Source organism: Cellulomonas terrae (genome assembly GCF_007990265.1).
GTDB lineage: Bacteria > Actinomycetota > Actinomycetes > Actinomycetales > Cellulomonadaceae > Cellulomonas > Cellulomonas terrae.
The window spans coordinates 1-92,902 of the sequence record NZ_BJWH01000019.1 but is presented as its reverse complement, the minus strand read 5'-3'; the positions used below and the strand labels follow the sequence as shown (position 1 = coordinate 92,902).

The 92,902-nt window shown below is 73.6% G+C and carries 77 protein-coding genes; 26 read left to right on the top strand and 51 right to left on the bottom strand.

Annotation, left to right across the window (positions count from 1 at the left end):
- Positions 1-45: 45 nt before the first annotated feature.
- Entirely contained in the window at positions 46-1,287 is a 1,242-nt protein-coding gene (locus CTE05_RS15840) for a sugar ABC transporter substrate-binding protein (protein WP_146847279.1), read from the bottom strand.
- Between the two features lie 186 nt (positions 1,288-1,473).
- Here CTE05_RS15840 and CTE05_RS15835 point away from each other — a divergent pair, with 186 nt between their 5' ends.
- Entirely contained in the window at positions 1,474-2,547 is a 1,074-nt protein-coding gene (locus tag CTE05_RS15835) for a LacI family DNA-binding transcriptional regulator (protein WP_146847272.1), read from the top strand.
- Positions 2,548-2,626: 79 nt separating this feature from the next.
- Complete coding sequence (locus tag CTE05_RS15830; RefSeq protein WP_146847271.1) at positions 2,627-4,372, top strand: glycoside hydrolase family 13 protein; 1,746 nt, start codon at positions 2,627-2,629, stop codon at positions 4,370-4,372.
- A gap of 43 nt (positions 4,373-4,415) precedes the next feature.
- On the opposite strand, the gene CTE05_RS15825 is transcribed toward CTE05_RS15830, so the two are convergent.
- A complete protein-coding gene (locus CTE05_RS15825; protein ID WP_146847270.1) occupies positions 4,416-5,813 on the bottom strand; it encodes an alpha-amylase in 1,398 nt (465 codons plus the stop codon).
- A gap of 78 nt (positions 5,814-5,891) precedes the next feature.
- On the opposite strand from CTE05_RS15825, the gene CTE05_RS15820 reads away from it, so the two are divergent.
- A complete protein-coding gene (locus tag CTE05_RS15820; RefSeq protein ID WP_146847269.1) occupies positions 5,892-6,770 on the top strand; it encodes a carbohydrate kinase family protein in 879 nt (292 codons plus the stop codon).
- A 111-nt stretch (positions 6,771-6,881) separates the two neighbouring features.
- On the opposite strand, the gene dusB is transcribed toward CTE05_RS15820, so the two are convergent.
- On the bottom strand, positions 6,882-8,066 hold the full coding sequence (dusB, locus tag CTE05_RS15815) for a tRNA dihydrouridine synthase DusB (RefSeq protein WP_146847268.1): 1,185 nt from the start codon (positions 8,064-8,066) through the stop codon (positions 6,882-6,884).
- 118 nt (positions 8,067-8,184) lie between these two features.
- On the opposite strand from dusB, the gene CTE05_RS15810 reads away from it, so the two are divergent.
- The gene (locus tag CTE05_RS15810) at positions 8,185-8,772 is read left to right on the top strand and encodes a SigE family RNA polymerase sigma factor (RefSeq protein ID WP_146847267.1); all 588 of its coding nucleotides are present in this window, start codon (positions 8,185-8,187) and stop codon (positions 8,770-8,772) included.
- Positions 8,769-9,725, top strand: a complete 957-nt coding sequence (locus tag CTE05_RS15805; RefSeq protein ID WP_146847266.1) for a hypothetical protein — start codon at positions 8,769-8,771, stop codon at positions 9,723-9,725. The genes CTE05_RS15810 and CTE05_RS15805 overlap by 4 nt, the downstream gene beginning before the upstream one ends.
- A 49-nt stretch (positions 9,726-9,774) precedes the next feature.
- Here the strand turns inward: CTE05_RS15805 and CTE05_RS15800 are convergent, their stop codons facing one another.
- Positions 9,775-11,160 carry a glycine--tRNA ligase gene (locus CTE05_RS15800; protein ID WP_146847265.1) on the bottom strand — a complete coding sequence of 462 codons (1,386 nt, stop codon included), beginning with the start codon at positions 11,158-11,160 and terminating at the stop codon, positions 9,775-9,777.
- A gap of 151 nt (positions 11,161-11,311) precedes the next feature.
- Between CTE05_RS15800 and CTE05_RS15795 the strand changes: the two genes are divergently transcribed.
- From CTE05_RS15795 to CTE05_RS15780, 4 genes are read left to right on the top strand one after another with little or no spacing between them, the layout of a single operon-like run.
- Positions 11,312-12,235: a metal ABC transporter substrate-binding protein gene (locus tag CTE05_RS15795; protein WP_146847264.1), complete on the top strand. Its 924-nt coding sequence runs from the start codon at positions 11,312-11,314 to the stop codon at positions 12,233-12,235.
- Entirely contained in the window at positions 12,232-13,008 is a 777-nt protein-coding gene (locus tag CTE05_RS15790; protein ID WP_246123694.1) for a metal ABC transporter ATP-binding protein, read from the top strand. The genes CTE05_RS15795 and CTE05_RS15790 overlap by 4 nt, the downstream gene beginning before the upstream one ends.
- Complete coding sequence (locus CTE05_RS15785; RefSeq protein ID WP_246123693.1) at positions 13,005-13,964, top strand: metal ABC transporter permease; 960 nt, start codon at positions 13,005-13,007, stop codon at positions 13,962-13,964. The genes CTE05_RS15790 and CTE05_RS15785 overlap by 4 nt, the downstream gene beginning before the upstream one ends.
- Before the next feature lie 9 nt (positions 13,965-13,973).
- Positions 13,974-14,516 carry a DedA family protein gene (locus CTE05_RS15780; protein ID WP_246123688.1) on the top strand — a complete coding sequence of 181 codons (543 nt, stop codon included), beginning with the start codon at positions 13,974-13,976 and terminating at the stop codon, positions 14,514-14,516.
- Here CTE05_RS15780 and CTE05_RS15775 read toward each other — a convergent pair.
- Positions 14,501-15,283 (bottom strand): isoprenyl transferase, encoded by a 783-nt coding sequence (locus CTE05_RS15775; RefSeq protein WP_146847263.1) that lies wholly within the window; start codon positions 15,281-15,283, stop codon positions 14,501-14,503. The genes CTE05_RS15780 and CTE05_RS15775 overlap by 16 nt on opposite strands.
- Positions 15,284-16,015: a DNA repair protein RecO gene (gene recO / locus CTE05_RS15770; protein WP_146847262.1), complete on the bottom strand. Its 732-nt coding sequence runs from the start codon at positions 16,013-16,015 to the stop codon at positions 15,284-15,286.
- 83 nt (positions 16,016-16,098) lie between these two features.
- On the opposite strand from recO, the gene CTE05_RS15765 reads away from it, so the two are divergent.
- Positions 16,099-16,836 (top strand): endo alpha-1,4 polygalactosaminidase, encoded by a 738-nt coding sequence (locus CTE05_RS15765; RefSeq protein ID WP_146847261.1) that lies wholly within the window; start codon positions 16,099-16,101, stop codon positions 16,834-16,836.
- A 99-nt stretch (positions 16,837-16,935) separates the two neighbouring features.
- On the opposite strand, the gene leuA is transcribed toward CTE05_RS15765, so the two are convergent.
- The 19 genes from leuA to hrcA form a co-directional block, all read right to left on the bottom strand.
- Positions 16,936-18,681 (bottom strand): 2-isopropylmalate synthase, encoded by a 1,746-nt coding sequence (gene leuA / locus CTE05_RS15760; RefSeq protein ID WP_146847260.1) that lies wholly within the window; start codon positions 18,679-18,681, stop codon positions 16,936-16,938.
- A gap of 174 nt (positions 18,682-18,855) precedes the next feature.
- Positions 18,856-20,358: an outer membrane protein assembly factor BamB family protein gene (locus CTE05_RS15755; protein WP_146847259.1), complete on the bottom strand. Its 1,503-nt coding sequence runs from the start codon at positions 20,356-20,358 to the stop codon at positions 18,856-18,858.
- A 5-nt stretch (positions 20,359-20,363) separates the two neighbouring features.
- Positions 20,364-21,821, bottom strand: coding sequence for an outer membrane protein assembly factor BamB family protein (locus CTE05_RS15750; RefSeq protein WP_146847258.1), 1,458 nt, complete (start codon positions 21,819-21,821; stop codon positions 20,364-20,366).
- 9 nt (positions 21,822-21,830) lie between these two features.
- The gene (locus CTE05_RS15745; RefSeq protein WP_186814896.1) at positions 21,831-22,967 is read right to left on the bottom strand and encodes an RDD family protein; all 1,137 of its coding nucleotides are present in this window, start codon (positions 22,965-22,967) and stop codon (positions 21,831-21,833) included.
- Between the two features lie 17 nt (positions 22,968-22,984).
- Positions 22,985-25,243, bottom strand: coding sequence for a transglutaminase-like domain-containing protein (locus CTE05_RS15740; protein ID WP_146847256.1), 2,259 nt, complete (start codon positions 25,241-25,243; stop codon positions 22,985-22,987).
- A complete protein-coding gene (locus tag CTE05_RS15735) occupies positions 25,240-26,388 on the bottom strand; it encodes a DUF58 domain-containing protein (protein ID WP_246123686.1) in 1,149 nt (382 codons plus the stop codon). The genes CTE05_RS15740 and CTE05_RS15735 overlap by 4 nt, the downstream gene beginning before the upstream one ends.
- A gap of 2 nt (positions 26,389-26,390) precedes the next feature.
- Positions 26,391-27,347, bottom strand: coding sequence for an AAA family ATPase (locus CTE05_RS15730; protein ID WP_146847255.1), 957 nt, complete (start codon positions 27,345-27,347; stop codon positions 26,391-26,393).
- A gap of 52 nt (positions 27,348-27,399) precedes the next feature.
- Positions 27,400-33,501: a fibronectin type III domain-containing protein gene (locus CTE05_RS15725; protein ID WP_146847254.1), complete on the bottom strand. Its 6,102-nt coding sequence runs from the start codon at positions 33,499-33,501 to the stop codon at positions 27,400-27,402.
- The gene (locus tag CTE05_RS15720; protein WP_146847253.1) at positions 33,498-35,060 is read right to left on the bottom strand and encodes a serine/threonine-protein kinase; all 1,563 of its coding nucleotides are present in this window, start codon (positions 35,058-35,060) and stop codon (positions 33,498-33,500) included. Before CTE05_RS15720 ends, CTE05_RS15725 begins: the two co-directional genes overlap by 4 nt.
- Positions 35,057-36,430 (bottom strand): FHA domain-containing protein, encoded by a 1,374-nt coding sequence (locus tag CTE05_RS15715; protein WP_146847252.1) that lies wholly within the window; start codon positions 36,428-36,430, stop codon positions 35,057-35,059. Before CTE05_RS15715 ends, CTE05_RS15720 begins: the two co-directional genes overlap by 4 nt.
- Entirely contained in the window at positions 36,427-37,332 is a 906-nt protein-coding gene (locus CTE05_RS15710; RefSeq protein WP_146847251.1) for a PP2C family protein-serine/threonine phosphatase, read from the bottom strand. Before CTE05_RS15710 ends, CTE05_RS15715 begins: the two co-directional genes overlap by 4 nt.
- A gap of 113 nt (positions 37,333-37,445) precedes the next feature.
- Positions 37,446-39,002 carry an alpha/beta hydrolase family protein gene (locus tag CTE05_RS15705; RefSeq protein WP_307724298.1) on the bottom strand — a complete coding sequence of 519 codons (1,557 nt, stop codon included), beginning with the start codon at positions 39,000-39,002 and terminating at the stop codon, positions 37,446-37,448.
- A 35-nt stretch (positions 39,003-39,037) separates the two neighbouring features.
- Positions 39,038-39,952 (bottom strand): GTPase Era, encoded by a 915-nt coding sequence (gene era / locus CTE05_RS15700; protein ID WP_146847249.1) that lies wholly within the window; start codon positions 39,950-39,952, stop codon positions 39,038-39,040.
- Positions 39,949-41,283 (bottom strand): hemolysin family protein, encoded by a 1,335-nt coding sequence (locus tag CTE05_RS15695; RefSeq protein WP_146847248.1) that lies wholly within the window; start codon positions 41,281-41,283, stop codon positions 39,949-39,951. Before CTE05_RS15695 ends, era begins: the two co-directional genes overlap by 4 nt.
- Positions 41,280-41,732, bottom strand: coding sequence for an rRNA maturation RNase YbeY (gene ybeY / locus CTE05_RS15690; protein WP_055913350.1), 453 nt, complete (start codon positions 41,730-41,732; stop codon positions 41,280-41,282). Before ybeY ends, CTE05_RS15695 begins: the two co-directional genes overlap by 4 nt.
- A gap of 7 nt (positions 41,733-41,739) precedes the next feature.
- Positions 41,740-42,738 (bottom strand): PhoH family protein, encoded by a 999-nt coding sequence (locus CTE05_RS15685; protein WP_146847247.1) that lies wholly within the window; start codon positions 42,736-42,738, stop codon positions 41,740-41,742.
- Positions 42,739-42,836: 98 nt separating this feature from the next.
- Positions 42,837-43,595, bottom strand: coding sequence for a 16S rRNA (uracil(1498)-N(3))-methyltransferase (locus CTE05_RS15680; protein WP_146847246.1), 759 nt, complete (start codon positions 43,593-43,595; stop codon positions 42,837-42,839).
- A 22-nt stretch (positions 43,596-43,617) separates the two neighbouring features.
- Positions 43,618-44,745: a molecular chaperone DnaJ gene (dnaJ, locus tag CTE05_RS15675; RefSeq protein ID WP_146847245.1), complete on the bottom strand. Its 1,128-nt coding sequence runs from the start codon at positions 44,743-44,745 to the stop codon at positions 43,618-43,620.
- A 61-nt stretch (positions 44,746-44,806) separates the two neighbouring features.
- A complete protein-coding gene (gene hrcA / locus CTE05_RS15670) occupies positions 44,807-45,829 on the bottom strand; it encodes a heat-inducible transcriptional repressor HrcA (RefSeq protein ID WP_146847244.1) in 1,023 nt (340 codons plus the stop codon).
- Between the two features lie 136 nt (positions 45,830-45,965).
- On the opposite strand from hrcA, the gene CTE05_RS15665 reads away from it, so the two are divergent.
- Entirely contained in the window at positions 45,966-46,823 is an 858-nt protein-coding gene (locus tag CTE05_RS15665) for a DUF3097 domain-containing protein (protein ID WP_146847243.1), read from the top strand.
- A gap of 48 nt (positions 46,824-46,871) precedes the next feature.
- On the opposite strand, the gene CTE05_RS15660 is transcribed toward CTE05_RS15665, so the two are convergent.
- The gene (locus tag CTE05_RS15660) at positions 46,872-47,984 is read right to left on the bottom strand and encodes a hypothetical protein (RefSeq protein WP_146847242.1); all 1,113 of its coding nucleotides are present in this window, start codon (positions 47,982-47,984) and stop codon (positions 46,872-46,874) included.
- A gap of 178 nt (positions 47,985-48,162) precedes the next feature.
- Between CTE05_RS15660 and CTE05_RS15655 the strand changes: the two genes are divergently transcribed.
- Positions 48,163-48,540 (top strand): DUF4870 domain-containing protein, encoded by a 378-nt coding sequence (locus CTE05_RS15655; RefSeq protein ID WP_146847241.1) that lies wholly within the window; start codon positions 48,163-48,165, stop codon positions 48,538-48,540.
- Here CTE05_RS15655 and CTE05_RS15650 read toward each other — a convergent pair.
- The 3 genes from CTE05_RS15650 to lepA form a co-directional block, all read right to left on the bottom strand.
- Positions 48,510-49,547 (bottom strand): AF_0692 family protein, encoded by a 1,038-nt coding sequence (locus CTE05_RS15650; RefSeq protein WP_146847240.1) that lies wholly within the window; start codon positions 49,545-49,547, stop codon positions 48,510-48,512. The genes CTE05_RS15655 and CTE05_RS15650 overlap by 31 nt on opposite strands.
- Before the next feature lie 80 nt (positions 49,548-49,627).
- Positions 49,628-50,842, bottom strand: a complete 1,215-nt coding sequence (hemW, locus tag CTE05_RS15645) for a radical SAM family heme chaperone HemW (protein ID WP_146847239.1) — start codon at positions 50,840-50,842, stop codon at positions 49,628-49,630.
- Positions 50,839-52,719: a translation elongation factor 4 gene (lepA, locus tag CTE05_RS15640; protein ID WP_146847238.1), complete on the bottom strand. Its 1,881-nt coding sequence runs from the start codon at positions 52,717-52,719 to the stop codon at positions 50,839-50,841. Before lepA ends, hemW begins: the two co-directional genes overlap by 4 nt.
- Positions 52,720-52,831: 112 nt before the next feature.
- On the opposite strand from lepA, the gene CTE05_RS15635 reads away from it, so the two are divergent.
- A complete protein-coding gene (locus tag CTE05_RS15635; protein WP_146847237.1) occupies positions 52,832-53,530 on the top strand; it encodes a maleylpyruvate isomerase family mycothiol-dependent enzyme in 699 nt (232 codons plus the stop codon).
- 3 nt (positions 53,531-53,533) lie between these two features.
- On the opposite strand, the gene CTE05_RS15630 is transcribed toward CTE05_RS15635, so the two are convergent.
- The 3 genes from CTE05_RS15630 to CTE05_RS15620 are packed head-to-tail and all read right to left on the bottom strand — an operon-like array spanning position 53,534 to position 56,882.
- Positions 53,534-54,373 (bottom strand): transglutaminase family protein, encoded by an 840-nt coding sequence (locus CTE05_RS15630; RefSeq protein ID WP_146847236.1) that lies wholly within the window; start codon positions 54,371-54,373, stop codon positions 53,534-53,536.
- Positions 54,370-55,299 carry an alpha-E domain-containing protein gene (locus tag CTE05_RS15625; protein WP_146847235.1) on the bottom strand — a complete coding sequence of 310 codons (930 nt, stop codon included), beginning with the start codon at positions 55,297-55,299 and terminating at the stop codon, positions 54,370-54,372. The genes CTE05_RS15630 and CTE05_RS15625 overlap by 4 nt, the downstream gene beginning before the upstream one ends.
- Complete coding sequence (locus tag CTE05_RS15620; RefSeq protein ID WP_146847234.1) at positions 55,293-56,882, bottom strand: circularly permuted type 2 ATP-grasp protein; 1,590 nt, start codon at positions 56,880-56,882, stop codon at positions 55,293-55,295. Before CTE05_RS15620 ends, CTE05_RS15625 begins: the two co-directional genes overlap by 7 nt.
- 105 nt (positions 56,883-56,987) lie before the next feature.
- Here CTE05_RS15620 and CTE05_RS15615 point away from each other — a divergent pair, with 105 nt between their 5' ends.
- The gene (locus CTE05_RS15615; protein ID WP_146847233.1) at positions 56,988-57,491 is read left to right on the top strand and encodes a type II toxin-antitoxin system PemK/MazF family toxin; all 504 of its coding nucleotides are present in this window, start codon (positions 56,988-56,990) and stop codon (positions 57,489-57,491) included.
- A 213-nt stretch (positions 57,492-57,704) separates the two neighbouring features.
- The gene (gene rpsT, locus CTE05_RS15610) at positions 57,705-57,965 is read left to right on the top strand and encodes a 30S ribosomal protein S20 (RefSeq protein ID WP_055913307.1); all 261 of its coding nucleotides are present in this window, start codon (positions 57,705-57,707) and stop codon (positions 57,963-57,965) included.
- A 198-nt stretch (positions 57,966-58,163) separates the two neighbouring features.
- Here the strand turns inward: rpsT and CTE05_RS15605 are convergent, their stop codons facing one another.
- The gene (locus CTE05_RS15605; RefSeq protein ID WP_146847232.1) at positions 58,164-59,486 is read right to left on the bottom strand and encodes a helix-turn-helix domain-containing protein; all 1,323 of its coding nucleotides are present in this window, start codon (positions 59,484-59,486) and stop codon (positions 58,164-58,166) included.
- 92 nt (positions 59,487-59,578) lie between these two features.
- Positions 59,579-59,722: a hypothetical protein gene (locus CTE05_RS20355; protein ID WP_186814895.1), complete on the bottom strand. Its 144-nt coding sequence runs from the start codon at positions 59,720-59,722 to the stop codon at positions 59,579-59,581.
- A 216-nt stretch (positions 59,723-59,938) separates the two neighbouring features.
- Between CTE05_RS20355 and CTE05_RS15600 the strand changes: the two genes are divergently transcribed.
- Both CTE05_RS15600 and CTE05_RS15595 read left to right on the top strand, forming a co-directional pair.
- The gene (locus tag CTE05_RS15600; RefSeq protein ID WP_056585066.1) at positions 59,939-60,667 is read left to right on the top strand and encodes an EAL and HDOD domain-containing protein; all 729 of its coding nucleotides are present in this window, start codon (positions 59,939-59,941) and stop codon (positions 60,665-60,667) included.
- 87 nt (positions 60,668-60,754) lie between these two features.
- Complete coding sequence (locus tag CTE05_RS15595; protein ID WP_146847231.1) at positions 60,755-61,378, top strand: EAL domain-containing protein; 624 nt, start codon at positions 60,755-60,757, stop codon at positions 61,376-61,378.
- A 27-nt stretch (positions 61,379-61,405) separates the two neighbouring features.
- Here the strand turns inward: CTE05_RS15595 and holA are convergent, their stop codons facing one another.
- The 5 genes from holA to leuS all read right to left on the bottom strand — a co-directional run bounded on the left by holA (position 61,406) and on the right by leuS (position 69,134).
- Positions 61,406-62,425, bottom strand: coding sequence for a DNA polymerase III subunit delta (gene holA / locus CTE05_RS15590; protein WP_146847230.1), 1,020 nt, complete (start codon positions 62,423-62,425; stop codon positions 61,406-61,408).
- Between the two features lie 19 nt (positions 62,426-62,444).
- The gene (locus CTE05_RS15585; protein ID WP_146847229.1) at positions 62,445-64,163 is read right to left on the bottom strand and encodes a ComEC/Rec2 family competence protein; all 1,719 of its coding nucleotides are present in this window, start codon (positions 64,161-64,163) and stop codon (positions 62,445-62,447) included.
- A complete protein-coding gene (locus CTE05_RS15580; protein ID WP_246123685.1) occupies positions 64,160-64,855 on the bottom strand; it encodes a ComEA family DNA-binding protein in 696 nt (231 codons plus the stop codon). The genes CTE05_RS15585 and CTE05_RS15580 overlap by 4 nt, the downstream gene beginning before the upstream one ends.
- A gap of 413 nt (positions 64,856-65,268) precedes the next feature.
- A complete protein-coding gene (locus CTE05_RS15575; RefSeq protein WP_146847228.1) occupies positions 65,269-66,234 on the bottom strand; it encodes a DegV family protein in 966 nt (321 codons plus the stop codon).
- Between the two features lie 5 nt (positions 66,235-66,239).
- Positions 66,240-69,134, bottom strand: coding sequence for a leucine--tRNA ligase (leuS, locus tag CTE05_RS15570; protein WP_146847227.1), 2,895 nt, complete (start codon positions 69,132-69,134; stop codon positions 66,240-66,242).
- A gap of 78 nt (positions 69,135-69,212) precedes the next feature.
- Between leuS and CTE05_RS15565 the strand changes: the two genes are divergently transcribed.
- Positions 69,213-70,958, top strand: a complete 1,746-nt coding sequence (locus CTE05_RS15565; protein WP_146847226.1) for a helicase HerA-like domain-containing protein — start codon at positions 69,213-69,215, stop codon at positions 70,956-70,958.
- Here the strand turns inward: CTE05_RS15565 and CTE05_RS15560 are convergent.
- The 5 genes from CTE05_RS15560 to CTE05_RS15540 form a co-directional block, all read right to left on the bottom strand.
- Positions 70,896-72,128, bottom strand: a complete 1,233-nt coding sequence (locus CTE05_RS15560) for an MFS transporter (protein ID WP_146847225.1) — start codon at positions 72,126-72,128, stop codon at positions 70,896-70,898. The two genes, CTE05_RS15565 and CTE05_RS15560, sit on opposite strands and share 63 nt — an antisense overlap.
- Positions 72,129-72,214: 86 nt before the next feature.
- Positions 72,215-72,892, bottom strand: coding sequence for a metal-dependent transcriptional regulator (locus CTE05_RS15555; RefSeq protein ID WP_146847224.1), 678 nt, complete (start codon positions 72,890-72,892; stop codon positions 72,215-72,217).
- A 25-nt stretch (positions 72,893-72,917) separates the two neighbouring features.
- Positions 72,918-74,471, bottom strand: a complete 1,554-nt coding sequence (locus tag CTE05_RS15550; RefSeq protein ID WP_186814894.1) for a D-alanyl-D-alanine carboxypeptidase family protein — start codon at positions 74,469-74,471, stop codon at positions 72,918-72,920.
- 101 nt (positions 74,472-74,572) lie between these two features.
- Positions 74,573-76,189 carry a metallophosphoesterase family protein gene (locus tag CTE05_RS15545; protein ID WP_146847222.1) on the bottom strand — a complete coding sequence of 539 codons (1,617 nt, stop codon included), beginning with the start codon at positions 76,187-76,189 and terminating at the stop codon, positions 74,573-74,575.
- Between the two features lie 30 nt (positions 76,190-76,219).
- Positions 76,220-76,996, bottom strand: coding sequence for an LLM class F420-dependent oxidoreductase (locus CTE05_RS15540; protein WP_146847221.1), 777 nt, complete (start codon positions 76,994-76,996; stop codon positions 76,220-76,222).
- Positions 76,997-77,079: 83 nt separating this feature from the next.
- Between CTE05_RS15540 and CTE05_RS15535 the strand changes: the two genes are divergently transcribed.
- Positions 77,080-77,448 (top strand): VOC family protein, encoded by a 369-nt coding sequence (locus tag CTE05_RS15535; RefSeq protein WP_146847220.1) that lies wholly within the window; start codon positions 77,080-77,082, stop codon positions 77,446-77,448.
- Here CTE05_RS15535 and CTE05_RS15530 read toward each other — a convergent pair.
- Complete coding sequence (locus CTE05_RS15530) at positions 77,435-77,872, bottom strand: MarR family winged helix-turn-helix transcriptional regulator (RefSeq protein ID WP_146847219.1); 438 nt, start codon at positions 77,870-77,872, stop codon at positions 77,435-77,437. The genes CTE05_RS15535 and CTE05_RS15530 overlap by 14 nt on opposite strands.
- A gap of 56 nt (positions 77,873-77,928) precedes the next feature.
- Here CTE05_RS15530 and CTE05_RS15525 point away from each other — a divergent pair, with 56 nt between their 5' ends.
- On the top strand, positions 77,929-78,132 hold the full coding sequence (locus CTE05_RS15525) for a hypothetical protein (protein WP_146847218.1): 204 nt from the start codon (positions 77,929-77,931) through the stop codon (positions 78,130-78,132).
- Here the strand turns inward: CTE05_RS15525 and CTE05_RS15520 are convergent.
- Positions 78,119-79,885 carry a hypothetical protein gene (locus tag CTE05_RS15520; protein ID WP_146847217.1) on the bottom strand — a complete coding sequence of 589 codons (1,767 nt, stop codon included), beginning with the start codon at positions 79,883-79,885 and terminating at the stop codon, positions 78,119-78,121. The genes CTE05_RS15525 and CTE05_RS15520 overlap by 14 nt on opposite strands.
- A gap of 207 nt (positions 79,886-80,092) precedes the next feature.
- Here CTE05_RS15520 and CTE05_RS20350 point away from each other — a divergent pair, with 207 nt between their 5' ends.
- Both CTE05_RS20350 and CTE05_RS15515 read left to right on the top strand, forming a co-directional pair.
- Positions 80,093-80,236 carry a hypothetical protein gene (locus CTE05_RS20350; RefSeq protein ID WP_186814893.1) on the top strand — a complete coding sequence of 48 codons (144 nt, stop codon included), beginning with the start codon at positions 80,093-80,095 and terminating at the stop codon, positions 80,234-80,236.
- Between the two features lie 41 nt (positions 80,237-80,277).
- The gene (locus CTE05_RS15515) at positions 80,278-81,153 is read left to right on the top strand and encodes a CHAD domain-containing protein (protein WP_146847216.1); all 876 of its coding nucleotides are present in this window, start codon (positions 80,278-80,280) and stop codon (positions 81,151-81,153) included.
- On the opposite strand, the gene CTE05_RS15510 is transcribed toward CTE05_RS15515, so the two are convergent.
- From CTE05_RS15510 to CTE05_RS15500, 3 genes are read right to left on the bottom strand one after another with little or no spacing between them, the layout of a single operon-like run.
- Entirely contained in the window at positions 81,150-81,791 is a 642-nt protein-coding gene (locus tag CTE05_RS15510) for a CYTH domain-containing protein (protein WP_146847215.1), read from the bottom strand. The two genes, CTE05_RS15515 and CTE05_RS15510, sit on opposite strands and share 4 nt — an antisense overlap.
- 44 nt (positions 81,792-81,835) lie before the next feature.
- Positions 81,836-84,382 carry an ABC transporter permease gene (locus CTE05_RS15505; RefSeq protein WP_146847214.1) on the bottom strand — a complete coding sequence of 849 codons (2,547 nt, stop codon included), beginning with the start codon at positions 84,380-84,382 and terminating at the stop codon, positions 81,836-81,838.
- The gene (locus CTE05_RS15500; RefSeq protein WP_146847213.1) at positions 84,382-85,122 is read right to left on the bottom strand and encodes an ABC transporter ATP-binding protein; all 741 of its coding nucleotides are present in this window, start codon (positions 85,120-85,122) and stop codon (positions 84,382-84,384) included. Before CTE05_RS15500 ends, CTE05_RS15505 begins: the two co-directional genes overlap by 1 nt.
- Positions 85,123-85,359: 237 nt before the next feature.
- Between CTE05_RS15500 and CTE05_RS15495 the strand changes: the two genes are divergently transcribed.
- From CTE05_RS15495 to CTE05_RS15485, 3 genes are all read left to right on the top strand, one after another.
- On the top strand, positions 85,360-86,724 hold the full coding sequence (locus tag CTE05_RS15495) for a DEAD/DEAH box helicase (RefSeq protein ID WP_146847212.1): 1,365 nt from the start codon (positions 85,360-85,362) through the stop codon (positions 86,722-86,724).
- Between the two features lie 131 nt (positions 86,725-86,855).
- Entirely contained in the window at positions 86,856-87,458 is a 603-nt protein-coding gene (locus tag CTE05_RS15490) for a sulfite oxidase-like oxidoreductase (RefSeq protein WP_146847211.1), read from the top strand.
- A gap of 34 nt (positions 87,459-87,492) precedes the next feature.
- Positions 87,493-88,236: a ferredoxin reductase gene (locus CTE05_RS15485; protein ID WP_146847273.1), complete on the top strand. Its 744-nt coding sequence runs from the start codon at positions 87,493-87,495 to the stop codon at positions 88,234-88,236.
- Between the two features lie 13 nt (positions 88,237-88,249).
- On the opposite strand, the gene CTE05_RS15480 is transcribed toward CTE05_RS15485, so the two are convergent.
- A complete protein-coding gene (locus CTE05_RS15480; protein WP_146847210.1) occupies positions 88,250-90,931 on the bottom strand; it encodes a phosphoenolpyruvate carboxylase in 2,682 nt (893 codons plus the stop codon).
- A 117-nt stretch (positions 90,932-91,048) separates the two neighbouring features.
- Between CTE05_RS15480 and CTE05_RS15475 the strand changes: the two genes are divergently transcribed.
- Positions 91,049-92,047 carry a ketopantoate reductase family protein gene (locus CTE05_RS15475; RefSeq protein ID WP_146847209.1) on the top strand — a complete coding sequence of 333 codons (999 nt, stop codon included), beginning with the start codon at positions 91,049-91,051 and terminating at the stop codon, positions 92,045-92,047.
- Between the two features lie 76 nt (positions 92,048-92,123).
- Here CTE05_RS15475 and CTE05_RS15470 read toward each other — a convergent pair.
- A partial coding sequence (locus tag CTE05_RS15470) for an endo-1,4-beta-xylanase (RefSeq protein ID WP_186814892.1) occupies positions 92,124-92,902 on the bottom strand: 779 nt, incomplete at its 5' end.

Sequence of the window (92,902 nt, the reverse complement as noted above, 5' to 3'; positions counted from 1 at the left end):
GCCGAGGCCCTGGTCAGGACCTCGGCGAGCCGGTCGAGCGAGGCGTCAGCCGGCGTCGATCGCACCCTGGATGTTGGCGGTCATGGTGTTCCACGCCGCCGCGGGGTCAGCCGCCTGGCCACTGATGATCTGCACCTCGGTGGTGCCCCAGAAGCCCCAGACCGAGCCCATCTCGGGGATCGACGGCATCGGCGCACCGGTGGCACCGGCCTCGTTGAAGCCCTTGAGGATCGGGTCGTCGACCTTGTCGGCCGAGGCCGTCAGGGCCGGCAGGCGGCCACCCAGGTCGTAGAGCTGCGACTGGACCTTCTCGGTGGTCAGGTAGTTGACGACGAACTCGTTGGCGAGGACGGCGTTCTCCGACTTCGAGGAGATGAAGGCCCCCTGCACACCGACGAACGGCTGAGCGGGCTGGCCGCCGGCCGACGGCACGGGCAGGACGGTGATGTCGAGGCCGGCCTCGGTGAAGGCCGTCGTGTTCCACGGGCCCGTGATGATGTACGGCGCCTGGCCGTCGAGGAACGCCTGCTTGGCCTTCTCGCCGTCGACCGCCTGGTCGAGGACCTTCTCCTGGCCGAGCTTCTGCAGGTAGGCCGCGAAGGCGTCACCGTTGGGGCCGCCGAGGCCGAGCGTCGTGTTGTAGGAGCCGTCCGGGTTCGACTCGAACACCGGGGCGCCGAACGAGGTCTGCAGCGGGTACAGGTGGTACGCGTCGCCCTCGGCACCCTGCTGGATGATCACCGAGAACGGCGTGCCGGCACCCTTGGCCTGTGCGACGAGCTCGTCGAACGTCGTGGCGGGCGTGTCGGCGAGGATCGCGTTGTTGCGGACCAGCGCGATGTTCTCGATCGCGTAGGGCGTGCCGTACTGCGCGCCGTCGTACGCGAACGCGGACAGGGCGGCGGGCGAGAAGCCGTCGGCCTTGTCGCCGAGCTCGACCGGGGCGATGACGCCGTTGTTGACGAACTCGCCGGTCCAGTCGTGGGCGCCGATGATGACGTCCGGGCCCTCGCCCGTCGGCACCTGGGCCACGAAGTCGGTGCGGATGTCGCCCGAGAGCTTCTGCACGAGGTCGACCGTGACGCCGGTCTCGGCCTGGAACTCCTCGACGACAGGCTTCATGACGTCGATGCGGGTCTCGTCGACCCACATGGTCAGGGTGCCGGTGGCGGCGCTCTCGCTCGGTGCGGCCGACGAGTCGTCGCCGGTGTCGCCTGAGTCCGAGCACGCGGTGAGCGCCAGCGCGAGGCCGAGCGTCGCCGCGACGACAGGGATGCTCCGTCGCATCGTCATCTCCAAAGTGGGGTGTGTGCCGCGCGGCGGAACCCCACCGACGCTGGCCTGATGGACCAGAAGTTAGCCTCGTTGCCACAGCGCTTGCAAGTCGTTACGGTAACTTTCAGGCAACGGTTTCAGAGGCGTGCTCCAGGCGTCCCGGTGACCTTCATGAACGATTACGGACGAGGAGGTCCGGTGTCCCCTACGCTGCCGCCTGTGCGCACCCGACTGACGGATCTGGCCGAGCAGGCCGGCGTCAGCACGGCAACGGTGTCTCGGGTCCTCAACGGCAAGCACGGCGTGTCGGCCCAGGCGCGGCAAGCCGTGCTGGCGGCTCTCGACGTGCTCGGCTACGAGCGCCCCGAGAAGCTGCGCACCCGGTCCGCCGGCCTCGTCGGCCTCGTCGTTCCCGAGCTGTCGAACCCGGTCTTCCCCGCGTTCGCGCAGGTCATCGAGACGATGCTCACCGAGCGCGGGTACACGCCCCTGCTCTGCACGCAGTCCCCCGGTGGGACCACCGAGGACCAGTACGTCGAGATGCTGCTCGAGCACGCCGTCGACGGGATCGTCTTCGTGTCCGGCCTGCACGCCGACACGACCGCCAGCAAGGAGCGGTACCACCGCCTGCGCAGCCGCGGCATGCCGATCGTGCTGGTCAACGGCTTCGCCGAGGGGGTCGACGCACCGTCGGTGTCGACCGACGACTCCGCCGCGCTGGACCTCGCGTTCCGGCACCTCGTCTCGCTCGGCCATCGCTCGATCGGCCTGGCGATCGGCCCCGAGCGCTTCGTGCCCGCGGCTCGCAAGCGGGTGGAGTTCGCGCTGAACCTCGAGCGCCACCTCGGCGTGACCGACGCCGACCCGCACGTCGTGACGACGCTGTTCACGGTCGAGGGCGGCCAGGCCGCAGCCCTCGAGCTCATCGACTCCGGGCACACCGCGATCATCTGCGGCTCGGACCTCATGGCCCTCGGGGCCATCCGTGCGGCCCGCTCGCGCGGGCTGTCCGTGCCGCTCGACCTGTCCGTGGTCGGCTTCGACGACTCGCCGCTGATCGCGTTCACCGACCCGCCCCTGACCACCGTGCGCCAGCCGGTGCTCTCGATGGGGCACGCCGCCGTCTCCGCCCTCGTCGGCGAGATCAACGGCACCCCGGCGTCCCGGACCGAGCTGAAGTTCCACCCCGAGCTCATCGTCCGAGGCTCCACGGGCGCCGCACCAGCTCTGACCTCGGTCGCTGTGACCACAGAGGCTTCCGCCGTACTCTGATCGACCGCGAGTCCTCCTGGACAGCTGTTCGGCAACGGCGCCTCCCCCTTCTGACACCCCCGAAGTGAGGCATGCCCGCATGACGACGATCGACACCCGACCCCTGCGCACCCTGGTGCACACCGCCGGAGCGCCCGAGGGCGAGTGGTGGCGGGACGCCGTGATCTACCAGGTCTACCCGCGCTCGTTCGCCGACGCGTCCGGCGACGGCATCGGCGACCTGCCCGGCGTGACCTCGCGGCTGGACCACCTGGCCGAGCTCGGCGTCGACGCCGTGTGGCTCTCGCCGTTCTACCGCTCCCCGCAGGCCGACGCCGGGTACGACGTCGCCGACTACCGCGACGTCGACCCGCTGTTCGGCACGCTCGCGGACTTCGACGAGATGCTCGAGCGCGCCCACCGCCTCGGCCTGCGCGTCATCGTCGACCTCGTGCCCAACCACACCTCGGACGAGCACGTCTGGTTCCAGGCTGCCCTGGCGGCGGGCCCGGGCTCCCCGGAGCGTGCCCGCTACCTGTTCCGTGAGGGCCGCGGCGTGGACGGGACCGAGCCGCCCAACAACTGGCAGTCGATCTTCGGCGGCCCGGCCTGGACGCGGACGACCGACCCCGACGGCACACCCGGCGAGTGGTACCTGCACCTGTTCGACTCGCGCCAGCCCGACCTCGACTGGGAGCACCCCGAGGTCCGGTCCGAGTTCGAGGACGTGCTGCGGTTCTGGCTCGACCGTGGGGTCGACGGCTTCCGGATCGACGTCGCGCACGGCATGGTGAAGGCGCCCGGGCTGCCCGACTGGGACGGCCACGTGTCCATGATCGAGGGGAACGAAGACGCAGGCGACGTCGAGGCCGTTGACTCGGTCTCCGGGGCCGGCAACCAGGGCCCGATGTTCGACCAGGACGGCGTGCACGACATCTACCGCGCGTGGCACAGGGTCCTCGCGGAGTACCCCGGCGACCGCGCGCTCGTCGCCGAGGCGTGGGTGGAGCCGCTGTCCCGGCTGAGCCGCTACGTCCGACCGGACGAGATGCAGCAGGCCTTCAACTTCGCGTTCCTGGCGACGCACTGGGACGCCCCCGCGCTGCGCACCGTCGTCGAGGCCTCGTACCGCGCGTCCGACGCCGTCGGCGCCCCGACCACGTGGGTGCTCTCGAACCACGACGTCGTGCGGCACGCGTCGCGCCTCGGCCTGGCGGAGCCGGGCTCGCGCCCGAACGGCATCGGGCACGGCGACGAGCAGCCCGACGAGGCCCTCGGCCTGCGCCGCGCTCGCTGCGCGTCGCTGCTCATGCTCGGCCTGCCCGGCTCGGCGTACCTGTACCAGGGCGAGGAGCTCGGACTGCCCGACCACACCTCCCTCGACGACGACCTGCGCCAGGACCCGGCGTTCTTCCGGACCGGCGGTGCCGAGCGCGGTCGCGACGGCTGCCGCGTGCCGCTGCCGTGGGCGTCGGACGCCGAGGGCTTCGGCTTCTCGCCGACCGGGGTGACCTGGCTCCCCCAGCCCGCCGAGTGGGCCTCCTACGCCCTGGACGCGCAGCGCGGCGTCCCCGGGTCGACGTACGAGACCTACCGCTCGGCGCTGCAGCTGCGCCGCGAGTCCGCTCTCGGCTCGGGCGGGATGGAGTGGCTGCACGGCCTCGGCGACGACGTCATCGCGTTCGTGAACCGCGACGTGCTGGTCGTCGCGAACCTCGGCCCGACGCCGATCGCGCTGCCCGCCGGGGCCGAGCTGCTGCTCGCCTCGACCGACCCGACGGTCGGCGACGACGGTGCGGTGCACGTGCCCTCGGACGTCACGGTGTGGGCGCGCTACACGGTCTGACCTGCACGGACGGCCCCGCCCTCGCGGCGGGGCCGTCCTGCGTTCACGGTCGGGACGTGACGTCCCACGCCTGGGCGGACCGCGGCGGGACCGCGACGGTGAGGGTGCCGTCCCGCACGGTCGACGCGGTGCAGTCGCCCGTCGCCAGCACGTCGCAGTAGTCGCCGTCCGGCAGGCTCGTCGCCAGGTCGGCGCGCAGCTCGTCGTCACCGGCGTTCACGACCACGAACCCGCGCTCGCCCCGCCCGAACGCCACCGCGTCACCCTGCGACCACTCGTCGAGGCGGGGTGCGTCGCCGACGGCGTTCCGCCAGCCGACCATGCCGGCGATCTCGGGCCAGCGGTGCTGGCAGACCCAGTCGCCGTCCTGCTCGCACGTGGCGTCGAGCACCCGCCCCGCGGAGTCCTGCGGTGGTCCTGCGTCGCGGTCGGAGAACGCGTAGCCGCTGTAGACCACCGGCGTGCCGTACGTCCCCGCGAGCATGAGGACGTTCGCCAGCACGTACTGCTCGCCGTCGGTGTGGTTGAGCGTCGAGCCGTTGCGCTCGGTGTCGTGGTTGTCGACGAACACCACCGCCTGCTCGGACGGCACCCAGGTCGACGACGTGCCGAGGTCCAGGGCCAGGCGCGGTGAGCCCGCCAGCACGCCCCGGAGCTCCTCGCCGTACGCGAACTCGTAGACCTGGCCGTTGCCGAGGTACTGCTCGGGGGTGATCGGCTCGCCGCTGCCCCGGATGACCTCCTGCGCGATGCCTGTCCCGTCCGGCAGGTCCTCGATGATCGCGGCGATGTCGTCGGCGGCCATGTGCTTGGCCGCGTCGATGCGGAAGCCGTCGACACCGAGGGAGAGCAGGTCCTCCAGGTAGGCGGTGATCGTCGAGCGCACGTGGTCGGTCTCCGTGGCGAGGTCGGCGAGGTTCACCAGCTCGCACGTCTGGACCTGCGCGGCGTCCTGGTAGCTCGCGATGTCGTCGTTCGCGGTCAGGCCGCAGTGGTGGAAGTCGGCGTCGGTCCAGATCCCGGGGTAGTCGTAGTGGCTGTACGACGAGCCCGCCCAGCCGGTGCCGGGGTCGTCCTGTCCGGTCATGTGGTTGACGACCGCGTCCGCCCACACGTCGACGCCCGCGTCGTGGCACGTCTCGACCATCGCCGCGAACTGCTCGCGCGTGCCCAGCCGGGACTCCACGCGGTAGCTCACCGGCTGGTAGGCGGTCCACCACTCCTCACCGACGATGTGCTCCTGCGGCGGGCTGGTGACCACCCGGGCGTACCCCGCGGGGCCGAGCGTGTCCGTGCACTCCGTGGCGATCGCCTCCCACGTCCACTGGAAGAGCTGGACGCCGACGTCGCGACGCTCCGGAGGGTCCGGTGTCCCGCTGCACGCCGCGAGCAGCAGGAGGGCGCCGAGCGGGGCGGTCGCACGGGCGAGCAGGCGCGTCATCGTCACCATCCGGGGAGGGCTGCAACACGTTGCAGCAACTTGCGAGTCACGCCACCCTAGCGCCCTAGGGTGGGCACCGTGCCTCGCGTCCTCGTCAACGGTCCCGCCTCCTGGAACACCCTGATCCGGCTCCCGGCGCTGCCGGACCCGCGCTCGCAGACGCTGTTCGCCAGCGGTCACCACGACGGCCTCGGCGGGACGTCGGCGGGCAAGGCGATCACGCTCGCGGCACTGGGCGTCGACGTCACCCTGCGCACCGCCCTCGGCGACGACCGCGAGGGCTCGCTCGTGCGCACCGCGCTCGCGCACCCCCGGATCACACTGGTCGTCCAGGACGTCCCGGCCACCGAGCGGCACGTCAACCTGATGGCCGACGACGGCTCGCGGGTCTCGCTCTACCTCGAGCTGCCGTCGCCGCCACCCGCTCCGCTTCCGACCCTCGACGGCGTCGCCACCGCCGTCCTCGACCTGGCCGACCACAGCCGTCCGCTGCTCGTCGCCGCTCGCGCGGCCGGTGTGCCGGTCTGGTGCGACGTGCACGACGACGACGGCACCGGTGAGTACCCCCGCGACTTCGTGGCGGCCGCCGACGTGCTGCTGGTCAGCGCGGCGCGGCTGACGGACCGTCGCGCCTACCTGGCGGACGCGGTCGCCCGTGGGTGCCGGCTGGCCGTGTGCACCGACGGCGGACACGGCGCTCTCGCGCTCGACGCCGACGGCTGGATCGAGGTGCCGGCCGCGCACGTGGACGAGGTCGTCGACGCCAACGGCGCCGGCGACGCGTTCCTGGCGGGACTGCTCAGCGGCACGCTCGACGGCCTGCCCGTCGAGGACGCTCTCGCCCGCGCGTCAGCGGCCGGCGCGCTCGCGGTCACGACCACCGCGCTCGGCGCGCCGACGGCCACCGTCGCGACCCTGGACCGCACCGCCGCCACGCTCGACGTGAAGCGCGTCTGACGACCAAGCCCTCAGTGCTGTTCGGAACCCGCCGAACAACACCCATGGCTTGCTCACGCCACGGCACCTCCGTCCACCGACGCGCTCCCCCGGCACTCGTCGATCAGGGGGTCAGCCGCCCGAGACGCTCAGCTCGGCCTCGTGGAGGGCCTTCGCGAACTCTGCCGACAGGTCGCGGGAGTCCAGCCAGCCGTACGGCAGCAGCGGTCGCTTGGGCGATCCCGCACGGCCACGCTGACCCTCCGCGCCGGCCCCCGGGTAGCCCTGGTCCAGGTCGAGGCGACCGAGGCGCTCGTCGAGCTCCGCCATCGTCGACACCAACCCGAGCGCGGCCCGGGTCTCCCCACCGACGACGTACCCCTTGAAGTACCAGGCCATGTGCTTGCGCATCTCGCGCAGCGCCTTGCCCTCGTCGCCGAAGTGCTCGACCATCAGCTCGGCGTGGCGGCGCACGATCGTCGCGACGTAGCCGAGACCGGGCTTGATGCGCTCGTCGGAGCCGGCGAACGCGGCGGCGAGGTCGGCGAACAGCCACGGCCGACCCTGGCAGCCGCGACCGACGACGACCCCGTCGCAGCCGGTCTGCGCGACCATCTCCAGGGCGTCCTCGGCGGACCAGATGTCCCCGTTGCCCAGCACCGGGATGTCGGTGACGGTCGCCTTGAGCTGCGCGATCGCGTCCCAGTCGGCGGTGCCGGAGTAGTAGTCGGCCGCCGTGCGGGCGTGCAGCGCGACGGCCGCGACACCGACCTCCTGCGCGACCAGCCCGGCCTCCAGGTAGGTCAGGTGGTCGTCGTCGATGCCCTTGCGCATCTTCACGGTGACCGGGACGCCGTAGGGACGCGCGGCGTCGACCGCGGCGGTGATGATCGCCCGGAACAGGTCCCGCTTCCACGGCAGCACGGCTCCCCCGCCGCGGCGCGTGACCTTGGGCACCGGGCACCCGAAGTTGAGGTCGACGTGGTCGGCGCGGTCCTCGCTCGCGATCAGCCGGACCGCGGCACCGACCGTCGCGGGGTCGACGCCGTACACCTGCACGGACCGCGGCCGCTCGTCCGGCTCGTGGGAGATGATCCGCATCGACTCCTCGCCACGCTCGACCAGCGCGCGGGAGGTGACCATCTCGGCGACGTACAGCCCGGCACCGGACTCGCGGCACAGGCGGCGGAAGGCGGCGTTCGTGACGCCGGCCATGGGGGCCAGGACCACGGGGGTGTCGATGGTCAGCGGACCGATGCGCAACGGCGGCAGCACGGCGCCGGGGCGCGCCGGAACCGCAGGAGTCGTCAAGGTCATGGACCCATTGTCCCTCAGCCGAGCAACCAGCCGCTCTCCGGCTCCTCCGGCACGGCGGAGCGTCACCGCCGCGCTCAACCTTCCGGGCGGGTGCTGCGTCTTCTACGGTGTGACCCCGATGCCCCACGCGCCGCAGCGCCCCGCCCCTGCCGACGACGTCGGCGACGAGTCGGTGCGCGTCCTGAGCACCGGCGGCCCACCCGACACCGACGCCGAGTTCACCGCGTTCATGCAGGCGCACTCCGCCGACCTGCTGCGCACCGCGTGGCTGCTCGTCGGCGACGCGCACCGCGCCGAGGAGCTCGTCCAGCACGCGCTGGTCCGCACCTACGCCTCGTGGTCCCGCACCCGTCGCGACGACCCGCTGGCCTACGCCCGGCGGACCCTGGTGAACCTGCGGATCGACACGTGGCGCCGACGACGCCGCGAGGTGCTGTCGGCACCGGAGCACCTGCCGGAGGGTTCGTCCGCGGGCACCCTCGGGCCGTCCGACGACCGCGACCAGCTGGTCCGCGCCCTCGCGCTGCTGTCCCCCCGCCAGCGCCGGATCGTCGTGCTGCGGCACTTCGTCGGGCTGCCTGAGGCCGAGGTCGCCGCCGAGCTCGGTGTAAGCATCGGCACCGTGAAGTCCACCGCGTCCCGCAGCCTCGCGACCCTGCGCACCGCCCTGACCTCGAACGACACGACCGACCGGAGCGCCCGATGAACGCCGCCCTGTCCGACGAGGACCTCGTCCGGAGCCTGCGCGCCCGGGCCGACCTCGTGCTGCCGGAGATGTCGCTCGACGTGGGGAAGACCGTCGTCGCAGGTCGACGACGCCGACGCCGACGAGCCGTCGCAGGCTCGGCGTCGGCCGTCGCCGTGCTCGCGCTCGTCGCCGGTGCCGCCCTCGGCGTGATCCCGTTCCCCCGTCCCGCGCCGGTCGCGACGCAGGTCCCCCGCACGCTCGGCACCGACCCGTCGGTCGAGGTGGCGCACAACGTCTGGGCGGCCAACCTGCCGATCTCGCGGACCGGTCCGGACGGCGCCTGGCTCGACCTGAACCTGTCCGTGGAGGTCGACACCCGGTCCCGCACGGGCGGGCGGATCTACCCGGTCGGCGTAGACGCTCTCGAGGGCCTTCCTGACGGCCGCGCGGGCGTGACCGTCGCCGCCCGGGACGGGTACGACGGCGGGAACGGCAGGTCCCTCGGCGCGGCCGCCACCGTGACATGGAGCACCGACGGGACTGCCGACCGCGGTGCGCTGTACCCGGCGGCGCGGAGGGCGGTCTTCAAGGTGCCACCCGCCAGCCTGGGCAACGACTTCCGGAACAACGTCGTGGTTCTCGTCGGCTCCGTCCCGTCCTGGCTCGAGAACCCCCGGGTGTTCGTGTCGTATCCGCACGGGATCTCCGGCGACGCCGATGGCGACGACGTCATCGAGTCGTGGGCAGACACGTTCGAGGTCCCCACCTTCCGGGCACCCGGCTCCGACGCACTCCTCTTCGCGCTCCGCGAGAACACCACGGTCGCCAACTTCATCGAGCTGCAGGGCTCCGCTCCCCCGTTCGCGACGTACGTCGGTGCGGACGGCACGGTCGTCGCGGGCGAGGGCTGCGGCAGGCTCGGCGCCTGCGATCTCACCTCCGACGAGGTGCTCGCCCGCGTCGAGCCCTAGACGTACCGCAGGCCCGGAGCATCGCTCCGGGCCCGCGGCGTCGATCGCGTCAGGCGCCGACGAGGTGCTGCGCCAGGTAGCCGACGACCTTGTCCAGGGCGACGCGCTCCTGCGTCATGTCGTCGCGGTGGCGGATGGTGACGGCCTGGTCGTCGAGCGTGTCGAAGTCGACGGTGATGCAGAACGGCGTGCCGATCTCGTCCTGGCGGCGGTACCGGCGGCCGATGGCGCCGGCGTCGTCGAACTCGACGTTCCAGCTCTTGCGGAGCTCGGCGGCGAGGTCGCGAGCCTTGGGCGACAGCGACTCGTTGCGGGACAGCGGGAGCACCGCGGCCTTGACCGGGGCCAGGCGCGGGTCGAGCTTGAGCACGGTGCGGACGTCGACGCCGCCCTTGGTGTTGGGCGCCTCGTCCTCGGTGTAGGACTCGACGAGGAACGCCATCAGGGATCGGGTCAGACCGGCCGCGGGCTCGATGACGTACGGCACGTAGCGCTCGTTCTTCGCCTGGTCGAAGTACGACAGGTCCTGGCCGGAGTGCTCCGTGTGGGTCTTGAGGTCGAAGTCCGTCCGGTTGGCGATGCCCTCGAGCTCGCCCCACTCGCTGCCCTGGAACCCGAACCGGTACTCGATGTCGACGGTGCGCTTCGAGTAGTGCGAGAGCTTCTCGGCCGGGTGCTCGTAGTGCCGCAGGTTGTCGCGCGCGATGCCGAGGTCGACGTACCAGTCGGTGCGCTGGTCGATCCAGTACTGGTGCCACGTCTCGTCGGTGCCGGGCTCGACGAAGAACTCCATCTCCATCTGCTCGAACTCGCGCGTGCGGAAGATGAAGTTGCCGGGCGTGATCTCGTTGCGGAACGACTTGCCGATCTGGCCGATGCCGAACGGCGGCTTCTTGCGGGACGTGGTGCTCACGTTGGCGAAGTTCACGAAGATGCCCTGCGCGGTCTCGGGCCGCAGGTAGTGCAGGCCGGACTCGTCCTCGACGGGGCCGAGGTAGGTCTTGAGCATCATGTTGAAGTCGCGGGGCTCGGTCCACTGGCCGCGGGTGCCGCAGTTGGGGCAGGCGATGTCGGCGAGGCCGTTCTCGGGGGCGCGGCCCTTCTTCTCCTCGAACTCCTCCAGCATGTGGTCCTCGCGGAACCGCTTGTGGCAGGAGAGGCACTCGGTCAGCGGGTCGGTGAAGACGCCGACGTGGCCGGAGGCGACCCAGACCTGCCGCGGCAGGATCACCGAGGAGTCGAGGCCGACGATGTCGTCGCGGCTGGTCACCATCGTGCGCCACCACTGGCGCTTGATGTTCTCCTTGAGCTCGACGCCCAGCGGTCCGTAGTCCCAGGCGGAGCGGGTACCTCCGTAGATCTCACCGCTCGGGAAGACGAACCCGCGCCGCTTGGCGAGGGAGACGACGGAGTCCAGGCGGGAGGGTGCAGCCACGATCGATCACTCCAGGGTGGTGTGTCCGCGGCTGGGTGCAGCGGACGGGTGGACCGCAGCGGGGAGCGCCACGGTGGAGACAGAGGTTGAGCAGCCAGGCTACCGGTCGTCGGCCCGACGCGTTTTGACAACCGTTCTCGCCTAACTGAGAATGATCGTCATGTCCATCCCGCGTCGTCTCGCCCTGCTCATCGCCCTCCCCCTGGTGCTGACCGGGTGCGCGACCTCCTCCGGCGCCGAGGACGGGACCGTGGACGTCCTGGCGTCGTTCTACCCGCTCCAGTTCGTCGCCGAGCAGGTCGGCGGGGACCGGGTGGACGTCGACTCGCTCACTCCCCCCGGAGCCGAGCCGCACGACGTCGAGCTCTCTCCCGCGCAGGTCTCCCGCATCGACGGAGCCGACCTCGTGGTGTACCTGTCCGGCTTCCAGGCTGCGGTCGACGACGCCGTCACCCAGACCTCGCCGGAGCACGTCGTGGACGCCGCCACCGAGGCGACCCTGCGCCCGGAGGGGCACGAGGAGGAGTCCCCGGAGGAGCACGACGAGCACGAGCACGGGGACACCGACCCGCACTTCTGGCTGGACCCGAGCCGGATGCCGTCCGTCGTCGACGACGTCGCGGCCGCCCTCAGCGAGCTCGACCCGGACGGGGCCGACACGTTCGCCGCCAACGCCGCGGCGCTCACGCAGCGGTTCCAGGAGCTCGACGCGGCCTACGAGACGGGGCTCGCGCAGTGCGACTCCCGCACGTTCGTCACGTCCCACGAGGCGTTCGGCTACCTCGCCGACCGCTACGACCTGCACCAGGTCGGTATCTCCGGCATCGACCCGGAGGCCGAGCCGTCACCCGCGCGGCTGGCCGAGGTCTCGACGATCGTCCGCGACGAGGGCGTGACGACGATCTTCTTCGAGACGCTCGTCAGCCCGAAGGTGGCGGAGACGCTGGCCGACGACCTCGGCGTCGACACGGCGGTGCTCGACCCGATCGAGGGTCTCTCCGACCCCGACGCCGACTACTTCTCGATCGCCGAGGCCAACCTCGACGCTCTGCGCATGGCATTGTCCTGCTCGTGAGCACACCCGTGATCGAGGCCACCGGCCTCGGCGTGACGCTCGGCGGCCAGCCGATCCTCGACGGCATCGACCTCGTCGTGCCCGCCGGGGAGGTGCTGGCTCTGCTCGGCGCCAACGGCTCCGGCAAGTCGACCCTCGTGCGCTCCCTGCTCGGCGTGGTGACGCGCACCGCGGGCGACGTCCGGCTGTTCGGCGCCCCGCTCGGCCCGTCGGCCCCCTGGGACCGCATCGGGTACGTGCCGCAGCGGCTGCCCGCCGCCGCGGGGGTCCCGGCGACCGCCTACGAGGTCGTCACGTCCGGGCTGCTGCACGGCCGCACGCTGCGACCGCACCGCGGGCACAAGCGCCGCGCCCTCGACGCGCTCGCCGACGTCGGCCTCGCGGACCGCGCGTTCCACCGCGTGCAGGAGCTGTCCGGCGGTCAGCAGCAGCGCGTCCTCATCGCCCGGGCCCTCGTGCGCGACCCCGACCTGCTGGTCCTCGACGAGCCGACCTCCGGCATCGACATCCCGACCCAGGCGACGTTCGTCGACACCGTCAGCCGCCTGCACGACGCGGGCACCACCGTGGTCGTGATCCTGCACGAGCTCGGCCCGTTCTCGTCCCTCATCGACCGCGCGGTCGTCCTGCGGCACGGTCGCGTCGCGCACGACGGGCCACCACCCCGCGCCCGTGGCGAGCACGCCGGCGAGTGGCACGACCACACGCACGCCCACCCCGACCCCGAGCCCCCACGGACCGGTCCGTCGCTGTCGGTGGAGGTGAACCCGTGACCGCGTGGGACCAGGTCCTCGAGCTGCTCGGCTCGCCCCTCATGCAGCGCGCCCTCCTCGCGGCCGTCCTCGTCGGCGCCGCCGCACCCGTCGTCGGCACGTTCCTCGTCCAGCGCCGGATGGCCCTCCTCGGCGACGGCATCGGGCACGTCGCGCTCACCGGTGTGGCGCTCGGCTGGCTGGTCGGCAGCTGGGCCGGTCTCGTGCCGCAGGACACGCTCGCGCTGCCCGGAGCGGTCGTCGCCGCCGTCGTCGGATCGATCGTCATCGAGCTGGTGCGCGAGCGCGGCCGGACCAGCGGCGACCTCGCCCTCGCGCTCATGTTCTACGGCGGCATCGCCGGCGGCGTCCTGCTCATCAAGCTCGCGGGCGGCACCAACGCCAACCTCATCAGCTACCTCTTCGGCTCCATCTCGACCGTGTCCACCGCCGACCTGTGGTGGACCGCGGCCCTCGCCGTCCTCGTGCTCGGCGTGGGCGTCGGTCTGCGCACCGCCCTGTTCGCCGTCAGTCACGACGAGGAGTTCGCCCGCGCCAGCGGGCTGCCCGTGCGGCTGCTGTCGATGCTCGTCGCGACCATCGCCGCCCTCACCGTCACCATCGCGATGCGCGTCGTCGGGCTCCTGCTGGTCAGCGCCCTGATGATCGTGCCGGTGGCGATCGCGCAGCTGTTCGCCCGGTCGTTCAACCGCACCATGACCCTGGCCAGCGTGATCGGCGTCGTCGTCAGCGTCGCGGGACTCGTGCTCACGTACTGGCAGGACATCCCGCCCGGGGCGACGATCGTCGTGCTGGCGATCGGCGTGTACGCGGTCGCCGCGACGCTGCAGCCGGTCCTGCGCAGGCCCCCGCCCCCGCAGGACCCGCACCCCGACATGGTCGACGACGTCCTGCTGGTCGACGACGTCGACGATGCTGACGGTGCGACAGTTAGGCGACCCTCACCTACGACGTAGGATCGCAGCGTGGACCCCCTCGACGCCTATCACCTCGGCAGTGTGCCGCTCGGCGTCGCCGTCGCCGGACTGTTCGTGATCGTGATGGCGCGGTCGCACGGCACGTACTGGGCGGGCCGGGGCGTGGTCCGCGGGGCGCAGGCCGTCCACGAGCAGGAGGGTGCTCCCGGGTGGTGGCACGCCACCGTGCGGCGGCTCGAGACGTGGACGGACAGGCGGAGTGCGCAGCGTGGCCTCGACCTGGTCCGGCGCTGGGGTCCGATCGCCGTCACGCTGGCCTACCTGACCGTCGGGCTGCAGACCGCGATCTTCGCCGCGGCCGGGCTCGTGAAGATGCCGTACGTGCGCTTCGCGATCGCGTCGATCCCGGGCGCGCTGATCTGGGCGGTCGTCTGGGCGACGATCGGCTTCGGCGCCGTGTGGGGCGCCCTCTCCTTGTTCGCGACGTCGCCGTGGGTGCTCGCGGCGGTGGTGCTGCTCGTGCTCGTCGCGGTCGGCTGGGTCGTGCGTCGGCGGCTGCTGCGCCGGGCGGGTGTTCAGGCCGAGGTCTGACCCGGCTTGTCCACGGCCCCGCCGTAGCGCCGGTCCCGTTGCGCGTACGTCTCGACCGCCCGCCACAGGTGCCTGCGGTCGACGTCCGGCCACGGCTCGTCCAGGAACACCAGCTCGGCGTACGCGGCCTGCCAGATCATGAAGTTCGACGTGCGCTGCTCCCCCGACGACCGCAGGAACAGGTCCACGTCCGGCAGGTCCGGCTCGTCGAGGTACCGCGCGAAGAGCTTCTCGTTGACCTTCTCCGGCTTCACGCGACCAGCGGCCACCTCACGTGCGATCGCCTGCGCGGCGTCGGCGATCTCTGCTCGCCCGCCGTAGTTCACGCACATCGTCAGCGTGACAGTGGAGTTCTGCCTGGTCAGCTCCTCCGCCGTCTCGAGCTCCGCGATGACCGACCGCCACAGCCTCGGCCGCCGACCGGCCCAGCGCACGCGCACGCCCCACGAGTTCATGAGGTCCCGGCGCCGGCGCAGCACGTCCCGGTTGAACCCCATGAGGAAGCGCACCTCGTCGGGTGACCGGGACCAGTTCTCGGTGGAGAACGCGTACGCCGAGACGTACTCGACGCCCACCTCGATGGCACCGGCGACGACGTCGAGCAGGGACGCCTCCCCCGCGGCATGACCGGCCGTCCGGGGCAGGCCCCGCGCGTTCGCCCACCGGCCGTTGCCGTCCATGACGACGGCCACGTGCCGGGGCACGAACTCCTTCGGGATCGCGGGAGCGCGTTCGCCGCTGGGGTGCGGCGGGGGTGGGACCGGCATTCAGACCCTCTCGACCATCGGCAGCGAGCGCAGCTGGCGCTCGAGGTGGAACTGGCAGAACGCCGCGACCAGACCGTTGCCCTCGCCGCGGTGCCGCTCGGCGCTGGCGTCGGCGACGGCCCAGTCTCCCCCGAGCAGCGCCGCCAGGAGCGCGAACGTCTCGGGTGCCGGTGCGGCCGCACCGGGCGGTCGGCACGCCCGGCAGACCGCCCCGCCCGACGCCACCGCGAACGCGGCGTGCGGCCCGGGCTCCCCGCAGCGTGCGCAGTCGGTGAAGCTGGGCGCCCACCCGGCGACGGAGAGCGCCCGCAGCAGGTACGAGTCGAGCACCAGGCCCGGCGCGTGGTCACGGCCCGCCAGCGCCTTCACCGCGCCCACCAGGAGCCAGTACTGCTGGAGGGAGGGCTCACGCTCGGCCTCGACCAGGCGGTCCGCCGTCTCCAGCATGACCGTGCCGGCGGTGTAGAGCGTGTAGTCCTCGCAGATCTTGCGGCCGAACGGGCCCAGCGTCTCCGCCTGCGTGACGATGTCGAGGTTGCGCCCCGTGCTCAGCTGCAGGTCGACGTACATGAACGGCTCGAGCCGCGACCCGAACTTCGACGACGTGCGGCGCACCCCCTTGCCGACGGCACGGACCTTCCCGTGCGACCGGGTCAGGAGGGTGACGATGCGGTCGGCCTCCCCCAGCTTGTGGGTGCGCAGGACGATCGCCTCGTCGCGGTAGAGGCTCACCGGACCATTCTCCCCCGCGCCGCCCACACCGGTGCCCCGGGACACGCGTCGGCTCCCCGCGGGTCCGGGTGCGACGATCAGGCGTGCGACGAGCGACTCTGGCGGTGGCGACCGTGCTGACCCTCGCCGCGTGCGCACCTGCCGCGGACGTCGCGCCGCTGCCCGGCGGGGTCGCCGACTACCAGCTGGGCGAGCCGTACCCGCCGGCCGAGGACGTCACGGTCGTCGTCCGGGACTCGACGACGTCCCCCGAGCCCGGCGTCTACTCCGTCTGCTACGTCAACGCGTTCCAGACCCAGCCCGGTGAGTCCGTCGACCCCGCCCTGCTGCTGACCCCGGACCCGGCCTGGCCCGACGAGTTCCTGCTGGACACGGCGCAGCGTGACGCGCTCGTCGACCGGGTCGAGGACGTGCTGGCACGGTGCAGCACCGCGGGGTTCGACGCCGTCGAGCTGGACAACCTCGACTCCTGGACCCGCTCCGCCGGACAGCTGGACCGCCGGGACACCCTGGCGGTCGCCGCCGCCATGACGGACGCCGCCCACGCGCGCGGGCTGGCGGTCGGGCAGAAGAACACGCCGGAGCTCACCGCCGACGAGGTGGCCGACATCGGGTTCGACTTCGCGGTCGCCGAGGAGTGCCACGAGTTCGACGAGTGCGCCGCGTACACCGACCTGCACGGCGACCAGGTGATCGCCGTCGAGTACACGGGCACGCTCACCGAGATCTGCGCCGACCCGGACCGGCCGGCCATGACCAGCCTGCGCGACCGGGAGCTCGTCGCCCCGGGATCGCCGGGGTACGCGTCCGAGCACTGCTGACCCGGGGAGGAGTGCGGGCGGGATCGCCGGACGCACCCCTCCCCGGGCACACCGACCGGCGGGGTGTCCGCCTGGTCGGTGGCTCTGGGGCGGGAGCGCTCAGCGCTCGTGCCGGTTGACCGCCGAGATGATCGCCTTGAGGGAGGCCGTCGTGATCGACGGGTCGATGCCGACGCCCCACAGGATCTCGTCGCCGATGGCGCACTCGACGTACGCGGCCGCGGTCGCGTCGCCACCGGAGGAGAGCGCGTGCTCGGCGTAGTCCAGCACCGCGACGTCGACCCCGAGGGTCTTCACGGCCGCGACGAACGCCGCCACCGGACCGTTGCCGGAGCCCTGGAGCGTGCGCTGCACCCCGCGGTCGACGAGGTCCACCTCCAGCGTGTCTGGCCCGTCCTCCACGCTGGTCCCCCGCGTGCCGCGCAGCGAGAACCGGCCCCACGGCGCGAACGGGCTGCCCGGCTCCACCGGCAGGTACTCGTCGTTGAAGATGTGCCACAGCTCGTCGGCCGTGACCTCGGTGCCGTGCTGGTCGGTGTGCCGCTGCACCACCTGGGAGAACTCGATCTGCAGCCGGCGCGGCAGGTCCAGGTCCTTCTCGGACTTCATCAGGTAGCTGATGCCGCCCTTCCCGGACTGCGAGTTCACGCGGATGATCGCCTCGTAGGACCGGCCCACGTCCTTCGGGTCGATCGGCAGGTACGGGACGGCCCAGACGATGTCGTCGATCGTCTTGCCCTGCCGCTGCGCCGAGACCTCCAGCGCGTCCAGGCCCTTCTTGATGGCGTCCTGGTGCGAGCCCGAGAACGCCGTGAACACCAGGTCCCCGCCGTACGGGTGCCGCTCGCCCACCGGCAGCTGGTTGCAGCGCTCCACCGTGCGACGGATGTGGTCGATGTCGGAGAAGTCGAGCTGCGGGTCGACGCCCTGGCTGAACAGGTTCATGCCGAGGGTCACCAGGCAGACGTTCCCGGTGCGCTCGCCGTTGCCGAACAGGCAGCCCTCGATGCGGTCGGCACCGGCCAGGTAGCCCAGCTCCGCGGCCGCGACGGCCGTGCCCCGGTCGTTGTGCGGGTGCAGCGACAGCACGACGCTCTCGCGGTAGCGCAGGTTGCGGCTCATCCACTCGATCGAGTCCGCGTAGACGTTCGGGGTCGCCATCTCGACGGTGGCCGGCAGGTTGATGATCACCTTGCGGTCCGGCGTCGGCTCCAGGACCTCCAGCACCGCGTTGCATACCCGCAGCGCGAACTCCAGCTCGGTGCCGGTGTAGGACTCGGGCGAGTACTCGTAGTAGACGTCCGTGTCCGGGACGAGCTCCTCGTACTTGCGGCAGAACCGGGCGCCCGACACCGCGATGTCGACGATGCCGTCCTCGTCCGAGCGGAACACGACCTCGCGCTGCAGCGTGGAGGTCGAGTTGTACAGGTGCACGATCGCCTGCTTGGCCCCCGCGATCGCCTCGTACGTCCGCTCGATCAGGTGCTCACGCGCCTGCGTCAGCACCTGGATCACGACGTCGTCCGGGATGCGGTCCTCCTCGATGAGCATCCGCACGAAGTCGAAGTCCGTCTGCGACGCCGAGGGGAAGCCGACCTCGATCTCCTTGAAGCCCATCTGCACCAGCAGCTCGAACATCTCGAGCTTGCGGGCCGGGTTCATCGGCTCGATCAGCGCCTGGTTCCCGTCGCGCAGGTCCACCGCGCACCAGCGCGGGGCCCGGGTGACGCGGTTGTCGGGCCACCGGCGGTCGGGCAGGTCGACGCGGATCTGCTCGTGGAACGGCCGGTACTTGTGCACCGGCATCGACGACGGCTGCTGTGCGCTCGTCTCCAGGTAGGTCATGTCTTCTCGTCCTTCGGGGCGGTTCGGCGGGGAGTCAGCCGGCACACACGACACCGCGACGAGGATGCGGCCTAGAGGGCCTCGTCGCGGCAGCGAAGAAGGAGGGTGACTGCGAGCACGATGTCACCGTACCCCGAACGACCGGACGTTCCGCAACCTTGCGGGCAGGTCGTCTCACCGCAGGGCGACCAGGCGCGAGTCCCCGACCGCGTACAGGTGCGCGCCCAGCCGCAGCGGCCGGGGAGCGTCGACGGGCAGCGACGTGTCCCAGACCGTCGCGCCGTCGTCGAGCGAGAGCGCCGTGAGCGCCGGCAGCCCGCTCGGCGCCTCCCGCTCCACGACGAGCCGCTCGCCGTCCGTGAACGTGCGTCCGATCGTCGGCCCGAACGACCGTCGCCAGACCTGCTCACCGGTCCGCGCGTCCAGGCCGACGAGAGCGCCACCGCCGCGGACCACGACCCTGCCGGCGACGTCGGCGGCCACCTCGGGCGCCGGCACGAGCGCCCGCCAGACGGCCTCCGCCGAGCCGGGGACGTACGCGCGCACGCGGCCGCCGAGCGGTCCACCCGTCAGGCCGCTCGCCGCGAACACGAGGCCGGACGTGCCGTCGCTGACCCGGGGCTGGACCAGCGAGCCGCGGACGGTGAACGACGGCTCGCGCCCGCCGGTGGACAGCTCGGAGACGGCGTCGACACCCGCCTCCCGCACACGGAACCGGGTGCGCACGAGCGTGCCGTCCTCGAGGAGGCGCACCTGGTCGGCCGCCGTGGCGCCCTCCGGACGCGGTAGCCGGTCCCCCGTCCGCGCGTCGAGCACCAGGGTGACCTCGTTGCCGGTGGCGGCCACGAGGTCACCCGCCGCGACCAGGCGGACCCTGCTGCTGCCCGCCGACTGGAAGGTCGACCACCGCTCGGTCGCCCACCGCGTGGCTCCGGTCGCCGGGTCCAGACGGCGCACGGCCAGCATCCCCCACGCGTACGTCGCCACGACGAGGTCCGACCCCGCCTGCGCGGTCGCCACGACCCAGCCGGCCACGTCGCTGCGGGACAGCACGTCGCCGTCCGCCGGGTCGATCCGGAGCAGGACCGACGTCCCCGCCCCGGCACCGGGGGCATCCGGTCGGGCGGGGTCGTCCGGGACGAACCGGCGGCTGTCGGCGGGCGGCTCCGGGCCGACGACGCACACGAGGTCCGCGTCCACCGGCCGGCACAGCACGGTGTCCGGGACGAGGGCGCCGTCGAGCGGCACCGACCACCTCTCGTGGCCCGCGACGACGTCCAGCCCGACGATCCGGCGCCCGGTCGTGGAGCCGTCCGCGACGACGACGACATCGCCCGCGAGCACTGGTGCGACCGAACCGTCCGCCGCCGCCGACCACCGCTCGCGCGGCGCCGTCTCGAGCGGCCGGACGGCACCGGGGAACGCGGCGGCCCGGAGCACCGCGGCACGCTCGTGCCCGCCGACCCACGCCGGCACCCCCACGGCCACGGTCGCGGCGACCGCCACCGCGCACACCGAGGCGAGCGCCGCACGCGCCGGACGGCGCGCGGCCCAGGCCCCCAGCCGCACGGCACCGGCCCGCAGCCGCTGCGGGCCCGACCGCACGCGGTCCTCGACCCCCGCGCCGTCCTCGTCGAGCCTGACGCGCTGCATCTCCGGCCGCAGAGCCGACGACATGACGGTCAGCCGTAGACGATCAGGTCGTTCTCGGTGCGGACGACGAGGTAGCCGCCCACGGCGTCGACGCTGCGGACCCCCTCCGGCAGCGGGACCGACCAGTACCGGACGCCGTCCTCGAGCCCCAGGCCCCACAGCTGAGGCCGGCCGTCGGGGCTCGTGCCGGGACCGAGGACGAGCGTGCCGTCGGAGACGGGGTCCCAGGTGAGGACGCCGCCGGTGTCGACGTCCCAGAGCAGCGAGCCGTCCGTCACGTCCAGCACGCCGTAGCGGTCCGCGCCGGACACGACCATCCGCTGTGCCACCAGGAGGCGCGGGTCGAGCTGCGACGCGGTGCGCCACAGGGGCTCACCGGTCGTCGAGTCGACCGCGGACACCTGCGAGCCCTCGTCGACGATGATCTCGCCGGACGCCGACCCGTCGTCCGCCGACAGCTGCGCGGGCAGGCCCTGCACGTCGAAGAGCGCCGTGCCCCCGGCGTCGTGGACCTTCCCTCCGCCCACGGGAGCCCAGGTCGCGAACCCGTCGCCGAGCGCCGCCACCTGGAGCCCGCCGAACCGCGGTCCGGTCAGGAGCGTGCTCCCGTCGTCGACGTCGAGGACGATCGTCGCCCCGCCGTCGAGCACGATCAGGCCAGGCAGCACGCGCATCGTCGCCGCGACGCTGATCGCGGGGTCGTTCATCACGACCGGGGTGACGACCGACCAGACCACGTCCCCGGTCCGGGCGTCCCGCCGCTGCACGATCATCCGGCCCTCGGCGTCGAGCGTGCCCACCACGAGGTCGTCCGCGATGCGGTCGAACGCGACGAGCGACCCCCGGACGTCCCACTCCCCGAGGCGCTCGCCGTCCTGCGCCGACAGCGGCACGACCGAGACCCGGGGCGGCTCCTGGATCGACGCGTCGTCGGAGTAGAGCACCGGTGGGTGCCGGACGAGGCACACGACGAGGTCCCCGGCGTCGCCGCGCAGGGGCGGGCACACCGCCGCGGTCGCCTCGAACCCGGAGCGTGACACCGGGGCCAGGTCGATCGACCACCGCAGCGCACCGTCCAGAGGGTCGTGCGAGGCCACCGTCCAGGCCTGCTCGCCCTCCGCGAGGACGACGAGCGCGCCGTCGGCCGCCAGCACCGTGCCCGGCAGCGTGGACCCGCGGGTCTCCCACAGCGGTCCGGGCGCGGCGCCGAGGGGGCGGACCAGGCCGGGCACCCCGGCGATGCGGGCGACGAACGCGCGGTCCCGGGCCGAGACCACGACACCGGCCGCCACCACCCCGAGCACGACGACGGCCGCCACGGGCCACCACCGCCGCAGGACGCGCGCACCGGTCGGGGGAGGTTCGACGACGACCGAGACGTCGTCCAGGGGCGGGGGGTTGTCCGCCGGGCGCGACCGGTCGGCCGCGGTCGGGGCGTCCTCGACCTCGACGAGCTGCATCCGTGCAGCGGGGCGTCGGTCCGCCATGGTTCGACCCTAGGGCATCGGGTCGGTGCCGGGTGCGCGGGTCAGCCGGAGGGAGCAGTCGCCGAAGGTCACCGTCGACCCGACCCGGAGGCGCACCTGCTGGTCCACCCGGCACACCACCTGGGCGCCGTCGGGCAGGGTGACGACCGTGCCGTTGGTCGACCCCCGGTCGGCCACCCAGACGCCGCCCGGCTCGACCCCGATCTGGAGGTGGGTCTTGGACACCGAACGGCCCGGGTCGACGACCCGCACGAGCTGGACCTCCGCCTCCGACGCCGGGTTGCGGCCGACCAGCGCCGTCCGGGCGATCGTGACGCGCTGCCCGTCTCCCAGCTCGATCTCCGCCGCGGTCCGGTCCACCACCGCGGTCGCCGCCGGGGCGAGGAGGAGGTCGTCCCGAGGGCCCGCCGGTCGGGTCATCTCCAGCTCGGGTGCGAGCCCGTAGCTGAGCCCGACCTGACGCACCACGGGGTTCGCCCGGGTGTCGAGGTCCGGTCCGCTGCGTTGCGGCGCCAGGGGCGCGAGGACCAGCGCGGCCGGGCGCGCCTCGTCGAACAGGACGTCGAGCAGGGCCGTCCCGTCCGCGGCCGTCCCGCGCTCGGCGACAGCCCAGCCCGGGACGGTGACGGGGCGGCGACCCTCACGGTGCGGCGCGGGCTCGGTACGCCGCACCCGCGGTGGCACCACCAGCGGCTCCGGGACCGCCCGGACGTCCAGCACCTCGTCGCGCGCCGCGAGGTCGTGCCAGCCACGGCGGCGTCCTGTCCGGTCGAAGGCCGGGGAGACGAGGACGACGAGGAGCCCGACGCCGAGCGCGAGGACACCTGCGGCGACCACGGCGGAGCGGACCAGGACCCGGACCATCCCGATCGGGTCGCGCGACTCGACGTCGAGCGTGCGGATCCCGACCGCACGCCGCCCCACCGTCCAGCCCGCGACCCCGTGCGCCACCCACTGCGCCACCGACACCACCACCACGGCGACGGTCCCGACGACCACCAGCACCTGGCTGTCCCGGGCGACGCCCGCGACGAGGACGGCACCGCCGAGCACGAGCAGGACGAGCAGGTCGAGCAGACCGGCGCTCAGCCGGCGGGCCATCGTGGCGGGCGACGAGTCGTCGCCGGCGCGGTACGGGTCATGCACCTGTGATCGATGACGTGTCATGACGTGCCCTTCGGGCGGCGGTTGCGGTGGTCCTTCAGGGAGGCGGTCGACACCCGGGCGCGCACCCGCCGCCGCCAGCCGACGCTGCGGTTCATCGCGTCGACGGTCTGCTCGACGTCGGCCCAGTACGCGGTCGCGTGCGCCCCGCTCGGCTCGGTCGCGCTGAACACGGCGTGGTCGGCCGAGCGGGCGAGCGCACCGACCCGCGTGGCGACGAGCGCGCCGCCGGGCACGTCGGCGAACGACGCGGCGAGCGCCCGGGCCGACTCGTTGCGCGTCGCCAGGGCACCCGCGGGCCGGCGCAGGTCGCGGGCGGTGTCCAGCACCTCGTCCCAACCACCCGCCACGCGGGCCACCGGGTCCGGGCTGCGGCGCCGGCGACGCCGACGCAGGGCCTTGAGGGCGATGACGACGAGCAGCGGCGACGCGAGCACCAGCAGCGGGACCGCGGCGATCCCCGCCGCCCGAGCGATCCGCCAGAACAGCGCGCTGCCGTCCTCGGCCTCGTCCGGGTCGTTCGTCTGGGGCTGCTCGGTGTCCTCGTCGGGCGGCGTGACGGCGCCGGGGGGCGGCGGCGGAGGCTGCACGACCTGAGGGTTGGGCTCGGAGGGCTTCTCCTGGTCCTCCTCCTGCGGGGTCTGCTCGGGCGGTGGCGTCGGGTCGAACGGCACCCAGCCGTACCCCTGGAACGCGACCTCGACCCACGCCTGGACGTCCTTGCCGGTGACCTCGACGGGCCCGTCGCCGGCGCCGGGCTCCGGGACGAAGCCGAGCACGACGCGTGCCGGGAGGCCCATCTCCCGCACCATCAGCGCCATCGCCGCGGCGTACTGCTCGCCGTCGCCCACCATCAGGTCGCCGGCGAGCAGCGAGGTGATCCGGTCGGCGCCGTGGCCGGACAGCGACTCCGTGCCCGAGACCTGCACGCCATGGCTGAAGTAGCCCTCCTCGGCGAGCCAGGACTCCAGCGTCGCGCTGATCTGCACCGGGCTGCCCGCGTCGCGCGCCACGTCCGCTGCGGTGACCACGGCGGCGTCGGGCACACCGGCGAGAGGTGGCTGGGCGATGTCCGACGCCGGCGCGGTACCGACCTCCGTCACGGCCGGCACGCGCGGCACGACGACGTCGATGCCGTACTCGAGGCCTCGGTGGACTCCCCCGGTGAGCACGGCACCGCCCGTCGCGTCGTTGTAGCGCAGGGCGCTCGCCGCGTCCGGGTCGGCGACGTCGAACGCCGTGGCCTGACCGACCGTGGGGAGCCACACGCCGGTGAGCTGGTCGACGGTGAACTCGACGCGCGCCCGGTCACCCCGCACCGTCGTGTCGATCTCGGAGCCGACCCGCCGGAACTCGCCGGACGCCTGCGCGGACCCGTCACCCGCGACGTTCCACACGACGCCGTCGTACCGGTCCATCGTCGCGAGCCGGACCCGCGCGTTCTCGGGCAGACCGCTGACCGTGAACAGCGGGGCGTCCTCCTTGACGAACTCCCGGAACGCCGAGAGCGGGCTCGGGTAGTCGCGCGGGTCGAACGGCGGGACCATCTCGTCACGCACGACGAGGCGGTCCGTCGCGCCCACGACGACCGGCGCACCGACGATGCCCGCCCCGACCGCCACGGCCACGAGGGCGCCCGTCGCGACGACCCGCCGCGCGCGCAGCAGCCCCGCACGCCACGCCGCCCACGGCAGCAGGACGACCACGAGCACCACGCCGGTGACGAGAGGGGCGACGATCGGGCGGCGCGTGCCGAGCACGATCGTCGCGACCAGCACCGCCACGGGCACGATCGCCGCCGCCGCTGCGACCGCACCGGTGCGGGCCCGCAGGGCGACCGACACGGCGAGGCTCGACCCGACGAGCGCCAGCAGGTACGCCGCGACCAGCAGCGTGCCGTCCGAGCCGACCGGCGGCTGGAGCGTCAGGACCTGCTTCCAGGTGGACGCTGCACCACGCGCCAGGTCGAGCACGGTCGACGGGGTGGGAACGACGCCGGCAACCGTCGTCGACGGGGCGGCGAGCGCGCCACCGGCCAGCACGAACGCCACCACGACGGCCGCGACGACCGTGATCGCCGACCAGCGTCGAGCCGAACCGACCACCGCGAGGGTCGTGCCGAGCAGCAGCCCGCCCGCCAGCGCGGGCAGGGCGGTCCGGCCGCCGTACACCTCGAGCAGCGGCGTCAGGACGAGGGCGAGGGTGCCGACGAGGCACACCACGTCGACAGCGGCGCGGCCGGCCGGGCGGGAGGTCACGCGGTCACCCGCCGGAGCAGGCGGGGCAGATCGTCCAGGTGCCCGATCGTCGCGAGGCTCAACGAGCCCTGCGTGCGCACCGAGACCTCAGCTCCGCGCTCGCAGCGCACCACGACGGTCCGCGTCCCGGTGGTCACGTGCCGGGCCCCGAGCCGAAGGTCGGCGTCGCTCGGTACCGAACCGGTGACGAGCATCGCCACGGACGCCTCCGGTGCCTCGCGCACGACGCGGCGGCCCAGCAGGGTCACCCCGGCACCGGAGCTCGACAGCGCGATGGCGGAGCAGTCGTCGAGCAGGAGCGGGGGCGTCTCGGCGCGGAGCCGGCCGGGGCCGGCGAGCACGACGAGGTCGCGCTCCTCGCGGATCGTCTGAACCCCCACGGAGGCGACGACCGACACCGCGAGCTCCAGCTCGTCGTCGTCGGCGTAGTCCCGCGGGTCGGTCGCCAGGGCGAGCGCCGTCGTCGTGCGCCGCGTGTCCTCGAACTGCTTGACCATGAGGCTTCCGCGGCGCGCGGTGGTGCGCCAGTGGATGTACCTGCGGTCGTCGCCCGCGACGTAGTCGCGCAGGGCGTGGAACGACAGGTCCGAGTCGGACAGGTCCCGCGTCGCCTGACCCTCCAGGTCGCGCAGGAGGCCGGCGCTCGCACCCGCCAGGGACACGACGAGCGGGTGGACGAACACCTCGGCCGGCCGCGTCCACCGCACGGTGCGCCGCACCAGCCCGAACGGGTCACCACGGACCGAGCGCACGGGGCCGACCACGATCACGGCGCGGCGGGTGGTCGGGATGGCGAACAGGTCGTCGTGCTCCGCACCCGGCGCGAGCGCCGGCACCGCGAGCTCGGCGACGACCGCGCCGACGGGCAGCTCGACGCGGGACGGCAACGACCGACGACGTGCGACGTTGCGCACCCCGAGGCGGCCGAGCGCGCGCTCCCCCACCTTCACCCGGCGGTCGGCCATGTCGAGCGTGACGGCGTAGCGGGCGCGGCCGGCGGTCATCAGCAACGACACGACGAGCACCGCGGTCAGCGCCGCGCCGACCGCCGCGAGCTCCAGCCACCCCAACCACCGGCCCAGCACGAGGCCGAGGGCCGCCACCGCGACGGCCCCCCACCCGACCGGTGAGACCCGCAGACCCACGATCAGCCCACCCGCACAGCCGGCGGTGCCGTCGTCTCGAGGATCCGACCCAGGATCTCGACGGCGGTCACCCCGGCGAACTCCGCCTCGGAGTCGAGCAGCAGGCGGTGCGCGAGCACCGGCTGGGCGAGGTCCTTCACGTCGTCCGGGATGACGTACTCGCGGCCGGCCGCGGCCGCCCAGACCTTGGCGGTCCGCACGAGCGCGAGCCCGCCGCGGACGCTCGCCCCGATGGCCGTCTGGGAGTCGTCGCGCGTCGCCTCGGTGAGCCGGGCGACGTAGTCGAGCACGACCTCGTCGATGTGCACGGTCTGCGCCAGGTCGGCGAGCGTGCCGACCGCCTGCGTCGTGATGCGCGGCGCCAGGTTCGTCGTCCGGTCCTTCGCGCCCGCCAGGATCTCGATCGTCGACGCTCGGTCCGGGTAGCCGAGCGACGTCTTGATGAGGAACCGGTCCAGCTGGGCCTCCGGGAGGCGGTACGTGCCGGCCTGCTCGATCGGGTTCTGCGTCGCGATCACCATGAACGGACGCCCCACGGGGTGCGTGACCCCGTCGACCGTGATCTGGCCCTCCTCCATGACCTCGAGCAGCGCGGCCTGCGTCTTCGGCGACGCCCGGTTGATCTCGTCGGCGAGGACGACGGACGCGAAGATCGGGCCGGGGTGGAACTCGAACCGGTGCGTGCTCTGGTCGTAGATCGTGACGCCCGTGACGTCGGACGGCAGCAGGTCCGGCGTGAACTGGATCCGGTGGTGGCTGCCCTGCACGGTCGCGGCGAGCGCCTTGGCCAGCGACGTCTTCCCCGTCCCGGGCGCGTCCTCGAGCAGCAGGTGACCCTCGGCGACCATCGCGGTGAGCGCGAGCCGGACCGTGTGCTCCTTGCCGAGCAGCGCCAGGCCGACGTTGGACACGAGCGCGTCGAACGTCTCCGCGAACCAGGTGCTCTGCTCGGGCGTCATCGGTGGCTTCTCCTTCGGTGTCGGGGCGCTGGGCCCCTCGGGTGCAGGGGGGTCATGGGGCGGCGACCGTGTAGGTGTAGGTCACGGTGGCCGTCGGGCCGGCGCCACGGTCGTTGCTGGGGGTCACGGTGACGGTGACGGTGTTGCCGGGGACGGGCGCGGGGAGACCGATGTCGTCGAGGTCGGCGGACGCCGTGGTCCCGCCGGTGGTGCCGCAGCTCCCGGGGGTGCCGCCGTTGACCGCCCAGCAGACGCGGTAGCCGTCCACGCCGAGGCCCCCGTCGTTCGCCGGGGGTGACCAGACTGCTGACACGCGCGTCGGGAGAGTCGGGTCGTCCGGCGTGATCGTCAGGTTCTGGACGACGCTCGGCGGCTGCCCCCAGGACACGTCCGTCGAGGCGTCGGCGGAGGCCGAACCGAGCGACGTGCTGGCGGTCACCGTCGCCGTCACCCGGGCACCGCTGAACGGGAGGCGCCAGCCCGAGACGTCGACGGTGGCCGAGGTCCCGCTGAACGTGCCCGACGCACGGTCGCCGCGGTCGCCCGCCAGCGACCACGTGTACGTCACCGTGCCGCCGCCCCCGTTGTCGACGTCGGCGCCGCGGCCGATCGTGATCTGGGTGGGCCGGCCGCCGTTGCCGTTGCCTGTGACCGCCACGGACGCGGTCGGCCGGCCGGGCGGCGTCGTGGCCGTGGCCGACGCCGCGGCGCTCCAGCCGCTGGAACCCGCGCCGTTCACCGAGCGCACCTGGTAGGAGTACGACTCTCCTCCTCGAAGGTTCTCGAAGACGTACGAGGACCGGTTGCCGACGTCGAGCTCGCCCCCGTCGGGCAGCCGGACGACGTAGGACTGGATCGGGGTGCCGTTGTCGTCGGCGCCCGACCAGCGCACCTCGATCCGACCGGTCCCGGCGATCGCCGTGGCGGTCACCGCGGTCGGCGCCGTCGGGAGCCCGAACGTCGACGCCGTGGTGGTGCCCGCCTCGCCCCAGCCGGCCTTGTTCTTCGCGCGCACCGAGACCCGGTACGGGTACTTCGTCTGCGCCTGGTCGAACGTCATCTGCTGCGTGCCCGCGGCGACCGGGTACGTGCCACCGCCGGGACCGTCGACGACGACCTCGTACTGTGCCACCGCGTCGCCGTTGTCGACCGGAGCGGTCCACGTGATCGCGAGGACCCGGCCGAGCGTCGAGTCGGTCGGCGTCGCCGTCACCGTCGGGGCGTCGGGCGCCCGCGCCGGGACCATCGGCGACGACGACGGCGACCAGGCGCCCGGCTCGGGCGCCTTGTTGTGCGCGCGCACCCGCACCGAGTACGCCGTGCCGTTCCGCAGGCCGGTGAACGTGTGGTTCGTCGTGGCGGTGTCGACCGAGGCGGGCCCGGCGGGCGGCGCGGGCGAGATCTCGAGCGTGTAGCGGGTGACCGGTGAGCCGGTCGAGGCCGGTGCGGTCCACGTCGCCCGGACCGACCCGTCGCCGAACTCCAGGGTGGGAGCCGCCGGTGCGTCCGGCACCGCGTCGGGCCGCGCGGGCGCGGACGGCGCGCTGGGCTCCGACCAGTCGACCTCGTTCTGCGCGGCGACGGTGAACGTGTACTCGACGTCGTTGGTGAGACTGTCGAGGGTGCACGTCGTGCTCGCGCACTGCCGCACGATGTTGCCCGGGCTCGCGACGACGCGGTAGCCGGTGATCGGTGCACCGCGGTTGTCCGGCGCGTCCCAGGACAGCACGACGGTGCGGTCCCGGACCTCGCCGATCCGTGGGGCGATCGGCGTGGCGGGCTTGCCGCGCACGATGACGGTGACCCGTCCCTCCACCTCACGGTCCGGGTCTCCGGTGACGTCCCGGACGCGGAACCTCGTGACCATCTGGCCGATGAAGCCGTTGGCGGGCCGAACGCTCACGGTGCTCGACGTCGCTCCCGCCGTACCCGCACCCGGTGTCTCGACGGTGGCGCCGACGACGGACATCGGCTCGGGTGCGAACGGGTTGAACGCACCCTCGAGCACGTCCACCGTGCTCTGACGACCCTCGACCCCGTCCGGGATCGTGCGGTCGACGAGTCGGATCGTCGGCCTCGTGCTGGCGATCACCCGCACGTCCACGGCCGTCTCGAACGACCCGGTCCGGCCGTAGCCGACGCGGACGGCCAGCGTCTCGGTGCGGCCCTTGGCGGTGGTCGCGTCCGCGGCGATGCTCAGCACCCCGTCGTCGATGGCACCCGAGAACCCCGCCGGGATCGCTGAGACCAGCGTGTACGCGTAGCGCCCGTCCGTCGGGTTGGCGCCCTCGGGCCCGGTGGTGAAGGACCGGAGGTCGACGGAGAGCGCGGGCTCACCGGGCGCCACGTCGATGGTGGACGGCTCGAACGTCGGGGGGTAGTCGTCGACCGCGTACACGGTGATCTGCAGCGTGATGACGGATGTCCGCGCCGAGGTGTCCCCGGGCGAGGCCGCGTTCGTCACGGGGACCGTGATCGACGCCGGCCCGGCGTACCCGGGTGCCGAGGTGAACTGCAGGGTCTCGTCGTCGACGATCGGGCTCGTCCCGTCCGACCGGGTGGCGGACACGCCCAGGGGGTCCGCGATCCTTGCCGTGCGTCCGGGCGCCACCTGCACCTGCTCGCCGAGCGGGACGACGAGGCGCTCGCCCGACGCGACGCGCAGCTCGGGAGCCTTCGGCCGGGGCACGGGCCGGAAGAACCCGAGCGCGGGCACGGTGATGAACGCGTACGACGCGACCGGGGTGGACCCGGTCCTGTTGGTCAGCAGGTAGGGCACCGTCTGGGCGTGGTCGACGAGCGTCACGACGACCTCGCCGGTCTCGCTGACCCGTGCGACGTCCGCCTGCGACGCCGGCACGGAGACCTCGAGGTCGCTCAGCGGGCCGCTCGGGTTCTGCGCGACCGCGAGCACGTCGACGGACACCTCGGTGCGGTCCAGCGTGTCGGTCGCGGGCACGACGATGTCGCGCGCGATGGGGGGCAGCACCGGGGCGTCCGCGGACACCGTCACGGTGAGCACCCCGGTGTCCCGCCCACCGCGCTTGTTGGACGCGGTGTAGGCGATCTGGAGCACGCCCGGGTCGTCGGGCGCCTGCACGACGATCCGGCGGTCGTCGACCGTCGCCTGGACGCCCTCGGCCATCTCCAGGTCGGGCTCCAGCGTGAGGTCGCCGCCGCTGGAGTCGACGTCGTTCGCGAGCACCCGCACCTCGACGCGCTGCCCCGGCTTCACCGTGACCTCGTCGTCGCGTGCCACGACGGTCGCGGAGTCGCCGGGCCGTGTGCTGATGCCGACGCGGATGGTGGCGACCGCACGCTGCCCCACCCAGTCCTCCACGGCGTAGGTGAACTCGTCGGTGCCGACCTCGTCGGGGAACGCCTGGTACTCCAGCCAGTCGGCGCCCGTCGCCGTGACGCGTCCGCGGAGCGCGGACGACGCGATGCCGAGCAGCGTCACGCCGTCGCCGTCGGCGTCGATCCCGACGAGCGGGACGTAGATGCGGACCGTGTCGCCCTGGAAGACGCGTGCCACCAGGTCCTTCGGCCGTGGCGGTGCCTTCGCGCTGGCGTCCGACGCGTGCACGCGGACGGTCACCGTGGCGGCGGTCAGGTTGCCCGTGGCGTCCTCCACCTCGAACGTCGCCCGCGCGGTGAGGGGCTCGTCGGGCGCCTGGTAGCGCAGCACGTCGCCCGAGACGAACAGCAGCCCCTGCCCGCTGGGCAACGGCTCGGCGAGCTGGCTGCGGAGCGTGAGCCGGTCGCCGTCGGGGTCGTAGGCGCCGTCGAGGACCGGGATCGTCACGACGCCGCCGGTCCGCACGTCCACCTCGACGTTGGGCACGACGGGGGGCTGGGACGTCGAGGAGGGGGGCACCGGGTGCACGATGATCTCGCCGACGGTGCTGTCCTGCCCGTTGGAGACCGTGTAGCGCAGCGCCACCGGAGCCGTGAGGGTCCGCTCCGACGAGATCTGCACCAGGTGGTGCTCCAGGATGGCGACCCGCAGCCCCTCGGGCGCGTCGACCGACTGCAGGACCAGCACCTTGCCGGCGGGGTCGGCGTCGTTGGCCAGCGGGTCGATGGTGACCTCGCCGTCTGCCGGCAGGAACGCCTGGTCGCGGACCGCGATCGGGGGCTGGTCCGTCTCCGGCCAGACGCGCACGTCGATCCGCGCCAGACCGGTCGCCTGCTGCGGCGGGGCCGAGACGAGGAACTTCACGTAGTAGCTGCCGGCACGCGCGGCGCTGAACGTGAACGTGCCACCCTGCAGGTCGGTCGTGATCGTGGTGCCGGGGACCTCCTCGATGCCCGCGAGGCGTGGCGGCTCGGCGGACGCGCTGCGCACCGCGTCGAGCGGGTGGAGCGTCACGGGCTGGTCGACGTAGGTCACGGCGTGCACCGGGTCGATCTGCGGAGCCAGCGAGCCCGTGGGCCGCACGTCGACGTCGAGCCGCCCCTCGGTCGTGGACGTCCCGTCGGACACGAGCAGGGTCACGCTGGTGCGGCCGAGCCGGCCGCCGTCGGCCCGGAAAGTCACGGAGCCGTCCTGCCGGAACCGGACCGAACCCGCCGCGGGGTCCGCCGTCGCACCGACGAGCACCAGGTCGTCACCGTCGGGGTCCAGGAAGTCGGCGAGAGCCTGGTGGTCGGCCTGCCCGCCCTGCTCGACCTGGAGCGACCCGGTCCGCAGCTGGACGGGCGGCGAGTCCAGCGACCTGTCGCGGGCGGTGAGCACGACGCGCGCGGTCGACGGAGCGTTGTTCCCGTTGCCGTCGGTGATCGTGTACGTCAGCTCGGCGGTCCCGGTCGCGCCCTCGGCGACGGCCACCTGCAGAGCGCGCCCGCCGTAGATCGCCTCGACCCGGCCGAACTCGGTCGGTAGCGGGTCGAACTCGGAGATGACGAGGATCCCGCAGTCCGACGACGAGTCGTTGTCGATCACCGGCAGGATCGTCGTCCGGCCGGGTCGCACGCCGAACTCGTCGTCGGCGGCGGTCGGCGGGGCCGACTCCGTGGAGCACTCCGTGACGACGTCCTGGGTGGTGTCCGACGTCTCGGTCTCCTCCTGGGCCTCGTCGGGCTGCTCCTCCGGCTCGATCTGCGTCCAGTCCGGCACCCGCAGGTCGGTGTCCTGCAGCGGCATCCAGAGGCGGCCGCGCAGCGTGTCGTTCAGCACGACGACCTGCCGGTTCACGCGGAACGCGAGCACGTCCGCGCTGGACATCTCCTGGAGGTTGCTGACCTCGGCGTCGTCACCCTCGCAGAGCTGCAGGTACGAGCCGACGGCGGACGCCCACGCACCGTGCGCACAGCGGCCCACCTGCACCGGCTCGGCGGGCACGCCCGACCCCTCGGTGGGGTGCTCCACCACGGCCCCGCCGTCGAGCGGGACCTCCAGCAGCGCCGTGCGGCTGGCCACGAGCGCACGGGAGGAGTCCGGCCCCGGCTGCTGGAGCGCGAGGTCGTCGCCCTCGAGCTCCACCTCGCCGTCGAGGGTCCGGACGGTGCTGTCCGACAGCACGACGGGCGCGTCACCGACGGCGGTCAGCCGGTCGACGGGACCGGCGCCCAGCGACCCCAGCGGCGTGCTCCGTGCCGCACCGTCCACCAGGTCGACACGCGTCACCGCCCCGTCCTCGGGCGCGACCGCCAGGACGGCACCGCTGCGCGCGACCACGGCCGCACCCCCGTCACCGAGCTCGACGTCCGGGGTGTCCGTCGCGATCCGCAGGGTGTCCAGCTCGGAGATCGGCCGGACCCAGACGTTCCCGTCGGGGTCGACGACAGCCACGACTCCGGCGGCCATCGACACGTCCGCGCCGGGGACGGGGACCTGGGTGGTGAGCGTGACGGACGCCGGGTCGACCACCGCGATCGACCCCGGCTCGACCAGCAGCACGTCGCCCTCGTCCTGCAGGACGTCGAACGTGCTCCCCGTCGCCGAGAGACCGCCGTTGAGCTCTTCGACCTGCGCGTTGTAGCGGCCCAGCTGCAGCTTGCTCGTCGCGGTCAGCCACACCCCGCCGTCGTTCAGGTCCAGGCGGGCGAGCGGGAAGCCCTGGTCGAGCAGCGCCAGCACCAGCACGAGCACGGGGACGGTGACGACGGCCGCCGCCGTGGTCACCCGCGAGCGCGCCGCCCGCCACCTCATGACGTGCACCCCTGCGCGGGCTCGGCCGAGACGCGGCGGTCCGCGCGGACGATCGCGACCTCGATGCAGACCTCCGCCGTCGTCGCCTGCGCGGCAGGGACGGTCACCATCGCGGTGTCGATCAGCGCGAGCTCGGGCTCGCCGGTGGCCTGCAGGACGCCCCACACGTACCGGTCGCCCGTCTGGGGCTCCGGGTTGTCCCAGGTGAACACCACGGACCCGTCGGCCTGACGGGTGCCCTGCAGCCCGGAGGGCGACGGGACAGCGTCGGCGATCCCGGTGGGCGGGGCGTCCTGCGTGAAGTCCGACGTCGCCGTCGGGTTGCCGTCGGTCCCGTCGGCGTCCCGGAGCGCCGCTGCGCCGATCGCCACGACCGCGGCGAGCACGACCAGACCCGACACGACGCCCGCGACCAGGCGCGCCCGACCGCGCTGCACGGTCTCGGGCTCGGCGTCCCGGAGCTCGGGGGGCGTCACGAGCACCGGCCCGGGGCGCTCGGTCGCAGGCTCGGGCGCGACGTAGGTCACCCCACGCAGCCGGGTCGCCTCGTCCGCACCGGGCGGGGCCTGCACGGGCACCGGCGCGGCGGGAGCCGCCGGGGCGACGGTCACGATGGAGCGCAGGCGGGTCGCGTCCTCGCGGTCGAGGTCCGGCGACGGCGCCGGCTCCGCCGGCTCGACGTCGGGCGCGTCCATGAGGTCGAGCGGGGTGATCGGGAGCCGCAGGTCGGCCTCGACCTGCTGCAGCGCACGCGCGACGGCCGCCGCGGAGGCGAACCTGCGCGTCGGGTGCTTCGCCATCGCGCGCTCGAGGAGCTCCTGCAGGCTCGGCGGCACGTCGTCGCGGCCCGTGGGTGGCAGCGGCGCACGCTCGATGCGGGCGACCAGCTGCTGCGCCGTGTTCTGCCCGCCGGGGACCTCGAACGGGGTCCGCCCGGCCAGCAGCGAGTAGATCGTCGCCGCCAACGAGTACACGTCCGACCGCTCGTCACCCGTCGGGTGCTCGCCCAGCAGCTCCGGCGGCGACCAGGGGATCGACATGCCGACGGTCGCGCCCGCGCCGTGGCCGGTCGTCGCGGCGATGCCGAAGTCGGTGAGCGCGGGCCACCCGAAGTCGGTGGTCAGGACGTTGGCGGGCTTGATGTCCCGGTGCAGGATGCCGGCCCGGTGTGCCGTCTCGACGGCCGATGCCAGCCGGATGCCGATCCGCAGCGCCTCCGCGACGGAGATGCGCTCCTGGCGGTACCGCTCCGCCAGACCCGGCCGGGAGCAGTACTCCATGACGAGGAACGGGCGCCCGTCGGCGGCGATCGCGGCGTGGTAGATCGTGACGATGGAGGGGTGGTGCGACAGCTGGGCCATGAGGTTGGCCTCCTGCTGGAACCGGCGGCGCACCCCGTCGTCGAGGCTGCCCGCCAGCAGCACCTTGACCGCCACCTCACGCCGCGGAAGCTCCTGCTGGTACAGGAAGACGTCCGCGAAGCCGCCGAGGCCGAGGACCCGGAGGTACTCGTAGCCCGGCAGGCGTGGCGGCGTCGACGCTTCGCGGCGTGCGGTCACGAACCCCGCTCCACCGAGAACGTCACCCCGTCGCCGAGGTCGACGACCTCGTCCACGCCGACCACGCTGGGCTCCCCCGGGTGCAGCCGCCGGGCGCCCTCACCGGGGCGCGTCACGTGGATGCCGTTCGTGGAGTCCAGGTCCGTGACGACGACGTGCTCACCCTCGACGCGCACCTCGGCGTGGGTGCGGGAGATGTCCTGCTGCGGGCTCGGCACCGTGATCAGGCGCGGGAGCTCGCGGTTGGTCACGCGGGCGACCTGCGGTGCGCGACCCAGCAGCACGGCGCGGTCGAGCGGGACGACGAGCCCCGTCGACAGCACCAGGCGTGCGGGCGGGCCGGCGACCGGAGGGGTCCGGAACGGTCCGGGGACCTCGTCGGTGGCCCACGACGGAAGCTGCTCGCGGATCTCGGCGAGGTCCGTGGACAGGATGGTCAGGCCGTCGTGGTCGTCCAGCGACGCGCCCCCGACGGGCAGCGGGGCGACCGGCGCGTCCGTCCCGCGCGGGCTGAACGGCGAGGTCAGGAACGACTCGGCCGCAGCCACGACGCCCGACAGGTCCTGCCGGTCGGCCCCGGCGTCCGCGACGTCGGCGTCCTCGTCGGCATCGGTGTCCGCGGTGGCGACGGGGACGAGCTCGACCTCGGTCGGCTCGTCCCACGAGACGACGTCGACGACCCGGGCGGTCGGCACCGAGTCCGGGTCGTGCGCCGAGGTCGCCCACGGGACAGCGTCGACGATCCCGGTCGACGAGGACCCGACCTCGTCGGGCAGCTCCGCCTCGACGACGGCGGGCTCGACCGGCTCGTCGGCGACCGGCGGGGCCTCGGCCTCCTCGGCGGCGACAGGCACGGCGGTGACCGGCTCCACGGCGTGAGCCTCGACCCCGACCGGGTTCGTCGCGGGCGCCGTCGTCGGCACCACCTCGGGGACGTCACGCGCGGTCAGGGCGAGCCGCACGCGCGACGCGAGGGCGATCCCGTCCGCGAGCGGGAGGCTCGGCGCGTCGACGGGCGCTCCGTCGGCCTGCACCGCGACGTCGGCCACCCCGTCGAGCACCCGCTCGGTCCAGGTGCTCACCTCGCCGGAGCGCCACACCTCCTGCCGGCCGTCCACGTCGACGACGACCTCGACGTCACCCCGCAGCGCGGCGTGCACCCGCCGACCGTCGACGGACACGACGGCGAACGGCGGCAGACCCCCGAACCCGTCCCGCGCCAGCAGGGCCAGAGCCGCGAACACGCCCTCGCCGCTGTCCTGCCAGAGCGCACGGACGGTGGACTCGGCGGACCCGGCGCCCAGCAGCGCCACGAACCCGGGGCGCACCACGGCCGTCCAGTCGCCGGCGGAGTACTCGGGCACGCTCATGACGGGAGCTCCTCGTTCGATGGGTTCGGGTCCGGCGTGCTCGATCCGGGGGTCACGCGCGGGATCGGCCGGGTGGCCGTCCGGGTGCGGCGTGGGACCGTGACGCCGTTGAGCATCTCGTCCCACACGTAGGGACCCAGCTCCGCCCCGGTCCGGGGCACGGTGATGTGGACGTCGTCGTGCGCGCCGGCGGACGTGGCGACGTCGACGACGACCGCGCTCACGTTGTCCCGTGCGCCGTGCTCGAGCGCGAGCCGGACCAGGTGCGCGGCGGCGTCCTGCGGGTCCGCCGTCTCCGCGAGGACGCGGGCGAGGTCGTCGTCTCCGACCTCCCGGGTCAGCCCGTCCGTGCAGATCAGCAGCCTGTCGTGGAGGCCGGCGGGCAGCAGCCAGTACTCGGGCTCCGGCGGGTCCCCGGTGCCGAGGGCGCGGGTCAGGACGTGCCGCTCCGGGTGCGTCTCCGCCTCGGTCAGGTCGATCTCGCCCAGGTCCAGCAGCTCCTGGACCACCGAGTGGTCCACGCTGATCTGCTCGAGGACGTCGGCGGACCAGAGGTACACGCGGGAGTCGCCGACGTTGAAGACGAGCCAGTAGGAGCCGCCGTCGTGCTCGGTCACCGCGACCCCGGCGACGGTCGTGCCGCCCTGGCGTCCTCCGGTGAACTCGGTGCGGATGCGCGCGGCGGTCCGGTCGAAGCACGCGTGCACGTCGTCGGCCGTGGCCGCCGCCTGCCCCGCGAGCTGCGCGAACTCCTCGACCGCGATGCGGCTCGCGAGGTCGCCCGCGTCGTGACCGCCCATCCCGTCGGCGACGAGGAACACCGGCGGGTAGGCGAGGAGGGCGTCCTCGTTGACCTCGCGGACGAGGCCGCGGTCGGTGGCCGAACCCCACGACGTGCGCACGCGACCCCCTCGTCCTGGGAACGGTCCTGGTGGACCGTTCAGATCATCGGCGCACATCGTGCCGTACGTGAGCGCTTCGTACACAACGCGAACCGCCGTGCGGTCGACCCTGGTCAGATCCCGAGCTGGAACACGCCCCAGTAGGCCAGGATGACGAGCAGTAGGACGGAGCCTATGACGCCCGACCACAGCACGGTGGTCCGCACGACCCCGGGCGCCGGGACCTGCCCGGCGAGGCGGATCCGACGGCACCGTCGCAGCAGCAGGACCCCCACGACGACCACCGCGATACCCAGGACCCGCACCACGACCCAACCGCCCTGCACGACGAGGTCGTCGCGCTGGTAGTCGAGCGCGAGGCGTGCGACCGCGACGATGTACCAGACCAGCCCGAGCACCGTGCCGATCGCACCGGCGCCCAGGGCGAGCAGCCGGGGCAGCACCCCGCGCGCGAACCGCGGCCCCGCGACGGTCACGGCAGCTCCGCGACGGCGGCGCACCCGGTCGGTGGCCTCCTCGACGCCGCGCGCGACCAGGACGGCCAGCGGACCGAGCACGATCAGGGCCACCGAGGCGATGGCGAGCGCCAGGACGACGTCGCCGTCCCCGAACCAGCGAGGCTCGGGGACGGGTTCCGCGACGTACGTCTGGACGGGCTGGGCCCCGGCGACCCGCGGTTCGGCGTCGCCGGTCGCGGGCAGGCCCAGCACCCAACCGGACAGGTCGCGCAGGAACGTCGGGGCGACCTCACCGCCGACGCGGATGCCGTGGTTCGCGCCCTCGTAGTAGCGCACGGTCACGTCACCGTTCCCGGCGACCGCCGTGTCCTGGAGGACCTGCTCGGCACCCTGGATCACGGGCATCGACGCGTCACCCGTGCCGTAGACGACGAGCACCGGCTGGCGCATCTCGCGCTGGTACGGGGCGACGTCGAAGTCGGCGTACTCGAACCCGCCGCCGGGCAGCGACATGCCGACGGCCCGCGGGATCGCGCGGAACACCCCGTGCGGCACGCCGGTGTTGCGTAGGTAGGAGTCGACCGCGAACGCGGCCTGCTCGCGCGGCGGCACCACCGGCGACGACACGAGGACGACGAACGCGATCGACGGGTCCTCAGCGGCCATGACCGGCGCGATCCAGCCGCCCTCGCTCTCCGCGTAGATGCCCACGCCCTCGGGGTCGACCCCGGGGTAGGACTGCAGCACCTCGACCGAGGCCTCGTAGTCCGCGGCCATCAGCACGTAGTCGCGGTGCCGGGTGGTGTACGTGTCGAGCCGCTTGTTCGGCACCATCGCGACGATCCCGGACGCCGCCAGCGCACGGGCCTGCGCGAGGAAGGCCGTGTCGAAGCGCCCGGTGCCGGCGCCGTGCACGAACACGACCCCGGGCTTGGGACCGTCGAGCCCGACCGGCTCGCTGATCTGGGCCTCGACGGTCGCGCCGTCGAGCCGCACCGAGACGACGGACGTCCGCACGTCGTACTCCGGAACGGGCGCTGCGGAGCCGATGGCGGTCGACGACGTCTCCACGACGAGCGGGTCGGCCAGCGGCACCGGGTCCCACTGCGGTCCCATCACGGCACCCAGGACCGCCAGGATCACCACGCCGAGGGCCGTGCTCGCGGCGACCCGGTAGGACCGGCCCACGTGCCGGTCCACGTCCGCGCGCACGCGAGACACCGTGCGCCCACCCGATCTCAGCATGCTCAGAAGCCCAGCTTCCCGAGCTGCTTCGGGTCACGCTGCCAGTCCTTGGCCACCTTCACGTGCAGGTCCAGGTAGACGCGGGCCCCGAGCAGGGCCTCGATCCCCCGGCGGGCCTGGCTGCCGACGTCGCGCAGCCGAGCGCCGCCCTTGCCGATGATGATGGCCTTCTGGCTGTCCCGCTCGACGAAAAGGTGCACGCGCACGTCGAGCATGGGCACCCCGTTCGCGGCGGGCTCGTCGCGGGCCACGATCTCGTCGACGACCACGGCCAGCGAGTGCGGCAGCTCGTCGCGCACACCCTCCAGCGCTGCCTCGCGGACCAGCTCCGCGACCATGACCGCCTCGGGCTCGTCGGTGAGCTCGCCCTCGGCGTACAGCGGGGTGCCCTCCGGGAGGTGCCCGACCAGCACGTTCTCCAGCACGTCCACGTTGTACCCCGACGTCGCCGAGACGGGCACGATGTCCGCCCACTCCCCCAGCGCCTGCACGGCCATGAGGTGCTCCGCGAGCTTGCCCTTGCCCACCAGGTCCGCCTTGGTGACGACCGCGACCACGGGCGTCCCGCGGCCGTCGCGCGCCAGCTCAGACATCTGCTCGGCGATGAACCGGTCGCCCGGACCCACCCGCTGGTCCGCCGGCAGGCAGAAGCCGACCACGTCGACCTCGGTGAGCGTGTCCTTGACCAGGGCGTTCAGCCGCTCGCCGAGCAGGGTCCGGGGGCGGTGCAGGCCCGGGGTGTCGACGAGGATCAGCTGCGCGTCGGGCCGGTGCACGATGCCGCGCACGGTGTGCCGCGTCGTCTGCGGGCGCCCGGACGTGATGGCGACCTTCTGGCCGACGAGCGCGTTGGTCAGCGTCGACTTGCCGGCGTTGGGGCGCCCGACGAAGCAGGCGAATCCGGAGTGGAAGGTCATCGGGTGGCTCCGTGGGTGTCGGTCGGGGCGCGGCCCGGTGTGGGGGTGTCCGTCGGTCGGTCCGTGCTCTCGGCCATGCTGACCAGCACCGTGGCGAGCCGCCGGCGGCGGCCCTCGACACGGTCGGCGACCAGGTGCAGCCCGTGGATGTCGCCGGCGGAGCCGGGGAGGGGGACCTTGCCGAGCGCCTTGGCGAACAGACCACCCACGGTGTCGACGTCCTCGTCGTCCACCTCGAGGTCGAACAGCTCGCCCAGCTCGTCCCGGCCGAAGCGCGCGGGGACCCGGAAGACGCCGTCGCCCAGCTCCTCGACGACGGGGGCGGACGGGTCGTGCTCGTCGGTCAGCTCGCCGACGATCTCCTCGAGCGCGTCCTCGATGGTCACCAGGCCGGCGATGCCGCCGTACTCGTCGACGACCATCGCCATGTGCGACGAGCCGCTCTGCAGCTCGCGCAGCAGCTCGTCGACGGGCTTCGACTCCGGGACGAACACCGCGGGCCGCGCGAGCGACGACGCGGGCGCGTCGAGCATCGCCTCCTGCTGCTGGCGGTCCGACCGACCCGCGGGGGCGATCGGCAACCGCCCGACCACGTCCTTGAGGTAGAGCACGCCCCGCAGGTCGTCGACGGAGTCGCCGACGAGCGGCACCCGGGAGAACCCGGAGCGCAGCAGGAGCGCGAGCGCCTTGCGCAGCGGGGTGTCCTCGGCCGCGGTCACCATGTCCGTGCGGGGGACCATGACCTCGCGCGTGAGGGTCTCGCCGAGCTCGAGGACGGACCGGAACATCTCGCGCTCCTCGTCCTCGATGACGTCCGACTCGCTCACACGCTGCACCATGTCCCGCAGCTCGTCCTCCTCCTCGGCGGCCGACCCGGCACCGGGCCGCCCGGCGGCGCCCAGCCGGCCGGCGACGGCGGTCACGGCCACGAGCACGCGCGAGAGGCGGGTCACGACGGCGACGGGGTGCCGTCGGCCGAGGGTGCGCGGGCTCGCGCGGACCAGCAGGAACGCCACGAGACCGCAGACGGCGACCGCGACGAGCAGCACCGCCCACCAGGGGAGGTCACCGGACGCGACGACGAGCGTGATGCAGACCGTCGCCGTCATCTCGGCGAGCAGACGCACGAAGGCAGCGGCCGACGCCACCCGTGCGGGGTGCTCGGCCAGGGCGCGGACACGGTCCGCCGCGGGGTTCCGCTCGACGACGAGCTCGGAGACCGCCGCCCGGGAGACGCGCACGACGGCCACCTCGCCCGCGGACAGCGCCGCGGCCGTGGCGATGCCGAGCGCCGCGACGAGGACCAGCAGCGCGACGGGGACGTCCGTCATCGGGACGCCAGGAACGTCAGCAGCAGCCGGCGCTGGAGGGCGAACATCTCCTTCTCCTCCTCCGGCTCGGCGTGGTCGTAGCCGAGCAGGTGCAGGATCCCGTGCGTGGTCAGGAGGAGCAGCTCCTCGGCAGTCGAGTGACCCGCGGTGCGCGCCTGCTGCGCGGCGACCTCGGGGCACAGGACCACGTCGCCGAGCAGGCCGGCGGGGGTCACGTCCCCCTCGCGTCCGGGGCGCAGCTCGTCCATCGGGAACGACAGCACGTCGGTGGGCCCGGGCTCGTCCATCCACTTGACGTGCAGGTCCGTCATGACGTCCGTCCCGACGAGCAGGATCGACAGGTCGGTCTGCGGGTGCACGTGCATCTCGTCCAGCACGTAGCGCGCGAGCGCGGCGAACTCCGCCTCGTCGACGTCGTACCCGGACTCGTTGTTGACCTCGACGCTCACGGCCGCCTCAGCTCCTGTCCCAGCGCGCGTACGCGTCGATGATCTCGCTGACCAGCCGGTGCCGGACCACGTCCGAGGACGTCAGCCGGCAGAACGAGACGTCGTCGACGCCCTGCAGGATCTGCTCCACCACGCGCAGGCCCGAGGTCTGCGACGACGGCAGGTCCACCTGCGTGATGTCGCCGGTGACGACGACCTTCGAGCCGAACCCGAGGCGCGTCAGGAACATCTTCATCTGCTCGACGGAGGTGTTCTGCGCCTCGTCGAGGATGATGAACGCGTCGTTCAGGGTGCGTCCGCGCATGTAGGCCAGCGGTGCGACCTCGATGGTCCCCGCCTCCATGAGCCGCGGGATCGACTCGGCGTCGACCATGTCGTGCAGCGCGTCGTACAGCGGACGCAGGTAGGGGTCGATCTTGTCCGAGAGGTTGCCGGGCAGGAACCCGAGCCGCTCCCCCGCCTCGACCGCGGGCCGGGTGAGCACGATCCGGTGCACCGTGCGGTCCTGCAGCGCCTGCACGGCCTTGGCCATCGCCAGGTACGTCTTGCCGGTGCCCGCGGGCCCGATGCCGAACGTCACGGTGTGCCGGTCGATCGCGTCGACGTAGTCCTTCTGCCCGGACGTCTTGGCGCGGATGGTCCGCCCGCGGCTGGTGAGGATGTTGAAGGACAGGACGTCGGCGGGCCGGGCGCTCGACACGGCCGTCAGCATGGCGACCGACCGGGTCACCACCTCGGCGGTGAGCGGGGTGCCGCCGGCGGCCATCTCGACGAGCTCGTCGACGAGCCGCGACACCAGCGCGACGTCACCGACCGGGCCGGCCAGGGTGACCTCGTTGCCACGGACGTGGATGTCGACGCCGGTGAACCCCGACTCGATGGTCCGAAGGACCTCGTCCCGCAACCCGAGCAGCTCGACCATCGAGACCTCGGAGGGGACGCTGATCCTGTGCTCGACGCGCGCGGGTGCGGCGGAGGTACGCGCTGCGGAAGTGGACTCAACCATGTGCTCGGCGTGCGCCGTGCGCTCCTTAGGTCGTGACGGGTACGGACGTCGCCCTCAGTCTACGAGGCGGCGCCCACAGGAATGCGTGCGGCGGGCGGTCAGCCCCAGCGACCGAGCCGCTCGGCCAGCATCGCGAGCGCGACGGGCCCTGCCGTCGACGTCCGCAGCACGTGCGGGCCGAGCCGGACGGCGCTGGCTCCCGCCTCCACGAGTCGGCCCAGCTCGCCGTCGCCGATCCCGCCCTCAGGGCCGACGACGACGAGGCACTCCCCCGCCGCCGGCAGGCAGGTCGACGCGAGCGGCTCGGTCGCGTCCTCGTGCAGCACGAGGACGGCCCCACCGGCGGCCACGACCGCGCGGACGCGCTCGACCAGCGCCCGCCCGTCGAGCGCGACCTCGACGTCCGGCACGCGGGCGCGACGGGACTGCTTGGCGGCGGCCCGCACGGTCCCGAGCCAGCGCGCGCGGCTCTTCGCCGCCCGTTCGCCGCGCCACACGACGATCGACCGCTCGGCCTGCCACGGCACCACCGCGTCGACGCCCACCTCGGTGGCCGCCTCGATCGCCATCTCGTCCCGGTCCCCCTTGGCGAGCGCCTGCACGAGGACCAGCGTCACCGCGGGAGCCGGCTCGACGACGCGCTGCTGCACGTGCACGACCACACCCTCGGGCGTCACCGCGCCGACCACCCCGAGCAGGCGCACGCCACAGCCGTCGACGACGTCGACCCGTTCCCCGGGGGCGCGGCGCTGGACGACGCCCGCGTGCCTGCCCTCGGTGCCGTCGAGGAGGTACGTGGCGCCGTCGGTGACCTCGTCGAGCGTGCCGGGCTCGGCGAGGAAGACGGGCGCGCTCATGACGCCGCCGACCCCGTCACTGTCAGCGGCCCGAGAGCTTGTCGCGCAGCTTGGAGAACACGCCCGAGCTGGAGGCGGACAGGCGCGCCTCCGGGCGCTCCTCGCCGCGCAGCGCAGCAAGCCTGCGCAGCAGCTCCGCCTGCTCGTCGTCCATCGCGGTCGGCACGTGCACCTCGACGTGGACGTGCAGGTCGCCGCGACCGGTGGCGTGCAGGTGGCCGACGCCGAGCCCCTTGAGCGACACGATCTGCGCCGGCTGCGTGCCCGGCCGCAGGTCGACCTCGCGCGGGCCGTCGAGCGTGTCGAGCATGAGCACCGTGCCGAGCGCCGCGGCGGTCATCGGCACCTCGAGCGTGGCGTGCAGGTCGTCCCCGCGGCGCACGAACGTGTCGTGCTTGCGCTCGCGCACCTCGAGGTAGACGTCGCCGGCCGGTCCGCCGGCGGGACCGACCTCGCCCTGGCCGGTGAGCTTGATCCGGGTGCCGGTGTCGACGCCCGCAGGCACGTCCACGCTCAGGGTGCGGCGCGAGCGGACGCGGCCCTCGCCGGAGCACTCGGTGCACGGCTCGGGGATGACCGTGCCGAACCCGTGGCACGCGGCGCACGGCTGCGTCGTCATGACCTGGCCGAGGAACGAGCGGGCGACGCGCTGGACGGACCCGCGCCCGCCGCAGACCTCACAGGTGCGCGGCGACGTGCCCGGCCGGCAGCACGAGCCGCTGCACGTCGGGCAGACCACGGCGGTGTCCACCGGGACGTCCTTGTGCACGCCGAAGGTGACGTCCGCCAGGTCGAGGTCGAGCCGGACGAGCGCGTCCTGCCCCCGGCGCGCGCGCGGGATCGGCCCGCGCTGGGCCGCGGCGCCCGTCGCGGCGCCGAAGAACGTCTCGAAGATGTCCTGGAAGCCGAACCCGCCGCCCATGCCGCCGCCCGGGGACGACGGGTCGCCGCCCAGGTCGTAGGCGCGCCGCTTCTCGGGGTTGCCGAGCACGTCGTAGGCGCGGGAGACGTCCTTGAACGTGTCCTCCGAACCGGTGTCCGACCCCGCCACGTCGGGGTGGTGCTCGCGCGCGAGCTTGCGGTAGGCCTTCTTGATCTGCTCGGGGCTCGCGTCGCGGGGCACGCCGAGGATCTCGTAGTAGTCGGTCACGGGAGGGTCTGCTCGCTTCCAGCGGTCGGTAAGAGGTGTGCAGCGTCGGGGCGCGGTCGTGTCATTGGGCGAGGATCCGGGTCAGGTACCGGGCCACGGCGCGGACGGCGGACATGGTGCCCGGGTAGTCCATGCGCAGCGGTCCGATCGAGCCGATGCGGGCCACGGACCCACCACCCTCGTCGCCGTAGCCGGTGGTCACGAAGCTCGTCTCGACGAGCCCGTCGTGCTGGGTCTCCCGGCCGATCCGCACCGCCACCGCCGCGTGGTCCTCGGCCATCTCCGAGAAGAGACGCAGGAGCACGACCTGCTCCTCGAGCGCCTCGAGCACGGGGCCGATGGAGCGCACGTCCGTGCTGCCGACGCGGGCGAGGTTCGCGGTGCCCGCCAGCACGACGCGCTCCTCGCTCTCCTGGGCCAGCGTCTCCTCGACCACGGCGACCACCGCGTTGACGAGGACCTGGTCCGCCGGCGCGAAGCCGTCGGTCAGCTCCCCCAGCGCGACGGGCAGCTCGGAGAGCCGGCGGCCGGCGGCGCTCACGTTGAGCCGGGTGCGGAGGCGGGCGACGACGGACTCGTCGAGGTCGGTGCCGAGCTCGAGGGTCCGCTGCTCGACCCGACCGGTGTCCGTGATGAGCACGACCAGCAGGTGCCGCAGCCCGACCGGCACGAGCTCCACGTGCCGCAGGGCCGACCGCCGCAGCGACGGGTACTGCACGACCGCGACCTGCTGGGTCAGCTGGGCGATCAGCCGGACCGCGCGGTCCACGACGTCGTCGAGGTCCTGCGCGGTCTCCAGGAACGTGCCGATCGCGCGCCGCTCCGGGCTCGACAGCGGCTTCACGGTCGACAGCTGGTCGACGAACAGCCGGTAGCCCTTGTCCGTCGGCACGCGCCCCGCCGACGTGTGCGGCTGCGCGATGTAGCCGCCCTCCTCGAGCGCCGCCATGTCGTTGCGGATGGTCGCGGGCGAGACGCCGAGCGAGTGCCGCTCGACGAGCGCGCGCGACCCGACAGGCTCCTTCGTGGCGACGTAGTCCTCGACGATCGCGCGCAGCACGTCCAGTCGCCGGTCCTCGCTCATGTCGCCTCCTCCGTCGTCCTCGTGGCCTCGCGGCGGGGTAGCACTCCCCGCACGCGAGTGCCAATCCTACGCCGCGGGCGCGACACTCACGGGGCGGCACCCGCTGTGTGCACGCCTGCGCCCCTAGGCTGCCCGGGTGAACGACGACCGCTACGGCTCGGACGTGCTCGGGGGCTCCGGCTCGACGCACCACCGACCCACCCGCACCAGCCGCCCGCAGCCCGCCGAGACCGGCCTCGTCGTCGAGGAGGTCACCACCGGGTGGGTCGGCGCGGTCGTCCGCGTCGAGAAGTCCGGCGGCCAGCACGTGGTGGTCCTCGAGGACCGGCGCGGCAGGACCCGGACCTTCCCGCTCGGCCGCGGCTTCTGGGTCGACGGCGAGCCCGTGGCCCTGACCGCACCCGTGCGCGCGCCGGCGCCCGCGCGGCCGACGCGCACCGCCTCCGGGTCGGTCGCGGTCCACGACGCCCGCGCGCGGGTGGCCCGGGGCAGCCGGATCTGGGTCGAGGGCAAGCACGACGCCGAGCTGGTGGAGAAGGTCTGGGGCGACGACCTGCGGCTGGAGGGGGTCGTCGTGGAGCTGCTCGACGGCGTCGACAACCTCCAGGACGCCCTGCGGGACTTCGCACCCGGCCCCGGGCGTCGCGTCGGCGTGCTGGTGGACCACCTCGTCGCCGGGTCCAAGGAGAGCCGGATCGCGGCCGAGGCCGTCCGCGGCACCCCGGCCGGCTCCGTCCTGGTGCTCGGCCACCCCTACGTCGACGTGTGGCAGGCGGTCCGGCCCGAGCGGATCGGGCTCGACGCCTGGCCGGTGATCGAGCGGGGCACCGAGTGGAAGCACGGCATCCTGCGCGAGCTCGGCTGGCCCGCCGACGAGCAGGCGGACGTCGCCCGCGCGTGGCAGCGGATCCTGCGTTCGGTGCGCAGCTACGCCGACCTCGAGCCCAGCCTCCTGGGCCGGGTCGAGGAGCTCATCGACTTCGTCACCGCATGACGGTGCCCGGCCGCCCACGGGGCGGCCGGGCACCGATCACGTGCGAGGTCAGGCGGCGATCGGGTCCCCGAGCAGCCGCTTGAAGAAGAACGCCGTCGCCAGCAGCACGACGGGCAACGCGACGAGGAGACCGACGAAGCAGACGATCACGCCGGCGATGAAGACGGCGATCGTCAGCAGGTAGAACAGCACCGTCGTCGACAGGTTCCGGGTGACCAGCGCGTAGCTCGCCTTCAGGGCGTCCACCGGCGCGAGGTGCTTGTCGATCACGAACCAGAACGTGAAGATCAGCAGGAAGTTCACGACGAGCGCGGCGATCCCGCCGAAGAACGGGACAAGGTTCAGCACCGCGTTGATGATCGCGAGGATCAGCGCGGTCAGGATGACCGGGCCGGGCTCCACGAACTTGAAGAAGTCACCGAAGCCCAGCTGCCGACCCTCGGTCACGTCGAGCGCCGCCCGGATGAACGCCGCCTGGATGAGGTACCCGACGATCCCCGCGACGGCGGAGAAGACGAACCACCCGAGCGAGAACCCGACCTGCAGGCCGGGTGCGATCCCGTCGCCGTTGCCGGTGCTCAGGAGCGCGCCGAACCCGCCGAAGATCGCGCCCACGATCGAGAGCACGACCGCCGCGACGACGAACCAGACCAGCGCCGCACCGATGAACAGGCCGCCGGACTGCGTGAACTTCTTCCACCCGTACGAGAACGCCTCGCCGACCGGGGACGCCGCGACCGGCGGGCCGTAGCCGCCCGCGGGCGGCGGGTAGGCGCCCGGAGGGGCCTGGCCGTAGGCGGGCGGCGGCGGGTAGCCGCCAGCGGCCGGCTGACCGTAGGGGGGACCCGCGGGCGGCTGGCCGTACTGCGGAGCGGGCGGCGGCCCGGCCGGCGGCTGGCCGTACGACGGGGCCGGCGGCGGCCCGGCCGGCGGCTGCCCGTACGCGGGCGTCGGCGGGACCGGGGGCGCCGCGGGCGGCGGGACGGGGGGTGCGGCCGGGGGCTGGACCGGCGGTGCTGCCGGCGGCGGCACGGGGGGTGCGTCGGGCCCGGGCACCGGGTCGGGTGCCACGGGTGGCTCGATCGAGCCCGGAGCAGCCGGTTCGGGCGCCTTCGCGGGATCGTCGTCACGCGGCGGGGTTCCGCCGGGGTTCTCGCTCATGTGTGGCCTCCCTGGTCACAGGGCGGTCGTCGCCCACCGAGCAGCGAACCGGGGCCGTGGTCAGGTGTCAAGGAACCGGGGCGTTCCCGGCATGTCGACACGCCCGGCGGGTGTGCGCGCCGATCGGTAGGCTGCGCCTGCCGTCACGCCGGCGGCCCCCGGACGAGGAGCACCCACGATGTCGTACGAGCACCCGCAGAACCCGCCGAGCAGCACGGACCAGGTCCGGACCCTCGGCATGCTGGCGCACGTGGGCGGGATCCTCGCGTACTTCTACGCCGGCTGGGTGGCGGCGCTGGTGATCTGGCTCGTGAACCGCGAGAAGGCGAACGTGGCGGCGTCCGAGGCGCGCAACGCGCTGAACTTCCAGCTCACGGTCCTGATCGCGCTCATCGTGTGCGCGATCGTCCGCTCCATCCCCGTCATCGGCTTCGTGGGCTGGCTGGGCTTCATCGCCGTGAGCATCATCAGCCTCGTCCTGAGCGTCCTGGCGGCCGTCGCCGTCCAGCGCGGCGGCTCCTACCGCTACCCGTTCAGCCTCGAGCTGGTGCGCTGACCGCTGCGCCCGCCGCGGGTGGCGGCCACGACGAGGGCGACCGACAGGACCAGCAGCACGGTGTTCTGCGCGAACCCGCCCGGGGGCCGCGGCGACATCTCGCTGACCGACGCGAAGCCGACGAGCGCGCGGGCGACGACGGCCGCCCCGGCGACGGCGGCGACGCGGCGACGGTCCCAGCGGGCGGAGCGTGACCAGTGCGTCACGACGGCGGCGGTCAGCGCGAGGATCGCCACCCCGACGCCGACACCCGTCCAGGTCGGCGGGACGAGGACGAAGCCGACCGCCGCGGCGAGCACGAGGCCGAGCACCGCCCAGGGTCCCGGGACGCGTGCGTCCGTCGGCGGAGGCAGCGTGCGCCGCCCGACGGTCCACGCCACGGCGACGAGAAGTCCGACGACGACGAGCGCGCCCACCAGCTGACCAGCCGACGCCTGGTCGCTGCCGGTGTCGCGGATGTCGGACCACACGAGCAGAGCCGCGAGGACGTACAGCACCGCGGCCGTGACCAGCCCGGGCGTCCGCAGCCACGGGCGCCGGGGACCGGGACCGTCGAGACCCTCGACGAGCGCGATCGGCGCGGCGAAGCTCCAGATGACGTGCCCGCCGAGGAAGTTCAGCGCGGAGGCGGCCCCGAGCCCCAGCGGAGCGACGAACGTGGGCCGCAGCTGGGAGTCCCAGTCCTCGTAGCCGAGGTAGGTGGTGGCGAACAGCGACTGGTCGACCACGCCGGCCTGGACGACCCCGAACGCACCGGCCAGCGCGAGGATCCCGGTCCAGTGCAGGCCCGCGCGCACCGCGACCTCGCGGATCAGGAGGGCGGGCGCCCCGTACAGCGGCGCGAGCACGAGCAGGCCCGCGAGCAGCGCGACCGGGTCGCCGGTCGACACGGGGTCGTAGGCCTGCAGGTACTCGGCGCAGACCGGCGACACGACGACCAGCAGCAGGGCCAGGAGCCTGCCGCGGGCGCGGGACGCGGGCGGGAGCGGGTCCGGTGGAGCGGCCATGACCGCATCGTCACCGGCCCGACCGCGTCCCGGGACCACCGCCGGGCGGACCCGGGTGCATCGGAGGGTGGAGCGGACCGTCAGGCGACGAGGGTGCGCACCACGGCGTCGGCGAGCAGCCGCCCACGACGGGTCAGCACGATCCGCCGCCCACCGATCGCGGCTCCGCCGTCGACCAGCCCGTCGGCGACGAGGCCTGCCATGGACCGGCGGGCGTCGGGGGGCAGGTCGTCGAGCGGGAGACCCCCCGCGAGCCGGACGCCGAGCATGAGGCGCTCCAGCAGCGCCCCGTCGCCGGTCACCGTCTCCCGTCCGGCGGCCGGGCTCAGCCCGCGGTCCAGCCGGTCGGCGTACGCGCGCGGGTGCTTCACGTTCCACCAGCGCACCCCGCCGACGTGGCTGTGCGCACCGGGGCCGATCCCCCACCAGTCGTCACCCCGCCAGTAGGAGAGGTTGTGCCGGCAGGCGTCCGCGGGCGTCCGTGCCCAGTTGCTCACCTCGTACCAGGACAGCCCGGCGGCCTCGAACAGGTCGTCGGCCAGCTCGTACTTCGCCGCCTGGTCGTCACCGTCGGGCAGCTCGAGCTCGCCCCGGCGCACCTGCACGGCCATCCGCGTGCCGGCCTCAACCACCAGCGCGTACGCCGACACGTGGTCGACGCCCGTGGCCAGTGCCGTCTCGACGCTGGTCCGCCAGTCGTCGAGCGACTCCCCCGGGGTGCCGTAGATGAGGTCCAGCGACACCGCCAGCCCGGCGTCCCGCGCCCAGCGCACGACGTCCGGGACCCGGCGTGGGTCGTGCGTCCGGTCGAGGGTCGCGAGCACGTGCGGCACGGCGGACTGCATGCCGAACGAGACGCGCGTGAACCCCGCGTCGGCCAGTGCGGCCAGGGACTCCGGGGTCACCGAGTCGGGGTTGGCCTCCGTGGTGACCTCGACGTCGTCGGCGAAGCCCCAGGCGTCGCGGACGCCGTCGAGCATGCGCGACAGGTCGGGGACCGACAGGACCGTCGGGGTACCGCCTCCGACGAACACCGTGCTGACGGGCCGGGGCGGCAGGATCCCTGCGGCGAGCGCGATCTCCCGCAGAGCGGTGTCCGCGTACGCGTGCTGGCTCGCCCCGCCGCCCAGCTCGGTCGCCGTGTAGGTGTTGAAGTCGCAGTACCCGCAGCGCACGGTGCAGAACGGGACGTGCAGGTAGACGGCGAACGCGCGCTCGTCGGCACCCTCGAACGCCGACTCCGGCAGCGAGCCGTCATCCGGTGGAGTGTCGCCCTCGGGGAGCGCCGGACTCACTTCTTCTTCGCGTCCTTGCCGCCGGCGGATCCCGCGGGCTCGCTGGACAGCGCGGCGATGAAGGCCTCCTGCGGCACGTCGACCCGGCCGATCGTCTTCATGCGCTTCTTGCCCTCCTTCTGCTTCTCCAGGAGCTTGCGCTTGCGGGTGATGTCGCCGCCGTAGCACTTGGCCAGGACGTCCTTGCGGATGGCCCGGATGGTCTCGCGCGCGATGATCCGGGCACCGATGGCCGCCTGGATGGGGACCTCGAACTGCTGGCGAGGGATGAGGTCCTTGAGCTTGGCGGTCATCATGACGCCGTACGCGTACGCCTTGTCCTTGTGCACGATCGCGCTGAACGCGTCGACCGTCTCGCCCTGCAGCAGGATGTCGACCTTGACCAGGTCCGCGACCTGGTCGCCGATGCGCTCGTAGTCGAGGCTCGCGTACCCGCGCGTCTTGGACTTCAGCTGGTCGAAGAAGTCGAACACGATCTCCGCCATCGGCAGCACGTACCGCAGCTCGACGCGCTCCTCGGACAGGTAGTCCATGCCCTGCAGATCGCCCCGCTTGGTCTGGCAGAGCTCCATGATCGCGCCGATGAACTCCGACGGGGACAGGATCGTCGCCTTGACCATCGGCTCGTTGACCTCGCCGATCTTGCCGGCGGGGAACTCGCTCGGGTTGGTCACGGTGACCACGCTCTTGTCCTCGAGCGTGACCTCGTAGACGACGTTCGGCGCCGTGGAGATGAGGTCCAGGTCGAACTCGCGCTCGAGGCGCTCGCGGACGATCTCCAGGTGCAGCAGCCCGAGGAAGCCGACGCGGAACCCGAACCCGAGCGCCACCGACGTCTCCGGCTCGTAGTTCAGCGCGGCGTCGTTGAGCTTCAGCTTGTCGAGGGCGTCGCGCAGGATCGGGTAGTCGGTGCCGTCGATCGGGTAGAGCCCCGAGAACACCATCGGCTTGGGGTCGGAGTACCCGCCCAGGGCCGCGGCGGCCGGCTTGCTCGCGTTGGTGACCGTGTCGCCGACCTTCGACTGCCGCACGTCCTTCACGCCGGTGATGAGGTAGCCCACCTCACCGACGCCGAGACCCTTGGTCGGCACCGGCTCCGGGGAGATGACGCCGATCTCGAGCAGCTCGTGGGTCGCCCGCGTCGACATCATGACGATCTTCTCGCGCGGGTTGAGGTTGCCGTCGATGACCCGGACGTACGTCACGACCCCGCGGTAGGTGTCGTAGACGGAGTCGAAGATCATGGCCCGCGCCGGGGCGGACGCGTCGCCGGTGGGCGGCGGCACCAGCTCCACGATGCGGTCCAGCAGCTCCGTGACGCCCGCACCGGTCTTGCCGGACACCCGCAGGCAGTCCTCCGGCTCGCCGCCGATCAGCTTGGCCAGCTCCTCGGCGTACTTCTCGGGCTGCGCCGCGGGCAGGTCGATCTTGTTCAGCACCGGGATGATCGTCAGGTCGTTCTCGAGCGCCAGGTACAGGTTGGCCAGCGTCTGGGCCTCGATGCCCTGCGCGGCGTCGACCAGGAGCACGGCGCCCTCGCACGCGGCGAGCGACCGGGACACCTCGTACGTGAAGTCGACGTGCCCCGGCGTGTCGATCATGTTCAGGGCGAAAGCCTTGTCGTCGACGCCCCACGGCATCCGGACGGCCTGCGACTTGATGGTGATGCCGCGCTCGCGCTCGATGTCCATGCGGTCGAGGTACTGCGCGCGCATCGCCCGGGAGTCGACGACGCCGGTGAGCTGCAGCATCCGGTCCGCCAGCGTGGACTTGCCGTGGTCGATGTGCGCGATGATGCAGAAGTTGCGCAACAGCTCGGGCGCCGTCGCCGCGGGGTGGATGCGCGACGAGGCGGCTGCACTCGGGATCGGGGACAAGCGGACTGCTCCTGGCGCTGAAGTCGGGCGGCGCACGAGGTGGCGCCTTCCCGACGGACGGTGACCGCGGCCAGCCTGGTCGGCTGTCGGTGGTCGGTCCCACCATGGTCCCATGACGACGGCCCCCGGTCTCACGTCCCTGGAGACGCTCGGCGAGCTCCAGGGCCAGTTCCTCGCCACGATCCCGCTGGTCGACCCGACCACCCGCGTGCCCTGGTGCGGCCGCTGGCGCGTCACGGACCTCGTCGTCCACCTGGCCCGCATCCACCACTGGGCGGCCGCGCAGGCGCGCCGGAAGCAGGAGACGCCGCTGGGCCGCGGCCCGTTCGTCCTCGAGGACCTCTACGCGACGTGCGCCGCCGAGCTGCGGGACACCCTCACCGAGCTCGGCCCGGACGCGATCGCGTGGACCCTCGTCGAGAACGGCCCGGCGTCGTTCTGGCACCGCCGCCAGACCCACGAGACGCTCGTCCACCTCTGGGACCTGCGGACCGCCGGTGGGCTGCGCCTGACGGCCGACCCCGCGCTCTGGGCGGACACCGTCGACGAGGTGGTGACCGTCATGCAGCCGCGTCAGGAGCGGATGGGCCGGATGGAGCCGCTGCCCGCGCCGGTCGCCCTCGTCGCGGACGACGCCGGGCGGTCCTGGCTGCTCGGCGGGTCGGGCACCCCGTCCGTCGGCGTGGCCGGCCCGGCCGAGGCGCTCGCCCTGCTGCTGTGGGGACGCACCACGCCCGCCGACGCGCGCCTCACGGTCGACGGCGACGCGGCCGCGCTCGAGGACGCGCTCGGCCGACGCCTGACGCCGTGAGTCTCACGCCTCGCGCGTGATCTGCACCTGGACCTCGGCGGCCTGCGTGCCCGCACCGGCGTAGATGCCGCGCAGCGGCGGGACGTCGTCGTAGGACCGACCGCGCGCGAGGACCACGTGGTGGTCGCCCGCGACGACGCGATTGGTCACGTCGTAGGCGCACCACTCGCCCACCCACCACTCGACCCACGCGTGCGAGTCACCCAGCACGGTCGTGCCGACCGGCGCCCCGGAGTCGGGGTGCAGGTAGCCGGACACGTACCGCGCCGGGATCCCGATGGCCCGCAGCGCCCCCGCGACGAGGTGCGCGATGTCCTGGCACACCCCCGCCCGGGCGGTCCACGCCTCGGCGGCTGGGGTGTGCACGGTGGTGACCCCGGGGATGTACTCGATCTGGTTCCGCAGCGCGGCGGAGACCGCGAGCGCGGCCTCCGCGGGCTCCAGCTCCCCCGCCACGCGCTGCGCGAGCTCCACGACCTCCGGGGGCGGTGCGGTCGTCGGCGTGTCCGAGAGGAACTCGGCCAGCCGGTCGCGCAGCTCCGCACCACGGAGGGTGTCCCAGGTCGCGGGCGACCGCAGCGGTGGCCGCTCGGCCACCTCGACCAGGTGCTCGGCGGTGACCACCATCGACTCGTGCGGGGTCAGCACCTCGAACGCCGACACGGCCGTGCCCCAGTAGTCGCGGTACTCGAACCAGCCGGTGTGCGGCTGGACGTCGATCCGCGTCTCCAGCACCGTCTGACCCTGCTGCGACAACGGCGTCATCCGCGCCTCGTTGTACGACGCCACGACGGCGCTGCCGTACCGGAACGTCGACGTGTGCACGACCCGCAGCCTGCTCACAGTGCCTCCCCCACCCAGTTCGTCGACGACGCGCTCGGGAAGTACCGGCCCCGGATCGCGTCCGAGGCTGCCGAGCAGGCGCGCTGCACCCGTTCCATCTCCTTGGGCAGGGAGTCGAGGACCTCGATCAACGGTCGGTACTCCAGGTTGGTGCGGACGTACCCGATGTGCCGCCGGGCGTCGTCGACCGCCGCCCGGTCCGACGCGCCCTCGAGGTTGGCCAGGCACGCCTCGGCCTGGTTGAGAGCGAAGACGATGGACCGGGGGAAGAGCCGGTCGGTCAGCAGGAAGCCGGCGGCCCGCTCGTCGGACGCGGCCCCGCGGTACATCCGCAGGAACGCCTCGTGCGCACCGCAGGACCGCAGCAGCGTGGTCCAGCTCGGTCCCGCGGAGCCGGCGAGCGCCCGGGTGGTCAGCAGCCGCGCCGTCATGTCCGCACGCTCGATCGACCTGCCCAGCACCATGAAGTTCCAGGTGTCGTCACGCGAGGTCGCGGAGTCCATGATCCCCGCGACGATCGCCGCGCGCTCCCGCACCCACGTGAAGTAGTCGTGCGGGCGCGCGGGCCGCATGTGCGACGGGAGCTGGTTCCAGGTCGCGTTGAGGCACTCCCACAGCTCGGTCGAGATGATCTCGCGCGCTCGTCGGGCGTTCTCGCGCGCCGACACCAGCGACCCCGCGATGGACGACGGCGCGAACCGGTCGTACGCGAGCATGTCGAGCACGAACTCCCGCCCGACCTCGACGTGCGCGGGCGGCGCGGCCCGGTCCATCACCGACAGGAGCGACCGGCACGCCAGGTCCTCCTCGGCCCAGGGGTCCTCCAGCAGGATCTGCACGTGCACGTCGAGCAGGCGGGCCGTGTCGTCCGCGCGCTCGACGTACCGACCGATCCAGAACAGCGACTCCGCGATCCGGCTCAGCACGAGGAACCTCCTGCGGTGGTCGTGCGGCCCTGCTGCTGCTGCATCACCTGGGCGCGCACGTCGTTGGGGTTGGAGTCGATGGGGACCGCCGCATCCTGCGCGACGGCCTGCGGAAGGTCGGACTGGTGCCGGACGGCCCGACGCGGGACCGCGCCCCCGAGCACCCACGTGTCCTTGGACCCACCACCCTGCGAGGAGTTGACGACGAGCTCGCCCTCGGGGAGCGCGACGCGCGTGAGCCCGCCCGGGAGCACGAACACGGACTCCCCGTCGTTGACCGCGAACGGTCGCAGGTCGGTGTGCCGCGGCCGCAGGCCGTCCTCGACGAGCGTCGGGACCGTGGAGAGCTGGACCACCGGCTGCGCGATCCAGCCGCGCGGGTCCTCACGCAGCCGCACCTTGAGCGTCGCCAGCTCGGACGCGGAGGCCTTCGGTCCGACGACCAGACCCTTCCCGCCCGAGCCGTCGACGGGCTTGACGACGAGCTCGTCGAGCCGGTCCAGCACCTCCTCGAGCGCCTCGGGCTCCTCCAGGCGCCAGGTGTCGACGTTGCGCAGGATCGGCTGCTCGCTCAGGTAGTACCGGATCAGGTCGGGCACGTAGGTGTAGACCAGCTTGTCGTCCGCCACCCCGTTGCCCACCGCGTTCGCGATCGTCACGGTGCCGTTGCGCGCGCACGTCATGAGCCCCGGGCTGCCCAGGTAGGAGTCGTTGCGGAACACGACGGGGTCGAGGAAGTCGTCGTCGACCCGCCGGTAGATGACGTCGACCCGGCGCCGGCCCTGCGTCGTGCGCATCCACACCCGCCCGCCGGAGCAGAACAGGTCACGGCCCTCCACCAGCTCGACCCCCATCGTCCGGGCCAGCAGCGAGTGCTCGTAGTAGGCGCTGTTGAACACCCCGGGCGTCAGCACGACCACCGTCGGCTCGTCGACCCCGGACGGAGCCGCCGCCGTCAGTGCGGCGAGGAGACGCCGGGGGTAGTCGGCGACGGGCCGGATCCGCAGGGCGGCGAACAGCTCGGGGAACGTCTGGGCCATCGCCCGGCGGTTCGAGAGCACGTAGCTGACCCCGCTGGGCACCCGCACGTTGTCCTCGAGCACCCGCCAGCCGCCCAGGCTGTCCCGCACCAGGTCGATGCCCGAGACGTGCACCCGGACGCCGTTCGGGGGGTTGATGCCCCGCGCGGCACGCAGGAAGTTCGTCGACGACACCACGACGCTGCGCGGGATCACCCCGTCGGCGATCGCGCGCTGCGGACCGTAGACGTCGGCCAGGAACGCCTCGAGCGCCCGCACCCGCTGAGCCACCCCGGGGGCGACGTGCTCCCACTCGTCGCCCGCGAGCACGCGGGGCACGACGTCCAGCGGGAACGGACGCTCCTCGCCGGCGAAGTCGAAGGTGACGCCCTGCGCGAGGTACGACCGGGCGAGCGTCTCGGCGCGGGCGCGCAGCTCTCCGGCGCTGAGCTGCGCGAGCGCACGGTGCAGACCGGAGTACGCCGCGCGGGAGCCGCCACCGTCGGGGTCGATCATCTCGTCCCACGCCGGTCCGGTCGGGTAGTCGTCGAACAGGTCGGCCATGATCCGGACAGTATCCGCCCGGTGATAACGCCGCGTTACGTGGACCCGCACCGGCGGGTCGAGCGCCCACGACGCTGCGCCGCGTGCGCCCGGTACGGTCGCTCCGTGACGACGAGCTCGCGCTGGACCCGGGTACGACGAGCCTTCCGCGACGGTGTCGCCCGCCTGACGGGCACCGCCCCTCGACCGCGCCCCGCGCGGACGACGCTGCCCGACCACCGCGGCACCGTCCGGCTCCAGTACGCCCCCGCGCTCGACGGCGACGCGGACCCCGGCGAGATCGTCTGGGCGTGGGTCCCGTTCGAGGACGACCCGAGCCAGGGCAAGGACCGGCCGGTCCTGCTGATCGGGCGCGACGCCGACGACCTGCTCGGCCTGATGCTCACCAGCAAGGACCACTCGCGCGACGCGGCCCTCGAGGCCCACCGGGGGCGGGTCTGGATGGACATCGGCGCGGGCGCCTGGGACTCCCGACGACGCCCCAGCGAGGTCCGGCTCGACCGGGTGCTCCGTCTGCGACCCTCCGCGGTCCGCCGCGAGGGCGCCGTCGTCGATCGGGCCCTGTTCGACAGGGTGGCCACGGAGCTGCGCCGCACGCAGGGCTGGTAGCCCCGTGAGGGCAGGGTGGGGTCCCCGTGAGACCAGTCACGCCGTTCTGCTCCGGGCCTCCCGCCTGCTAACATGATCACTCGCGTGTCCGCCCGGGTCGGCGGGCACAAGCCCAGTTCCTCTCCGCGGGTATCCCCACGCCCATGTCCCGGAGCTGTGCGCGCCCTCTAGACCTGTCAGATCGCTTCGGCGAACGCACAAGAGAGTCCACACGTGGCCAACATCAAGTCCCAGATCAAGCGCATCACCACCAACGAGAAGGCGCGCCTGCGCAACAAGGCGGTGAAGTCCGAGCTCAAGACGCACATCCGTCGCGTCCGCGAGGCCGTCGCCGGTGGCGACAAGGAGGCCGCGTCGACGGCACTCGTCGAGGCGTCGCGCAAGCTCGACAAGGCCGTCTCGAAGGGCGTCATCCACGAGAACCAGGCCGCCAACAAGAAGTCGGCGCTGGCGAAGTCGGTCGGCGCACTCTGATCTTCCGCTGAGCGGGTCACGGCCGTGCCGTGACCGCCAGTCGCCGCGGTCAGCGGCACGAGCACCGGCGAAGGCGTCACCCCGTGCGGGTGGCGCCTTCTGCTGTTCCGCCCTGGCGGACCTCGTCATCTGCCCTGCACGACAGTGAAGGCGTCACCCCCCCTGCGGGGTGACGCCTTCACTGTTCTCCGACCTCGATCAGATCAGCGACCAGGTCTCCCAGGAGCTGAGCGGGATCGTGGGACGGAAGCCTGCCTCGCGCAGCGCGCGGTCGTACGCCTGGGCGGCTGCGGCACTGTCGCCGTGCATGGCGTACCGGTCACCCAGGTCGCGCCACGCGGACGCGGACTGCCGGGACGCCGACATCATGCCGAGCAGGTCGGCCGCCGACTCGTACGCCCGTGCCGCACCCACGACGTCGCCCCGCGCGTGCAGCGCGTCGCCGCGGGAGAGCTGCGCGAACGCCGTCTCGAGCCGAGGCGGGTCGCCCAGCCGCTCGAGCGCGGCGTTGGCGAACCGTTCCGCGGCGTCGACGTCGCCGAGCAGGAGGTGCGCCCGGGAGCTCTCGACGTCGACGCGCGACAGGTCGAGCTCGGAGCCGAGGACCGCCAGGCCGGGCGTCGCACGCTCGATCTGGTCGAGGGCGCCACGCGGGTCCACCGGGTCGGAGCGCAGCAGCAGCCAGGCGTAGTTGAGGCGCAGGCGCGGGAGGTCACGGTCCGCCTCGCCCTCGGACAGCAGGCCGAGCGCGCGCTCCGTGTACCGCTGCGCGAGCTCGTAGTCGCGCCGCTGCTCCGCGACGAGCGCCGCGTTCCAGTAGACGCTGCCACGACCGCGCGGGCTCCCGAGCGACTCCGCGAGCCGCACGAGCTCGGCGGCCCGGTGCGTCGCGTAGAGCAGGTCACCGCGCTCGACGTAGGCCCACAGCACTGTGGACGCCAGGCGCAGGTGCTCGTCCGTCCCCGTCAGGTCGGCCGCCTCGAGCTCGTCGAGCGTGCGCTCACCGACCTCGACGCTGCGGTGCAGGTCTCCGGCCTCGAGGTACGCTGCCACCAGCGCGTTGGCCAGCTTGGCCGACTCGACGTGGTGCGACCGGCCCCGCGAGTCCGCCAGGAGCGGCTCGAGGATGGCGACGGCCGACTCGAGGTCTCCCAGGACCTCGAACGAGTGCGCCAGCGTCGTCAGCGCGTCGACCCGGACCGCCGGCGAGACGATGTCGAGGTCCAGCGCCTCGAGCCTTCGCCGCGCGCCGACGGCGTCGCCCTGCGTCATGTCGAGCTTGGCGTAGTCGATCTCGAGGCGCGTGCGCGCCTCGTTGGGACCGTCCTCGCCGTGCTTCAGGTATTCGAGGGTCGTGCCCAGGCGTGTAGCCAGCACGGCGAGCGCGGAGTCAGTCGGTTCACGATGACCCGCCTCGATCAGGGAGATGTAGCTGGGTGAGAACGCGGAGCCCGCGAGCGAGGTCTGGGACAACCCAGCGGCGAGCCGAGCGTCGCGCACCCGGTCAGCAATCGTGGTCATGGTCAGTCATTGTATGTGTGACGTCCCCCGGATGCACCACCCCCCGCAGAGACGGCGTTTCGTCAGCCTCTGCTGTGCATCAGGGGGGTGGGTCAGTTGATGATCTTGCAGCAGCCGCTGGCGCCGCCGGAGGTCACCGTGCTGGTGGGCCCGTCGGCGACGGCTGAGCTCGGCGCGATGGCCAGCGAGCCGAGCACGGTGAGGACCACGAGCGCGGACTTGAGCGGTCTGGGCATGGTGAGGTGCTCCATCTTCTTGTCGTACCGGTGTGCAGGTGGTGCCCATGATGGCCTGTGACTCGCATCGTGTCTCCCGTTACTCACCGGTCCGACCCTGAAAGGGTGAAAGATCCCGGTTCGGGACGCGCTCACGAACGGGCGTCCGGCGGCCACGGAGAATTCCACCCGCCCAGGAGCGGTTCACAGCTCGCAACATGTGGTGTCATAGATCCCATGACACCCGACGACGCCGACGGGCGGCTCGCTCATCTCGCAGCCGCGGTGGAGGACGCCATCCCTCTTGCCCTCCGGCAGGAGTGGGCGCAGCGCATCTCCCACGAGCCGGTGCTCGTCGCTCGGCAGGGCATCTTCTCGGAGCACGGGCGTCCGTTCGCCTACCAGCTGTCGTTCCGCTCCCCCGACCAGCTGACGGCCAGCGCGATGTCCTGGAGCTCCCACCAGCACGAGCGGGCCACCGCGCACGTCCTCGGAGCCACCTTCGGCCGGGCCGACCTCGAGCACGTCGCCAACGGACGGCTGCTCTTCGTCCGGTGCCCCCGCGCCTACCTGGTGGGCGATCTGCCCATCCCGCGGCGCCCGGACCGCCTCGTGATCGAGGTCAACGACGCCGTCACGGTCGACTCCGCGGTCCTGTCGGGCATCCGGCGGCTGCGCGAGGAAGGCTTCCGCATCGCGGTCCCGGCCTTCGTGAGCAACCCGAACCAGCGCCGCCTGCTCCCGCACGCGGACTTCGTCAAGATCGACGTGCGCGACCTCGATGTCGAGGGTCCGCCCGTGGTCCACCTGGCGCGGTCGTACGGCGCGCTGCTGGTGGCCGAGTACGTCGAGACGCCGGACACGCTCCGTCACGCGAGGGACCTCGGGTTCACGCTCTTCCAGGGCAACCTGCTCGAGCGCGCCGGTGTGCTCGACCGCGCGGGCGCTCGCCGCGTCAGCCTCTAGCACCTCCGCCGACGTGCCCCGTCACAGCCCGTTGCTCCGGTCGGGTGAACCGCGTCATGAACCCGCGCCCCGCCGCTCTCATCCAGTGTGACCGCGTCAGTCGTCTCCCCCGCCCTCCCGTCGCGGCTGCCCATCGCCTCCCAGCCGATCTGGACGACGGACGGCCGGCTGTTCGGCAACGAGTTCCTCTACCGGTCACGTGAGGGCCTCCCCGCCCAGGTGGACCGCTGGCGCTCGGACCGGCAGGACGTCGCGACCGCGTCCGTGCTCGAGGCTCTCTTCGGCGACGGCCCGCCTGCGGCCACCACCTTCGCGTTCGTGAACATCACCCGCTCGTTCCTGGTCGACGACCGCCCGCTCCCCGCGCACGCGGGTCGTCTGGTGCTCGAGATCGTCGAGTCGGTCGCGGCCGATGCCGAGGTCATCGTCGGGCTGCAGCGGTTGAGGCGGCGTGGGTACCTCATGGCGATCGACGACTTCACCGGCGAGCCGGACCAGCTCGCGATGATGCCCTACGCCGACTTCGTGAAGATCGACTGCCGTGACGTGCGTCGGCAAGGATCCTCGCTCGTGCAGCTCGCACGGCAGCACGGTGCCCGGCTCGTCGCCGAACGGGTCTCCGACTCGCTGCTCGTCGAGGAGTGCCGCGGCTGGGGGTTCGACCTGCTGCAGGGCGACGTGCTCGGCCCCGCGATCACGCTCAGCGCCTGATCACCCGCAGCGCCGACGGGACGGCGCTCACGAGCCGACGGCGGCCGCGACGCGCAGGACCGCCCGCTCGACCGCGAACTGCGGGTCGCGTCCCTCCCCCTTGACCTCCGCGTCCGCCTGCGCGACCGCGGAGATCGCGCTGGCGAGCCCCTCGGGCGTCCACCGGCGCAGGTCCGCCATCGCGCGGTCCGTCTGCCACGGGGCCAGGCCGAGGTCCCGGACCGCACCGGCACCGCGACCACGCACCGCCGCCACCTTGGCGAGTACCCGCAGCTTCGCAGCGAGGGCCGCGACGACGGGGACCGGGTCCACCCCGGTCGCGAGCGCGTGCCGCAGCAGGGCCACCGCCTGCCCCGACTGTCCGGCCACCGCGGCGTCGGCGACCCGGAACCCCGTCGCCTCGATCCGTCCCCCGTAGTAGCGCTCGACGGCCTCCGGGCCGATGAGCCCGCTCGTGTCCGCGACGAGCTGGGCACAGGACGCGGCGAGCTCGCGCAGGTCGCTGCCCACCGCGTCGACCAGGGCCCGGACCGCCTGCGCGTCGGCCCGGCGTCCCGCACGCCGGAGCTCGGCGGTGACGAACGCGCTCTTGTCGCCGTCGGACTTGATCACGTCGCACGCCACCGTGGGGACACCCCCCGCGCGCAGCGCGTCCAGCAGCTTCTTGCCGCGCTGACCGCCGGCGTGCCGCAGCACGAGCACGACCTCGGGCGGAGGCGCCGCGAGATAGGTGGTCACGTCGTCCAGCAGCTCCTCGCCGGCACGCTCGAGGCCGTCCACGACCACGACCTTGTCCTCGGCGAACAGGGACGGGCTGCTGACCACGCCGAGGGTGCCGGCCGAGTAGTCGGCGGCATCCAGCCGGGTGACCTCCACCCCGGCGTCCGCGGCGCGCGCGAGCGAGACGACCCGGTCCACCGCGCGGTCGGCGAGCAGGCCCTCGGCGCCGCTGACGAGCAGGACCGGCGCCAGCTCGACCGCCTCCCACGAGACACCGACCGTGCCCTTGGTCGCGCGGGACGCTGGTCGGCGGGTGGCAGGAGGCACGGGCACAGCCTGCCAGACGTCACTGACGCGACCGTCCCGGCGCCCCGGGGCCGACGACGAGGAGCCGGGCGACGCACACGCCCGCCACGGTGAGCAGGGCCGCGCCCGCCCACCCGGGGAGCCAGGCGACCTGCGAGCCCGGCGCCGCGGCGGCCACCCGACCGACGGCACCGATCCACCAGCACGCGGCACCCGCTCCGAGCGCCAGCACCTCGGCGCCCGCGGACCACCAGGGCGCCACGCAGCCCGCTGCGAGGCCGAGCACGGTCGCGGGGGCGACGGCGGGCGCCGCCAGGACGTTGGCGGGGACCGCGTAGAGGGAGACCGCGGGGGTGAGCAGCACGATCACCGGGGCGCACACGAGCTGTGCGGCGACCGGCAGGGCGAGCGCGGTCGCGACCGGCCGGCCGAGCAGCCCGGCTCCCCGGTCGGCGAGCGGGCCGCCGAGGAGGACGAGCGCGGCCGTGGCGAGCACCGAGAGCACGAAGCCCACCTCGCCGGCCAGCCACGGGTCCGCGACGAGCAGCAGGACGACGGTCGCCCCGAGGGCGGCGGGTGCGCGGTGCGGACGCCCCAGCAGGACCCCGAGCAGCGCCACGGCCCCCATCGCCGCCGCCCGCAGCACGCTCGGCGACGGGTGCACGACGAGCACCATCGCCGCCATCGCCGCCACGGTGAGGACCGCCCGGACCGGCCGAGGCAGGCGGACCGCGGACGTGAGTGCGAGCACGAGCGCGGCGACCAGCGAGAAGTGCGCGCCGGACACCGCGGTCACGTGGGTCAGCCCCGCGGTGCGCAGCGCGTCCGCGAGGTCGTCGGGGATCGCGGACGTGTCGCCGACCGTGACGCCCGCGAACAGTGCTCCTGCGTCCCCGGGGAGCGCGGCGCCGAGCGACCGCACGCCCTCCCGGAACTCTTCCGCGGCGACGTCCGGCGCGGAAGGCGCGGACACCGTGTCCGGTGCAGCGCTGCTCAGCAGGACCGCGACCGTCCGCCTGCCGGTCTCGCCCGGTCGCAGGCGTCCGGACGCGGCCACCCGGGCACCGGAGGCCACCGTGCCCCACGACGACGGCCCGAGCACCAGCACCTGTCCCGTGGCGCCGGACTCCCGGCCTCGGGCGGCGGCCCGGTCGACGGCGACCAGGGTCCGGACGCGCTCCGGCGCGCCCGGCCACGCCGGCGGGAGGACGGTCGGGTCACCGACGACGACGCCCTCGATCCGGCCGACCGCACCGGCATGGGCGAGCACCGGGAGGAGCCCGTCGCCGCGCGCGGACGTCTGGCTCGCGCCCGCGCCGAGCACCGCCGAGGACGCGAGCAGGCAGAGGGCAACGACCGGACCCAGGGGTGTGCCGGACCACGTCCGGCGCGCTCCGGACGTCTCGTCGTGCTCGGGTCGACGGCTCACCGCCAGCACACCCAGCCCGATGACGAGACCGAGGACGGCAGCGCACAGAGCAGGACGCGACGGCACCCGGACGACGACGAGGGCCGCGAGCCACGCCACGACGGCAACCGGGATCAGGCGGACGTCGACGGTGGTCGGCGGGTCGCCGATGTCGTCCTGGGCGTGGTCCGCCGGCGTCGCCGTCGCCGCGTGCCGACCGCCGCCCTCCGTCGGCGGGACCTCGGGCGGGCCGGGTTCGGTGGGTGGCGTCCGGATCGGGTCCCGACGTCCGGGTGCTCGCGCGAGCACGGCGCCCGCGTCAGCCCCGCCCCGCGCTCGGGGAGGCGTCACACCCGGACCAGGTCGCGCAGGCGTTCGAGCAGCGTCGGCCCGATCCCGGCGACGTCCGCGAGCTCGTCGACGGTCGTGAAGGGGCCGTCCTGGCGGTGCCCGACGATCCTGTCCGCCAGCACGGGACCGATGCCCGGGAGGGCGTCGAGTGCCGCGGCGTCCGCGGTGTTGAGGTCCACGAGGCCGTCGGCTCCGCCCGGCGCCGACGCGCCGGCGGGTGCAGGCTCTTCCCCGGGCCGCGGTACCGCGATCTGCTCGCCGTCGACCAGGACGCGTGCGAGGTTGAGGGCGCTCACCTGGGCGTCCGCGGTCGCACCGCCCGCGGCAGCGATCGCGTCGACCACGCGGGATCCCTGCGCGAGCCTGACCACGCCCGGCGCGATGACGGCACCGACCACGTCGACGACGACCTCCGCCGGGCCGGTGGCGGACGCGGGGACGACCGGACCGCTCGGCGCCGGTGTCGGGAGGACGACGGGGGGACCGGGCGCGACCGCCGCCGCACGCAGCGCCACCGCACCGGCCACCAGCAGGATCACCGCCCCCGCCGCAGCGGCGAGACGCCACGAGAGCACCCACCGGACGCGGCGCCGGGGCGCCGGAGCGCGAGCGATCGCGTCACCGTGCGTCTCGGTGTACCCGGTGGCGGCGATCTGCAGCGCCGCGGCCGTCAGGGTGCCCCGGCCGTGCACGGACGGCGGCGACGACGTCGGGAGCGCAGGCTCCTGAAGGTCCCCCGGAGGACGAGGGTCGGGACGTGCACCCCAGGCGGTGCCCGGCGGGTCGAGCGAACGATCGGGTACCGACCGCGTGGGGCCAGGGACCCAGCCGCCGGGCACCTGCGCCGGCTGGTGCGGTGCGGGAGGGGCGCCTGGAGCGTGATGGGGGTGGCCCGCCGGATCGGCACCGGTGGGTCGGACGTGCGCGCCTGCGGCCGTGAGCGCGGTCAGACGGTGCCGGGCGATCCGGGCGAGGTCGTGGTCACGGCGGGACACGCGGCGAACCTACGGTCGGGGCAGCGGCCCCGGTCGAGTGCCGGGAGACGGTGCGGGCTGGGCCTCGTCGACCAGGGCTGTGGGCGGATCACCGGGCTCTGCGGCGCCGGTCAGGCGTCCGAGACGACGATCGCCAGGAGGCCCGGGCCCGCGTGTGCGGCGAGAACGGCGCTGGACTCGCAGACGGCGGTCTCCGCGAGGCGGTCACCTGCGGCGTCGGCCAGCTCGCTCGCGAGCGTGGCGGCGAGCTCCGCCTGCCCGAGATGGTGCACGGCGGCGCGTGCGACGGGGCGTCGCGCGATCTCGGCGACTGCGAGGGCGACCAGCCGATCACGTGCAGCGCGCCGCGTGCGCACCTTCTCGATGACCTCGATCCGGCCGTCGTGCAGCGTGAGGATCGGTCGCAGTCCGAGCACGATGCCGATCGCGGCGGCCGGGATGCTGAGCCGCCCGCCGCGGCGCAGGTGGTCGAGGGAGTCGACCAGGAACCAGACGCGAGTCGATCCGGCAACGGCTCGACCATGCTCGGCGACCTCGGCGCCGGAGGGCAGCGGGGGCTCGACGCGTCCCCGGGCGCGCCACCACGCACGCGCCGCTGCGACCGGTCCGGCGGCGGGCGGCGCGGGCTCGTCCGGCGGCGGAGGCCCCACCGAGAAGCGCGCCGCGTCGAGCACGGCGAACCCGAGCGCCATGGCGACCGCACGGGAGTCGACCACGTGGACCGGCACGGGTGACGCCTCCGCCGCGAGCTGGGCCGCCCGGACGGTGCCCGACAGGTCGCCCGACAGGTGGATCGAGACGATCTCCCGCGCGCCGGACGCCGCCGCCCGGTCGTAGGCCGAGGCGAAGGCGGCGGGCGGCGGCTGCGACGTCGAGACCTTGGCGTTCGCCGTGAGCGCGGTGAGCAGCTCGCCCGGCGTCAGGTCGACACCTTCCACGTGCCGCACGCCGTCGACCACCACGTCCAGCGGGACGACGCCGATCCCCCACCGCTCGGCCGCACCCTCGGGCAAGGACGCCGTCGAGTCGGTGACGATCGCGACCGACGGCTGCTCGACGTGGCGACGGCCCGGCATGCCGGTCAGGCCGGGACGACGTTGACGAGCTTCGGCGCCCGCACGATCACGGTGCGGACCCCGCGACCGTCGAGGGCCCGCTGCACGCCGGTGTCGGCCAGGGCCAGTGCGCGCAGGTCGTCGTCCGAGACGTCCGGGGCGACCTCGGCGCGGCCGCGGACCTTGCCCTGCACCTGGAAGATGCAGGTCACGGTGTCCTCGACCAGGTACGCCGGGTCCGCCACCGGGAACGGCTCGTAGGCGAGGGAGCGGTCGTGCCCCAGCCGCGACCACAGCTCCTCGGCCACGTGCGGCGCGACGGGAGCGGTCATCAGGACGAGCGCCTCGACGGCGGCGCGCGGCGTCGTCGGCAACGTCGTCAGGTGGTTGTTCAGGACGATCAGCCGGGAGATCGCCGTGTTGACCCGCATGGCGGCCATGTCCGCGGTCGTGTCGGCGATCGCACGGTGCAGGACCCTGAGCGTCTCGGTGGACGGAGCCTCGTCGGACACCACCGTCTCGCCGGTGCCCTCGTCGACGACGTTGCGCCACAGCCGCTGCAGGAAGCGCTGCGACCCGACGACCGCCCGGGTCTCCCACGGGCGGGAGAGGTCCAGCGGACCCATCGACATCTCGTACACGCGGAGCGTGTCGGCGCCGTACTCGGCGTACATGTCGTCGGGCGTCACCATGTTCTTCAGCGACTTGCCCATCTTCCCGTACTCGCGGTGGACGGGTTCGCCGTGCCAGCGGAAGCCGGTCTCGGACGTGGCGTCCTCGACGACCTCGCCGGCGGGCACGTGCACGCCACGATCGTCGGTGTAGGCGTACGCCTGGATGTAGCCCTGGTTGAACAGCTTGTGGAACGGCTCTCCGCTGGAGACGTGGCCCAGGTCGTGCAGGACCTTGTGCCAGAAGCGCGCGTACAGCAGGTGCAGGACGGCGTGCTCGACGCCACCGACGTACAGGTCGACCCCACCGATCGAGCCCGGCTCCTGCTCCCCGTGCCCCGGACCCATCCAGTACCGCTCGAGCGCGGGGTCGACCACGACGGAGTCGTTGGACGGGTCCAGGTAGCGCAGGTAGTACCAGCACGAGCCCGCCCAGTTGGGCATGGTGTTGGTGTCCCGGCGGTACTGCTTCGGGCCGTCGCCCAGGTCCAGCGTGACGTTGACCCAGTCGTCGTTGCGGCCCAGGGGCGGCTCGGGCGTGGAGTGCGCGTCGTCGGGGGCGAACGTGCGCGGCGAGTAGTCGGGCACGTCGGGCAGGTTGACCGGCAGCGCGGACTGCGGGACGGCCAGAGGCAGGTCGTGCTCGTCGTAGACGATCGGGAACGGCTCGCCCCAGTAGCGCTGCCGGCTGAACAGCCAGTCCCGCAGGCGGTAGGTGATCGTCCCCTCGCCGACGCCCTTCTCGGTCAGCCAGGCGGTGATCGCCGCCTTCGCCTCGGCCACGCCCAGACCGTCCAGCGTGATCTCCTCGTTCGAGGAGTTGATCGCCACGCCGTCGCCCGTCCGGGCACCCGGCTCGGTGCCCTCCGGGGCGTCGATCGTGTAGACGACCGGCAGGTCGAACGCCTCAGCGAACGCGAAGTCGCGAGCGTCGCCGCCGGGCACGGCCATGATCGCGCCCGTGCCGTAGCCCATGAGCACGTAGTCGGCGGTGAACACGGGCAGCAGCTCGCCGTTGACCGGGTTCGCGGCCAGGTGACCGGTGAACACCCCGGTCTTGCGGCCGGCGTCCGCCTGGCGCTCCACCGCGGTCTTCGCCGCGGTCTCGGCGCGGTACGACGCCACCGCGTCGGCGGGCGTGCGGTGCCCGACGGTCCACACGTCCTTCGTGCCGTCGGGCCACGCCGCGGGCACCTGGTCCAGCAGCGGGTGCTCCGGGGCGACGACGACGAACGTCGCACCGAACAGGGTGTCGGGGCGCGTGGTGAACACCTCGACCTGGTCGCCGCCCTGGACCGCGAACCGCACCCGCGCGCCGTTCGAGCGCCCGATCCAGTTGCGCTGCATCGCCTTGACCTTGTCGGGCCAGTCGATGTGCTCCAGGTCGTCGATGAGCCGGTCCGCGTACGCCGTGATGCGCATGTTCCACTGCCGCAGGCTGCGCTGGAACACGGGGAAGTTGCCGCGCTCGGACCGGCCGTCGGCGGTGACCTCCTCGTTGGCCAGCACCGTGCCCAGCCCCGGGCACCAGTTCACGGGCGTCTCGGAGACGTAGGCGAGGCGGTGCGTGTCCAGCACCCGGCGACGCTCCACGGCGTCCAGGCTCGCCCACTCCTCGCCGCGGGCACCCGAGTCGTACTCCGCGACGAGCTCCGCGATCGGGCGGGCGCGGCCGACCCCACCGTCGGGGCGCGGCGCCGTCTCGTCGTACCAGGAGTCGAAGATCTGCAGGAAGATCCACTGCGTCCAGCGGATGTAGTCCGGGTCGATCGTCGCGAACGTGCGGCGCGGGTCGTGCGCCAGGCCCAGCCGACGCAGCTGGCGCTGCATGATCACGATGTTCGCCTCGGTGGTGGTGCGCGGGTGCTGACCCGTCTGCACCGCGTACTGCTCGGCGGGCAGGCCGAACGCGTCGAACCCGAAGGCGTGCAGCACGTTGTCGCCCTGCATGCGGCGGAACCGCCCCACGACGTCCGTGGCGATGTACCCGAGAGGGTGCCCGACGTGCAGGCCCGCGCCCGAGGGGTACGGGAACATGTCCATCACGAAGTACGCCGGGCGCGCGGGGTCCGCGTGCCGGCCCTCGGCGTCGGTGAGACCGCCCGCGGGGTCGGCGGCGAAGAACGTGCCGCGGTCCGCCCACTCGTCCTGCCAGCGCAGCTCGATCTGCCGCGCGAGCTCCGGGGTGTACCGGAACGGGACGTCGTCGATGGCGGCGGTGGTGGCGATGGGGGCGTCCTGCGAGGTCACCCGGCGAGTTTACCGACCAGGCGTCACGACGCCGTACGCGGCCGGGTGGACGGCGACCGGCGGTCGTATGCTCCGGACATGTCGGACAGCACGCCGTCGTCGGCTCCCACCTCGTCCGCCGCAGACCTCGCCGCCCTGCGCGCCGCGGCCGCCCAGGCCGCCGCCGACGCCGCGGAGGCCAAGGCGCAGGCCGCTGCGGCCGCGCTGGCCGCGGCGGAGGCAGCGGCAGCGGCGACCGGGTCCCCATCGGTCCAGGCTCCGGCCGAGGCATCGGCCCCGGCGCTGTCCGAGCACGCCGCGCAGATCGTGGCGGGCTACACGTTCACCGGGCCGATGCTCCCGGTCGGTGCCCTCGTCGAGGACGACCTCGCGATCCCCGGCGCCCCGGTCGGCATCCCGCTCGCGATGATGAACCGTCACGGCCTGGTCGCCGGTGCGACCGGGACGGGCAAGACCAAGACGCTGCAGGTGCTGACCGAGGGCCTCTCGGCCGCCGGGGTGCCGGTGTTCGTCGCGGACATCAAGGGCGACCTGTCGGGACTGGCCGTCCCCGGGACGCCGAGCGAGAAGCTGCTGGCGCGCACCGCGAGCCTCGGGCAGGAGTGGGTCGCGACCGCGTCGCCGGTGGAGTTCTACAGCCTCGGCGGGCTCGGCGAGGGGACACCGGTGCGGACCACGGTGACGGACTTCGGACCGCTGCTGCTGGCCAAGGTGCTCGGGCTCAACGCCACGCAGGAGTCGAGCCTGGGCCTGATCATGCACTGGGCGGACACGCAGGGGCTGGCCCTGCTGGACCTCAAGGACCTGCAGGCGACGATCGCGTACCTGGTCAGCGACGAGGGCAAGCCGCTGCTCAAGGGCATCGGCGGGCTGTCGGCGGCGACCGCGGGAGTGATCCTGCGCGAGATCGTGTCGTTGCAGGGCCAGGGGGCCGACGCGTTCTTCGGCGAGCCGGCGTTCGACGTCTCCGAGCTGTTGCGGACCACCCCCGACGGGCGCGGCGTCGTCAGCGCGCTCGAGCTGCCTGCGGTGCAGGACCGGCCGGCCCTCTTCTCGACGTTCCTCATGTGGCTGCTGGCGGAGCTGTTCCAGGAGCTCCCCGAGGTGGGCGACCCGGACAAGCCGAGGCTCGTCTTCTTCTTCGACGAGGCGCACCTGCTGTTCACAGGCGCGTCGAGCGACTTCCTCACCCAGGTGACGCAGACGGTGCGGCTCATCCGCTCGAAGGGCGTGGGCGTCTTCTTCGTCACGCAGAGCCCGAAGGACGTGCCCGGGGACGTCCTGGCGCAGCTGGGCAACCGCGTGCAGCACGCGCTGCGGGCGTTCACCCCGGACGACGCGAAGGCGCTGCGGGCGGCGGCCCGGACGTTCCCGACGTCGCCCTACGACCTGGAGCAGCTGCTGCAGTCGCTGGGGACGGGCGAAGCCGTGGTGACGGTGCAGTCGGAGCGCGGCACGCCGACCCCGGTGGCGTGGACCCGGCTGCGGGCGCCGCAGTCGTCGATGGAGCCGATGCCCGCCGCCCAGCTGGCGGCGGCGGTCACGGCCTCTCCCCTGTCGGCGCGCTACGCGGTCGCCGTGGACCGGGAGTCGGCGTACGAGCTGCTCGCGGTGCGGGCGGAGAAGGCGCAGGAGGCTGCGCGCAAGCAGCAGGAGGCCGAGGAGGCGCAGGACCGCGCCGACGAGGCGGCACGGGAGGCGAAGAGGGCCGCCCCGCGCCGGTCGACCAGCCGGACGAGCCCGTTGGACAGCCTGCTGAGGTCAGCGGGCACTCAGCTCGGGCGTGAGATCACGCGCTCGATCTTCGGGACGCGCCGGCGCTGACCCGACGGGCACGGGACCGCGCCCGAACGCGAGCACGACGGCCAGGCCGACAGCGGTCAGCCCGGCACCGACCCAGGCCGGTGCCAGGTAGCCGAACCCCCCGGCGATGACGAGCCCGCCGGCGAACGCGCCGGCCGCGTTGCCGAGGTTCAGCGCCGAGTGGCACAGCGCCGCACCGAGCGACGGCGCGGCTGGTGACACGTCCATGAGGCGGGTCTGCAGCGACAGCCCGAGCACCTGCGACGTGACCCCGAGCAGCACCAGCGCGAGCACGGCGGGGACGGGTGACGCGCCGACCAGGGCGATGGCGACGAGCACGACGATGGTCGCGATCATCGAGCCGATCACCGTGCCGAGCACCGACCGGTCGGCGAGCCGTCCGCCGACCAGCGTCCCGATCGTCATGCCGATCCCGTACAGCGCGAGCACCAGGGGCACGAGCCCGATGCCCAGGCCGGTCACCTCCGTGAGCAGCGGCTTGACGTACGAGTAGACGGCGAACATGCCGCCGAACCCCACCGCGCCGGCGCCGAACGCGATCCAGAGCCGCCGGTTGCGCAGCGCGGCGAGCTCGGTGCGGACGGTGGTGCCAGGCGCCGACGGCAGCGACGGCGTCCACGCGTGCAGGGCCGCGAGGGTGACCAGGCCGAGCACGCCCACCCCGACGAACGCCCACCGCCACCCGACGGCCTGCCCGACGATGGTCGACAGCGGGACCCCGACGGCGCACGCCACCGTGAGGCCGGCCATCATCGCCGCGACCGCCCGGCCGCGCCGCTCGGGTCCCACGACCGCCGTGCCCATGACCGCGCCCACCCCGAAGAACGCGCCGTGGGGCAGCCCGGCGAGGAACCGCGCGAGGACGAGCCACCCCATGCTGGGCGCGAACGCGGACAGGACGTTGCCGACCGTGAACGCGACCATGAGCAGCAGGAGGAGCCGGCGCCGGTCGAGCCGCGCGCCGAGGGCCGCGAGGGTGGGTGCGCCGACGACGACCCCGAGCGCGTAGGCCGTGATGGCGTGCCCGGCGACGGGGATCGACACGTCCAGGTCGCCGGCGATCTCGGGCAGCAGGCCCATCGTCGCGAACTCGGTGGTGCCGATCCCGAACCCTCCGAGGGCGAGGGCGAACAGCGCGGCGCGCGAGCGCGCGGGCGACAGCGTGACCAACGAGAGCCCTCCGGACGAATCGATTCGATCGCGATGCGGAGTGCGTCGTCGTCAGCTCCGGTGGATGCCGACCAGCGTACGGGGTCTCAGACGGCCGGGACCAACCAGATGGCGCGCGCCGCCACCTCGCCGAGGTCGACCGTCGCCCCGGAGACCCGCACCGAGATCACCCCGGCGACCGTCCGGCGCTCGACCACCGTGACCGGCGCGTCGAGGAGCAGGTCGACGGACTCCAGGTAGCGCAGCAGGCCGGGGTCGGCGTCGGAGATCCGCGCGACCGCCCACTCCCCCGGCTCCACGTCCCACAGGACGCTGGCCGCGGGGATGTCGAGCGAGCCGTCGGAGCCGGGGATCGGGTCGCCGTGCGGGTCCCGCGTCGGGTGGCCGAGCCGGGCGGAGAGGCGCTCGACGAACAGGTCGGAGACCGCGTGCTCGAGGACCTCGGCCTCGTCGTGGACCTCGTCCCAGCCGTACCCGAGCATCTCCACGAGGAAGGTCTCGATGAGCCGGTGCCGCCGCACGACCGCGAGCGCGTGCCGCTCGCCGGCGGCCGTGAGCTCGACGGCGCCGTAGGGCTGGTGCGTGACGAGGCCGCTGTCCGCGAGCCGGCGGACGGTCTCCGAGACCGTGGACGCCCCGACGCCGAGGCGGGTGGCGAGCATCTTGGTGGTGACGGGCTGCTCCGACCACTCGCGGGCCGACCACACGACCTTGAGGTAGTCCTGGGTGACGGCGCTCAGCTCGGGGGTCGTCGGAGTGCTCACGTCGTCAAGCCTAGGGCTCAGGCGCTCACCAGCCGTCGACGCTCCAGTGCCACGGCTCGCCGGGCAGGTTCTCCAGCCCGTAGTCGGCTGCGTGCTCGGTGAGCCACAGGAACGCGGGCGACCCGGCACGCAGGACCTTCCCGTCGACCGTGAAGTCGAGCGCGAGGCCGCGCTCGTGGCGCGAGGTCCCCGGCGGCGCGGTCTGCGGGCGGCACGTCACGACGGAGGGATCGGCCTCGGTGGGGCTGCAGTTGGCGGCGCGCAGCGCGATCTGCTGGCTGGAGCTGCGCCAGCCCCAGGCCCGCAGGTCGATGCCGTCGGCCCGTGCGGTGGCCATCAGGACGTCGAGCGCGTCGGCGAGGCACGGGTGGACCCGCACACCGGACGCGGTGACGACCGTGTCCTCCTGCGGGACCGGCGCGGTCACGTCGTCGCAGTCCGTCGCCACCTGGCTGCGCGTCAGCAGCTCCGCCGGGACGTCGACGCGCCACAGCTCCTGGCCCGTCGCCGCGCTCAGCAGCAGCGCACCCTCCTCCAGGCGGAGCGTCGCGCCCGGGTGCCCCGGGGTCGCGCTCGCCCACAGCACACCACCGTCGGCGCCGGTCAGCACGACGTTCCCGTCCTCCTGGACGGCGAGACCCGTCGCGCCGGGGACCTCCGCAGTCCACACGACGGCGTCGTCGTACGCGAGCGTGAGCCCGTCGGGTCCCAGCCGCAGGTGCAGGTGCCCGTCCGGCGAGGTGAGCTGCCCGCCGACAGCGACCGGCGCGCCGCTGACCAGGGCGGACGGGCCGATCACGGTTCCCGTGCTCCACACGGCGGTCCCGGCGGCGTCGTACAGGACGAGGTCGCCGTCGTCCTGCAGGACCAACGACGACCCGGGGTGCCCGGCCGTGCGGCTGCGCCAGAGGCGGTCGCCGTCCGGGTCGGTGACGACGAGGTTGCCGTCCTCGCGCAGGGTGAGGCGTGAGCCCGGCTGCTCGGTGCCCGTCGACCAGCGCGTCGTGGCGTCCGGGCCGAGCAGGGCGACGTCACCGTCGTCGAGCACGAGGAGCGTGTGGCGGCCGTCGGGCGAGGACAGCGCGTCCCCAGGTCCGAGCACGCCGCCCGACGGCAGGATCGAGGGCCGGACGGCCGTGCCCGACTCCCACACCTGCACGCCCTGCGGGTCGAGCACGACGAGGTTGCCGTCGTCGCGCAGGACGAGCCGCGAGCCGACCGTCGCGGGGGCGTCGGGCCGCCACCCGACGGTGCCGTCCGGTGCGGTCAGCGTGACGTCGCCGCTCTCGGCGACGACCAGGGACGAGCCGGGCTCCGCAGGACCGGACACCCAGCGGGGGTCCGGCTCGGCTCCGAACAGGGCGAGCACCCCGTCGGGCTGGACGACGAGCGTCTGCGAGCCGTCCGCGGAGACGAGCCCCTCGCCCGACTGCAGCGTCTCTCCTGGCCGCAGCTCTCCCTCGCCGGACGAGGCGGAGGCCGTCGGGGCGAGCACGAGGGTGCCGACCAGCACGCAGGCGCTGATCAGGGCGGTGCGGACGGCGGGACGCGCCAGCGCGTCCCGCTCCCGACCGCTCACGACACGGCTCCCCGGGTCACCTACCCACCCCCCTCGCACGGACCGACCTGACAACGACTCAGGTCGGCACGCACCTCCACCCTAGGTCAGCGTGACGCAGATCACACGGGTGAAGGACCGACGGCCGGCGGCACGATCGCGGCGGGCCACTGCAGCCGCGGCGAGACGGTGGCGCTCGTGTCCGGTCGTACCTGGACGAGCTGGTAGTCGACGAACCGTCGCGTGTCCGGGCTCCACCGCAGGACGGTCATCTCGGCGACCCCGTTCAGGGGTCCGACGGTCGGTTGGCCGAGCGTCGCGCCGGCGGTGCTCGAGCTGATGTACCGCACGGCACGGTCCACCCGCTCGGGTCCGTAGCGCCGGTGCAGGTGGCCCGAGACCTGCGCCGGCACGCAGCCGTCGTCCAAGGCCCGCTGGCCGACCGCGGGGGTGTGAATCAGGAGCAGGTCGACACCGTCGTCGTCGTCGCACGCGACCTCGGCGAGGCGCTCGGCCTGCTCGGCCGCGGTCTCCTTGCCGGCCTGCGCGGTGCCGCCGGCGCCGACCCGCGTCTCGTTCGGGTCGCTGTCGCCCAGGATGCGCAGACCGTCCACCTCGACCACGGACCCGTCCAGCACGGTGGCGCCGGCGCGCGCGTAGTTCTTCGACGTCTCGGCGGAGTCGTGGTTGCCGGGCGACGTCACCAGCTCCACACCGTCGGGCACCGCACGCGCGAACGTCGTCACGCAGTACTGCTCGACCGACGTGCCGTTGATCGTGGTGTCTCCCGCGTCGAGGACCACGTCGGCGTCCGCAGCCTCGACGACCGTCCGGATCAGGGGTGCCATCCCGACGTTGCAGTGCAGGTCGGAGACGACGACGACCGTGACCAGGTCCTCGTCACCGGCCGCCTCCCTCGCCGTCGGCGACGGGCTGCCCGTCGCGGACGGCTCCGCGAGGAGCGCCTGCCGCTCGTCCCAGGCGACCTGGAGCGACGCGTTCGCCTCCGCGTAGAACGTCTCGTTCTTGCGCAGCTCGGCGACGACCTGCCCGCCGTAGGTGTCGATGACACCACCGAGCCGGCCGGTCACCCGGGCACCCTCGAGGGGCGTGCCGTCGAACACGGCCGACGCGCGCTGCGACACCGCCGGCCGGTCACGTCGCCCGACGCTCGACGTCACGACCGTGCCGACGAGCGCGACGACGACGACCCCGACGACGACCGCCCGCAGGTGCGGTCGCACGTGGTCGTGCAGCTCCGCCCGGCGCGCCGCACCGACCAGGAAGCGCACCAGGTACCACCCGCCGACCAGCACGACCAGCGCCAGCACGGTCCGCTCGAGCGCCTCGACAGCCAGCGCCCGGCCCACGTCCTGGATCGTCGCCTCCGGACCGGAGAAGAACTGCAGGTAGCTCTGCAGGTCCCCGCTGAGCGCGGCGAGGGTCCGGGCCGGGTTCAGCTCGGTGACCGAGGCGGGGATCTCCTGCACGGTCACGCGGACGCCGAGGGTCAGCGGCAGCGGGGACTCGATCTCGAGCGTGCCGAGCGGACCGAGGTCGATCGTCACCGTGTGGTCGGTCGTCACGTCGTACCGGGCCTCGTGCGGGCCGAGGCTGCTCTCGACGGACGCCGTCGTGATCCCGAAGGTGAGCGCGACGAGCACGGCAGCGACCAGCAGGAGGACCCGCGGCCACCACCGTCGCTCGGCGCGCACCTCGGGGCTGCTCGGGTCGCTCATCGCACCCGAGCCTATGCGGGAACGGGCAGGTCAGCCCTGCGCGTCGCGCCAGGCCACCCACTCGGCCGCGAGCGACAGGTCGTAGTCCGGCCCGCCGGTGCCGACCGTGAACAGCGTCACGCCCGCGGCGACGAGCGCGTCGGCGACCTCGCTGGGCGGCGCCCCGACGCCGACGGACCGCTCGACCAGGTTGGCCGTGTCCCGGCCGACGTCGGCACCGTGCTCGTCGAGGATCGCGCTCTTGCGCACCAGGGTGTCGACGTCGCCGAACGAGTGCCACTGGTCGGCGTGCTCGGCCACGACCCGCAGCGTCTTGCGCTCGCCACCGCCGCCGATCATCACGGGGATCTGGCGCGTCGGCGCCGGGTTCGACGCCGCCCAGCGGGCCTTGATGCGCGGCATCGACTGGGCCAGGTCCGCGATCCGCGAGCCGGCGGTGCCGAACTCGTAGCCGAACTGGTCGTAGTCCTTCTCGAACCAGCCCGCGCCGATGCCGAGGAGGAGGCGACCGCCGCTGATGTGGTCGACCGTGCGGGCCATGTCGGCCAGGAGCTCGGGGTTGCGGTAGGAGTTGCAGGTCACGAGCGCGCCGATCTCCACCCGGCTGGTCTGCTCCGCCCAGGCGCCGAGCATCGTCCAGCACTCGAAGTGCTTGCCGTCGGGATCCCCGCTGAGCGGGAAGAAGTGGTCCCAGTTGAAGATGATGTCGACACCGAGGTCCTCGGCGCGGCGGACCGCGTCCCGGATCTGGGCGTAGTCGGCGTGCTGGGGCTGGAGCTGGACTCCGATGCGGATGGGGTGCGTCATGGGTCGAGCCTAGGTTGGCGGGACAGGACCTGACCTCTTCTGCGAGGAGGCTGGGTCCACGACCTGACCGAAGGAGTGTCTCGATGGACATGAAGCTGGAGCTCGTCCCCGTCCCGGTGACCGACATCGACCGCGCGAAGGCCTTCTACGTCGACCAGGTGGGCTTCGTCGCCGACCACGACGTGCCGGTCGACGAGAACCTGCGGTTCGTGCAGCTCACCCCGCCCGGCTCGGCGTGCTCGATCGTGCTCGACGTGAACCTCACGGCCATGCCCGCCGGGGCCCAGCAGGGCCTGCAGGTGGTCGTCGACGACGCGGACGCCGCCTACGCGTACCTGGTCGGGCGCGGGGTCGCCGCCGAGCCCGTGGTCGACTTCCCGTGGGGGCGGTTCACGTTCTTCGCGGACCCCGACGGCAACCGGTGGTCCGTGCAGCAGATCATCCGGAGGTAGGCGCCGTCGCCGCGATGAGCAGCTCCGCCGCCGCGCGGATCTGCTCGATCTGCTCGGGCGTGAGCCCGAGGCCCGCCACCATCGCGGCGGGGATCCCGACGGCCGAGGCCCGCAGGGCGCGCCCCGCGTCGGTCACGACGATGTCGAGGGCGCGCTCGTCCTGCGGCGCGCGCTCGCGACGGACCAGTCCCATGGCCTCCAGCCGCTTGACCAGCGGTGACGCGGTGGCGGGCTCCAGGTGCAGCAGCGCGGCGAGGTCCTTCAGCGAGAGCCGGCCGTACTGCCAGAGCGCGAGCATCGTCAGGTACTGCGGGTGCGTCAGGCCGAGCGGCTCGAGCAGGGGACGGTAGAACGCGACGAGACCGCGGGCCGCGGCGGACATGCTCAGGCAGACCTGGGCCTCGACGGCGAGCGGATCGTCCATCCCCCCATCGTAGGTCGTGCGCATATAGTTAGGGCACGAACTACCTAGGAGTGCTCGTGCCGAAGAAGAAGCGCCGTGACCTGACCGAGTGGTGGCTGACCTACCTGGGTCCCGCGCAGGTGGGCAACATCCGCGGGCCGCGCACGGTGCTCACCGACGACGAGATCGCCCGCAACACCGAGCTCCAGCAGCAGTTCGACCGCGTCGTCGACGCCTCCGGCCGGACGTTCCTGGTCGAGCGCGGGACTACTGGTACGTGACCAGGTCCGGCACCGGCTGCACCTGATAGGTCTGCGCGGGCTCCAGCATGGGGACGTCCTCGTCGTAGAAGTTCTTCCACCCCCAGTGCACGGGCGGCGCGTCCGTGCGCAGCGCGTTCCACGTCCCCGCCTTCGCCGGCTGCGAACCCTGGCCGTCGACGTGGATCACCACCGCCAGCTCGTCGTGGGACGTGTCGAGCCGGGCGCGGTCCTGGATCATCCGGCCCGCGAACTGGTGCAGCACGAACATCTTCTGCGGCAGGGCGCGCTGGGCCGTGAAGTCCGCCAGCCAGGCCGACACGCCGTTGACCTCGTCGATGCCGACGGAGCCGATCTGACGCAGGTGCACCTGGTCCGGGGCGAGGCGCCACTCCGGGTCGAGGGCGAGCCCGACGTACGGGAGCGCCAGGAGGTCGGCGTACCGCTGCGCCTGCGTGAGGAAGTCCGTGCGACCGGGCTGCAGGTCCAGGACCACCGCGAAGCCCGCGGCGCCGGCGGCCTCCACCAACGGGCGCAGCTCCTCCACCGGCCGCTCCTGGGAGTAGTTCCCGTCGTCGCCCGGTCCCGCCGACGCGATCGTGGCGATGATCTCCACCGCCGGCACGACGACGTCCGCGGTGAGGGTCCGGTACGGCGCCGCCGTCGCGTCGGCCCGGGCCAGCGTCGCGGGCACGTCCTGCTCCCCCAGCACGCCGAGCGCCCTCGACCCGGGCGTGCCGTAGAGCGCGACGTACTTCTTGCCCGGCACGCCGGGGACCTGCGGGAACACGAGCTGCCCACCGCCGCCGAGGAGCACGCCCGTCGAGGCGGCGGCCATCCGGCGCGCCAGCCGGTCCGGCGGTCCGAACGCCGCCCCGAGGGCGATCGTGTGGTCCGGGGCTGCCGCGGCGATCGCCTGCACCCCGGGCGTCGTGGCCCGGGGGTCGCCGCCGGGCGTGTCCAGCACGGGCACCCCGGCCGCTCGGAGCGTCGCGAGCGCGGCGAGGGGGTCGACGCCGACGCCCGTGAGCGCGACGGTGCCGGCGACCGCGGCCGCCGGCCGGGTCCGCGGGAGCACCGCGCCGGGCGAGGGTGACGGGGTCGACGGCGGCCGGGCGGTGGCGGACCGGGTCGGGGATGCCGTCGGACCGGCGCTCGCTGTCGGGCTCGGGAGCGCACCGGGGACGACGAGCACTGCCGGTCGTGGTCCGGTGAGTGCACGGACCGCGCCGGGCTCCCCTCCCGCGGGCACCTCGGCCGGCGCCCCGAACCGTGCCCCGGTGGCCGACCGCAGGGCGTCGGGGCCCGCGCCGGCCGCGACCGGGACGACGGTCACACCGCTCGGAGGCTCGAACGTGACCGGTCCGACCGCGAGCACCGCGTCGGCGTCGAGCCGCTCGAGCTCGGCGACCAGCGGCGCAGGGTCGATCCCCGGGCCGGTCAGCAGGACGGGGGCGCCGAGGGCCACGCCCGCGGAGGCGGCGGTGAGCTGGGCGGCGACGTCGTCGACGGGGGCGACGACCACCACGGGGGCCCGGACGAACACGGCGCGCGACGCCTCGATCGCCGCGTCCGGCGCGGTGGCGGCGGGCAGGACCGTCGTGGCGTCGGCCGGGGCGCCGACCTGGGCGGAGACCGGCGTCGGGGTCGGCGTGGCGCTGGGCGTGGGCGAACTCGTGGTCGGGGTGGGCCCGACAGCGTCCCCGTCGTCCGTGCAGCCCGCGAGCGCCAGCAGGGCCACCACGGACAGGACCGCGGCGGCGCGTCGACCCATCGGCACTCTTCTACCTCCAGGTCGCGGTCGACCGCCAGCATACGAGGGGACCACCAGGCGGACCACGTCTCCGTCGCCGCCGACCCCCGTCACCGCCGGGGCACCCTGCCGCGCGACCCCGCGTCGCTGTCCCGGGCCGCGTTCGCGCTGCTCGTCGTCGCGCTGCGGCAGGGTGAGCGGCCGGCGATCGCGACGGAGACCCGCGGCGTGGGCTCCGGTCCGCGGACGGTGCACCGGCCCGTCGCACTCGGCCGTCGGGACGCCGTCTCGCCGTGCCGTGCTGGGGTGTGCCTGCTCGTGGTCCTCGTGACCTGGCGCATCGGGGTGCTGCGCACGTGGTGGACGGTCTGACGTGCCGCGCGAGGGGCCAGGCCGCGTGCCAGGCTCGGCACATGGGATCCGCGGGCGAGGTCGTGCAGGCGTACGTCACGGCCCAGGTCGAACGGCTCCTCGCGTCCGTCCCCGAGGTCCGGGCCGGGGACGACGACGCCGTGCACGACGCCCGCGTGGCCACCCGACGCCTGCGCGCGGCGCTCTCCGTGTACCGACCGGTGCTGGACCGCGACGTCACCGACCCGCTGCGCGGCGAGCTCGCGGAGCTGGGTCACGTGCTCGGCGCGGCCCGGGACGCCCACGTCGAGGGCCACGCGCTGCGGCGCAGGCTCGAGCGGGAGGACCCCTCGCTCGTCGTCGGTCCCGTCGAGCGACGGATCGAGGAGGACCGCTCCGCCGCCCGGCTGCTCGCGCAGGACCGGGTGGACGCCTGGTTGGCGTCCGCGCGGTTCGGTGAGCTCGTCGCGACCCTGGTCCCGGACCTGCCTACCGGTCCCCGGGCTCCGGACGACGCGGCCACGGTCCTCCCCCGCCACGCCCGCCGCGCGTGGGACCGCCTCGACCGCACGCTGGAGGTCGCCGCGTCTGCCGCTCCGGGCGAGGACCGCGACGAGGCCCTGCACGAGGTCCGCAAGGCGGCGCGCCGCGCCCGGTACGCGAGCGAGGTGGCCGCCGCGGTCGTCGGAGCGCCGGCGCGGCGCAGCGCGAAGCGGGCGCACCGCGTCCAGGAGATCCTCGGCGCGCAGCACGACGCGGTGACCAGGCAGGAGACGCTGCGTCGGCTCGCCCACCAGGCCGACCTCGACGGGGAGAGCACCTTCACCTACGGGCGTCTGCACGCGCTGGAGCAGCGCGCCGGGGAGGCGGCACAGGAGGCCGCCGAGACGCCGTTGCGCCGCGTCGCCGGACGCGGGCACCGCCGCTGGATGCGCTAGTCGGAGGTCTCGCCGGCGCGGTGGTTGTGCCCGAGGCTCTCCAGGAACCGCGGGCCGCGGGCGGCCAGCTCCGCCTCGTACGCGGCCGACCAGGTCCCGTACGGGGAGCCCGCCAGCGAGTCGTTGGAGAACCGCGGGTCCGAGGTGACCTCCGTGACGCAGAAGGCGGGGATGGTCAGGTCGGTGACGGGTCCGCCGCGCTCCACCTCGGCGATCATCAGCGGCGCGTTGCCGCCCGCGAACGTGTCGACCACCCAGCCGTCGTCGCCGAGCCACACCGAGTGGCGGGTCTTGGCCACGCGGGCGCCGCCGCGACGGACCAGCTCGATCCCGACCGAGACGTCAAGCTCGCGTTCGGCCTCGTAGCGGGTGCCCTCGTTCATGGGCCCCTTCACCGTGATGGCGCAGAAGTCCATCTGGTCGGCGTACCGGTCGAGGATCGCCAGCTCGTCCAGGCCGCGGTCCAGGACGAGCCCCGCGACGGTCGCCTGCACCCGGACGCGGATGGCGAATCCCGCGTCCGCCAGGACGTAGCTCTGCACGATGAGGGCCGGCGAGGCGTCGAGCAGGTCCGCCGGCACGTCGCGCGCCCAGAAGCGACGCTCGAACTCGAAGTCGCCGTACCCGGTGTCGCTCACCCCCCGAGGCTATCGGCCCAGGTCACCGCTGGCCCGGACATCCGCTACTCGGTGCTCACCGCGTCGAGGACCGGCAGCCGCGCGGCCCGGACCGCGGGCCACAGCGCGGCGACGACCCCGACGACCACCGCGAGCGCGAGCATGAGCGCCAGGCTCGCCCACGGCACCGCGAGCGTCCGCAGCCCGACGTCGGAGAAGACCGTCGGCAGCGTCGCGGCCAGCGCGACGCCCATGACGAGCCCGACGGTGGTGCCGAACACCGCGGTGAGCACCGACTCCAGGGTGATCGTGCCGCCCAGCTGGAGCCGGCCCAGACCGACCGCGCGGAGCAGCCCGATCTCGCGGGTCCGCTCGATCACCGACAGGGCGAGCGTGTTGACGATGCCGAGCACCGCGATGACGACCGACAGCCCCAGCAGCGCGTAGAGGATGACGAGCACCCGGTCCACCTGCGCGGCCAGGTCGGACACGAACTCCTCGCTGTCCATGACGGAGACGACGACGTACGGGCGGACCGCCTCGGTGAGCTCGTCGCGCAGCGCCGCGACGTCGGCGCCGTCCGCGGCCGTGACGAAGACCGTGGTCACCCGCTGCTCGTCGGGCGGGAACAACGGGTCCAGCACGTCCTGCGACACGACGAACGGCACCCCGAACGCGGGCGAGTCGATGACCGCACCGATCGTGAGGGTCTGCGAGCCCGACGAGCCCACGACCGTGAGCTCCTGCCCGAGCGTCCAGTCCTCGTCGTCCATCGTGGTCCGCTGCACCGCCACCTCGCCCGCCTCGAGCGCGGCGGGGAAGTCGCCCTCGACGACCTCGGTGCGGATGCTGCGGCCGACGGCTGCGGGGTCGATGCCGGTGGCGGCGAACAGGACGTCGCCCACCAGCACGCTGGCGGTCGCGAACGTGTCGGCCGCCTGCACGTCGGGCAGCGCCCGGACGTCGGTGACCGCCTGCTCCGGCACGGTGCCCTGCGCGGCCCCGCGCAGGATGTAGTCGGTGGTGGCCTCCTGCGTGACGATGGCGCTGGTCGACGCCTGCGTGGTGGCCGCGATCACGGCGGCGGCACCGACGAGGGCCATCCCGACCATGAGGGCGCCTGCCGTGTTGGCCGTGCGCCGCGGGTTGCGGGTGACGTTGCCGCGCGCGAGCGGCCCCACCGGCCGCCAGGCGGCGAACGGCGCGGAGACCACCCGCAGGAACCCGCGCGCCAGCACGGGCGAGGCGGCGAGCACGCCGAGCACGATCGCGCCGGCGCCGGTGCCGAGCACCGCCCCCGCCTGGTCCGCGGTCGGGTCGAGGAGCGCGACGAGCACGGCGGCGAGGCCCAGCACCACGAGCGCGATCCCCACGACGGCACGCCTGGTCAGGGACCGCTCCGGCAGCGTCACCTCGTCGCGCAGCGCCTCCACCGGCGGCACGAGCGCGGCCCGGCGGGCCGGCAGCGCGGCGGCCAGCACGCTCACGAGCGTCCCGACGAGCACCGAGACCGCGAGGGTGAACCCGTCCAGCGGCACACGCCCGGTGAGCTCCATGCCGAACCGGCCGAGCACCTCGCGCAGCACCACGACGAGCCCCAGCCCACCGGCCACGCCGAGGACCGCGCCGACCACGCCCACGATCGCGGCCTGGAGCACGATCGACGTGAACACCTGCAGCGGCGACGCGCCGACGGCGCGGAGGAGGGCGAGCTCCCGGGTCCGCTGACGGACCCACATGGAGAACGTGTTGGCGATGATGAAGCCGCCGACGAACAGGGAGATCCCCGCGAACACCAGCAGGAACGTCGTGATGAACCCGAGGACGGTGAGGATGTTCTCCGTCGACTGCTCGCGCACCTCGTCCCCCGTGACCGCCTCCGCGGGGACGTCCGTCGCGGCGAGGACGGGCGTCAGCCGGTCCACCAGCTGCTGCTCGGTCAGCCCGTCGTCCGCGAGGACGGAGATCGTCGCCACCGTCCCGTCCGGCGCGAACGCCGCCTCGGCGGTCGCCGCGTCGAGGAAGACGACCGTGGCGCCGGCCAGCGCGGCACCGAGCCCGACCTCCCCGACGACCGTGACGGGGCGGACCTGCCCGCCGACCACCACGCTGGTCGCGTCACCGATCGCGAGCCCCGACGCGGCCAGGGTCGCCGACTCCACCGCGATCTCCTCACCGTCCGCGGGCGCCCGGCCGTCGACGATGTCCACCGCACGGTCGCGCGGGTCGAAGGAGAACGCGAAGCTCGGCGCCTGGGTGCTCTGCACCGCGGTGCCGTCCGCCCCGACCAGGACGAGCGGTCCCTGCACGTCGGGCAGGACCGAGGCCACCCCGTCGACCGCCTCGAGCTCGTCGACCAGGGTCAGCGGCACGGGGTTGCGCACCTCCGGGCTGATCCGGTCCGGACCGCCCGTGCCGCCGGCCTGCTCGGAGCCGCGGACGTACGCGTCGCCGAGGGTCGTCGTCGCGACGATGTCGGTGAAGGTGGAGCTGAGCATGGTCCGCAGCGCGAACGTGCCGGCGACGAACGCCACCCCGAGCGCGACCGCGAGCACCGACAGGCAGAACCGCACGAGGTGCGCCCGCACCCCGCGCAGCGCGACCCGGACCATCAGGCCGCGCCGACGCGGATCGCCGTGAGCGCCGCCAGGACCGTCTCCGCCGTCGGGTCCCGCAGCTCGCCGACCAGCCGACCGTCCGCCAGGAACAGCACCCGGTGCGCGTAGCTGGCCGACGTCGGGTCGTGCGTGACCATCACCACGGACTGGCCGAGCTCGTCGACGCTGCTGCGCAGGAAGCCCAGGACCTCCGCCGCGGACGTGCTGTCGAGGTTGCCGGTGGGCTCGTCGGCGAACACGACGGCAGGCCGTGCGACGAGCGCCCGCGCGCACGCCACGCGCTGCTGCTGCCCGCCGGACAGCTCGCTCGGCTTGTGCCCGAGCCGGTCGGTGAGCCCGAGCGTCTCCACGACGAGGTCGAGGTGGGCGCGGTCGACGTGCCGCCGCGCGATGTCGAGGGGCAGGGTGATGTTCTCCAGCGCTGTCAGGGTGGGCACGAGGTTGTACGCCTGGAAGACGAACCCGATCCGCGTCCGGCGCAGCGCCGTCAGCTTCCGCTCGGACATGCTGCTCACCGTCTGGCCGTCGACGACGACGGTCCCGGACGTCGGGCGGTCCAGCCCCGCCAGGCAGTGCATGAGCGTCGACTTGCCCGACCCGGACGGGCCCATGATCGCGGTCAGCTCCCCGCGGACCAGCTCGACGTCGACCCCGTCGAGCGCCCGGACGGACGTCTCCCCCGCACCGTAGACCTTCACCAGGTCGTGTGCGGAGGCGATCACAGGAGCGGACATGCGGGGGCGTTCCTCCTCGTCAGGCGGGCGTCTGCCACCGATCGTGCCTTGTGACGCTCACCACCGCGAGCCACGTGTCGGCATCCGGTGTGAGAGGGTAGGCGTACCAAGGGCTGCGCGAACCTGCGCGCCCCGCGTCGTGGAGGTCCCCCGGAGCACCCGCTCTGGTTGCTCTGGCGGCGGACCCCGACCAAGCCCCGAGAGGCTCTACCTGTGACTTCCTTCGCCGATCTCGGCATGCCCTCTGCCCTGTCCACCGCACTGACGGCGCAGGGCATCACCGCCCCCTTCCCCATCCAGACCGCCACGCTGCCCGACTCGCTGGCCGGCCGGGACGTCCTCGGCCGCGGCCGAACGGGCTCCGGCAAGACGCTCGCGTTCGCGCTGCCGCTCGTCGTGCGCATCGCCGCCACCGCCGGCAAGGGCAAGGCCCCCCGCCGCCCCCGCGCCCTCGTGCTGGCCCCGACGCGCGAGCTCGCCTCGCAGATCGACGCGACCATCGCGCCGCTGGCCAAGGTGCTCGGCCTGAACACGACCGTGATCTTCGGTGGCGTGTCCCAGGGCAAGCAGACCTCCGCGCTCAACGGCGGCATCGACATCGTCATCGCCTGCCCGGGCCGGCTCGAGGACCTCCTGAACCAGAAGGCCCTCACGCTCGACGACGTGCAGATCACCGTGCTCGACGAGGCCGACCACATGGCCGACCTCGGCTTCCTGCCCGGCGTGAAGCGGATCATGGACAAGACCCCGAAGCAGGGTCAGCGCCTGCTCTTCTCGGCCACCCTGGACAAGGGCGTCGACCAGCTCGTCAAGCGGTACCTGACCTCGCCGGTCGAGCACTCCGTCGACAGCGCCGAGTCCCCCGTCGCCGCCATGACGCACCACCTGTTCGAGGTGCGCGACGCCGACGCCAAGAAGCAGGTCGTCCACCACCTCGCCTCCGGCACGGGCCGCCGTGTGCTGTTCATGCGCACGAAGCACCAGGCGAAGAAGCTGGCCAAGCAGCTCACCATGGACGGCATCCCCGCCGTTGACCTGCACGGCAACCTGGCGCAGGGCGCCCGCGAGCGGAACCTCGAGGCGTTCTCCTCCGGCGCCGTGCGCGTCCTGGTCGCCACCGACATCGCCGCGCGCGGCATCCACGTCGACGACATCGAGCTCGTCGTGCACGTGGACCCGCCGGCCGAGCACAAGGCGTACCTGCACCGTTCCGGCCGGACCGCGCGGGCCGGGTCGGGTGGCGACGTCGTCACGATCGTCCTGCCGGAGCAGCGCGGCGACGTCCGCCAGCTGACGCGCGCCGCCAAGATCACGGCGACGCCGAAGCCCGTCTTCCCCGGTGACGCGACGCTCACGCGCCTCGTCGGCGAGGTCGCCGAGCCCGTGAAGTACGTCGCCCCGCCTGCTCAGCCCACCACCGGTGGCGGCGGGGGCGGCGGCGGTCGTGGCCGTGGGCGCGGTCGCGGTGGTGCCCCTGCGGCTGCCGCTCCGGCCGCGGGCTCCGGCCAGCGTCGCCGTCGCGGCGGCAGCGGTCGCGGCACCGGCGGCGGCTCCGGCGCGTCCAGCTCCGGCGGCCCGCGCGTGGTGTACTCGCGCGGCTGACGTCCCTGCAGTTCAGAGGCCGGTCCGGAACGTCGGGCCGGCCTCTGGCGTATCCCCCGGGCCTGGCCGCATGATGATCCGGAGCGTCTCCGACACCCGGGAGTGAGCATGTCGAACCGCACGGCGTCCTGATGGCGATCATCTCCCGCGGGTTCCGCGGCAAGCGTGAGGTCGACCCCCGGATCCCGCCCGGGCAGTACCTCGAGCGCGGCTTCCCCGTGCTGTCGGCCGGCCCGACGCCGCGCGCCGACCTGGCCACCTGGACGTTCTCGATCACCGCGGGCGGGGCGCCGCGCGCCAGCTGGACCTGGTCCGAGCTGACGCACCTGCCGCACGACGACATCGTCAAGGACATCCACTGCGTCACCAAGTGGAGCAAGCTCGACTCCGTGTGGCGGGGCATCTCGCTGGACACGCTGCTCGACGGCGTCGAGATCGCGCCCGAGGAGCAGTACGTCATGGCGCACTGCGACGGCGGCTACACGACCAACGTGCCGCTCGCGGACCTGCGCGGCGGCAAGGCCTGGATCGCCTACCAGTACGACGGCGCCCCGCTGCCGCCCGAGCACGGCGGTCCGGCGAGGCTGCTCATCCCGCACCTGTACTTCTGGAAGTCGGCCAAGTGGGTCCGCAGCCTCGACCTCATGACCGAGGACACGTGGGGGTTCTGGGAGCGGCTCGGGTACCACGCCTACGGGGACCCGTGGAAGGAACAGCGGTACTGGGGTGACTGACGAACGTGCCGGCTCCCTCTATGCGTTGCCGTGGATGGTCGGCACCCTGGTCTCCCGCACCGCCGAGACACCCACCGCGATGACGCTCGAGCTCGACGTCCCCGGCTGGCGCGGCGCTCTCGCGGGCCAGCACGTCGACGTCCGCCTGACCGCGGAGGACGGCTACTCCACGCAGCGCTCCTACTCCCTGGCCTCCCCCGGCACGATGGGGCTGCCCGGGGTACCGCCCGACCCCGCGATGCACGACAGCCGGATCGCGCTCACCGTGCAGGTGGTCGACGACGGCGAGGTCTCCCCCTACCTGACCGAGGACCTGCAGGTGGGCGACGAGATCGAGCTCCGCGGCCCTGTCGGGCACTGGTTCGTCTGGCAGCCCACCGACCCGCACCCCGTCCAGCTCATCGGCGGCGGGTCCGGTCTCGTGCCGCTCATGTCGATGCTGCGCACCCGGCGGCTCGCAGGGAGCCGGGCACCGTTCCGGCTGGCCGTCTCGGTCCGCACCCCCACCGACGCGATCTACGCCGACGAGCTCGAGACCTTCGACGACGTCGAGGTCACCCGCGTGTGGACCCGCCGGGGCCCGGACGGGTGGACCGGCCCGGTCGGCCGGATCGACGCCGCGCTGCTCGAGGCCGTCTGCTTCCCGCCCGACGAGCGCGCGCACGTGTTCGTGTGCGGGCCGACGCCGTTCGTCGAGTCCGTCGCCGACACCCTGGTCGACCTCGGCCACGACCCGGAGCGCATCCGCACCGAGCGGTTCGGACCGACGGGCCCGTAGGGACGACGGGTGCTCAGCCGGTGTTCTGCAGACCCGCGGCGACGCCGTTGACGGTGAGCAGCAGGAGCCTGCGCAGGTCGTCGGCCTGCTCGGGAGCCTCGCCGGTGCGCAGCCCGCGCAGTGCCCGCAGCTGGAGCAGGGACAGCGCGTCCACGTAGGGGCTGCGCAGCTGGACCGCCCGGCCGAGGATCCGCCGGCGGGACAGGATCGCCTCGCTCTGCGTGATGGCGAGCACCCACTGCCGGGTCAGGGCCATCTCCTCGAGCACGAGCCCGGCCAGGTCGTCGCGGTCGCCGAGCGCCAGGTACCGCTCCGCGATCCGCTCGTCGGTCTTGGCCAGCGACATCTCGACGTTGTCGATCATCGTGGTGAACAGCGGCCACTGGGCGTACGCCTCGCGCAGCTCGTCCAGGTCACCGGTCGCCGCCAGCGCGGAGCCCAGGCCGTACCAGCCGGCCAGGTTGATCCGCGCCTGCGACCAGCTGAACACCCACGGGATGGCCCGCAGGTCGTCCAGCGACTCGACCGACAGGCCGCGACGGGCGGGGCGCGAGCCGATCGGCAGCAGCCCGACCTCCTCGAGCGGCGTGACCTCGGCGAACCACTGCGGGAAGCCCGGCGCCTTGACCAGCTCGTGGAACCGGACCCGGGACGCCTCGTCGAGCTGTGCGGCGAGGGACGCGAACCGCTCGGTGGCCGCGGAGTTGCGGCGCTCGACCGAGGGCGCCCCGGCCAGGAGCGTCGCCGCGGCGACCTGCTCGATGTGCCGAGCGGCGATCACAGGGTCGCCGTAGCGGGCGAAGATGACCTCGCCCTGCTCCGTGAGCTTGAACCGTCCGTCGACGGACCCCGGGGGCTGCGCGAGCAAGGCGCGGTTGGCCGGACCGCCACCGCGGCCCAGCGCGCCGCCGCGACCGTGGAACAGCGTGAGGACGATGTCGTTGCGCCGTGCCCACTCCGTGATGCGGCGCTGCGCGGCGTCCAGCGTCAGTGTGGCCGAGACCGGCCCGACGTCCTTCGAGGAGTCCGAGTAACCGAGCATGACCTCGACGCGACGGCCGTTCTCCGCGAGCCGGCGCTGCACCTGCGGGAGCGCCAGGGCGCCCTCCAGGATGTCGACCGACGCCTCGAGGTCCGCGAACGTCTCGAACAGCGGGATGGCGTCGATGACGGGCGCGTCCACCCCGGCGAACGCGATCTCCGCGAGCTGGTACACCGCCGCGAGGTGCTCGGCGGACTGCGTGAACGACACGATGTAGCGGCGGGCGGCGAGCACGCCGTACCGGCGCTGCACGGCGCCGATGGCGCGGAACGTGTCGAGGACCTCGACCGTGCGCGGCTCGAGCGTGCCGTCGACGCCGTTCTTCGCCAGGTCCGCCAGCGCACCGGCGTGCACCTGCGAGTGCTGCCGCACCTCGAGCTCGGCCAGGTGGAACCCGAAGGTCTGCACCTGCCAGATGAGCCTCTGCAGGTCGCCGTAGGCGGCACGCGTCGCACCGGCCTCCGCCAGGGAGCGCTGCACGACCTCGAGGTCGGCCTCCAGCTCCGTGGCAGCGCCGTAGCCGAGGTCGGCGTTGCGCGTCCGCGTCGCCGCGATGCGCTCGGCCAGGAAGTAGACGACCCGACGGTGCGGCTCGTTGGGGGCGTCGCCCGCGATCCGCGTGGCCAGCGACGCGGACAGGCCACGCTGGCGCTGCCAGAGGGCGCCCAGCTCGGCCGAGCCGGGGGTGCCGGACGCATCGAGGGTGAGCCCGTGCGCCGTCTTGCGGGCCGAGGACTCGAGCTCCAGCAGGGCGTGCTCGGAGGCCATGGCCGCGGCGGTCTCGGTGATCTCGGCCGTCACGTTCGGGTTGCCGTCGCGGTCCCCGCCGATCCACGTCCCGAGCCGGGCGAACGAGCGGACGGCCGGAGCCGTGGTGCCCGCGGCGTCGGCCAGCAGCCAGTCGTCGAGGCGGCGGTAGACGGCCGGCAGGACGTCGGCGAGCGTCGCCTCGAACACGTTGATGACCGTGCGGACCTCGTCGAGCACCGACGGCTTGGCCTCGCGGAGCGGGGCGGTGCGCCAGAGCGTGTCGATCTCGCTCAGCAGGCGCCGGTCGTTCTCCGCCAGCGACATCCCGCCGGTGTAGCGCAGGTCGCGCTCCGCGACGAGCTCCGCGATGCGGCGGATCGCGCTGGACACCGCGCGGCGACGCGCCTCGGTCGGGTGCGCGGTGAACACCGGCCGGAACTCGAGCTCCGCGAGCCGCTGGCGGGCGACGTCCTCGCCCACCTCGTCGGCCAGCTGCGCGACCGCGGAGGGCAGCGAGTCGTCCGGTGCGAGGTGGTGCGGCAGGAGGTTGGCCTCGCGGTCCCGCAGGACGCGCACCCGGTGGAACTCCTCGGCGGTGTTGGCCAGGTGGAAGTAGCAGGTGAACGCCCGCGCGACCTCCTCGGCGCGGGCGAGGGTGAACCCCGCGACGAGCTCCTCGGCCTGCGCCAGCGCGTCGGCGTCCGGGCCGTTGTGCGCCCGGATCGCGAGCTCGCGCAGGCGCTCGACGTCGGCCAGCAGGTCCTCGCCACCGGCCTCGCGCAGCACGCGGCCGAGGAACTCGCCGAGCACCCGGACGTCGTTGCGCAGCGGCTCAGGGACCTCGTGGCTCACGGGGGCGGCAGGACTCTGCGCGGTGTCGCTCGCGGAAAGGGGTGCGGTCACGGGCCAAAACTAAGGCACGTCGCCGGATCCGGTCTCCGCAGTCCGAGCGATGGGCAGTGTGACGTGGCCGACGACGTCCGCAGGCGACCGGCACCGGTGACGTGCGACGGTGTCCCGGTGCGACACATCATCATCGGGACGGGCGCGGTCGGCGGAGTGATCGGCGGGCTGCTGGCCGGCGCGGGCAAGGACGTCGTCCTCGTCGCCCGCGGCCCTCAGCTGGAGGCCCTGCGGACCGGCGGGCTCGAGGTCACGACGGCCGCCGGCACCGTGCGCGTGCACCCGCCGGTCGCCGCGGGGCCGCAGGACGTCGACCTGCACCCGGACGACGTGCTGGTCCTGGCCGTCAAGAGCCAGGACACCGCCGTCGCCCTAGAGGCTTGGGCGGACCGCCCCGTGTCCGGCGGCGGGACCGCGGCCGAACGGCTCACCGTGGTCTGCGCGCAGAACGGCGTCGACAACGAGCGGGCGGCGCTGCGCCGGTTCGCCGGGGTCGTCACGATGTGCGTCTGGCTGCCCGCCACCTATCTCGAGCCCGGTCGCGTCTCCGCGGGCGGCACGCCGGTGCCGGGCGTCCTGACCCTCGGTCCGGCGGCACCGTCGTCGGCCGGCGACGACGTCCTCGCGGCGCTCGCCGGCGACCTGACGGACGCCGGCTTCCGTGCCCCCGTGGACGTCGACGTCATGGCGTGGAAGTACCGGAAGCTGCTCTCGAACCTGGCCAACGCCGTGGAGGCGCTCTGCGGCACCGCGCGCGACGACGCGGCCGCCGAGCTCGTCGACCGCGCCCAGGCCGAAGGGCTCGCGACGCTGCGTGCCGCCGGGATCGCCGTGCTGGACGACTCCGTGCACGATGCCGCACGCGCCGACTTCCGGATGAGCCGGCTGCCCGGGCTCGAGCACACCGGCGGGTCGTCCTGGCAGTCGCTCGTCCGCGGGACCGGGTCGATCGAGGCGGACCACCTCAACGGCGAGATCGTGCTCCTCGGCCGCCTGCACGGCGTCCCGACCCCCGTGAACGCGGTCCTGCAGCGGCACGCCCGGCAGGCGGCCACCTCGGGAGCGACGCCGGGATCGACCGCGGCCGACGTGCTGCTGCGCGAGGCCACCGCCTGAACGCCGGAGCGGGCGCAGCCCCTCGGTGAGGTGCCACGCCCGCTCCGCTCTCGGTCTCGGTCTCGGTATCAGTCCGTCAGGAGGCCGAGCACGTGACGCTCGGCCACGTCCAGTTGCCACCGTGCTGGACGGTGAAGCCGAACGACGTCGTCTGGCCGGCGGACAGCGCGCCGCTGCCGTTCGGTCGCATGGTCATGACGTTGCCCGAGGAGTCCCACGTCGGCGACCCGCTCCACGTCGCGATGATCCGCTGCGGGCTGCGGACCGTGACGGTCGACTGCCAGCTGCTGATGTTCGAGTTGGCCCGGATGGTCACCGTGCCGTTGAAGCAGTCGCCCCACTTCTGCCCCTCGGAGTACGTCGCCGTGCAGCTGCCGCCGCCGGTGGGCGGAGGCGTCGTCGGGGGCGGAGTCGTCGGGTTCGGGGACGTCGGGTTCGGGGTCGGGGTGGTGGTCCCGCCCGCGTTCAGCTGGTTGAGCACGCTGGTGTAGGCGGCCTTCTTGTTACCGGAGCCGTCGAAGAGCAGCGGGGTGCCCGACGCGCGCCACGAGTCGCTGTCCCGGACGCCCCACACCGTGATGCCGGTGCACCGCGCGACGGACAGGCAGGCCTGGACGACGCCCTGGTACTGCTGCGCCTGGGAGCTGCCGGAGCCCTCGATGTCGAGCTCGGTGATCTGCACGTCCACGCCCAGGGCGGCGAAGTTGCGCAGGGTCACGTCGTAGTTCGACGGCACCGGGTTGCCCGAGTTGAAGTGCGCCTGGAAGCCGACGCAGTCGATCGGGACACCGCGGGACTTGAAGTCCCGGACCATGGTGTAGACGCCCTGGGTCTTGGCGTGGGACCAGTTGTCCG

Bases quoted from the DNA above. Each gene is read 5' to 3' on its own strand.
- CTE05_RS15605 (WP_146847232.1), bottom strand. From the start codon at position 59,486: ATGACCACGATTGCTGACCGGGTGCGCGACGCTCGGCTCGCCGCTGGG.
- CTE05_RS15530 (WP_146847219.1), bottom strand. From the start codon at position 77,872: ATGGACGATCCGCTCGCCGTCGAGGCCCAGGTCTGCCTGAGCATGTCC.
- CTE05_RS15660 (WP_146847242.1), bottom strand. From the start codon at position 47,984: ATGAGCGAGAACCCCGGCGGAACCCCGCCGCGTGACGACGATCCCGCG.
- CTE05_RS15725 (WP_146847254.1), bottom strand. From the start codon at position 33,501: ATGAGGTGGCGGGCGGCGCGCTCGCGGGTGACCACGGCGGCGGCCGTC.
- CTE05_RS15795 (WP_146847264.1), top strand. From the start codon at position 11,312: ATGATCGTCATGTCCATCCCGCGTCGTCTCGCCCTGCTCATCGCCCTC.
- CTE05_RS15695 (WP_146847248.1), bottom strand. From the start codon at position 41,283: ATGACGGACGTCCCCGTCGCGCTGCTGGTCCTCGTCGCGGCGCTCGGC.
- CTE05_RS15715 (WP_146847252.1), bottom strand. From the start codon at position 36,430: ATGAGCGTGCCCGAGTACTCCGCCGGCGACTGGACGGCCGTGGTGCGC.
- CTE05_RS15500 (WP_146847213.1), bottom strand. From the start codon at position 85,122: ATGTCCGCTCCTGTGATCGCCTCCGCACACGACCTGGTGAAGGTCTAC.
- CTE05_RS15840 (WP_146847279.1), bottom strand. From the start codon at position 1,287: ATGCGACGGAGCATCCCTGTCGTCGCGGCGACGCTCGGCCTCGCGCTG.
- era (WP_146847249.1), bottom strand. From the start codon at position 39,952: ATGACCTTCCACTCCGGATTCGCCTGCTTCGTCGGGCGCCCCAACGCC.
- CTE05_RS15750 (WP_146847258.1), bottom strand. From the start codon at position 21,821: ATGGCGGACCGACGCCCCGCTGCACGGATGCAGCTCGTCGAGGTCGAG.
- CTE05_RS15575 (WP_146847228.1), bottom strand. From the start codon at position 66,234: ATGCCGGGCCGTCGCCACGTCGAGCAGCCGTCGGTCGCGATCGTCACC.
- CTE05_RS15565 (WP_146847226.1), top strand. From the start codon at position 69,213: ATGTCGGACAGCACGCCGTCGTCGGCTCCCACCTCGTCCGCCGCAGAC.
- CTE05_RS15520 (WP_146847217.1), bottom strand. From the start codon at position 79,885: ATGGGTCGACGCGCCGCCGCGGTCCTGTCCGTGGTGGCCCTGCTGGCG.
- CTE05_RS15650 (WP_146847240.1), bottom strand. From the start codon at position 49,547: ATGGCCGCTCCACCGGACCCGCTCCCGCCCGCGTCCCGCGCCCGCGGC.
- dusB (WP_146847268.1), bottom strand. From the start codon at position 8,066: ATGACCTTGACGACTCCTGCGGTTCCGGCGCGCCCCGGCGCCGTGCTG.
- CTE05_RS15485 (WP_146847273.1), top strand. From the start codon at position 87,493: ATGGTCGGCACCCTGGTCTCCCGCACCGCCGAGACACCCACCGCGATG.
- CTE05_RS15620 (WP_146847234.1), bottom strand. From the start codon at position 56,882: ATGGCCGACCTGTTCGACGACTACCCGACCGGACCGGCGTGGGACGAG.
- CTE05_RS15685 (WP_146847247.1), bottom strand. From the start codon at position 42,738: ATGGTTGAGTCCACTTCCGCAGCGCGTACCTCCGCCGCACCCGCGCGC.
- CTE05_RS15825 (WP_146847270.1), bottom strand. From the start codon at position 5,813: ATGACGCGCCTGCTCGCCCGTGCGACCGCCCCGCTCGGCGCCCTCCTG.
- CTE05_RS15755 (WP_146847259.1), bottom strand. From the start codon at position 20,358: ATGTCGTCGGCTCTGCGGCCGGAGATGCAGCGCGTCAGGCTCGACGAG.
- CTE05_RS20355 (WP_186814895.1), bottom strand. From the start codon at position 59,722: ATGCCCAGACCGCTCAAGTCCGCGCTCGTGGTCCTCACCGTGCTCGGC.
- CTE05_RS15730 (WP_146847255.1), bottom strand. From the start codon at position 27,347: ATGACGCCCGAGCAGAGCACCTGGTTCGCGGAGACGTTCGACGCGCTC.
- CTE05_RS15655 (WP_146847241.1), top strand. From the start codon at position 48,163: ATGTCGTACGAGCACCCGCAGAACCCGCCGAGCAGCACGGACCAGGTC.
- CTE05_RS15805 (WP_146847266.1), top strand. From the start codon at position 8,769: ATGAACGCCGCCCTGTCCGACGAGGACCTCGTCCGGAGCCTGCGCGCC.
- CTE05_RS15490 (WP_146847211.1), top strand. From the start codon at position 86,856: ATGGCGATCATCTCCCGCGGGTTCCGCGGCAAGCGTGAGGTCGACCCC.
- CTE05_RS15635 (WP_146847237.1), top strand. From the start codon at position 52,832: ATGACGACGGCCCCCGGTCTCACGTCCCTGGAGACGCTCGGCGAGCTC.
- CTE05_RS15535 (WP_146847220.1), top strand. From the start codon at position 77,080: ATGGACATGAAGCTGGAGCTCGTCCCCGTCCCGGTGACCGACATCGAC.
- CTE05_RS15545 (WP_146847222.1), bottom strand. From the start codon at position 76,189: ATGAGCGACCCGAGCAGCCCCGAGGTGCGCGCCGAGCGACGGTGGTGG.
- CTE05_RS15495 (WP_146847212.1), top strand. From the start codon at position 85,360: ATGCCCTCTGCCCTGTCCACCGCACTGACGGCGCAGGGCATCACCGCC.
- hrcA (WP_146847244.1), bottom strand. From the start codon at position 45,829: ATGAGCGAGGACCGGCGACTGGACGTGCTGCGCGCGATCGTCGAGGAC.
- CTE05_RS15680 (WP_146847246.1), bottom strand. From the start codon at position 43,595: ATGAGCGCGCCCGTCTTCCTCGCCGAGCCCGGCACGCTCGACGAGGTC.
- CTE05_RS15600 (WP_056585066.1), top strand. From the start codon at position 59,939: ATGACACCCGACGACGCCGACGGGCGGCTCGCTCATCTCGCAGCCGCG.
- CTE05_RS15515 (WP_146847216.1), top strand. From the start codon at position 80,278: ATGGGATCCGCGGGCGAGGTCGTGCAGGCGTACGTCACGGCCCAGGTC.
- CTE05_RS15830 (WP_146847271.1), top strand. From the start codon at position 2,627: ATGACGACGATCGACACCCGACCCCTGCGCACCCTGGTGCACACCGCC.
- CTE05_RS15775 (WP_146847263.1), bottom strand. From the start codon at position 15,283: ATGCCGGTCCCACCCCCGCCGCACCCCAGCGGCGAACGCGCTCCCGCG.
- CTE05_RS15540 (WP_146847221.1), bottom strand. From the start codon at position 76,996: ATGACGCACCCCATCCGCATCGGAGTCCAGCTCCAGCCCCAGCACGCC.
- CTE05_RS15810 (WP_146847267.1), top strand. From the start codon at position 8,185: ATGCCCCACGCGCCGCAGCGCCCCGCCCCTGCCGACGACGTCGGCGAC.
- CTE05_RS15505 (WP_146847214.1), bottom strand. From the start codon at position 84,382: ATGGTCCGGGTCGCGCTGCGCGGGGTGCGGGCGCACCTCGTGCGGTTC.
- leuA (WP_146847260.1), bottom strand. From the start codon at position 18,681: ATGACCTACCTGGAGACGAGCGCACAGCAGCCGTCGTCGATGCCGGTG.